The sequence below is a fragment of the Providencia sp. AGC89 genome (assembly GCF_053543535.1).
Genome location: NZ_JBIXLP010000007.1, coordinates 115,343 through 230,685, shown reverse-complemented (window position 1 = coordinate 230,685; position 115,343 = coordinate 115,343). Strand labels below are relative to the sequence as shown.

Here is a 115,343-nt window from a genome sequence, read left to right as displayed (position 1 = left end):
ACGGATGACGGTGCACGCCCTGTTAATTTTCAACCAGTTAAAGTGTGGAGAGTCGAATAAATGGGTAAGACAGTCACCAATATCGTTTCTGCTGGCTTAATGGTTGCAGGTGTTATTGCTACGGGGGGGTTAGGGACGGCATTAATTGTTGCAGGTATTGCAGTTCAAGCTGCCGGCACAATGATTTTCAAAGATAAAATGCCCTCAATGGGATATCGCGACCAGTCAGAACGCAAGCAAATGTTGCGCTCATCGACTGCACCAGAAACTATCATTGTCGGTAAAACCGTGTGTTCGGGTCTATTATTTTTTGCAGAAGAAGAAAAGGGCGACCAGACAGAAAACGAACGATTATTCATGGCATTGGCGATTGCCGCACATAAAGTTGACCACATTGGCCAGATTTGGCTGAACGATGATCTGATTGGTACGTTCGGTGATAAGGCTAGCTATGAATTCCATAATGGCCGTATAGATTGTGATCCTTACTTATTGAAAAATGCCCCGTCATGGAAATCTGACATGATAGGTGATGGGCTGGCATGGTTGCGTTTAACCCTGAAATACGACGCTGAAAAATTTCCGTACGGTGTGCCTAACATCAAAGTCGAAGTATGGGGCAAGCCCGTTTATGATCCGCGCACAAATAAAACGGCTTGGAGCAATAACGGAGCGTTAATTATTCTTGATTTTTACCGTAGCTATTTGGGTGTACCTGATTCAGATATTGATTTTGATGCGTTCAAAGTTGCGGCTGATTTATGTAGCGAACCGGTAACAACTCCCGAAGGCAACACGGAGCCTCGCTATACGATTAATGGGGCCTATGAACTTTCTGAGTCTCCATCAGCAATACTGGATCACATGCATAAATGCATTGCTGCTGAGCCGACTTATGTTGCGGGCAAGCACGGCATTTTGATGCAGGCTTATAATGGTCCAGCAGTATTACGCATTGAACCTAATCAAATAATTGATACCGTTAATATTACCCCTGAACTTTCGTTACGTGATGCGACTAATGCCATTTACGGTACGTTCGTGGATGCTGAGCAGCAATACATCAAAACCGATTTTGAGCCGGTCATTGTTGATGAGTGGATTGAAGAAGATGGGCTAGAAATTAAAGAGAATATGGATTACCGCTTTGTCACTAGCCCATACCAAGCGGCACGGCTCTCAAATTTATACCTTCGTAAAAAACGGGCGGGGCGTCGTGTTCAATTACGGATGAATATGGATGGTTACGCCTATAGACCAGGAGATGTTGTTTTATTAAATCTGCCCCATATTGGTATTCAAAACTTTGAATGTCGAGTGGCTGAGTGGAAATTTCACCCGCAGGAGGGCGTTGACATTCTCCTCGAGGAGGACGGCGCTTACATCTATGAAGACATTATAGGTAAGCCTTTTGTTCGGCCTCCATTCACTGTTTTACCGACTGGCGGGGTAGCGCCACCGCTCAACCTTGCATTTGTGGCCACGAATATTGGTGAAGTTGTTCAAGGTTATTTGAGCTGGCAATCAGCCGCTGCAGATGTTCGCTATAACACGGTAAACATTATTGAAAGCGGCAAAGTGATTCAGTCCATTCAGGTACCACAGGATAGAGTAGATTTATCGGGCCTTGTGCGCGGTTCATATCGTGCCGAAGTCCGTTCTATCAATGCGGCTGGCGCAATGTCTGCCCCTGCCATTGTTGATTTTGATATCCAAGCACCACCTAAACCGGTTAGCGTTGAAATGGTTGGCGGTATGTTCTCTTTGACCTGCATTCCGCATGGCGGCGAAACTGCTCAACACGGCTATACGTTTGAGTTTTGGTTTAGCGACAAAAAACTGGCCAGCACGAATGACACTGAAGTTACCACTAAAGCCAATCGACAAGGCCAAGGGCAATTCTGGACGAAGGAGAATTTAAAAGCTGATACCAATTATTGGTTTTATGTTCGTACGGTTAATAGCTATGGCAAGTCTCCGTTTGTTGAAGCCGTAGGAAAGGCTGACGGAACGCCAAAAGAAATGCTTGATGAAATTGGCCATAACTTTTTATCAAATGAAGTCGGTCAAATCATGCAGGAGCAAATCGACTTTAACAAGGACAACCTATCCGACTTACAAATCGACAATGACGACTTCAAGCAAAAAGTTATCAGTATTGATCGCGAGATAGAAGCTGTTAACGAAGCTGTGATGACTAATACCCAATTCACGACTGAGCTTCACTTCAAACTTAGCGAAACTACCGCGCACGGGAAAGCTGAAATCTTTCGGCTTGAGCAAGTGCAAGCGACTGATAGAGAGTCTCATGCGAAATTTCAGCAGCAAGTCAATTCAGAATTTGAGCATGTGGCAGCGGATGTTTTGAATGTCCAAGAATCATTGGCGAAATCGAATGAAGCCTTTGCGCAACAAATTGGTCAAGTTCGTGCTGATTTGGATGAGACCAATAATGAAGTCGGTACAATCAAAGGGCGAGTGACCACGGTTGAAACTGCAACAGTCGACTTAAAACAAGCGCAAGCGAAGTTTGAACAATCGACGACAGCCCAGTTCGGTGAAATGACCGGCTATATCACCAATATCAATCAAACTATTACTAACCTTGAGTTTTCTTTCTCTGAAGCACTAATGCAGACAAATGCACAAGTGAATGAAACCAATTCAGAGTTATTGAAAACAAAATCCGAAGTCACCCGACTTGCAACGGCAACAGCAACAAATGAGCAAGCGACAGCGGAATTAGCTGAGAATGTAAAAGCGCAGCATGAACAATCTGAAGCAGAATTTGTTGATGTGCGTAAATCAATAGCAGAGAAAGACAAGTCTCAATCTGAGCGTACAGAACAAGTGCGAGCAGAGCTTGGCAAAGATATTAACGATAACAAAGATGAGTTATCAAAAACTAATGCGGTAGTGGCTCAGCACACAGAGTCTATTGCAACACTGAATGAAACAACAACTCAGATTAAACAGACGCAAAAGAGCCAACACGAAGAGACTCAAGCTAGTATCGGTAAGTTGACTGAAACGACGGCAAATACTGATAAGGCATTAACGGAGGCAAAAGAACAGTCAAAAGCACGCTTTGAAGATAATGAAGCCTCAATCAATCATATCGAACAGACGATGGCCAATACTGAGGGCTCACAAGTTGAAGCTATCGGGCAGTTAACAGCCCAGCAGAACATGCAAAGTACGGAAATTTTACGCGCCAAAGCGTCAATCACTCGCATTGATAAAGTTGTTGCTGATAACAATCATGCGTTTGCACAGTCGATAGAAAAGTTAGAAACACAGTTTGATGATGTTAATGCGAGTATAACAACACTCAAGAATACAGTATCTGATAATGAGAAATCACAAGCGGAGGTTAACGAACTCATTAAATCAGAAATCGGCGATAACAAGGCGGCAATTGAATTGCGTGGACAAACTGTTTTCGACCATAAAGGGAATGGTTCTGCTATCTACACAATCAAAACGGGCATTAATTGGAACGGCCAATACTATGACGCGAAGTTCATGATGGGAGCTAGCGTTAAAAACGGAGAGGTTGAGACGCTAATTGGCTTCAGTGCAGACACATTTGCTATTTTTAATAACGCTAATGGTCAACTTGTTACTCCATTTGCAATAAAAAATAATCAAGTGTTTTTAGGTCCAACGTATATCGAAGATGGCTCTATTACTAATGCTAAAATTGGTAATGTTATTCAAGCTAATGGTTACAAGGCAGGCAAGAGTGGCTGGAAGATTGATAAAGAAGGTGATGCCGAGTTCAATAATGCGGTTTTCAGAGGTCGGATTGAGGGTGCTGATGGTTATTTTAGTGGCACCGTTGATGCAAAAGAAATCTTGGGTGATGTGTATTATTCAACATCAACGAAAATTACAGGCACAGTTTGCAATGCAACATTTGGTGTTGGAATGCTAAACACTGGGTGGATAAAAGCAGTTGAAATCAACTCTGAAATTTTTAGCAGAGTATTTGATGCAGATTTAGCGTGTAACTTGAAAATGACCAGGGTAGAAGGTGGCTGGCAATACTCCGCATATGTTCGAATTCAGGTTGGTGTTGATGATGGTAATGGAGGTGTAGCGACTGCGTACAGTGAAACGGGTAAATATACAGGAAATGGTGGATTAGATTTAACTGTCAATGCAGGCCCTATTCAGTTGCCTATCGCACCCCGAGGCGGTAAGAGTTATATCTATATTCGTGCAGTATCCACAGAAAGCGACCCAAATACGAATGCAACAGCAAGCGTTATTTTGAGTTACTCAAATCTGAAGAGGGTGGAAGTTTTCAAAGTTGGCACATCGACAGTAAAAGCACTAACCATTTAAACCTCAGAATAATTAACAGGCCGCTTAATTGCGGTTTTTTTTGTATCTAAATTTCGGAGAATCAATCATATGTACAACACAGGCACAGTTACCACTACAGCAAATAGCACTAAATTAATCGGTACCGGCACTAAATGGCTCAATAACATTAACCGTGTTTCAGCAGAGCAAGCGATTCAAATTCAAATTGGTACCACGGTTCACAACAATAGTATTCAGTCGATTCAATCGGATACTGAACTCACATTAAATTTCCCATTACCAACCGCAGCAACGGGGGCAAAATACGTCATTCTCACGACGATGGTTCATTCTGTTTCCGATGCGATGAATAAGATTGTGTCCATGAATGGGGCGAATGTGCAGTTCAGCGACATATTAACGCGCTGGATGACCGAGCAGGGCATTATCACTGTGACATTGCCAGACCAAACAACCCAGAAACTGCGTACCACAAAAGAAATGGATAAGCAGCTAGATGGGAAGTTTGATAAGGCTGGTGGGGATGTAAACGGAGTAATAAAAGCAACAGGGTCAATACAAACAAATCAAGGTGAAATAACAGCCTATAGAAATGGTGGATCTGGTGTACAAATAAGTGGCAGCGGAAATGAAGCTGCAATCAAAAGTAGAAACATGGGTGGTGCGTGGCAAACACATATTATTCCGAATTCGCCGGGCACATTAATGCAAGTTGGTGATTATGGCTGGGGCGGCTCTGCAAATACTATCAATATTAATGATGTTGGTGTTGAAACTAAATTTAAAACAGATGTCACACGAGTCTGGCGAAATGACACGGTAAACAAATATTCCTCAAGATATGGCGCTAATATTTTTACTAAAGCAGGAGATTCATTCGCTAATATTTGTATCGCGCGTGATGGTAATCAAGCAATTACAGTTACGTCTGGTATTACATCATACGACCCAAGCACATGGAAAATTTCTACAGTTTACACAACGCTAAACACAACAAAAGACTCAAACGGTAACTTAAAAGCCGCATCACCGATAGTTAAGCTTTTTGCTGATGACATTGAGTTAAACGAAGAATCTGAAGGCGTTGAAATGGAGCACCTTGGTATTGGCCATTACCTCATTAAAGGTGTTGTGGGTTTTAATGCAGATGGTGCATGGGGTATCAATAACGGCTTTGTCATTCCTCAAGACCATAACGGTAAAAACATGGTTCTCATTGATTACGAGGTGAGACCAGATGGTGATATTGAAATTTTTGTTTTCCACCAACAGAACGCAGATATGCCAGAACGTTTCCAGAACAAGCGCATTAAGCACTTTGATGAAGAAGGTGTGCCTGTTTATTTCGAAAACTACGAACCTTGTGACGTACCTGAATCGTGCTGGATAGACATGCGTGTCGAAATGCCACCTAACTCACTCTACAATCAAAAGCAAGCTGAAGCTGAGAGACTCGCTAAGCTAGAAGCAGAGCGATTAGCGCAAGAAGAAGCTAAACGTGCAGCAGAGGAAGCGGAAAGGGTAGACTAGGAAGTCGAATAAATTTAGCAAAATTATATTCGGTTGTATAACACCTGACAATGGAGTAAAAAAGATAATATCAACTTAAATTGAATATTAAAATAATATCATCATATAGTGAATAAATCCCCACTTTGACTATACTTATTAAAGAGGTATTAAGTCTATTTTGCTTGCTGTAAGAGTATTATTTAAATGGAGTCACTTTGATGATTACTAAAGATAGATATGCAGTACTAGCTGGTAAGATAATTAGAGAACTAAGGCGTAATGCTGGGTATAGCAGAGCTGAATTTACGAGATTGGTTGGTTGTAAAAGTGAGCAACAGTTATATCGTTATGAGACAGGAATAAACAAAATTGACATTGATACTTTGGTATTATCTTTGGAGGTTTTGAACATTGACTCTCATCACTTTTTTGAGCGATTAAAGATAGAAGATTTAAATAATCAAGCAGATAAAAACATTGATATAGACTGTATATAAAGTAAAGCCGCGAATATCTGCGGCTTAATTCTATTTATCAAAATATTCCACTTCGGCTTCTTGGGTTTCAGGGAGCCAATCACCATCGATAAATATTTCTTCCAGTGTTTCTTCAATATACGTTTTCTTCTCATTCTTCCCAAGACCGTCAATAGACACATTATCTTGAGTGCTCCAGTTTATATCGATATTTAGATCGGGATATTTGGCGCTTAATCTTTTTGTTATTTCATTTCTTAATGCTTCAAAAGTACCTGTAGGTAACTGACCTTTTTTATTGTGGTTAAATCGGATCTTGATAGTAACCATAAAACACTCCTTCGTAGGTTAATTAACTGGGTTTATATACAGTGAGTTTAACTGTGATTATATACAGTATTCATGGGATGTAAATCAAGAAATTTTATTAATAAGACTCAACAGGAGGTTAAAAGTAGATCCCCAAAACTATTTAAATAATCTTGATCTATCATGTGGTTAAATGAATCACTTGAAGGCGCCAATTTGGACGTGTTTTGATTGTTTATTTCTTTAATATTAATTGGTTATATTACTTTTCATGCTATGAACATTAGTCATATTAAAAACCACAAATAAATGTTGATAGAATTCCCATAGAAAATGGGATGACGCAACACAAGCAGGAAGCTCAAGAAAACGTTGCTCAGATTTTATTATCTAATGTTATGTTAGTTGATGGCAATAATTTTCAGTATAAAAGCCCGCGTTTTATTATTAAATGCAGGGTTAATGTGATTAATCATAAATTTACAGCAATAAAAAACCTGCTAATAAGCAGGTTTTTGTATCGATGAGTGTTTAAAAACTAGACATGTTTTAATTCGCCATCATCGTCTTGGTTAAATACGGTTTTATCCGTTTCTCCCATAAGTTGGCTCGTCACCGTACCGGCGGTCATTGAACCACTGACGTTTAATGCGGTACGACCCATATCAATTAATGGTTCAACAGAGATTAATAGTGCGACTAAAGTGACGGGTAGCCCCATTGCTGGCAACACAATTAATGCTGCGAATGTTGCGCCACCACCGACACCAGCAACCCCCGCTGAACTGATTGTGACAATACCAACTAACGTTGCGATCCAGAGGGGATCGAATGGGTTAATCCCCATTGTTGGTGCCACCATGACGGCTAACATAGCAGGGTAAATACCGGCACAACCATTTTGACCAATGGTTGCCCCAAAAGAGGCTGAGAAACTGGCAATAGATTCAGGAATACCGAAACGACGAGTTTGTGTTTCAATATTTAATGGAATACTTGCTGCGCTCGAACGGCTCGTAAATGCAAATGTTAATACAGGGCCTGCCTTCTTAAAGAATTTAATTGGGTTTAAGCCGGTAGAGGTAACCAATATACCGTGTACAACAAACATGATGGCTAGTGCCACATAGGATGCGACAACGAAAGTACCCAAGTTAATAATGTCGTGAAGATTCGAACTCGCAACCACTTTAATCATTAGCGCCATAACACCATAAGGGGTTAAACGCATCACTAAGCGAACTAACTTCATCGCCCATGCTTGTAATACATCAATTGCTGCTAATGCTTTTTCACCGCGCTCTTTGTCATCTTTAAACAGTTGTAAAGCGGCTACCCCTAAAAAGGCAGCAAAGATAACGACACTGATTATCGATGTTGGATTAGCACCGGTTAAATCTGCGAATGGGTTTTTAGGGATAAAGGATAAGATTAACTGAGGTACAGTTAAGTCAGAGACTTTACCAATGTAGTTACTTTCAATAGCGGATAGACGAGCTGTTTCTGACTGACCTTGGACTAGGCCTTCAGCAGTCAAACCAAATACGTTAGCAATTAAAATACCAACTAATGCGGCAATAGCCGTGGTAAACAACAATGTACCAATGGTTAAAAAACTAATTTTACCCAGTGATGACGCTTTATGTAGCCTTGCTACTGCGCTTAAAATTGAAGCAAACACTAATGGCATAATTACCATTTGTAATAGCTGAACATAACCATTACCAACAATATTAAACCATAGAATGGAGTCTTTTACCGTTTGATGACCACTGCCATAAACTAGGTGCAGTATAACGCCATAGGCGACACCAAAAACCAGACCTACTAACACTTTTTTAGATAGGCTCCAGCCTTTAGCTCCCAGTTTTGCCAACAGTATTAGCAGTGCTACAAAGCCGAGCACATTAATAATTAGAGGAATATTCATTCCGAACTCCAAATCATATTTTTATAAGGTATGTTACTTGCCCTTTAATCCTTAATGGTTATAAGGATTTAGTTGCTTCAAACAACTGGTTATATGTTATCAATAGAAAAAGCACATTTCTTATATCAAATAGTAATAAGATAGTATTATTCATACTTACAGTATATGACAAAACTTTAATTTAGATAGCAAAGTGAGTATCTAACTGATAATGAATGTATTTTATCACATTCTCAATTTGGCTATAAAAATCCAGTTGGTATCCAATAGGCAAAAAACAGGCACAAACCGTCAAAATAACAGCAATAAAACGCTCTGTTCGTTTGCTATTTTTCCCTCGAATGATGGGAAAACAAAAACGTTGAGGTAATGGCCATAAAAACGGTACACCAGATGGTGTAAGCATATCGGCGATTAGGTGGCTGAGGTAACCTAATAAAAAGGCTTGAATAAGGTCATTTGGCACTTGCCATTCTACTGGCATCCATTGATAACAAGCTGCCATTACTAGTAACCATGCAACTAAGCTATGAGTAAAACCCCGGTGACCGCAGAGTTTAGAAATTGGTAATGAAAAAATACGTAGCAACCTGCCGGGAAGAGATGAAGGGTGGTCAATATCGGGCAATAACGCGCCTAATAATGCACCCGGAACCATGTGTAGCCAATCACCTTGAGCAAGCTCAGGGGTGAGTTGAAGTTTATGGGCCATTATTAAAGAGGCGACGGAAAAAAGCAGATGCCCTTCAGCAGTCATGGTGGATAAAATACCATCTGTTTATCTATACAGTTAATTGGCAGTATAAAGTGTTTGAAAAGAATATGATAGAGGCAGAAAGGTAAAAAAACTCTTATTTATTAGCAAATAAGGAAAGGATTTTATATTTTTAAGCAAATCCCCTACCTAAGTAGGCAGGGGTGAGTGATAATTAATCAACATACTGATTCTTAACGTAAATGCTCAGCCTTTAACTCATTCAAAGAGGTGAGTTTGATATCGGCTAAGCCAAAGCGAGGGTCATTAAAATGCTGGCTATCAGGCACAACAATAGAGCGCATTCTTGCAGCCTTCGCAGAAATCATACCGTTAAAAGAGTCTTCCAATGAAACACAATTAATTGGTTTAGTTGATAATTCAGAGGCTGCTTTAAGGTAAACTTCTGGGTGTGGTTTACTCATCGGTAAATCCGCTGCGGAAACGACGGCAGAAAAGTAGTCACGAATATCCAGTAAGTTTAACACTTTTTCTAACATGTACAGGGGGGAAGCTGAAGCGAGGGCTATTTTTAGATCCATCGAGCGGCAAAGTTCCATCGCATGTTGTACGCCTGGCAAAATGGGGCGAGTTTCTTCAACTAAGCCAACAACTCGGTCAATAATTCGTTGTTTGGCTTCTTCTTGGCTACATCCTTGCCAAGGGGAAGCGTGGTACCAAAGTTCAACCACATGGTCAATACGTAAACCCAGTGTATCAGGCAGGGTATCTGCAATTGAAACGTCGACACCAAGTTGTGAAAAAACTTCAAGTTCAGCCTGTGCCCAGAAAGGTTCCGAGTCGATCAATAAACCATCCATATCAAAAATAACCGATTGGATGGGAAGGTTATGGTACATATCAAAACTCCATTCAGGTCGTATTAATTAACGAGCCAACTATAGTACCAGCAAAGGGCTAATATTCGTATTAATTGACATCAGTATTATCAGCTTTATGGCAAGATAATTAGGCATTCTGCGCGATAAATCGCCTTGAACCCAGGATGTTAGTATGTTGAACATTCTGAAAGTCGAATTATTACTATCAATAATGAATTGAAATTTGGAGGCATTTCATTATTTCAGCTATTATTAGCCATGAAAGTTTATCAAGAATAATAACTCTGAGGAAAAGCAGTAATGAATTACCACAATGCCAATTATGTCGCGATCGGCAAACGTATTTTTGGGTGGGTTGTTTTTCTGGTAGCATTAATTTCGACGTTAGCGTCTTTAATTAAACTTGCTGGCATGAAAGGGCTTGCAGGTGAAGGCATTAATGCGGTTGCCAATGACTTTATTAAATTAATGGCTGAAATGGTACGTCAAACGACACCGTTTTTAAATTTCTTTTGGAATAACTCACCAGTGCCTCAAGTCGCGAATGGCTTTTCAGGTAGCAATATTGGTTTTATCATTATTTTTATCTTTATTTTTGTTGGGCTAGCGCTTAGTGCTTCAGGTTTACGTATGTACCGGCAAATTAAATTTATCCGCGAAAGCTTAGAAGACCACGTGATTATAGAAAAAGCGAAGGGGTTAGAAATTTCCAAAGAAGAACTCGAAGCAAAAGTGACTATTCCACGGCACACTATTTTTACACAATTTTTTATTCTTTATTTTTGGCCTATTGTTTTAGGAATTGCCTTGTATTTTCTATTACGTTTCTTGAACTGGTGATTTTCAAATTTTACGTTATGAGAGTGTTAGCTGTGTTTAGCGACTCGGGGCACATACTTAGGTATGCTCCCCGAGATATCAGTATTTACCGCTAATTCATAACGCAACTTATTTGGCTGGTTGATACTTTGTGATTAGAGTTGCTAAAAAGTTATTTTTCGTTGAGTAGGTTATCTACAATAGTACGTGCTAATTGATAACTTTGTTCATTACCAAAAATATGGGCTTGATTGATTAAATAATACAACTGGTAAATGGGTTGCCTATCTAAAAAACCATTTGGAAGTGGCCAAACGCTTTGGTAGCCATCAATAATTTGTATTGGTAATTCTTTATATAGTGGGAGCATAGCAATATCACATTCTCTATCTCCCCAATAACATGCTGGGTCATAAAGTACGCCATCAATTTGATGGGTGATAGAGCAGTTAGCAGGCCATAAATCGCCGTGTAAAAGAGAGGGTTGGGGTTGGTGACCTGCTAGCTTGTGTTTAACAATATCGACAATTTGCTGAATATCGGCAAAAACCATCCCTTTTTCTGAGGCAAGTTGTAATTGTAAGCCAATCCGCTTTTCTGCAAAGAATGAATTCCAGCGCTTTTCCCAACCATTGGGCTGAACCACAGTGCTTAGCATGGTATCAAAATCAAACCCATAGCTGGGTTGCTCTTCCCATTGATGTAACCTTGCTAATTGTTGACCAAAGTGCCAAGCGTTGGTGCTATCAAAGGGTTTAAGAGGAAAATATTCGAGAAGAAGAAAGCTGTGGTGTTTGTTACTACCTACACCATAAACCTTTGGTACAGTTATGGTTTGGCTTTTAGCGAGCATTTCAAGTTGTTCGGCTTCTTGCTTGAACAAAGGTAAAAATTCACGCCGATTTTGCTTAATGAACACGGTATGGTCGCCGTAGTCAATTCGTAGCGTATGGTGAATATCACCACCAGAGAGAATGACTTTGTTACGTAGCTCTGCCTCACCTAAGTGTTCACTTAATAAACGACACATTGCTTGCCACATGACTCACCTCGCCTCTGCTTTGGTATTCATTAATACAATACTATAGTGATAATTTAGGAATTAACAGTGATAATTGTTTAAAAATAAGAGGGTATCACGAAAAAACTGAATAATTATCAGGTATAAAACCTAAATCTAGGTTATTGCAAAGGCGGTTCGGTTTACTTGTTTTTTATTAATTAACCCCGAGGTCTGCTGGAGAAAATAATTAACTATTTTAATAGTGTTGTTAGTTAATAATTTTATCAATAAAAGAGGAGGGATATCAGTATGCCAAAGTGTTTGTATGTTATCTTTATTCAGAAAGGAAAAAGCTGAACTTATCATACAGCGGTTCAGCTTTTATTTTTTCTCTCAATGCATTATGCGGTATGCATACTTTGAGGGTTAGTTTGGTTTCTTTTTCGAGCTAACACTAATTTGCTATATAACAGAGCAATTACAAAATAAACTGCTTGAGTAACTACAATTGTTGGCCCAGTGGTAGCGTTGATATGGAAGCTTAGAATAGTTCCTATCACACTTGATGTTACCGAAGCGATAATCGCGACAACGAGCATTTTCCCGAAGCTCCGACACAGAACAAACGCAATAATTCCCGGTGAGATCAGCATGGCAATAACCAGAATGATCCCAACAGCTTGCAGTGAAGCGACAATGGTTAATGCAAGTAAAGACAGTAAACCATAATGAATCAGCTTGACGGGTAGGCCAATCACACGGGCTTGGTTTGGATCAAAGCAATAAAGCATAAAGTCTTTACGCTTCAGTAAAATAATTGCGATGGTGATTCCGGCAAACAGTAAAATCTGTTTAAACTCACTATTGGTTATCCCTAAAATATCACCAAAAAGAATATGTGTGAGGTGCTGCTCAGTATCGATTTTGGCAAACATAACCAAACCAATGGCAAACATACCTGAGAAAACGATCCCCATAACCGTATCTTCTTTTATTCGGCTATTTTCTTTTAAATAACCTGTTGCAACAGCACAGAATAAACCCGAAGCAAATGCCCCAATAGCGAGTGGGATACCTAATACTGAAGCGATAATAATACCCGGCAAAACAGCATGGGAAATAGCATCCCCCATTAGTGACCAGCCCTTTAACACCAAAAAACACGAGAGAATAGCACAGACGGTCCCAGTGACTATTGCGGTAACGAGTGCTTTTTGCATAAATGGAAATGCAAACGGAGCCATCAATACGTCAATAAAATCACTCATGAGATGCTCCTTGTTGGTGTGATTGGTGGAGCTGGGCGACTTCTTTCCTTGCCTTACGGCGTGAAGCAAAAATACCGTGTTTAGGTGCAAAGAAGAATGCCAGCAGGAAAATAATGGTTTGTAATGTGACGATAAGACCACCAGTAGCACCATTAAGGAAATAGCTGATATAAGCACCAACTGCGCTCGTGACTGTGCCAATGGTAACTGAAATTATAAGTAAGCGCTTAAACTGATCAGTTAATAAATATGCGGTTGCTCCTGGGGTAACTACCATGGCAATAACTAATATAGCGCCAACAGTTTGTAATGCTGCGACCGTACAAGCACTTAATAACGTGAAGAAAATAATTTTCAGACGTAACGGGTTTAACCCAATAGAACGAGCATGGCTTTCATCGAAAAAGACGGCTAATAAATCTTTCCATAGACATAGTAAAACGATGAATGAAACACCGATAATAATTTCTACTTGTAAGACATCAGCATCAGCAATGCCTAAAATATTACCGAAAATAATACTTTGCACATTTACTGAAGTCGGGTTTAAAGAAACAATCAATAAACCTGCAGCGAAAAATGTGGAAAAAATAAAGCCTATGACAGCATCTTCACGTAACCGCGTTAAATGTTTTATTAATGTCATGGCAAGTGCCGCAAGGATACCAGTAAAGAAAGCCCCCGCAGCATAAGGTAAACCTAACGCATAAGCACCAGCCACGCCTGGAACAACGGAGTGGGAAAGTGCGTCTCCCATTAATGACCAGCCCTTTAACATCAAATATGCAGATAAAAAAGCACAGACTGCACCGACAATGGCGCTTACCCAAATGGCTTTTACCATAAAGTCATATTGAAAGGGCTGTAATAACATTTCAATCATTCGGAACCCTTAGTTTGATTTTTTCGAACTGGCGCATCATGGTCATGACCATAGAAGACAGCAGCTCTTTCATCATCGGTAATAACAGTAACAGAACGCGGGTCATCGTCGTCATGAAGTTCTTGACCTGACAAGTTGATATGGCGCAAGACCCCACCAAAGGCTTGTTGTAAATTTCGTTGTGTAAATGTGGTTTCGGTCGGACCACTCGCCAATACAGTGCGATTAATTAAAATCACATGATCACAAAATTCAGGAACACTCCCTAAATTATGGGTTGAAACTAAAATCAGGTGCCCTTCATCCCGCAAACTGCGTAATAGGTCGATAATGGCATTTTCTGTTTTAACATCAACACCGGTAAACGGTTCATCAAGTAATAGAACTTTACCTTCTTGTGCGAGAGCCCGAGCGAGAAAAACCCGTTTCTTTTGACCACCGGAGAGTTCGCCTATCTGACGATGCTCAAGCCCTGTAAGGTCAACTCTATCTAGCGCCATTTTTACGGCATCTTTATCTGCTTGTTTGGGAATACGGAAAAAACCCATTTTTCCGTAACGCCCCATCATCACAACATCTGAAACTAAAACGGGAAAATTCCAGTCAACTTCTTCTGTTTGTGGAACATAAGCAATGACGTTTTCTTTTAAGGCAGCTTTGATGGGTTGTTCGTTTAACATTACACTGCCAGAAGATGGGGTGACTAGCCCCATAATCGTTTTAAACAGCGTCGATTTACCACTCCCATTTACGCCAACGAGAGCACAAATAGAGCCACCTGAGATATTGAAGCTTGCGTCATAGATAGCTGTATGGCCATTGTTATAGGTTACAGTTGCATCATCGACGATAAGATTCGGGTGTTCGAATTGATTAGAGTGATTCATATTACTGTGAAAATCCTTTCGCTATCGTGTCTACAGTCGTATTTAACAGGTCAATATAAGTGGGTACAGGACCATCAGCAGTGGATAATGAGTCTACATATAATACACCGCCATATTTTGCCCCTGTTTCTTTACTGACCTGACGAGCTGGCTTATCAGAAATAGTACTTTCGCTAAATACGACAGGGATCTTATATTTGCGTACAGTATCAATGACTTTTTTAACTTGCTGTGGAGAACCTTGCTCTTCAGCATTAATCGGCCACAAATAAACCTCTTTAAAGCCATAATCTTTAGTTAAATAGCTAAATGCCCCTTCACTTGACACCAACCAACGTTCGTTTTCTGGGATACGGTTTAAACGTTCGCGAAGCGGAGCGTCAAGTGCTGCAATTTGCGCCGCATATTTTTTGGCATTTGCATTATATATTTCAGCATTTTCAGGATCATATTTCACTAAGGCTTCACGGATATTTTCTATATATATTTTAGCGTTAGCGGGTGACATCCATGCATGAGGGTTCGGGTTATCTTTATATTCACCCTCACGGATTGGCATGGGTTCAATCCCTTCGGTTACCACGACAGCAGGGACATTTTTGAAGTTTTCAAAGAAACGTTGGAACCAAACTTCTAAATTCATACCATTCCATAGGATTAAATCCGCATCGTAGGCTTTCATTATGTCTTTAGGGGTTGGCTGATACCCGTGAATTTCAGCACCCGGTTTGGTTATTGACTCGACAATTGCGGCATCACCAGCTACATTTTGTGCTATGTCTTGAATAATTGTAAAAGTAGTAACAACTTTAAACTTTTTCGCAAAGGCGGGTTGGCTAGCAAATATAATTGCTGTTAGCACAAATAAGGTTGTTATTAGAGGTGCAGATAAACGAGATAAATTCTTCTTCATAAAAATTGACCCTGACATTATTGGTTTAGCGTTTTCTAGCATATAGTTGTTAAGGTTTATAACAATTACATTTTATAACCCAACTGATAATGATAATCAATATCGTTTGAGTAAATAAACACAAATATTGTGGAATAACATACATACCCATTATGAAATGCTGGTTTTTATTGTTATTTTGTATGACTAAAACACGTCCTGAAGTAAAAGTTAAGTAAAAATAATTTTATTTTTCCTAGGATTAGTTATTCTTCCATCGGCTTAAGTAGCAGAGGATTATAATAGTGAAGAAAATGATTAGCGGGGCTATTCTGTTACTGCTACTTGCTGGTTGTTCTAGTGAACCAGATAGACCAGTGGCGAAGCAACGAATGTTGGATAACCCTAACACCTTGCCAGCGACGACACAAAATGGTGTATTCCCTCGCACTCCTTTTGATGAATTTATTCGGGACTCAGCAGCCCGCTACAGTATTGATGAAACTTTAATTAGGGCCATCATTGAGGTAGAGTCGAATTTCAGGCCGGAAGTTGTAAGCAAATCAAATGCGATTGGTTTGATGCAAATTAAAGCATCAACTGCGGGGAGAGACGCTTATCGTTATCAAGGAAAGTCCGGTGAACCTAGTTCTAGCGATTTAAAAGACCCTCGAAAAAATATTGATATAGGCACTGCATATATTCGAATTTTGAGGGAGCAGCAGCTTGCAGGTATTAGCCACCCGCAAACGTTATATTACGCAACAGTTGTGGCTTATGTGAATGGCGCAGGGGCACTATTAAGAACGTTTGATAATGATAAAAGTAGGGCAATAGCTATGATTAATAGTTTATCACCTGAAGAGTTTTATCAACACGTTCAAACTAAGCATCCCGCACCACAAGCTCCGCGCTATTTGTGGAAAGTTAAAAATGCATACAATGCATTAGCGATGTCTTACTGATATTCCTTCAATAAGTGTGGGAGTTGCGCGACAATCTCAACAATACCGTTGATAACAAATTGCACTCCCATACAGATTAATAAGAAACCCATTACACGGGCTATTGCATCAATACCGCTATTTCCTAACCATCGCATAATTGATGTCGCACCTCTCAAACCAATCCACACGATTAGACTCGCAATTAAAAAGGTGAGTACTGGCGCTACTTTTAATACCCAAGGAGCAAAGCTGACATTCCCTTGCAATGAGGCCGTTGAGCTGATGATCATCGCAATAGTACCTGGCCCCGCAGTACTTGGCATTGCTAATGGAACAAAGGCAATACTGGGTGACTCTTGGCGTTTTTTAGGGACATTAGGGTCATCAAGAGCTGCTGCTGTTTGGTCTTCTCCTGAATCATTACTGGGAAATAACATACCAAAACCAATAAATGCAACAATTAACCCACCTGCAATACGAAGCCCAGGTATTGATATACCAAATGTATTCATCACTAATTGGCCTGCATAAAAGGCTATAGTCATAATTGCGAATACATAAATAGAAGCGAGTAACGATTGGTGATCACGTTGCTCTTTGGTCATATTTGCGGAAATACTGAGCATGACCGCAATCGCTGTTAAAGGGTTAGCGAGTGGAAGCAATAAAACAAGGCCAATACCAACAGCTTGAAATAGCTCGAGGAAATTTGTCATAGTGATTAAATACAAGCTCCCAGTTTAGATAGATGAGTACCCTTATCTTAGATGATAACAAAATTTGTTATAGATCTGTACCTTAGCATATCTACCTAGATTAATGTTTTAATATTAAAACAAAATACGATTAAGAATTTATGTAAACTACAAATGAGTACTGGGACGAAAAAGTTGTTCACATTAACTGTGGATAACCCTTAGTTTCCTTTGTGAATAACTCAATTAACTTTATCAATAACATAGACATATGTGGATGAGCTAAAAGTATTCAATTATAATAGGCAAAAAAAAACCTTTTTATGGGGGTCATAAAAAGGTTAAGGGCATCTATTAACAGGTTGTCTTAATGTTGATGTGTTATAGATTGTAACGGTTACAATGTTATTTACTGGTAGTTTATGTAAATTCATTAAAAGAAATCGTTTAGCGTTCATATAGGATGAAAAATAGTATGTTAGTTGGAATTAACCATTTAACCATTGCAGTGACTGATGTTGAGAAAAGCATCTTCTTTTATCAATCATTACTTGGTATGAAGCTACATGCAAGTTGGAAAAATGGAGCGTATATCTCCTGTGGGGATTTATGGTTATGTTTATCGTTAGATAAAACACGCTTATCTTTTTCACATACCGAAACAGATTACACTCATTATGCTTTTACAGTTAGTGAGGCAGATTTTCCTATCTGTGTTGCCAAACTAAAACAGGCTAATGTCATTGTTTGGAAAGAAAATAAGAGTGAGGGGAAATCATTTTATTTTCTTGACCCTGATGGGCACAAATTAGAACTGCATGTGGGTGGCTTATTGCAACGTTTAAAAAGCTGCCAAGAAGCCCCTTATGAGGGTATGAAATTTTATTAAATAAGCCTGAGAATTTCTTTACAAATGATTTTTAATTTTAAAAATAGCTTTACGTAGAGTGATATATCCTATTTTTAATGAATTATTAAAGAAATAGGAATAGGTATGAAAAAACTCATAGCGACATTCGCAGGGGCGTCAATGTTGTTGGTTTTGGCTACCGCAATGATTTTGATTGTTTTCCCTCAGCAGTGGAAACAAAATATTTATCCAACTATATCTCAACTATTGCCAACATCGCTTAGTACAATTTTACCTAAAAGTTTAGTGAGCAATAATGTCTGTGATAGCTTAGAGGATAATCTGCAAAACTTTGCAAGCTACCTTAAAGTTAACCAAGACATTGTAGATATTAAGGGTATGAATAGTTTAGATGAGCAACTGACGAATATCCAAGCAAGGATTGATGCAATGCCGTCAGATGTTCGTGACCTTGTATGCCAGCAGGAGTATAGCAAATTAGAAGGGTTAAAAAGTGTATTCTCTTTAGGGCCTAATAATTAATTTTTTGGGTTAGTTATTTTGCTTGGTAATATCCCATACAAAGCCTTTCTATTGTTTTATAATATGCTGATTACCTTATTTTTGAGTTTAAGGCAGCATAATGAAAATTCTAAAATTTCCATTGTTGAATTGGCTAATTGCGAATGGCGTTGCAGTTTATTTTCTTTTTAAACAAGGTGCGTTAGATTGGTATTTTTCTGGCTGGCTGGGGGTTTTAGGGATTTTAGTTGCTCTAGAAAGTGTCAGTTGGGTGGCAACAAGTTTATTTTATTTTTATAAACATAAAACATCGCCTAATCCGAGTGTGCGGGCAACGCACCTCATCACAAATGGCCCATATCGATTATCCCGCAACCCCATGTATCTGGCTTTTACTTCCATGAGTTTGGCACTGGCTCTATTAACACATTCCCCATATTTCTTAGTTTCTGGCTTAGTATTCTGGCTAGTAACCGATTTATATACAATTCCGCAAGAAGAAAACTTTTTAGCTAAATCCTTTAAAGCAGAATGGGATAGTTATCACAACCAAACTAGGCGTTGGTTATAAAATCATATTAATGAGACTTATTCTCATCTATGATTGAGTCTATTTTTCTATAACGCACAGGCTAAGGTAATTAATGAATTATCAAGTTGCTCCATTTTGGATTAATTCAGGTAAGTTAGCGTGTTTGATTGTTATTAGTTTGTTCCTTGCATTTTTTTCTGTAAGTACTTTTATCGCATATTTACTGGTTATTGGTGTGGGATGGGCAGTATTGGTATCGTTCAAAATACATGCAATGAAAGAAAAGGGAGTAATACTAAAAAACAGTGATACATCAGATTGGATGGTTTATATCCAAGGTATTCCTGTTGAAGAGAAAAGGCAGACATTAGCTAACCCCTGTTTTGCAACATTACAGCACGCCCAGTCATTTTTCAGCAATGCATTTATGATTAGGGTTTTAATTCAAGTTATATTTTGTAGCTATATTCTTTGGCAAATATGGGGATTAGATAATATCAATGTACAAATACTTACCTTGATTGGAGTGGTATATCTTGGGTATACGTTATGGGTATCAATTCAGCGATATATTACTCTTAAACAAGGTAACTTAATCATTGAAGAATTAACGGCGCCTAGTGGATCTCTTTGGTATAGGGTGTATTTCAAAGAAAAAGAAAAACTATTTCCTGCTTTGGATGGATTATTCGCCATTTAATCGGGAAGGTATTGATTTTTCTTATGAACGGGAAGGTATTGATTTTTCTTATGAAGAAGAACAATAAACGGCTTTGCGCTATCGCCATAAATTATGTCTGTGTTATCATTGATAGTTGAGTTACTCGCGATGTATCAATTTATGTTATCTTAATTTAACTAGAATTGTGTACATATCTCGCATAGTGAAGTGAGAAATCGTTAGTAACGTATTGATTTATAATTTTGGAATAATCAAGCAAGTGATCTGGCGTGTGGGTCACCACTGCTGATAAGGATTTTTTAATGCCTGTTATTACTCTTCCTGATGGAAGTCAGCGTCAGTTTGACCATCCTGTTTCTGTGATGGACGTGGCTCGCGATATTGGCGCGGGTCTAGCAAAAGCGTGTATCGCCGGTCGCATTAATGGCGAACGTGTTGATGCGTGTGAAATGATTGAACATGATGCTAATGTGTCAATTATTACGAGTAAAGATGACGACGGACTCGAAATTATTCGTCACTCTTGTGCTCACTTGTTAGGTCATGCCATCAAGCAATTATGGCCAAACACCAAAATGGCAATCGGTCCAACTATCGACAACGGTTTTTATTATGATGTCGATTTAGACCATACGCTGACGCAGGAAGATTTGGAAAAGCTAGAGAAGCGTATGCTTGAGCTTGCCAAAACAGATTATGATGTGGTGAAAAAACGTGTTTCTTGGAGCGAAGCTCGTGAGACATTTGTTGCCCGCGGCGAAGACTATAAAGTTGAAATCTTGGATCAAAATATTAGCCAAGATGATCGCCCTGGTTTATATCACCATGAAGAATATGTTGATATGTGTCGTGGTCCACATGTACCTAATATGCGTTTTTGTCACCACTTCAAATTGCAAAAAGTGGCTGGCGCGTATTGGCGTGGTAACAGCGACAATAAAATGTTGCAGCGTATCTACGGTACCGCATGGGCTGATAAGAAACAATTGGCAGCCTATTTATTGCGTTTAGAAGAAGCCGCTAAGCGTGACCACCGTAAAATCGGTAAACAATTAGATTTATATCATATGCAAGAAGAAGCGCCAGGTATGGCGTTCTGGCATAATGATGGTTGGACAATTTTCCGTGAACTGGAAACTTTTGTACGTACGAAACTGAAAGCTTATAACTATCAAGAAGTTAAAGGTCCATTCATGATGGATCGCGTACTGTGGGAAAAAACAGGTCACTGGGATAACTATAAAGATGCAATGTTCACGACTTCATCAGAAAACCGTGAGTATTGTGTAAAACCAATGAACTGCCCTGGTCACGTACAAATCTTTAACCAAGGTTTGAAATCTTATCGTGACTTACCATTACGTATGGCAGAATTTGGTAGCTGTCACCGTAATGAGCCATCAGGTGCTTTACATGGTTTGATGCGTGTGCGTGGCTTTACTCAAGATGATGCACATATCTTCTGTACAGAAGAACAAATTTTAAGTGAAGTAACCAGTTGTATTGAAATGATTTATGATGTTTACGCAACTTTTGGTTTTGAAAAGATTGTTGTGAAACTATCAACTCGCCCTGAAAAACGTATCGGTACTGACGAGATGTGGGACAGAGCGGAAGAAGACTTAGCTAACGCTCTGAAATCAAAAGGTATTGAATTCGAATACCAACCAGGCGAAGGCGCATTCTATGGTCCTAAAATTGAATTTACACTGTATGACTGCCTTGACCGTGCATGGCAATGCGGTACCGTCCAGTTAGACTTCTTCTTGCCGGGCCGTTTAACCGCTTCCTATGTAGGCGAAAATAACGAACGTATCGTTCCTGTTATGATCCACCGTGCTGTATTGGGTTCACTTGAGCGCTTTATTGGTATTTTAACAGAAGAATACGCAGGCTTTTTCCCAACATGGTTAGCACCACAACAAGTGGTTGTAATGAACATAACGGATAGCCAAGCTGATTATGTTCAAGAATTAGTTAGCAAGCTGCAAAGTGTTGGCATTCGCGCGAAAGCAGATTTACGTAATGAGAAAATTGGCTTTAAAATCCGCGAACACACGCTGCGTCGAGTCCCTTACATGCTAGTATGTGGTGATAAAGAAGTTGAATCAGGCAAAGTTGCTGTACGTACCCGTCGTGGTAAAGATTTAGGTAGCCTTGATGTCAACGAATTCATGACTAAACTGCTTGAAGAGATCCGCAGTCGTCAACTCAATCAGATGGAGGAATAAGGTATTAAAGGCGGAAAAAAACTCCCAACAGCACGTCCTAATCGTATTAACGAAGAGATCCGTGCTACAGAAATCCGTGTCACAGGTCTAGACGGTGAGCAACTCGGTGTTATGAGTGTGCGTGAAGCACTCTTTAAGGCTGAAGAAGCAGGTGTCGACTTAGTCGAAATCAGCCCAAATGCTGAGCCACCCGTTTGTCGTATTATGGACTACGGTAAGTATCTTTATGAGAAGAGTAAGTCTCAGAAAGAACAGAAAAAGAAACAAAAAGTTGTTCAAGTGAAGGAAATTAAATTCCGTCCAGGAACAGACGAAGGCGACTACCAAGTTAAATTACGTAGTTTAATTCGCTTTTTGGAAGAAGGTGACAAGGCTAAAGTCACACTACGTTTTCGTGGTCGTGAAATGGCTCACCAACAGATTGGTCTGGAAGTGCTTAATCGCATCAAAGCTGATCTGGATGAACTGGCGTCAGTGGAATCATTTCCTTCAAGAATTGAAGGGCGCCAGATGATCATGGTATTGGCACCAAAGAAAAAATAATTAAGCCAGTATTGGTATAGCTAAGCAGTGCTCGTTATGGGCACTGCTTATCTTGTATTGTCAGTAATGTGAGCAAATGTCGTGCTTATTCAGTAATAAGCTAAATTAATAACTAATTAAAATAGACTGACTGATAGAAATAAATACGGTAAAACTAAATTTTTAAATAAGTTAACGTGATTTATTTCAAGATTTACTTGAGTAATCGGGCAATAAGCATTAAAATCCGCGGTCGAATCGCTTTGTCAGTTTTTAAATCATAAGCAGACAAGCCAAAGAATCTTGTACGCAGATGTTGTATTAAGCAATAATAGTTCTGCGTATTGCTTTAGAGAGTATGCAAATCTCTTTATCCAGTTGGAGGAATGAAGTATTAAAGGCGGAAAAAGAATCCCAACAACACGTCCAAATCGTATTAACGATGAAATCCGTGTTCCTGAAGTCCGTTTAACAGGTTTAGACGGTGAACAGTTAGGCATTATGAGCGCACGCGAAGCGCTTGAAAAAGCTGAAGAAGCAGGTGTAGATCTTGTGGAAATCAGCCCAAATGCTGAACCGCCAGTTTGTCGTATCATGGATTACGGCAAATTCCTTTATGAGAAGAGCAAATCTCAAAAAGAACAGAAAAAGAAACAAAAAGTTGTTCAGGTGAAGGAAATTAAATTCCGCCCTGGTACAGATGAAGGTGATTATCAGGTCAAACTACGCAACCTGGTTCGCTTTCTAGAAGATGGTGACAAAGCTAAAGTTACGCTGCGTTTTCGTGGTCGTGAAATGGCTCACCAACAGATTGGTCTGGAAGTGCTTAATCGCATCAAAGCTGATCTGGAAGAACTGGCGTCAGTGGAGTCATTCCCTTCAAGAATTGAAGGACGTCAGATGATTATGGTGTTGGCACCGAAGAAGAAATAATTAGGCCTTGCAAGTAATAGCGAAAGTTATTCGCCTAATTAATTCGTAGTTTATCACAATGCGAAGTTGGAAATAAAAGAAATGCCAAAGATTAAAACTGTACGTGGCGCAGCAAAGCGCTTTAAAAAAACTGCAGGCGGTGGCTTTAAGCGCAAGCATGCAAACCTTCGTCATATCCTGACTAAAAAGTCAACTAAGCGTAAACGCCATTTACGTCCGAAAGGAATGGTATCTAAGGGCGATCTGGGTCTGGTAGTAGCCTGCCTGCCTTACGCATAAGTAAACAATTTAGTTAATTAAGATAAAAGACGATAGGAGATAGCTATGGCTCGCGCAAAACGTGGTGTAATCGCCCGTGCACGTCACAAAAAAATTCTGAAGCAGGCGAAAGGTTACTATGGTGCACGTTCACGTGTTTACCGCGTAGCGTTTCAGGCGGTAATCAAAGCTGGTCAATACGCTTACCGTGACCGCCGTCAACGTAAACGTCAGTTCCGTCAACTGTGGATCGCGCGTATTAACGCAGCGGCTCGTCAGAACGGTCTGTCTTATAGCCGTTTCATCAATGGCTTGAAAAAAGCTTCGATTGAAATCGACCGTAAGATCTTAGCAGACATCGCAGTTTTCGATAAAGCAGCATTCACTGCTTTAGTTGAAAAAGCAAAAAGCGCTTTAGCTTAATTGTTTGCTTGAAGAGAGGAAGGTAACTTCCTCTTTTCATTTATAACTATTTGTGTTAATACTTTAATAGCCCATTTTTTGAGAAATCATTGCATGTGTTTTGTTATTTTTCGTTTCTTTTTTTACTTTAGCACCTGATTCTCGGGGGCTTTTGCGCGTAAAGATAGAAAGAATAAACGAAAAGTTACGCTAAAGCCTCCTTAGGGAGGCTTTTTTGTTTCTGGTTTAGGATTAAATACAGTAAAATCAGTTAACTACCCCGCCATCTTAAATGGAATGTGGGTTTAATAATTTAGTGAATAACTAGCAAAAAGACCGAGTGGTCATAAAGGGGAAACAATGCCACATCTCGCTGAGTTGGTTGCACAGGCAAAAGCAGCCATTGAACAGGCCCAAGATGTTGCTACGTTGGAGTCAGTGCGTGTTGAATTTTTAGGCAAAAGCGGCCACTTCACACTACAGATGAAAACGTTGCGTGATCTGCCTGCCGATGAACGTCCAGCAGCAGGGGCCGTAATAAATGAAGCCAAAGTACAGGTTCAAGATGCACTAAACGCCCGTAAAGATGCCATGCAAGCTGAGATCCTCAATGCGCGTCTCGCTTCAGAAAAAGTGGATGTATCATTACCTGGACGTCGTATGGAAAACGGTGGACTACATCCAGTGACCCGCACGATCCAGCGAATTGAAGAATTTTTTGGTGAATTAGGTTTCTCTGTTGAGACTGGCCCTGAAATTGAAGATGACTATCATAACTTTGATGCGCTAAACATTCCTGCTCACCACCCAGCACGTGCAGATCATGATACTTTTTGGTTTGATGCTAAGCGTTTGTTACGTACCCAAACCTCTGGGGTACAAATTCGTACTATGAATGGTCAACAACCTCCAATTCGTATCATTGCACCAGGTCGTGTATATCGTAACGACTATGACCAAACACATACTCCAATGTTCCACCAAACAGAAGGTCTGATTGTTGATAAAGACATCAGCTTTACTAATTTAAAAGGCACATTGCATGACTTCCTGAATAACTTTTTTGAAGAAGAAGTACAGGTACGTTTTCGCCCATCATATTTCCCATTCACAGAACCTTCAGCTGAAGTTGATGTCATGGGGAAAAATGGTAAATGGCTAGAAGTGTTAGGTTGTGGCATGGTACACCCGAATGTACTTCGCAATGTTGGGATTGACCCAGAGGTCTACTCAGGTTTTGCATTTGGTATGGGAATGGAACGCTTAACAATGTTGCGTTATGGCGTTTCTGACCTACGTGCATTCTTCGAAAATGATCTTCGTTTCCTCAAACAGTTTAAATAAGGCGGGTTTATCTCATGAAATTCAGTGAACTATGGTTACGCGAATGGGTGAACCCGGCGATCAATAGTGACGCACTATCAGACCAAATCACTATGGCTGGTCTTGAAGTTGATGGGGTTGAAGCTGTTGCTGGTCAATTTCACGGTGTTGTTGTTGGTGAAGTGGTTGAATGTGGTCAACATCCCAATGCAGACAAATTACGTGTTACCAAAGTGAATGTTGGTGGCGATCGCTTATTAGATATTGTCTGTGGTGCTCCAAATTGTCGTCAAGGGTTGAAAGTTGCAGTTGCAACGGTAGGCGCAGAACTGCCGGGTGATTTCAAAATCAAAGCGGCAAAATTACGCGGTGAGCCATCAGAAGGCATGCTGTGTTCTTATTCGGAACTGGGTATTTCTGATGACCATAGCGGGATTATAGAATTACCGTTAGACGCCGTTGTTGGAACCGACATCCGCGAATATTTAAAACTTAATGATAACGCAATTGAAATCAGCATTACGCCAAACCGTGCAGATTGCTTAAGTATTCTTGGTGTGGCTCGTGATGTTGCTGTTATTAATAAATTAGCGCTAACTGAGCCTGCTATCAATGTGGTCCCTGTTACGACTAAAGACACATTTCCTATCCGTGTTGAAGCTCCTAAGGCCTGTCCGCGCTTTTTAGGCCGTGTAATCAAAAATATCGATGTGTCTGCACCGACACCGATGTGGATGAAAGAAAAGCTGCGTCGTGGTGGTGTGCGTTCTATCGATGCTGTTGTTGATATTACCAACTATGTATTACTAGAACTAGGGCAACCTCAGCATGCGTATGACTTAGACCGTTTAGATGGCGCTATTGTTGTACGTATGGCAAAAGAAGAGGAAAAACTGGTTCTTCTTGATGGTAGTGAAGCTACATTGAAACCAGATACACTTGTTATTGCTGATGAATCTAAAGCATTGGGAATTGCGGGTATTTTTGGTGGTGAACATTCAGGTGTTAATGCTGAGACGAAAAATATCCTGCTAGAGTGTGCATTTTTCGACCCTCTATCAATCACAGGTCGCGCACGTAATTACGGCTTGCATACTGATGCCTCTCACCGCTTTGAGCGTGGTGTTGATCCACAACTACAATTTAAAGCTATTGAACGTGCGACAGCGTTAATCGTTGAAATTTGTGGTGGTGAAGTCGGCGAAATTATTGATGCTACGAGTGAGCAACACTTACCAAAAGCAGCCAATATTAAGCTGACGCGCAATAAATTAGACCGTTTGATTGGCCATGTTATTGAAGATGAATTAGTTACCGACATTTTAACGCGTTTAGGTTGCCAAGTCGTGGTTTCAGCAGGGTGTTGGGATGTAGTGGCACCAAGCTGGCGTTTCGATATGCAAATCGAAGAGGACTTAGTGGAAGAGGTCGCACGTGTTTATGGCTACAACAATATTCCTGATGTGCCGTTACGCGCCGATCTGGTTATGACTAATCATAAAGAAGCTAACTTACCATTAAAACGTCTTAAAGCGATGTTAGTTGACCGTGGATATCAAGAAGCGATTACGTATAGCTTTGTGGACCCGAAAGTTCAGGCATTATTGCACCCACAACAAGATGCATTAATGTTGCCGAACCCAATTTCTGCGGATATGTCGGCGATGCGTTTGTCTCTATGGACTGGTTTATTGACAACGGTTGTCTATAATCAAAATCGTCAACAAAATAGAATTCGTTTATTTGAAACAGGTCTACGCTTTATTCCTGATAATCAAGCAGAATATGGAATTCGCCAAGAACCTATGTTGGCGGGGGTCATTACAGGTAACAGATTTGAAGAACATTGGTCATTAGATAAACAAGTTGTTGACTTCTTTGACTTAAAAGGTGATCTTGAAGCTGTTTTTGAATTGACTGGGAAACTAAATCAAATTACATTTAAATCTGAGGCACATCCTGCATTGCATCCAGGTCAAAGTGCTGGGATTTATCTGGAAAATGAACACATTGGCTTTATTGGTGTGGTTCATCCAGAATTAGAACGTAAACTCGATTTAAATGGTCGTACGGTGGTGTTTGAGGTTCGTAGTGATGCGATAGCACAACGTGTCATCCCTGAAGCTAAGGCGATTTCACGCTATCCGTCGAACCGCCGTGACATCGCTGTGGTCGTGCCAGAACATGTAGCTGCTGCAGAAGTTTTAGCAGAGTGTAAAAAAGTTGGCATAAATCATATAGTTGGCATAAACTTATTTGATGTGTATTGTGGTGAGGGAATAGCAGAGGGTTATAAGAGCCTAGCTATCAGTCTTATCTTCCAAGATACTCAACGTACGATGGAAGAAGAAGAGATTACCGCGACCGTTGATCTGTGTGTTGCTGCGTTAAAACAGCGATTCCAAGCCTCCTTGAGGGACTAAACCTATGGCGCTTACTAAAGCTGAAATGTCAGAAAATTTGTTTGAAAAACTGGGTGTTAGCAAACGTGATGCTAAAGACCTTGTCGAAACTTTCTTTGAAGAGGTTCGCCTTTCCTTAGAAAATGGTGAGCAAGTAAAATTATCTGGATTCGGTAACTTTGATTTACGTGATAAAAATCAACGTCCCGGACGTAACCCAAAAACTGGGGAAGATATTCCAATTACTGCACGCCGTGTTGTTACTTTCCGTCCAGGCCAAAAATTAAAAAGCCGCGTGGAAAAAGCAACACCTAAAGAGTAATCATATCAATTGATATAGAAAAGACCGCCTAGGCGGTCTTTTGTTTTTGGAAACTGTGATAGTAGTTGAGAGTTGATTAGACATCATAGGATTGCAATTTTAAATCGTGATTAATTAGAGCTTCTATGTAAATTTGTGCGTCACTATTTAATTTAAACTGAGAATCAGGAGGTAGATCTGATCTAGTGACCAAACTAGGTGCAAAACAAGTTGCTAAGTTGTAAGCACCCATTTTATTTGTTTCCTGATTTTTTGTGATTTCAGCGAATAGAGGAATAACTAATTGTAGTGTTAACGGTGTTTTTTCAAGAGATAAAAATGCATGTTGAGCATTTAAATCTAGTTCTTTCAGTTGCTCTCTTTTGTCCTGATTGGTTGAGTTTTGAGTGGAAATTTCCTTTAATAACGCAGATTTTTGTTGTATTGCATCGGCTAATTTATGAATGGATTCTGGAGGGGTTTCTAATGAATGAATATTTTTTTCTATTAGATTAGCAGCAATCCTTTTGTAAGCTGAAGTATAAATTTTAATATCAACAATATCTTTGTTTAAAAGATATTCTTTAAGTGGTTTGCCTGCGAGCAGGTGTGAGACTAACTTATCACGTTCAAGCGCATTTGCTGATGTGCGAAAAATACCAATTGTTTCACTGTAGTTTGGGTGAGTTAAAATGGCGCTACCCAGTTTATTAAGCTGAAGATAATTCATTTTTTCATCGCTAGTGAGCTCTTTACAGTAACCGATGGCCTTTATGTTTTCTTGCTCTATCTTTTTCGCAGCTAATTTGTTTTTTTCACAAATTGGTGAGGTTGGGGGCATTTCAGTAGAGAAGGTGGGATAGTGTTTGACCGTATTTGATTGAAACTTGTGTAAGATATAGTTTTTTATACTAGACAGAACATTGATTTTTCTGATTGAATTTATAAACCCTTTCTTCTTCTCACTAGAGGGACGCATATTTTCGTGAGGATTTGTTATCAGTGATGATTTGAGTGCATTGTTTCTAACTTTCATAGGTTTCCATAGAGATTATGTTAAAATTAAAAATTAATTTAAATCTATGGTGATAATATATCTTGCATAAAAAACGGTAATTTTCTAACTCAATAATAAATAAGTAAATATATATATGACTTATTCTTTGCTTGGATTACAAAAACAACAAAATAAATCAGACATACGTTTAATCGTGTTTTTGTTTTTCTCCCTTTTTATCATTGCAATATTATCGCTTAGTGCAGGGGAGATTTGGTATTGGCCTAGCCAATGGATGAATGACACAGCACAACTTTTTGTTTGGCAAATTCGTTTTCCTCGCACACTTACGGTCATTGTGATTGGTGCAGCTCTTGCTGTCACAGGGGCAATAATGCAAGCCTTATTTGAAAACCCATTAGCAGAACCTGGCTTATTAGGTGTGAGTAATGGCGCAGGTGTTGCTGTAGTATTGACTGTATTACTATCGTCAGGCATGACACATTACTGGCTATTAAGTGTTAGCGCGATTATAGGTGCTTTACTGTTTACCTCTATATTGCTTTACTTTGCTCGTCGTAAGGACATGAATAATTCCAGTTTATTGCTTGTTGGGGTTGCACTTGGTGTGATTAGTGGGGCTTGTATGACATGGATGGTGTATATGAGCAGTAATTTGGATTTACGCCAATTACTCTATTGGATGATGGGGAGTTTTAGTGGGGTTGATTGGCGCCAAATGGGCTTAGTGGCTGCATGTTTGCCCTTTTTATTTTGGGCTCTTTTTCAAGGGAATGTGTTGAATTATATTTCATTGGGGGCTGTTCAAGCTTATCAGTTAGGTATCTCAATACATAAATGGCGAATTATTTTAATTGTTATTAGCGGAGTCTTGATTGGGCTTAGTGTTGCCATTGCAGGTGCTATTAGTTTCATTGGTTTAGTTGTTCCACATATATTGCGGTTAAGTGGTATCACGGATAATCGTTTATTATTACTGGGTTGTGCGGTTGCCGGCGGGTTGGGCTTATTGGTTGCAGACTTACTTTCTCGCTTATTAATCGCGAATGCAGAAATACCAATTGGTGTGGTCACTGCCACATTGGGTGCACCAATATTTATCGTATTATTAATTCGTCATCAACAATGGCGGTAAATACGATGAATGATCAACCAATAATTGATATTAAAAATATTAACGTTAATAAACGGTTAATTAATATTTCAGCTCAGGCTTTTCCCGGTGAGCAAATTCATTTATTAGGCGCAAATGGCTCAGGGAAAAGTTCGTTATTAGGTGCGATAAGTGGTTATTTGCCTGTAGCGGGGGATATCCACATTAATGGTATTAATCTACAACAGTATCGTGTTTCTCAATTAGCTACCCAACGTGCGTATTTTCCTCAGTTCGTCAATACCATGCCTATCTTGAAAGTTTTTCAATATCTTGAGTTATTTTCACCTAAAAACTCGCGACTAATAGGTATTTTTGAACGTTTATGTACTGATTTTCAATTAATGCCCTTACTTCGAAAACGGATTACACAACTTTCTGGAGGTGAGTGGCAACGAGTTAGACTTACCGCAGCATTTTTACAGGTTTGGGATGAACAGTCATTGGCGGGAAAATTCATATTATTTGATGAACCAATGAGCAATTTAGACATTATCCAACAGGCAACGTTAGATAAATGGATTAAATATTTTTGTGATTGCCTAGGAACCGTTATAATGAGTGGACACGACCTCAACCATTCTTATAAAAATGCGTCTGGTATTTGGCTGATGAAACAAGGAAGGCTAATGGCGATAGGAAAACCTGATGAGGTGATGACCGAAAAAAATTTATCTGACATTTTTATGTCTGAAATTAAGCTAAGTCAAAACACATCGAATAGAATGTGGCAAATTATAAAATTAGCGGATTAATCGAAAAGTTGATTTAATCACTTATTTTTATGCGGGATAATACAGCAAGATTCGCAAGTGTTGAGGTTCGGTTAAAGTATAATTAACTAGAATATTCTATTCACAATGAAAACTAGGCTATAAACAATATGAGCAATTTCTTACCATTTTCAAAACCAGCAATTGGTGATGAAGAGGTCAAGGCAGTTGAAAAAGTTCTGCGTTCAGGCTGGATTACAACAGGCCCACAGAATCACCAGTTAGAAGAGGATTTCTGTAAACGCTATGGTTGTAAGCATGCGATAGCACTTTCATCTGCTACTGCGGGTATGCATGTTGTCTTAATGGCATTAGGTATCGGCCCAGGTGATGAGGTGATTACACCATCACAAACATGGGTTTCAACCATTAATATGATTGAATTACTGGGTGCTACACCTGTAATGATTGATGTTGACCGCGATACATTGATGATCCAACCCGAAGCGGTAGAAAAAGCGCTAACAACAAAAACTAAAGCAATTATTCCGGTACATTACGCAGGAGCTCCTTGTGATTTAGACGCGTTGCGTTTAATTGCTCAAAAAGCGGGCGTTGTATTGATTGAAGATGCTGCACATGCTGTTGGTACGCGTTATAAAAATGAGTGGATTGGCGAGAAAGGCACGTCTATTTTCTCATTCCATGCTATTAAAAATGTTACTTGTGCAGAAGGGGGGTTAGTCGCAACAGATGACGACGAACTTGCTCAGCGCGTACGCACACTTAAATTTCATGGTTTAGGGGTTGATGCGTTTGATAGGCAAATGCAAGGCCGCAAGCCACAAGCTGAAGTTGTAGAACCCGGTTTTAAATACAATTTATCGGATATCCATGCCGCAATAGCGGTAGTGCAGTTATCTCGTGTTGAGCAATTAAATCAACGTCGAGCCGAACTGACAGCACAGTATCGTGAATTGCTAAAAGACTCTCCATTACAGATGCTTAGTGTTCCTAATTACCCTCATTTGCATGCTAATCATTTATTTATGGTTCGTGTTGATAAAAACGAATGTGGTATTGACCGTGACACTTTCATGGAAAAATTGAAAGAGCACGATATTGGAACGGGGCTACATTTTCGCGCAGCCCATACACAAAAATATTACCGTGAAAAATATCCTGAATTAACGTTACCTGAATCGACATGGAATAGTGCGACATTATGTTCGTTACCGCTGTTTCCAGATATGACGGATGATGATGTTAAACGGGTTGTAAAAGCAGTAGAAGCAGTTCTTTTGGAGTCTAAATAGTGTCATACGCAGATGAATTTGATGAGATAAAAAAAGTCTCAGTGGTAATCCCTGTCTATAATGAAGAACAGAGCTTGCCACAATTATTAGAACGTACTATCAAATCATGTAAACAACTGACTCAATCTTATGAGTTAATTTTGGTCGATGATGGTAGTAGTGACCGCTCAGCACAAATGTTAACGGATGCAGCAGAAAACCCTGATAACCATGTGATTGCTATTATCCTTAATCGTAACTATGGTCAGCACTCTGCTATTATGGCGGGCTTTAATCAAGCAGATGGGGATTTAGTTATTACCTTGGATGCGGATTTACAAAATCCACCTGAGGAAATCCCACGTTTAGTGCAAACAGCGTCGCAAGGTTATGATGTAGTAGGCACGCGTCGTGCTAATCGCCAAGATTCTTGGTTCCGTAAAACGGCATCTAAGATGATTAATGCGATGATCACTCAAGCAACAGGGCGTTCAATGGGGGATTACGGTTGCATGTTACGTGCTTACCGCCGCCATATCATTCAAGCTATGTTGCAATGTCATGAAAGAAGTACATTTATTCCTATTCTTGCGAATACGTTTGCGCGTAGAACGATTGAAATTGATGTTGCGCATGCGGAACGTGAGTTTGGTGATTCTAAATACAGCTTTATGAAGCTGATTAACTTAATGTATGACTTGTTGACTTGCCTAACTACTGCGCCACTGCGTTTATTAAGCGTTGTGGGTAGTGTTATTGCTGTCGGTGGTTTCCTGCTGGCGGTTTTATTGATTGCACTACGTTTAATTTTTGGCGCAGAGTGGGCAGCAGATGGCGTATTTACCCTGTTTGCAGTACTCTTTATGTTTATTGGTGCGCAGTTTGTTGCTATGGGTTTATTAGGTGAATACATCGGTAGAATTTACAATGATGTGCGCGCGAGACCTCGTTATTTTATTCAAAAAGTCGTCGGAGCAGACCTTAAATCCGACAAAAATCAGGAAGAAGACTAATGAAAGCTATTGTTTTTGCCTATCATGATATTGGCTGCGTAGGGCTAAAAGCGCTTGAAAAAGCGGGTTTTGATATTCAAGCAGTGTTTACTCACACTGATGACCCAAATGAAAACCACTTTTACTCTTCAGTTGCACGCTTAAGCGCTGACATGGAGCTTCCTGTTTTCGCACCTGAAAACGTTAATCACCCACTGTGGATTGAACGTATTCGCGAAATGAAACCTGATGTGATTTTCTCTTTTTATTACCGTGATATGCTAAGTGAAGAACTGCTGTCAATTGCACCTAAAGGGGCTTTTAACTTGCATGGTTCATTACTGCCTAAATATCGTGGTCGTGCGCCTATCAATTGGGCACTATTAAAAGGTGAAAATGAAACGGGTGTAACCTTGCACAAGATGGTGGCTAAAGCTGATGCTGGCGATATCATTGCGCAAGAAAAAGTGGTAATCACTGAAACTGATACGGGCTTAACCTTACATGCAAAAGTTCGTGAGGCGGCAGAAGTTTTATTAGATAAAACACTACCACTAATCGAAGCGGGTACCTATAAAGCGGTTGCTCAAGACGAAAGTCAAGCAACGTATTTTGGGCGTCGTACAGCGGAAGATGGTCAAATTGACTGGAACCGTAGCGCAAAAGAAATTGATTGTCTTATCCGTGCGGTGACTGAGCCATATCCAGGCGCGTTTACTTATTTAGGCGCACGCAAAATGGTTATTTGGCGTGCACGTGTTCTAGATGACAATCAAGGTAAAGCTGCGGGGACTGTACTTTCTAATGACCCTCTGCGTATTGCTTGTGGTCAAGGTGCGATTGAAGTTGTTAGTGGGCAAAGTGAAGCAGGTTTATATATGCAAGGTAACCGCCTTGCTACCGAAATGGGTATCGTGACTGATGTTCGTGTAGGTGCGAAACCAACTGCACAAGTTAAACGTCGTACTCGTGTTCTTATTTTGGGTGTAAATGGCTTTATTGGTAACCATTTAACTGAACGTTTATTAAAAGATGGAAATTACGATATCTATGGTATGGATATCGGTTCATCAGCAATTGAGCGTTTTATTGGTAACCCTCGTTTCCACTTTATTGAAGGTGATGTAAGCATCCATACTGAGTGGATTGAATATCACATTAAAAAATGTGACGTTATTCTGCCATTGGTTGCGATTGCAACACCAATCGAATACACCCGTAATCCGCTGCGTGTTTTCGAATTAGACTTTGAAGAAAACTTAAAAGTTGTTCGCTATTGCGTGAAATACAACAAGCGCATCATCTTCCCATCAACTTCTGAAGTTTATGGTATGTGTGATGATAAAGAGTTTGATGAAGACGAATCACGCTTGATCGTCGGTCCTATCAATAAGCAGCGTTGGATTTACTCTGTCTCTAAACAGTTACTTGACCGAGTAATTTGGGCATATGGTGCAAAAGAAGGTCTGAAATTTACCTTATTCCGTCCATTTAACTGGATGGGGCCTCGTTTAGATAGCCTAAACTCTGCACGTATTGGTAGTTCACGCGCGATTACTCAGCTAATTTTAAACTTAGTTGAAGGTTCGCCAATCAAACTTGTTGATGGTGGTGCGCAGAAACGTTGCTTTACTGATATAAAAGATGGTATCGAAGCGTTGTTCCGCATTATTGAAAACAAAGACGGTAAATGTGATGGCCAAATCATCAACATTGGTAACCCTACGAACGAAGCAAGTATTCGTGAACTGGCTGAAATGTTGTTAGAAAGCTTTGAAAATCACCCACAACGCGATAAGTTCCCTCCGTTTGCTGGCTTCCGTGAAATTGAAAGCAGTAGCTACTATGGTCAAGGCTATCAAGATGTCGAGCATCGTAAGCCAAGTGTTGAAAACGCACGCCGCTTATTAGATTGGGTTCCAACTATCGACATGAAAGATACTATTGAAGAAACATTAGATTTCTTCTTGCAAGGTGCGGTTGAAGAACTAGGTAATAAAGACTAATGAAAAAAGTTGGCTTGAGAATTGATGTGGATACCTACCAAGGTACATTAAAAGGGGTTCCACAATTACTCAAAGTGCTTAAACAGCACAACATTCAGGCCAGCTTTTTCTTCAGTGTAGGACCAGATAACATGGGGCGCCATTTATGGCGCCTTTTGCGTCCTAAATTTCTGTGGAAAATGCTCAGGTCGAATGCAGCGTCTCTTTATGGGTTAGATATTTTACTCGCAGGCACCGCTTGGCCGGGTAAAAAGATTGCTAAAGATTTAGGCTACTTGATGAAACAAACGTTGGATGAAGGCCATGAAGTTGGTCTACATGCATGGGATCATCAAGGTTGGCAAGCTAAAGTTGCAAAATGGAGTAAGTCACAACTTACCGAACAAGTGAAGTTTGGTGTTGATGCATTAGAATGTGCCATTGGTCAACGTGTAACATGCTCGGCTGTTGCTGGCTGGCGAGGTGATGAGCGAGTATTAGAAGTTAAACAAACGTTTAATTTTGACTACAATAGTGATTGTCGTGGCAAATATCCATTTCGACCGATTATGGCGGATGGTTCTCTTGGGACAGTTCAAATTCCTGTAACATTACCAACTTACGATGAAGTCGTAGGGACTGTCGTGAGTGATGAAGCATTTAATGATTTTATTCTTCAAGCAATTAAAGAAGATCAAGGCGTTCCAGTTTATACTATCCACACAGAAGTGGAAGGAATGTCAAAATCGGAACAATTTTTACAATTATTGGAACGAATCACACAAGAAGAAATCCAATTCTGTACATTGAGTGAATTACTGCCAGAGGATTTAAATTCATTGCCAAAAGGGCGTGTGGTCAGAGCACCATTCCCTGGGCGTGAAGGCTGGCTAGGCTGCCAAGAAGAGGTATAAGCAATCTATGTTGAATAACCGAGCGAGCAAAGTAGGAGCCTCTCTGCTGGCTCTTTTTTTTATCCTGACCTATTTATTGCCGTTGAACAGCCGTTTACTTTGGCAACCCGATGAAACACGCTATGCAGAAATCAGCCGCGAGATGCTACAGCGGGGGGACTGGATTGTCCCTTATATGTTGGATGTGCGTTATTTTGAAAAACCAGTTGCAGGTTATTGGATAAACAATATCAGCCAAATGATCTTTGGTGATACTAACTTTGCAGTTCGTTTCGGTTCTGTTTTTTGTATTCTTCTTAGTGCATTACTGGTTTATCGCATGGCAAAAATGATGTGGCGTAATAGCCACGTTGCTTATGTTGCAAGCCTGATTTACATCTCGATGTTTTTAGTTTTTTCCATCGGGACATACAGTGTACTTGACCCAATGTTATCTTTATGGATAGCGGCGAGTATGTTTTGTTGTTTATGGGCGATGAAAGCCAGAGAAGTCAAATCTAAACTTGGGGCATGGGTTTGCCTTGGGTTAGCTTGTGGTATGGCATTTATGACTAAGGGTTTTTTAGCCCTTGCTATACCCGTGATCGTCATGCTTCCAGTCACACTGTATCAAAGGCGTTTTCTTGAATTAGTAAAGTATGGGCCACTTGCGATAATTTCAGCGGTCATTATTAGCCTTCCATGGGCATTGGCGATTGCTAAACAAGAACCTGATTATTGGAATTATTTTTTCTGGATAGAGCATATTAAACGTTTTACTGCGGATGATGCTCAGCATATTGCACCTTTTTGGTATTATATCCCCATCATATTGCTCGGTGCCATCCCTTGGGCAGGTTTACTACCCGGCGCAATAATCAAAGGGTGGAAAGAACGTAAATCTAGCCCTGATATGTTCTTTTTACTGTGTTGGTTTATAGTGCCAGTTATCTTTTTTAGTATTTCTCGCGGTAAGTTACCAACCTATATGTTGCCGTTTATGGCGCCTTTAGCTCTCTTAATGGCAAAGTATGGGGTTGATTGCGTGCGTAATGGCACGATGAGAGCGCTAAAAGTTAATGGTATTATTAATATTGTATTGGGCATTGCTGCAGTGATTGCTGTGATTGTGATAAGCACAGTGATAAAGAAACCGTTATATGAACCAGATGAATGGTCAAAAATGGTTTTAGGTGTCGTTGCTTTCTCTATCTGGGCGATCATCGGTTACCTTTGCACCGTGCTTAATGCCAAATATTGGCTTTGGGCTGCGTCATGTTCATTGGCGGTTAGCTTATGTATTGGTAGTGCCTTACCAAACAACACCATTGATTCGAAATTGCCGCAAAACTTTATTCATCAAAACCATGATTTGTTGATGAATAGCCGTTATTTAATGGCGAGTAATGTTGGTGTTGCGGCTGGTCTTGCTTGGGAAACTAAAAACTCAAATATTTATTTATATAATAGTAGTGGTGAGTTGACCTACGGTTTGAAATACCCTGACAGCCAACATCGGTTAGTTAAACCAGACCAATTTGCACAATGGTTAGCAAAAGCACGTCAAGAAGGGCAGGTAACGGTGGTCTTTTTATTAGGTCGTAAAGAAGGGTTACCGGATATACCTAAACCAGATGAAGTCATTAAAAATTCGCGTATGGCGATTGTGGTTTATCATCAACAATGATAGCTCAACTATTACTATTATTACTTGTTAGCGTATTAACTTGCATGGGGCAAGTGGCTCAAAAACAAGCTGTGGTAAATTGGCAGAGTGAAAAAACCAATAAAACAGCATCAGCACTTCGGTGGCTGGTGCTGGCGGTTTTCATGCTGGGTCTTGGCATGTTGTTTTGGCTGAAGTTATTGGAAACCATGCCTCTCAGTATTGCTTACCCAATGCTAAGTATTAACTTTGTATTAATTACTTTGATTGGCCAGTTTATCTATAAAGAACAAACAGGGCTTAGTCATTGGCTAGGGGTCGCAGCGATCATGTTTGGTATTTTGCTAATGAGTATCAGTGTATGAATAAAGGATATTTATGGGTACTTGGCAGTGCATTACTAGTGACTGTGGCCCAACTGAGCTTGAAAGCCGGTGTGGTTGAGTTACCCTCATTTACACTTGGCTGGCACTGGTTACAAGCAGATTGGTTATTGGCAAATTTTGTTAGCCTAAGTATTATTTTTATAGGGTTAGTTTGCTACGCATTATCGATGCTCTGTTGGTTATTTGCATTAAAATATATCGCATTAAATAAAGCCTACCCCCTTATCAGCCTTAGTTACGTATTCGTCTATATTCTCGCTGTTTTGTTACCTTGGTTTAATGAACCTGCAACATGGTTAAAAGCAGCGGGAATTGCCTTTATTTTATTAGGCGTTTGGTTGATTAGCCGACCAACAAAACAAATGAAAAGTAATAATAAGGGGGGGTAAAATCTAAGTTGCTTATTTTTTATTCTTCACGCACTATAATCTCAGTTAAATATTGTAATAAGAACGATGAATAAGGTGCTTTATGCTTATAAAAATACAACACCTACCATTACTTTTGTGTCTAGTTTTAATCGGCTGTTCATCAACGACAGTTAAAAGAACACCGCCTCCGCCGCTAAAAACACAGTTGTCCGACCCAATAATGACAATAGCACAGTTAAAAGACCAATTAGAACAATGGTATGGGACGCCTTATCACTATGGTGGAATGAACCAAAGTGGTGTGGATTGTTCAGGTTTTGTTTATCGCACCTTTAACGATCGTTTTGCTATCCAGCTGCCCCGAACGACGGTGGACCAAACTCAGTTAGGGACGCGAATTGATAAATCGGATTTGATGCCAGGGGATTTGGTTTTCTTTAAGACTGGTTCAGGGGAAAATGGGTTACATGTGGGTATTTATGATACCGATAATACTTTTATTCATGCTTCAACCAGTAAAGGGGTGATCCGTTCCTCAATGGATAACGTTTATTGGCGAAAAGTGTTCTGGCAAGCAAGGCGTATCTAAACTCGCTATTTTTTTCAGTGATTATGCTATCTTAGAAGCAATTTTTGTTTTAAGGGTAGTTTTTAATGTCTAGGTTACGTTTACTTATCTCCGAATCTTTTGATCCTTGGTTTAACCTTGCGGTTGAAGAAACTATTTTTCGACAAATGTCAGCAGATCAACGTGTTATGTTTTTATGGCGTAATGCGGACACGGTGGTTATTGGTCGAGCTCAAAATCCTTGGAAAGAATGTAATACCAGAAGGATGGATGAGGACAATGTTCGCTTAGCACGTCGTAGTAGTGGCGGTGGCGCAGTATTCCATGATCTGGGAAATACATGTTTTACGTTTATGGCGGGGAAACCTGAATACGATAAAACAGTTTCTACACAAATTATCGTTGATGGTTTAGCTCAAGTGGGTATCGCTGCACAAATTTCTGGGCGTAATGATTTGGTTTTAGACACTGAAAATGGCCTAAGAAAAATCTCTGGCTCTGCATATCGTGAAACAAAAGACAGGGGTTTTCATCATGGAACCTTGTTAATAAATGCAGATTTAAGTCGTCTAGCAAACTATTTGAACCCAGACCCTAAAAAGTTGCAAGCAAAGGGGATCACCTCGGTACGCTCTCGGGTCGCAAATTTATCTGAATTAGTCCCTAATATTTCCCACGAAAAAGTATGCGAAGGCATTATTAAAAGCTTTTTCGAGCATTTCGGTGAGACGGTTGACCCCGAATATATTTCCCCTGAGAAGTTACCTGATCTACCCAATTTCAAGGAAACTTTTGCTAAACAAAGTAGCTGGGAATGGAATTTTGGGCAGGCGCCTGCCTTTTCACATTACTCTGATACTCGATTCCCGTGGGGGGGAATTGAATTTCATTTTGATATTGAAAAAGGTGTGATTAACCGCTGTCAATTTTTTACTGATAGCTTAGACCCTTCGCCATTAGAGTGGCTCAGTGAACAGCTAGTTGGTAAGGTCTATCAAACAGAGACTATTCGTTTATTAAGTAAACAAATGATGCAGAAATGGCCTCAATTACAGGAACAATTGGCTGATTTAGAAAACTGGTTGGTTTTAGAGTTAAGTTAAAAAAAGAGCCGACAGTTGTCGGCTCAGACATAGACATTAAAATAACGTATAGGAAAAGGGACTTATTGAATAAAAATAATTAACTATGACAGTTACAAGTCATAAAGCTTTTACATTCCGGCATTTCACCAGTTTGGCGGAATTTTGCCGGCGTTGTATCAAAATGTTTTTTAAATATACGAGTAAATGTAGCTTGTGAACTGAAGCCATATTGCAACGCAATATCAAGAATAGGTAAGTTGCCTTCACGTAATGATTTAGCGGCTTCTAACAAGCGGCGTTTACGCACATACTCGCCAAGCGTGCATCCTTTCATTTCTTTGAAAACACGCTGTAAATGCCATTTCGAATAACCACTTTTATCGGCTATTGTGTCGATTTTGATGCCTTCATTGCGTTGCAACTGGCTTTCTAGCCACTTAACAATATCATTGACTACACTTTCTGACATATTTACCTCCTACTCAAGTAGGCTATTGTTCATTAATAACTAATAATAACTCACGAAATTAGGATCTATTCTTCCTGTTTTTCCGATATATCGATAGGCTAAACGTGCGGTTTTTTAATGAGAATACCTATCACTACGATAGATGTTGATAAATTTAACATTTTAAACATACATCATTGTATGTTTAAATATATAAAAAATCAATGGGTTGTGTTTTAACTTTGATTTTTATGATAGGTTATTCTGGTGGATTTACTATATATTCAAATTAATTGTTCAAGCTGTTCGATTTTATTAACCAAGTAAATAATTGAAAAATTATCGTACTACATTTAAAGACAGTTCTATAACGATAAACAGGAAATTCCGAGTTGATTTTTTTAGAGAAAAACACTAAATGATTGGCAGTTATAGGGAGAATTATGGTGATTGGTTTTATTATCAACATAATACTCCGTTAATGAATTTTACCTCTTTTTTGTCAAAACGCTGTAGATGCTGGGTCTGTGACATAGCTTTTGGCGTATTTAACTAAACCTACTCCCACTGAGCTTTATGTTTTCATGAGGCTGTCACATCAAGGAAAATGGCGATTAGAAGCCAATGTTTCATGCTATTTACCCCTATTAAATATGGGGTAAAGCTAAAACTTGCTTACACCATTTATCTTGCTCAGGTGTGCCTTCAGTACGCTGACCATACATTTGTATAATCTGATTGCCTTGGGTATCAAAAACCTCCAAGCTTGTTACAAAGCCATCTTTAGTCGGTTTTCTTGTCACCCAACATTCAGCGATACCATTTTCAATAATGTGCAGTTTGCAATTAGGACCAATAATGTTTAACCAGTGAGTTTGGGTATTTTCTACGGTTAATGATGTTATTTCACTGATTTTACCAGTGAAAATTTGTACACAGCCACGATTACCAACGAAAAGCATAATTTCATTTTGTGCTTGGTGGGCGAGTGACAGTAAACCTGATAATGCACTGCGAGGGACTTGCCATGCTAGTTTACGGCTAACAACGCGGAAGACTTGCTGTCTGCTTAGATTATTATTTTTTAAGATGGTGAAAAATTGGTGGACATCTGTCATATTGCGCCATTCTTGTTCTAGTTTTTGTGCAAGTTCACGATCAATCGACCGTTCAGAAAACGGTTTGACTTCATGGATGGTGAGAGGGCGGTTTTCTGATGTAACATATTGTTTAATCAATGTTTGCCATGCATCGAGATTCGTCGACTTTGTGGTAAAAACTTTGTGTAAGGCATCACCATGTTTGTCAAAAAACTGAATGCTATGACGTAGGCCTTCAGTTGTTTCTTCTACTAATGAGAATGCTGAACGCCATTGAGCAAAGAACATTCTAAGGTCAAGAGCTCGAGGATTGAGAAATAAACCCGCATGTGAGCTGAGCCTTGCATTATCATATTGACCAATTTGAATATTAACGGCGTACTCATTACGGGTAACCCCTTTTGCCACCCCGATGGATGCTAAACTTTGCAAGATATCAGGCATTTTTCCAGATAACCTTTGCACGTTATCTTGACCAACGCGGCAATGAAGAAGCTGTGCTTCTGAAATATTTAGTTGTGCTGCTATTTCGCGCGCATATATACCCTTATGCTCTTTTCGTATTTTTTGGTAATCGCTATAGCTATTTGAATTCAAAATAATTTCCTTAAGGTTAAGTAGAGTAAAGTGTTATCAACTAATTTCGTATAAGGACATAGTAATTTGCGCTATGAAATTAGCTGATAACATAACTTATTGGTTGTTAACTATTATTTGTTACTAAATTACCAGTTATAATTTACGTTAAAGTAAAAATTCCTACCTTCCTGTGGGACCCCCATGGAAGAGATATACTGTTTATCAAAGGCATTTTTCATAGTAAGCGTGGAACTTAACCCTTTAATGAATTCATCAGCTTGATAATTCACATAAAAATCATGTAATTGATAACCTTTATATTGAACAACTTCTTTGTGGTAGCGATCTAAACCATCTTCTGATCTGTGGTTGTATAATTTATATTTGTCATTACCCTGAAATTGTGTTTTTGCAGTAAATTCGCCAATCCAACCAACATGAAAGCCAGTAGTTGCAATAGGAGCATTGAATCGAGTAGTTATAGTCTCGGGGCGTATTGATGAAAGGGAATAATGAGTGTCATCTTCACTTCCAGTTGTTTTGTTGTGGTTAATATTCAACTCAAACCAGTGTGTTTTATAGCTTACAAAGCTGTCTATGCCATAAATAGATGCAGAAGGGATATTAATATAATACAGCTCATCGGGGAACCACACTCCCAATCTTCGGTTATAACTACCGCTAAGGGCAATATACTGCTTAGCTTTGGTATTAAAATAAGTGGACCCAAATTGAAGATGGTCATTATCGGAAATTAAATTATCAAAGCTGAATTTCATACCCATTTCGAGTGTTTTATTGGTCTCAGGTTTTAAGTCAGGCGATGGACGAAAATTAGAGGCAATACGAACCCAAGGAATAGTGAAATGGTTTGAATTGTTATAAAGCTCCGACATTCGTGGTGTCCGATAACTTTCAGCATAAGATGAATGAAGATTTAACCAGCTAGTAGGGGTTGCACTTACAGCAAAGCGAGATGACCAGTTAGTATGTTTGTTTTCAGGGAAATTCTCTCTAGAAGCTTGGTACTGGGTGAAACGTGTCCCTGCGGAGAAAGTGATGGGTAAATGATGCAAAGTCATATCATTTACCAGCCAGCCAGACATGTTAGACAATTCTGATGGCGGATAGCTGATTGCATATTGATTTGATGTTTGTTTCTGTTGGTAATATTCAAAACCACTTTGAATATAGTGGTTTACCCAGTTATACATTGGTAAAGAAACGCTATTAGAAAATTTAGTCCCATAGGTATATTGGTTGCGTTCCTCAGGGCCATATTCACCAGGCTTTTTGATAATTTTGATGGTATCAGTTTGGTCTAAATACAAGTCGGTATAATAAACACTCCATTCAGCTTGCCAATTTAAGCTGTTTTGCGGCTTAAAATACTGATTAATTGCAATATCCTGCTGGTGGCTTTGCCTTTCATGGGGGGCGTTCGGATACTTAGTTTTTTCCGTGGGTTTTGCCGGTTGTTTTAAGCTCAGGCTATCGTTTCGATATTCTTTTAACTGTAATGTTAGGTTGTAAGATGGGTGTGGTAGCCAAGTAGTTTTGAGCATCCAGTTATGGATTTTTTCAACATTATGTGCCAGCTCAAATTCGGGAGAACCCATAATATGCTTTTTACGCTGACTGTAACTGAGCAATGTGTCAAATGACTCAGAACGACCTAATAAAGTTGCGCCTGCATAGTAACTATGGTCATTACGGTTAATGCCGCTAAACGCTCGCCCACCTAATTTTTGCCCCGGTTTTAAAATATCGGCGGCATTTAATGTTTTGAATGCGACCACCCCAGCGAGAGCACCTCCACCATGATGAACTGATGCGGAGCCTTTGTGGATATACACTTTGTTAATCAAAGTCGGGTCGATAAAAGTGGCATCATATAACCCTGAGTTAAAATCTTGAGTGATGTTATCTATTGTGACTTTTACCCCCCGAGAGTCATACCCTCGCATTTGAATGCCTTGGCCATAAGTGCTATTAGACCCAGAGACAAATACGCCGGGTTGGCCTTTTAGTAAATCCAAGGCAGAAGTTGCAGATTGTTGTTCAGGCGCTTGGGCGTCAATCACATCAACTTGCTCAGCCACGGCAATTTCTTCAAAACCGAAGGGGGAGGCTGAAACTTGGATAACATCTTGAGCTAATACGGAATGGCTCAACCCGGCTAAAGTAATAGCGATGGTGAGTGTTGAAATAGGGAATTTTTTTTCTTGGAATATAGATGCAGGCATCGGTTTAAACTGCATAGGAAGTCCTTTCCTTATATTTTAGGTTACGCTGGCTGCCTGGATAGATTATCTGGGTGGCATGCTAAAAGTATTTTATATAACGTTTTTATTTATTAGCGTTTATTATCAACCCCGCCTTTTGGTTGATAAATTTGATAGCGATATAAAACAATCCATTGTTATATTTGCTATTTATTGCCAATAAACAAAGAGCTCCATTTCAATTTAGTAAGCACCTTAGATGAATACATACCCGAATTTTTATGGGGACTTAACCTATTGTTTATCGTCTTTTATAGTCATTAATAGAAATAATGGCGTTGTTTTACAGTGAGCTAATAGATAAAACGAGCTGTAGTGAGAATTATTATCGTTAAGGTTTGAGTGGTCAAGAGTTTTTTTTGATTTAATCTGTGCTTTTAATTTAAATAAACAGTTATTAATATAAATAAATTATATTTAATTGAGTGTTATTGTTATTTTATATTAAAAAGCCCTTTAATTAGAATATAACTAAAGGGCGTGATAGAAATGTTTGATACTAAGCTAGGCTATTTGAAGCGAGAATCAACCGCTTGAGAAAGGATTTCAATGAGTTGTTCAGTATCTTCCCAGCCAAGGCATGGGTCAGTAATCGATTGACCATAAACTAAAGCTTGGTCAGCGATGACTTTCTGTGTGCCTTCAATTAAAAAGCTTTCAGCCATTACACCGCTTATCGCGGTAGAGCCATCCTTTATTTGCTCTGCAATATCCCGAGCGACTTCTAATTGACGGCGGTGAATTTTTTGACAATTACCATGACTAAAGTCGACGACTAAATGCTCTGGCAGTTCAAATTTGCGCAGCTTATCGCAGGCTGCGGCTAAGTCCCCAGCAGAATAATTCGGTTGTTTCCCCCCGCGCATAATAATATGGCCATGTGGATTACCGCTGGTTTGGTAGATGGTCATTTGGCCGTTTTTATCTGGGGACAAAAACATATGTTGTGCTTTTGCGGCTCTAATTGCATCAATAGCAATATTAATATTGCCATCTGTACCATTTTTAAAACCAACAGGGCAGGAGAGCGCAGAAGCCATTTCGCGGTGAATTTGGCTTTCTGTCGTTCGCGCACCAATAGCCCCCCAACTAATAAGGTCAGCAATATATTGGCCCGTAACCATGTCGAGAAACTCAGTTGCTGTTGCTAAACCAAGCTGGTTAACTTCTATTAGTAATTTTCGCGCGAGGCGTATTCCTGTATTGACTTGGCAGGAGTTATCTAAATTTGGGTCAGAAATTAGCCCTTTCCAGCCAACAACGGTGCGCGGTTTTTCAAAATAAGTCCGCATAACAATTTCTAAGCGGTTTTGATGACGTTCCCTTAATACATTCAGCTTTGTCGCGTATTCAATTGCCGCGTCAATATCATGAATTGAGCAAGGACCGACGATAACAAGTAAACGCGGGTCTTCCCCCGATAAGATCTGTTCTATGCGCTTACGTGACGCTGTCACGTTATTGGCAACCTTTTGGGAAATAGGAAATTCATCAGCGAGAGTTTGTGGTGTAATTAAACTGTCCACTCTTGCAGTGCGTAATTCATCAGTTTTTTGCATTTTGGTTCTCAAAACTTTAATAGGCAGATGCCGTATCAGTGATAAAGATCACAATAAACGAAAATGGCTTAATTTCAACCTACAAAGTAATTTGTATCAATTATATTTTATATTTTTTATCAAAATATACGTCTCTGTAAACCCATTGTATCAATCACTTTTGCTGAAATTTCTTCCACTGAGTAGTTAGTTGTATTTAAGTAGTTGATTTTATTCTGCCTAAATAATGCTTCGACTTCAGCAATTTCAATACGGCACTGCCTTATCGATGCATAACGGCTATTTTCACGGCGTTCTTCACGGATAGCGGCTAAACGTTCAGGGCTAATCGTTAAGCCAAATAATTTGTGGGTATAAGGGCGAAGAGCCACGGGGAGCTTTAGATTGTCCATATCATCAGCAGTAAATGGATAATTGGCGGCTTGAATGCCAAATTGCATAGCTAAATATAGGCTGGTAGGGGTTTTGCCACAGCGAGAAACACCGATAAGAATGACTTGAGCTTGGTCTAAATTACGCAGAGAAATACCATCATCATGTGCGAGTGTATATTCAATGGCTGCAATACGAGCATCGTATTGGATCATATTTTGCATTGACAAGCCGTGCGTACGATTGAGCTTAGGTTCTGGTTCAAGGCCAACTTCTTTTTGGATTGGAGCAACTAAACTTTGGACAATATCTTGGCAAAAACCAGAACTTTGCGTGATGATTTGCCTAACTTCAGGGGAAATAATCGAATAGAACACTAATGGGCGAAGTTGTGTTTCTTCAAATATGGTATCAATTTTTTGTTTTATTTCTTGTGCGCGGGCCGGCGTGGTAACGAAAGGCAGGGTATAAGAAATAAAAGCTAGTGGAAATTGTGAAAGGACAGCATGCCCCAGAGTTTCAGCAGTGATAGCTGTACCATCTGAAATAAAGAAAACAGTTCTTTGTATTGGGTTGTTCATCGAATCTAATTTATTCATTGTTATTTATCTTTTATTGTATTTATCACTAGTTTTATAGAGATATTATCTTTGTTTAAAGTTTAAAAATTAGTTTATAAGGGAAAGTATAGCCATTATTTGAGCGATTTTTAGAACAAAACATTTTTCTTATTTGATGGAACGATTCACCAGTCCATCTTCTACTAATGTCTGTGCTAGTCTATTTCACGAGGCGAATTTTCGCCAATGAGATTTTTTACGATTTGTACTCTGTCACTAAATTGCTATAAAAGGATCACTTTCAATGTCCACAAATGGCCTTACTCCGTGTAATGTACTTTGGTATAACCAATTAGGGATGAATGATGTTGACCGGGTTGGCGGTAAAAATGCCTCCTTAGGTGAAATGATCACAAACTTATCTGATCTGGGTGTATCCGTACCTAACGGTTTCGCGACAACCGCACAGGCGTTTAATGATTTTCTGGAGCAGAGCGGTGTAAATCAACGCATTTATAACCTGCTAGATGAAACGGATATTGATGATGTGAACCAACTGGCTGTTGCAGGTGCTCAGATCCGTCAATGGGTGATTGATACGCCATTGACGAAGGAGTTGGAACAAGATATTCGTGACGCGTTCGCTCAACTTTCAGAAGGGGAAGCCGAAGCATCATTTGCTGTTCGCTCATCAGCAACCGCAGAGGATATGCCTGATGCTTCATTTGCGGGGCAACAGGAGACATTCCTTAATGTTCAAGGGATTGATGCTGTATTAGTGGCGATTAAACATGTTTTTGCTTCGTTGTTTAATGACCGCGCTATTTCGTATCGTGTTCACCAAGGTTACGATCACCGTGGAGTAGCTCTGTCGGCGGGTGTGCAAAGAATGGTACGCTCTGATTTAGCATCTTCGGGCGTGATGTTTACTATTGATACCGAATCTGGTTTTGATCAGGTAGTTTTCATTACCTCAGCTTATGGCCTAGGTGAAATGGTGGTACAAGGGGCGGTAAATCCGGATGAGTTTTATGTCCATAAGCCAACCTTGAAAAATAACCGCCCTGCGATTGTACGCCGTACTCTAGGCTCTAAAAAACTACAAATGGTGTATGCCGATAGTAAAGAGCACGGTAAACAAGTTCAGATTGAAGATGTGCCAGAAACCCTACGCAATCGTTTCTCTCTGGCTGACCATGAAGTTGAAGAGCTCGCTCGTCAAGCTTTACAGATTGAAAAGCATTATGGTCGTCCAATGGATATTGAGTGGGCTAAAGATGGCCACAATGGGCGTTTATATATTGTCCAAGCAAGACCAGAAACAGTGCGTTCAAATCAACAAGTCATGGAACGCTATCAACTTAAAGAGCAAGGACAGGTTTTAGTTGAAGGGCGCGCTATTGGTCACCGCATTGGTTCCGGTGTAGTAAAAGTGATTCATAATTTAAGTGAGATGGATCGCATTCAGGCTGGTGATGTCTTAGTTACAGACATGACAGACCCTGACTGGGAGCCAATCATGAAAAAAGCTGCTGCGATTGTCACTAATCGTGGTGGGCGTACTTGCCATGCCGCTATCATCGCTCGTGAGCTAGGGATACCTGCTGTTGTTGGTTGTGGTGATGCAACTGACCGTTTACAAGAAGGTCAAGAAGTCACTGTTTCCTGCTCGGAAGGTGATACTGGCTTTGTTTACCAAGGCAAGTTGGAATTTGAAATTCACAGTTCTGAAGTGAGTGAAATGCCAAGCCTTGGTGTCAAAATCATGATGAATGTGGGTAATCCTGACCGTGCATTTGATTTTGCTTGTTTGCCAAATGAAGGTGTTGGTTTAGCGAGACTGGAGTTTATCATCAATCGCATGATTGGTGTTCACCCAAGAGCATTGTTAGAATTTGATGAACAGTCTCCTGAATTACAAACTGAAATCCGCGAAATGATGGCCGGTTATGACGACCCAATCGAGTTCTATGTGGGCAAATTAACCGAGGGTATTTCAACGTTAGCAGCAGCCTTCTGGCCAAAACGCGTTATTGTGCGTTTATCAGACTTCAAATCAAATGAATATGCCAATTTAGTCGGTGGGGATATTTATGAGCCTGAAGAAGAAAACCCTATGCTTGGTTTCCGTGGTGCAGGGCGTTATGTTTCTGATAGCTTCCGTGCATGTTTTGCGTTGGAATGCGAAGCCGTTAAGCGCGTGCGTAATACTATGGGGCTCACGAACGTTGAGGTAATGATCCCGTTTGTGCGTACTGTCGCACAAGCTGAGGCTGTCATTGCGGAGATGGCAAAACATGACCTTAAGCGCGGAGAGAACGGCTTAAAAGTGATTATGATGTGTGAAATACCATCGAATGCTTTGCTGGCTGACCAATTCCTTGAGCACTTTGATGGGTTCTCTATTGGTTCAAACGATATGACTCAATTAACATTAGGCCTTGATAGGGATTCTGGTGTTGTTTCTGAGCTATTCGATGAGCGAAACGACGCGGTTAAGGCAATGCTATCGATGGCAATACAAGCAGCTAAACGCCAAAATAAATATGTTGGTATTTGTGGGCAAGGTCCTTCAGATCACCAAGACTTCGCTCAGTGGTTAGTTGATGAAGGTATTGATAGTTTATCTTTAAACCCAGACACTGTCGTGCAAACTTGGTTAACGATCGCTGAAAATCAGTAATCATTACTGAGCTAATAATGAAAGTCGAGAGGTGAAAACCTTTCGGCTTTTTTTATTAATTTAAATTATCTATTATTACAATAGTTAATAGCTATTATTGAGTTATTTCATACTAAATAACTTGATTGAATGATTATGCAATTCTTTTTGCGTACATAAACATAATTATTCCAAATCAATTACACGTATGATGAGTAATTAAATGTGCTTTAATTATAAAGCTCATGAAAGTAATAATAGTGCGGGTTATATATAACGCTAAAGGAGTATGTTTACTTATGTTTGGTACCAGAAGTTGATTCTTATCAATACTTATAAAACAGATGATTTAATTTTGATGTGAATAATTTTCATATTGAGGAACTAGATAAAAAAAAAGCCTATCATGGGCTGACAGGCAAAGACTACACACAGCAATTTGGTTAATAAAACCGTGCTTTAAGGGGGTAGCATGGCTTTTCATGTTTGTTTGATTCAATGGCTAGATAATAAAGTATTTATATTATACAAGCATTAAGAACACTCTCAATAATAAACTTACTTGTTGTTACTTAAGAGAATTATTCCAATAGAATTATGTTAACATAAATTAGGCTAAATACTAACATTAGAATGTTAAATATTGTTTCTAAATATTAATGAGAAATGAAATCATTAATGAAACAGACATGTATATCGACAACATGCCTGTTTCAATTAATTGCAACTATTTCTTAATCATGAACACATCTTCAAGAAATTTCTCTGTTTCAGCTAAGTTCTCATTAGGCATAGCTACCTCATTCATCCATGCTTTTAATAAACTATATGAAACAGCTAATACAACGGGACCGATAAATAGGCCTATCATCCCGAATGATAAGATACCCCCGATAACCCCAACTAAGATTAGTACCATCGGCAAATCGGCACCCATTTTAATCAACCAAGGACGAAGAACACCGTCCATTGTTGCCACAACCGCAGCCCAAATGGCGAGAATAATTCCCCAAGTGGTATCACCAGTCCAAAATAACCATATAACAGATGGCACCATAATCAACAGCGGCCCTATTTGAGCAACACAGCAGATAAACAGTAAAACAGTGAGGATTGCAGCATAACCAATGCCAGAAAGTGCAAGGCCAATCCCACCGACAATAGCTTGGATTAACGCTGTCACGACGACGCCCAATGCCACCGCTCTTATTGATTGAGCTGCTAATAAAACAGCTGCATCACCACGCATGCCTGCAAGGCGCACAGCAAAGTGACGTATGCCTAACATGACAGATTCACCCTTAAGGTAAAGTAAGCCGCTAAACAGTAACATTAAGATTAAATGAAACACAAAGCGCCCTGCGCTGATCGCTTGTGTGGCGAACCACCCCGCGGCTTGACCAAAGTAAGGTTGGATTTTTGCGAGTAGGGCGTTACCGCCACTTGCTACAAGGCTATGCCATGCGTAATAAATTTTTTCGCCTACCATCGGTATGGTATTTAGCCATTCTAGCTCTGGTAATGTCAGGCTTGAAGGGGACTTGGCTAAATCAATCAATGGAGTGCTATTATCAATAATACTTCCAATCAAAACCCCTAATGGGATAACAAACAACAGTAATATAAGAAGAACCATCACTAATGCAGCTAGCCAACGCTTACGCCATAAGCGCGCTTCTAGCCGTAATAATAGTGGCCATGTTGCAATAACCATCATCCCTGCCCATACAAAGCCAAGAATAAAGGGATTAAGTACCCAAAAACAGGCGGCTATCATTAAGATGATGGACAATAGGCCGAAAATAAGTTTGGGGAGATCCAAACGTTTTTGCGATTTTTCCATTAATGATTGATCCTTAATAAATGAAAATTCTGCTTATACGGCAAATTTTTAGGTGAAAATAACGAAATTATTTTTCACGATTAAAAAAAACAATATTGTGATATGGTTCATTATGACAATGTCATCAGCGGCTGTACCGTTTTTACTAGCTGTGAAGGTAATAAGTCATAAACCTGAGACGCTATTGTGCAACTTAAAGTAAAGATAGTACATAACGAGTAATGCGAACACTAAACAACAAGAGTCATCGTTAATAATGATCCCGCGTATATCAGAAGCTCCTCATCTTAGTCAATTAGTCATTGAGTTCTTGCATGAGCTACAAGAACAAGGTTTTACTGGTGATAACGGTACCAGCTACGCTGAACGGTTATCCATGGCGACAGACAACAGTATTTATCAACTATTGCCTCAAGCGGTTGTTTTCCCGCGTACTAGTGCAGATGTACAAATTATTACACGCGTAGCCGGGCAATCCAAATATCGTGAACTTAGCTTTACGCCAAGAGGTGGTGGTACAGGGACTAACGGGCAATCCTTAACAGAAGGGATTGTCGTGGATATGTCCCGCTATATGAATCGTATTTTAGAAATAAACCCCGAGCAAGGTTGGGTCAAAGTTGAAGCTGGCGTAATCAAAGATCAGTTAAACCAATTTTTAAAACCTTATGGTTATTTCTTCTCTCCTGAGCTATCGACCAGTAACCGTGCAACCTTGGGGGGAATGATCAACACCGATGCATCAGGGCAAGGTTCATTAGTCTACGGTAAAACATCCGACCACGTTTTAGGTGTTAAAGCCATGGTATTAGGGGGGGAGTGCATTGATACTCGTGCTATGCCTATCGAACTCGCCCAATCGATTGCGTCCGAGGATTCTATTGTCGGGCGTATTTATAAAACGGTACTAGAACGCTGCTTAGAACAGCGGCCATTAATTGAAGAAAAATTCCCAAAGTTAAATCGTTTTCTGACAGGCTACGACTTACGTCATGTTTTTAATGATGAATTAACTGAATTTGACCTTACCCGCATTTTGACGGGTTCAGAGGGGTCTTTAGCGTTTATTACTGAAGCCACCCTTGATATCACGCCATTGCCAAAAGTACGCAGGCTGGTTAACGTAAAATATGACTCTTTTGAGTCAGCACTGCGTAATGCCCCTTTTATGGTTGATGCTAAAGCATTATCTGTTGAAACCGTCGATTCTAAAGTGCTGAATCTAGCCCGTGAAGATATCGTTTGGCACTCTGTAAAAGCATTAATTACTGATATTCCTAATAAAGAAATGTTAGGTCTTAATATCGTTGAATTTAGTGGCGATGATGAAAGTGAAATTAACCAGCTGACAGACAGTTTGTGCCAACGACTTGATGAGTTAATAGCAAATAATCAAGCGGGTGTGATTGGCTATCAAACTTGTCATGACCTTGATGATATAACTCGCATTTATAATATGCGTAAAAAGGCAGTTGGCTTGTTAGGTAATAGTAAAGGTGCGGCAAAACCAATTCCATTTGTAGAAGATACTTGTGTACCACCAGAGCATCTAGCTGATTATATTGTTGAGTTCCGAGCGCTACTCGATGGCCATAATCTGAATTATGGCATGTTTGGGCATGTCGATGCGGGGGTATTACATGTTCGGCCAGCTCTAGATATGTGTGATCCACAACAAGAAATATTGATGAAACAAATTTCTGATGAAATTGTTGCATTAACAGCTAAATATGGTGGGTTGCTGTGGGGAGAGCATGGTAAAGGTTTTCGCGCACAATATAGCCCTGAGTTTTTTGGGGACGTACTGTATAGCGAATTACGTAACATCAAAGCGGCATTTGACCCAGACAACCGTTTGAACCCTGGGAAGATTTGCCCTCCAGCAGGGCTTGATGCTCCAATGAAACAGGTCGATGATATCAAACGAGGCACTTATGATAGGCAAATCCCTGTTCAGGTTCGCGAGCAATTTCGGGGAGCTATGGAGTGTAATGGGAATGGGCTATGTTTTAATTTTGATGTTAAAAGCCCTATGTGCCCGTCGATGAAAGTGAGTGGTCAGCGCATTCATTCACCTAAAGGTCGTGCAACACTTGTTCGAGAATGGTTAAGGCTATTAGCAGATCAAGGAGTGACTCCGGACTACCTCGAAAAGGGCATTAAGCAAGACTCACCTTCCTTACGTGGTTTAATTGAGAAAACGCGTAATACTTGGCGGGCAAAGCAAGGAGATTACGATTTTTCTCACGAAGTAAAAGCATCAATGGCCGGGTGCCTTGCTTGCAAAGCCTGCTCAACACAGTGCCCAATCAAAATTGATGTACCTTCATTTAGAGCGAAATTTTTAGCCTTATATCACGGTCGCTACTTACGCCCTGTGCGTGATCATATTGTTGCTAACGTAGAGAGCAGTGCACCATTATTCTCTAAGGTACCAGGTGTATTTAATTTCTTTTTACGTCAGCCAATAGTGCAAAAGCTTAGCCAACACACGATAGGTATGGTTGATTTACCCTTATTTTCTCAGCCTACATTGAAACAAGAGCTTTTGGGGCATACTGCGGTGTCAGTAACACTCGAGCAACTAGAAGGTATGGGGGCTGCTCAGCGCGAAAAATACGTGTTGGTAGTACAAGACCCTTTCACCAGCTATTACGATGCGAAAGTGGTCGCAGATTTTGTGCGATTAATTGAAAAATTGGGCTATAAACCTGTTTTATTACCATTTTCACCGAATGGTAAGGCGCAGCATATTAAGGGTTTTTTGGCAAAATTTGCGAAAACAGCACGTAGAACCGCAGACTTTTTAAATCGCGTAGCAAAATTAAAGTTACCCATGGTTGGCGTCGACCCTGCATTAGTTTTATGTTATCGCGATGAATACCATGAAATTTTAGGAAAAGAACAGTGCCAGTTTACTGTAATGTTGGCTCATGAATGGTTAGTGAGTTTACCTGCACCACAAAATGCCAAAGTAAATGTAGCTGAGCCTTGGTACTTTTTTGGGCATTGTACGGAATCAACGGCTTTACCAAATAGTGCGAGCCAATGGGCAAGCTTATTTGCACGTTTTGGCCACAAACTGAATAATGTCAGTGTGGGTTGCTGTGGAATGGCGGGAACTTACGGTCATGAAGTGGCAAACCTTGAAAATTCCAAAGGAATTTATAACTTATCTTGGAAAGGAGCGATGGCCTCTTTACCAAAAGAGCGTTGCTTAAGCCCCGGTTATTCTTGCCGTAGCCAAGTGAAGCGTATGGAAAATACAGTTATAAAACACCCGATTCAAGCACTGTTGGAGATAGTTTAATGATTTGGAAACGTCAATTTAATTTGCAACAATTAGCTGAAATGTCAAAAACGTGCATGTTAGGGCATATTGGTATTGAGATCACAGCATTTGGTGATGATTATTTAGAGGGAACAATGCCTGTTGATGAGCGAACTAAACAACCGTTTGGTTTACTTCATGGTGGCGCTTCCGTGGTGCTTGCTGAGTCTTTAGGGTCAATAGCGGGTTATTTATGTACGGAAGGTGAGCAAAGAGTGGTTGGCCTAGAAATTAATGCAAACCATGTCCGTGCAGCGCGTTCGGGGGTTGTTAAAGGCATTTGCAAACCTATTCACTTAGGGCGTCGCCAGCAAGTTTGGAATATTGAAATATTCAATGAACAAGGAAAACTGTGTTGTACTTCCCGTCTAACGACTGCGGTATTATTTGAATAATCACAGCTATGCTTAGGTGGCTTGTAGGCTTTGAGTAGCTAAAAGCCACCAATAACCTTCCTATTAGTAGTGTTTTTATCTGCTGTTTTATCCGTAAATTCGTTTTTTATCGCATTAATAAAGTTGTATAATAAATGCATCTTTATTAATTTGTGTCATTTAATTGTATTATTCAGTACAAAATCAAATAAAAAAATAGTTCTATTTTATTTTTATTATTTCAATAAGTTAAGTGAGAAGAAAGACATTATTGGTGATTTGATAAGCTCATAATGAACAAAAAAAGAACTAAAATAGCTATAACCTCTTAAAACAAATGGTTGAAGTAGAATAGCTAATCATTACCATAGGGTAGACAGAGTTAATCTCCTGATAACAGGCTGAAAAGCCATAAGAAATGTGGGGTCAATATGACTGACGGTGTAGAGACATTTTCATTTGATGAAAACAGTTGGCAGGGAGTTAGCCTGACACAAAGCGCTGCAAAACAAATCAAAAAATTGATGGTGCAAAACCCAAATACGAAAGGGCTTTCACTGGGCGTAAAACAGTCTGGCTGCGCAGGTTTCGGTTATGTATTTGAAATGATCGAAAACCCAACAGACCAACACCTGTTATTTGAACTCGATGGCGCACGTCTTTATGTGCCAAAAGAAGCAATGCCATTTATTGATGGTACAGTCGTTGATTTTGTCCAAGAAGGGCTGAATCAAATTTTCAAATTCAATAACCCGAAAGCACAACATGCCTGTGGGTGTGGTGAAAGCTTCGGCGTTTAACATGTGAAGTCAGATTATGTCACAGAGCAATGTAGAAGTTGGCGATGATGTTCAAAGCTGGCTTGATGACCAGCGTTATAAAGAAGGCTTCTTTACTGAAGTCGCAACGGATGAAATGGAAAAAGGGATCAACGAAGATGTGATCCGCGCCATTTCAGCAAAACGTAATGAACCAGAGTGGATGCTACAATTCCGCCTCGATGCTTTTAATCATTGGAAAGGCATGGAGGAGCCACATTGGCTTAAGGCGAATTATCCAAGCTTAGATTATCAAGATTATAGCTATTACTCTGCACCATCATGTGGTGCGTGTGATGATACGTGCGGTTCTCAATCAGGTGCAACTCAAGGTACTGGTGTTGCTGAAACCAATAGTTATTTAACGGCAGAAGTTGAAGAAGCGTTTAATCAACTAGGTGTTCCGGTTCGTGAAGGGAAAGCCGTCGCGGTTGATGCTATTTTTGACTCGGTTTCCGTTTCGACGACATATCGTGATGACCTTGCCAAACATGGCGTTATTTTTTGTTCGTTTAGTGAAGCGATCCAAGAATATCCAGAACTGGTACAAAAATACCTAGGTACTGTTGTATCAAGTCATGACAACTTTTTTGCGGCACTCAATGCTGCGGTTGCATCAGATGGTACGTTTGTTTATGTCCCGAAAGGGGTGCATTGTCCTATGGAGCTTTCAACCTATTTTAGGATTAATGCGGCGAAAACAGGCCAATTTGAACGTACTATCCTCATCGCTGATGAAGGGAGCTACGTGAGTTATATCGAAGGGTGTTCAGCGCCTGTCCGTGATAGCTACCAGCTCCATGCTGCTGTGGTTGAAGTGATTATTCACAAAGATGCAGAAGTGAAGTATTCAACGGTGCAAAATTGGTTTTCTGGTGGTGATAGCGAAACGGGTGGGATTTTAAACTTCGTGACTAAACGTGCATTATGCGAAGGTGAAAATTCTAAAATGTCATGGACACAGTCTGAGACCGGTTCTGCTATTACATGGAAATACCCAAGTGTTATTCTCAAAGGTGATAACTCAGTAGGTGAATTTTTCTCCGTTGCATTAACCAATGGTAATCAACAAGCTGATACTGGAACGAAAATGATCCATATTGGGAAAAATACGCGTTCTACAATTATTTCCAAGGGGATTTCAGCAGGTAAAAGTCAGAACAGTTATCGCGGATTAGTGAAAATTTTACCGAGTGCTCATAACGCGCGTAACTTTACCCAGTGTGACTCTATGTTAATAGGGACACAATGCGGAGCACATACTTTTCCCTATGTGGAAGTAAAAAATAATACGGCACAATTAGAACATGAAGCAACAACCTCACGTATAGGGGAAGACCAGCTGTTTTACTGTTTACAACGTGGCATTAGCGAAGATGATGCCATTTCAATGATTGTAAATGGTTTCTGTAAGGATGTGTTCTCGGAGCTTCCGTTGGAATTTGCCGTAGAAGCACAAAAATTGCTGGCGATCAGCTTAGAACACAGCGTTGGCTGATCCTAATATGAGTTTATTTGCGCTTAAGCGCTAAAGGCATGTGAATATGTTAAGTGTTAAAAACTTACACGTGAGTGTAGAAGGGAATGAGATTTTAAAAGGGTTATCTCTGGAAGTAAAACCAGGGGAAGTCCACGCCATCATGGGGCCGAATGGTTCTGGTAAAAGTACATTGTCAGCCACTCTCGCAGGCCGTGAAGAATATGAAGTTGATAGTGGTGAAGTGACATTTAAAGGTAAAGACCTGTTTGAGCTAGACCCTGAAGAGCGTGCAGGTGAGGGCGTCTTTTTAGCCTTTCAATATCCCGTTGAAATTCCTGGTGTAAGTAATCAGTTTTTCCTACAAACTGCGGTGAATGCGGTAAGAGAATATCGTCAGCAAGAAGCTTTAGATCGCTTTGATTTCCAAGACTTTATCGAAGATAAAATCAAACTATTGGAAATGCCCGAAGACTTACTGGCGCGTTCAGTGAATGTAGGCTTCTCTGGTGGTGAGAAAAAACGTAATGATATCTTGCAAATGGCAGCACTTGAGCCGCAACTGTGTATCTTAGATGAAACGGATTCAGGCTTGGATATCGATGCGTTGAAAATTGTGGCAAATGGGGTTAACTCTCTGCGTTCGCCTGATCGCTCATTCATAATTGTGACTCACTATCAGCGTATTTTGGATTATGTGAAGCCAGATTTTGTCCATGTGCTTTATCAAGGGAAAATCATCAAATCGGGTGATTTCAGTTTAGCGAAAAAACTTGAGGAGCAAGGTTATGGCTGGCTTATTGACCAACAGTGAGAAAGCAGAGAAACGTGCTCAAGTTGCTGCGCTCAATGAGCGCGCAATGTCACGTTTTGCGACATTATATGAACAGCGTCATGGGGCGAACTCACAACATGCTAAAACCCATTGGGAAATGGCAAAGCATGTCGGTTTACCTACATTTCGTCATGAAGACTGGCATTACACGCCATTAAATAGAGTATTAGAAACGGAGTATCGTTTTAGTGAAGCAGATGTTGCTGCAGCGGAATGCGAAGCCTTAGCTCTACACATTGATGCATACCGCATTGTGTTAGTTGATGGTCGTTATAGTTCTGCGTTAAGTTCTATCGATATGGGGCCATTCCAAGTCGCTTTACTCGATAACCAAGATTTGCTGCCATCTCCAGTTAATAGTGAAATTTTTTTACATTTAACGGAAAGTTTAGCGGTGCAACCGTTGGTAATTTCTTTATCGGCGAATAAAATTGCTGAAAAACCACTTTATTTATTGAATATCTCTAGTGGTAATCAGGGTACACAAGCAACAAATCTTAGCCAATATCGTTACCACTTAAGTTTAGAAGCCAATAGTAAAGCACAGGTAATTGAACATTTTGTAAGCTTAAATGGTCAAGCTCACATGACGGGAAGTCGTTTAACCGTTGAAGTGGGTGATAATGCTGATTTTAGCCATTTCAAATTGAATGTAGAAAATGAACAAGCCCAGCATTTTGCGCACAATGATATTATTGTTGGGCGCGATAGCAGAGTAAAAAGCAGTAGTTTTTTACTCGGTGCCTCATTAACCCGTAACCATACTAGCGCACGTCTTGATGGGGAAAATAGCGATTTCGAACTTAATAGTTTGCTATTGCCGAAGGGCAGTGAAATTGCAGATACTCGAACCTATCTTGAGCATAACAAAGGCTACTGTAACAGCCAGCAGTGGCATAAAGTCATTGCTATGGACAATAGCAAGGCCGTGTTTAATGGTATGATTAAAGTTGCGCCAAATGCGTTGAAAACAGACGGTCAAATGACTAACAATACATTATTGTTAGGGGAAAAAGCAGAAATTGATACTAAGCCACAACTTGAAATTTATGCTGATGATGTAAAATGCGGTCACGGTGCAACAGTTGGTCGAATCGATGATGAGCAATTATTTTATCTGCGTTCAAGGGGAATCGATGGCAAAGCAGCAAAACATATGATTATTATCGCATTTGCTGCTGAATTAACAGAATCTATTGAATCGGAAGAATTAAAACACGCTGTGATGGCAAACATCCGCCAGCGCTTAGCGGAGGTTTAATACCTATGCTGTTCAATGTAGCTTCAGTAAGGCAGGACTTTCCTGCCTTATCTCAACTAATCAATAATCATCCTTTGGTGTATTTAGATACTGCTGCTAGTGCACAGAAACCGCTGCAAGTTATTGAGAAAGAAAGTGAGTTCACGTTGCATCACTATGCTGCGGTACATCGTGGAATTCATACTCTCAGTGCTAATGCAACCACGATGATGGAAGAAGTGCGCCAAAAAGCGGCTAATTTTATCCATGCTGCATCAAATGAAGAAATTGTCTTTGTAAAAGGCACCACGGAAGGCATTAATCTTGTTGCAAATAGCTTTGGCCGCAAGTATTTCCATGAAGGGGATAATATAGTTATCACGGAAATGGAACATCATGCGAATATTGTTCCTTGGTATATGTTGGCTGAAGAAATCGGTTTCGAGATCCGTGTTATTCCGATTTCTGATGATGGAAGGTTGCAGCTAGATTCACTCAATGAATTTATTGATGCTCGCACTCGTTTATTGAGTTTTGCGCATATTTCCAATGTATTAGGAACGGTTAACCCTGTACAAGATATCATCAAGCAAGCAAGGGCTATTGCGGCTTCGAAAGGGAGTGAGATTGCCATTCTTGTTGATGGTGCGCAGGGTGCTATGCATCAGCAAGTTGATGTACAAGCCTTAGACTGTGATTTTTACGTTTTTTCCGGCCATAAATTATATGGGCCGACAGGGATTGGGGTACTTTACGGTAAAAAAGCGGTCCTTGATAATATGCCACCATGGGAAGGCGGTGGGGCGATGATCCGCCAAGTCAGCTTGACCAAAGGTATCACATTTGCTGATGCCCCATGGCGTTTTGAAGCAGGTACCCCGAATGTTAGTGCCATTATAGGTTTAGGGGCGGCATTTGATTATTTGAATGCACTAAATTTGGCGGATGTATTTGCTCATGAAGCTCAAGTGATGGCATACGCATCGGAAAAACTGCAAGAAATACCGTCAGTCACATTATATGGTAATGATAAACGGGAAGGGGTACTGGCATTTAATTTAGGGCAACACCATGCTTATGATGTCGGGTCTTTTCTTGATAGATATGGAATAGCGATACGTACAGGGCACCATTGTGCTTTACCATTAATGGAACACTATCATGTTCCTGCTATGTGCCGAGCTTCTGTGGGGATTTACACGACCAAAGAAGAAATCGATTCTTTATTCAGTGCGTTACAGCGAATTAAAAAATTGTTAGGCTAGCACATAAAACAGATTGTTTTGGTAAAGGAAATCAGTATGCCCGCATTACCCGATGAACATAAGTTATTACGTAACTTTTCCCGTTGTCAGGATTGGGAAGAACGCTATTTATATATGATTGAACTTGGTGGACGTTTACCTGACTTAACTGAAGCACAAAGAAGTGATAATAATTTGATTGCAGGTTGCCAAAGTCAGGTTTGGATTGACATGCAAAAGCAATCGGACGGGGCTATTATGTTTGCTGGTGACAGCGATGCAGCAATAGTTAAAGGGCTAGTGGCAATTGTCATTATTCTTTTTCAAGGCAAAACCGCGCAACAAATATTAGGGCTCGATGTTAAGTCTTTTTTTGAGCAATTAGCATTGGAGCAGCATTTAACCCCTTCACGTACACAAGGCTTAAATGCCATGATCCGCTCAATTTTAGCTCGTGCAGGTCAATTAGCATAATAATATCAGGGGAGTACAGTTTGCTCCCTTTCTCCTCGCCAATCTTTTTTCTTTTCTATGCTACTCTAAACTCATGTATTTAATTAAGTTATTATTATTAGACTAATTATTATGGATAAGCTCAGTGCTAATTATTAACTAAAATATTTATTTAGTATTAAAGATATGCAAGATAGTTGCTATTATGAGCAATAATCATTGCATTATTGTAAGAACACCATTTTCCTTGGAGTAGGTATGAAAAGAGTTTTGACGGCGGTAAGTTTGTTTGTCATGAGTGCTTTGTTGGCTCCGGCTCAGGCAAAAGAGTATCCATTACCTGACAGTAATACACGCCTAATCGGGGAAAACCTGACGTATGTTGTACCAAATGATGGGCGCCCGTTAGAAGCTATCGCCAGTGATTACCAAATAGGCTTATTGGGTATGTTAGAAGCAAACCCTGGGACAGACCCTTACCTTCCTGAAGCGGGCAAGGAACTGATCATCCCCGCACAAATGCTATTACCCGCTACACCAAGAACGGGGATTGTCATTAACCTCGCTGAGCTTCGTTTATATTATTACCCTGCGAATAGTGAAAATGTTATTGTTTACCCAATAGGTATTGGTCAATTGGGGCGTGACACGCCTGAAATGGTGACATCTGTCAGCCAATCAATTAAAGACCCTACATGGACACCAACAGCAAACATTCGTAAAAATTATGCCAAAGAGGGGATAACTTTGCCTGCGGTAGTTCCTGCGGGACCAGAAAATCCGATGGGGCTATATGCGTTACGGTTATCTTATGGTCGAGGTGAATATTTAATTCATGGTACTAATGCAGACTTTGGTATTGGCATGAGAGTTAGTTCGGGATGCATTCGCTTACGGCCTGATGATATTGAAGCATTATTCAAAACGGTACCAAAAGGAACACGGGTCCAAGTTATTGACCAACCGGTGAAATATTCTAAAGAAGCGGATGGAAGCTATTATATTGAAGTACATCAACCGTTATCTCGGACAAGCAGTGATGACCCACAAACGATGCCAATCAAATTGTCTGACGATTTCAAGCGTTTTTTAGAAAATGAAGGGGTTGACAAGGGCTTAGTAGAAAAAGAACTGGCAAGGCGTTCTGGTATGCCTGTGAGGGTCAATAATGATCAAGGTAATAGTATTCCTGATACTGAAAGCCAAATACAGCAAGGTTTAGTTCCTATTGAACCCTTTAGTATCTCACAACCTGAACCTATCTATGATGGTAAAGTTGGTGCATTGCTACCGGCTAAGTACCGCTCTTCTGCAATAACGCAATAATTTCAATAAAATAAGGGCCTATTTTCATAGGCCCTCATAAATGCTACTAGCTTCAAAGAAGCGTCTTTTCGACTAAATAACGACCAAATCGAACTTATTTTTTGTAAGTGCGAACTTGGTTGTCCAAGCGCTGGTTAGCGCGAGCTGCTTCTTCTTGAGCTGTCTGTACGTCAGAACGCAGAGACTGAACGTCGTTGCTCAGTTGATCAACTTTACCATTCAGAGTTTGTACGTCTGAAGAGAGTTTTTGCACTTCAGTGCTGTTAGAACAACCCGCTAGTAATGCTGAAGCTAATACGATAGAGCCCAGTACAATTTTAGTACGAATCATTATTTTACCCTCTAGATTGATTTATCTTGAAAATATAAAAAAGCAAGTCACCAAACAATAGAGCCAAGACTGTTATCTTAAAGCTTGCTATATCCCTTTAAAACAACCTAATGAAAATTAGGGTATGGCACTTACTTAGTCTTATGCTAGTACTAAATATAAAGTTTTGCTAGAAATACTTTAATATTAGTACTAGGAAAAAGAAGAAAAATTTAAATCAAGAACAATGATGGCGGTTATTTGACCAATTTAAGGGCTTTTTTTGATTTTACACTAATAATGATAAGAGAATATTTACTTGGGGGTACAAAATAAGTAAATAGTTACTTCAGGACAGCACAAAATGTTAACTTTAAATAAGAAGGCCGATGGTTAAATTAATTACCATCGGCCTTTTTGCATACAACTTATGAGAGTTTATTTAGAGCACATGAACAGATGAAGTATTGGTCGTACCGCTTTGTACTAATGCGCCGGATACCATAACAACAGCATCACCTGAAACCGCTAAACCACTTTCTAACGCTGCACGTTTACCTTCACGATAGAAGTCGTCAGTAGAAGTAAACCCACCAACAATCATCGGGATCACGCCTTTGACTAATAATAACTGACGAGCAGTTTCTTCGTTAGTTGTTAATGCAAGAATAGGTGCGGTTGGGAAATATTTACGAACCGATTTTGCTGATTTACCGCCGTATGTTGCAACAACAATTAGAGGTACATCTAATTTTTCAGACATTTCTACTGCGCCACGGCATACCGCTTCAGTAACACGTAAACGCTGGCTTGGTTTTTGGTTATCGATGCGAGTTTGCATCACACTATCAGTGCGCTCACAAATCGTTGCCATAATAGTGACAGCTTCTACAGGATATTTACCTTTTGCACTTTCACCTGATAGCATCACTGCATCGGTACCATCTAAAATCGCGTTTGCAACATCCCCTGCTTCTGCACGAGTCGGGCGCGGGTTTTTGATCATTGAGTCTAACATTTGGGTCGCAGTAATAACCACTTTACGTGCTGCAACACATTTCTCAATCATCATTTTTTGCGCGAAAATAACTTCTTCAACAGGGATCTCTACCCCTAAATCACCACGTGCAACCATGATGCCATCAGATGCTTCTAAAATTTCATCAAAATTATTTAGACCTTCTTGATTTTCAATTTTAGAGATAATTTGAATGTTTTCGCCGCCGTGTTTTTTCAGGTGAGCACGAATTTCTTCTACATCAGAACGTTTACGGATAAAAGAGGCAGCTACAAAATCCACACCTTGTTGGCAACCAAAAACTAAGTCTTCTTTATCTTTTTCGGCTAATGCGGGTAAGCCAATTGAAACGCCGGGTAGATTAACCCCTTTTTTCTCACCGAGGTCACCGTTATTTAAGACTTCGCAAATAACTTCAGTAGCAGTGATGCTAGTGACTTTCATGCCAATTAAGCCATCATCGACTAATACAGTATTGCCTACTTCTAAATCAGAAGTTAACCCTGCATAAGTGACAGCAACTTTATCTTTATTGCCGATAACGGAAGTATCTGTCGTAAAAGTAAAGGTTTGACCGGCAACAAGAGAGACGTCGTTACCACCTTCTAATTTCATGGTACGAATTTCAGGACCTTTTGTGTCTAGCAGGATAGCTGCTTGTTTACCAGTTTTTGCGCACACAGAGCGAAGATTGTTGATACGTTGACCATGTTCTTCATAGTCACCGTGAGAGAAGTTGAGGCGCATAACGTTCATGCCAGCATCAAGGAGTTGGGTCAGTTTTTCTTCTGATTCGGTTTTTGGACCGATAGTACAAACAATTTTGGTTTTTTTCATGGCAGTCTATCTAAGGTTATAAAGGAAATCGGTATTGTCGCCGATGCTTAGTGCGCATGATAAAATGTGTTGCGCAACTCATTTATAAGAATAGGCGACAGTCTGGTGGTTAATTCATTTTACGCTAAAATTTATCTCATTTTGATTCTTATTATAGTGTAGATGACAAATTCAATTAAAGCTAACACACTGATTTATTGCTGTTGAAACCTTTCAGCCAGCATGAGTATTATAGACAACAAAAAACTGTGAGACAAATCAAATTTTCTTAAATTGAAAGAAGTCGCCACTCAGATCAAATACTCAGTAAATAGTTTGCGATTTATTTTGTTGCGCAACAAAGTAAGGGAAGATCGACAGACAATCAAGGAAAATATTAGAATCAATAGGAGGAGGTTAGCAAAATGGTGCGTCCGAGTAGACTCGAACTACCGACCCCCACCATGTCAAGGTGGTGCTCTAACCAACTGAGCTACGGACGCACTGAAAGAGTATGCTTTGAGTTAACTTGAAATGGTGCGTCCGAGTAGACTCGAACTACCGACCCCCACCATGTCAAGGTGGTGCTCTAACCAACTGAGCTACGGACGCATTGAAAATTAACAAGCTTTGATCACTAGAAATGGTGCGTCCGAGTAGACTCGAACTACCGACCCCCACCATGTCAAGGTGGTGCTCTAACCAACTGAGCTACGGACGCATTAAAAAATTATCTAGCTGACAACGGGAACGAATATTAACGTTATGATGCGCATCTGGCAAGGGGAAAATGTATTTTTGCGATAGTTTGCTCGTATTTAAAACTATCTGATGCGAAATACATCTTCCCGTACAGTTAAAAGCTTAAAAAACCGTCAATTAGCGAGTCGAACGAACTAAAATAAACTCTTCAGATTGTTTATGAAGCCACATAATCCGTGTTGCCATACCAATGGCTGCTGCGCTTAAGCCAATTATAAAACCAATCCAAAACCCTTTAGGCCCCATGGCTGGAGCAACAATATCGGTTAAGGCTAAGATATAGCCTGCAGGTAATCCTAGTAGCCAGTAAGCAGTAAAAGTAATAAAGAAAATAGAACGTGTATCTTTATAACCCCGTAGGATACCAGCACCAATAACTTGTACGGAATCTGATAATTGATAAATTGCGGCATATAGCATCAAACTAGACGCTAAAGCCACAACTTCCGGGTTTTTGTTATACATCATCGCAATTGGCTCACGGAATACGATAGTTAAAATAGCAGTAATACAAGCCACCATTAAGCCAACCGCTAAGCTAGTGTAAGATGAAACTTTAGCGGCCTCGGTAGATTTTTGCCCTAAATTATAACCAACCCGGATTGTTGCAGCGATCCCTAATGATAATGGGAACATAAACATCACTGAGCTAAAATTAAGAGTAACTTGGTGACCGGCAACGGCTATGACACCTAACGGTGCAACTAATAGTGCAACAACAGCAAATAATGTGACTTCAAAGAACAGAGCTAAACCAATAGGAGTACCCAATACAATGATGCGCTTTAAAATTAATGGATTTGGCGATGTAAAAACTAGAGTAGGGCGAATATCACGCTGAGAATGCGCTCGTTTCACATACCATCTCATCATTATGCACATAGCCCAATACACTGTAGCTGTCGCAACACCACAACCGACACCACCTAGTGCAGGTGCTCCAAAGTGCCCATAAATAAAGATATAATTGATAGGAATATTCACCATCAAACCAAGAAAACCAATAACCATCCCCGGTTTCGTTTTCGATAAACCTTCACATTGGCTACGATAGACTTGATAAAATAGGTATCCTGGCGCTCCCCACATGATTGCATGTAAGAATCGCACTGATTTATCGGCTAATTCAGCATCAATGTGCGGCATGTTATGAATGATTAACTGGCTATTATAGAGCAAACACATAATGCCCAACGCTAAGAACAATGCAAGCCATAGACCTTGCTGAACCTGATCGCCAATTAAATTTCGGCGACCTGACCCATTCATTTGAGCGACAATAGGCGTCAATGCCATCAATAGCCCTTGCCCAAAAAGAATAGCGGGCAGCCAGATTGAAACCCCAACTGCAACTGCGGACATCTCTATTTCACTAACGCTTCCAGCCATAATAGTATCCACAAACCCCATTGCAGTTTGTGAAAATTGAGCTAAAACAATAGGAATACCGAGTGCCAGCAAGCTACGCGCTTCTGTAAAATATTTCTGCACGCATACACCTTCATAATAAAACGAGTAATAGGAAAAAAACTAGAAAAATAAATGATTTACTTAAAGTATAAGCTTTAATAAAAACCGCTCATTCTATCCCTTTTCTAGAGAGAATCCAATAATGATATAATTGAATGTAATAAAAAAGCATTTTTAAACCTAGGTGCTGGTTATATCGCTAGTTTGCCAGTGAATTGGTCTGTCGCTTATCACTCAAATAAGATAGATCTCTAAGAATTCTTATGTAAACTGAAGTCATTAATTCACTACACTGAGATTTATTATGTTTACAGGCATTGTCCAAGCTACAGCTCCTATTATAGAAATCACTGAAAGAGCTAATTTTCGTACTCATGTAATGAAATTTACCCCTGAATTATTAGTCGGCTTAGAAACAGGGGCATCTGTTGCACATAACGGCTGTTGCCTTACAGTGACAAAAATTGATGGTGAAAAGGTTAGCTTTGATCTCATTAAAGAAACATTACGTTTAACCAACCTTGGCGCACTAAAAGAAGGGGATGTGGTTAATATTGAACGTGCTGCTAAATACGGTGATGAAATTGGGGGGCATGTTGTTTCTGGTCATATTATGACAACTGCAGAAATCAGTAAAATTTTCACCTCAGAAGATAACCATCAAATTTGGTTGGCGATTCACGATAAATCATTGATGAAATATATTTTACATAAAGGGTTTGTTGCCATAGATGGTATCAGCTTAACTGTAGGTGATGTCATCAATAATCGTTTTTGTGTGCATTTGATCCCAGAGACTTTGGAGCGAACTACATTAGGTCAAAAACGTTTAGGGGACAAAGTGAATATTGAAATCGATCCTCAGACTCAGGCAATCGTTGATACGGTTGAACGTGTTTTGAACCAAAAAGAACAAGAAAAGTTTTTACAACAAACTAATGAAACAATAGAAGCTAATGAGCCTTAGTAAATATTACCTTTAAGGGGTCTTAAGCTGTTAGTTAGGTTTGATTACTTTATCTAATTAGGCTATAGCAGCGGTTTATGGTGCTATAGCCAAGGTCAATTACGAAGGGGGAATTAATTTATCGGGCGTGTTTAATAATCTAATTCTACAATTCTGCTAATTACAATAAGTTAAAATTAATAAAAGAGGGTGAAATTTTTATTAATGGCTAACCTTAAACGTCAACTAGTTATTTTTCACTGAAGTTGACTGAAAAACTAGCGTTATCACGCTCAATTGCATCGACTAGACGTTTGAAATGTGGACTATTTTTATGCATCTCTAGCGCTTGAGTATTTTCCCACTCTTCGAAAACAATGTAACCATTTTCTTTAGCCATAAGATCATATTGAATGCATCCTTTCTCTCGGCGACTTAATTTTGCTAAGTCACGAACGATTTCTCGCGTCAAATACCCATCTGATTTTTCCGTCGTAATTTGGGCATACACAACAATACTCATTCCTTTCTCCTTATGTATTAAGAACTATCTTAATGGGTACTTAGTTTTTGTATTGTAAAAAAGCGAATACTCTGATTTTAAAAATGCCGACGGGGTCATAGTAAAGTATCTTTTAAAATCGCGATAAAAGTGGGACTGATCATAATAGCCTGTTTCAAACCATCGGTATGTATCTTGTTCTACTACCATACTCTTCAAAACATGCTCTAAGCGGCAATTGATCTGATAACGTTTTGGGGTAATGCCATACTCTTTTAAAAACTCTTTTTGAATAACCCGTACATGTAATCCTGTTTCTTCAGCAAGTTCTGTTATTTTTTTTGTAGGGTTGCGATACAGCAATTCTAAAATGTCATCGATAAAATGAGGCTTTTTATTGGCTTTAGTTCGATTGAAGCAATCTAAAAGTTCTTTAAATGATGAGTTGGCTAAGGACTCAAACCAGCGATCTTGCCATATTTCACTCAGAGCCATAGGCCTATCAGTGTAATTAAACGTACTAAGGGGAAGTAAAAAGCGCAGTGCATCATGGCGTATACGCAACACCATTACTTTTGAATGGTTAGGATTAGCCGTGAATGTATTGACTCTAGGAATAATTAATTGGAAAGAGTCTGTTGTTGAATGTTTTTCTGTTGACATGCAAAAAGAATCTGATGAAACCCAAATTTCAGCCCCAGTTCCTGGAAAAATTTTAATTGTTCCTGAAAATTCTTTAATGATCAAAATTGAACTAACAAAGGACTTTAATTCATCTGGTGGATAATACTGTTTCAACATCATTCTTGAGCACTCATTATTTGATATGGCAATGATAACGCTTTCTAACAAGAAAATTAACTATAGAAAATCTATATCTTAGTAGATAAAAAAATAAAATCCCTCTATTTTAGTGAAATACGCTTTAAATAGTAGAAATATATGAAGTAGATACAGTTTTTAGTCTTTGAGTGTCTAAATAACAGATAAGATTATTTGTCATGAATAACTGAATATTCACGGTGAGAAGTTGGGAGTATTTTTATTGGTTAATAAACGAAAACCATGCCGCTAAGCTTGCGGCATGGTTTAAAGTGAATCATATGTTGTTATCAATCGGCTTGGCAATCGGCATGTTTTAGCGCTTTTTCACTGTTGCTGGAACAACGTTGCATAAAATAACCAATCGTCATTGGAATGATGGTTGCAGCCATTACCCCCGTTGTTGCCAGAAGTGGGTCGAAAGTAAGAGCAGAAACGAGCAAGCTGGCTAAAAAACATAACCCTAATTGCAAGGCATTTTGTAATGCCGCCGCTTTACCACTTGCACTCGGGAATGCATTTAATGCTTTCGAAACAGCGATTGGATAGGAAGCCCCATTCATCGCCGCCATAAAGCAAAATGGGATCAAAATCATAGTTAGTGACGGAGTACTGTAGATAGCTATAATGAATAAGATTGCCATGCTTACTGCATAACCCGTCAATAATAGAGGGAATAAAGTTTCAGCGCGAACTTTTGCTAATACAATACGACAGCCATAGCCACCAACAATGAAAGCTAAGGTTTGAGGGATATAACTTAAGCCTATATCTGCTGGGTTAAACCCCATATTCCGCAAAATAAATGGCGAGCCCGTTAACCAAGCGAAAAAGCCAGCACTACAAGAGGCATAAACAAGTACATTACCACTAAAAATAGGTGAACTTAACAAGTTAGCAAAAGAGACTTTAGTTTTGGGTTGTTTTTCATCCGTGATGTTTTTGACAGAAACATTCTTCAAAAATAACGTTGGTAATAAAAGTAATATACCTACGGCCATGAGGATCAGAAAAATGGCTTCCCAAGTTTGGTGTTCTAAAACCCAAGCACCTAATAAAGGCGCCAAAGCAGGGGATAAAGCGACTAATGGCATAATAGAGGCAAAAACTTTTTGCGTGCTTGCTTCATCATAGCGGTCAATAACGAGAGCTTGCCATAAAACGGCCGCAGAACAGACACCGACAGCTTGTAGAAAACGCAAAGTTAAGAGTTGTGTCGCAGTTTCAACCCAAAAAATAGCTAGGCTGCTTAAAATGAAAATAGCCAACCCAACGATAAGCACAGGTTTACGACCAAGTTTGTCTGATAATGGTCCCCATAGAAGCTGAGCAAAAGCAAAACCAGCTAAAAATATACTGAGAGAAGCGCTGATAGCCCCTTCTGTGGTATGCAGTGAGTTTTGCATTGCCCCAAAAGCAGGTAGATACATATCAATCGCTAAAAACCCCAGCATGCTTAACCCTGCAAGGTAAATCATAAACCCAGGGGAATTTTTTTTCACAGTATTCGTCATAATTATTACTTATTTGATATTTAAAAAAATGTTAACAGTAGTTCTATTGTATAGGCTATTTTTTTATGTTGTGAAACGGTAATATTTGGATCTTGCTATCAAAATTTTTGAAAGGAGATGTTATGTGGTCAGCTCATGCGCTCGAAGTCATTGATGCAGTGGCTCGTACGGGAAGTTTTAGTGGTGCTGCCGATGAGTTGCACCGTGTTCCATCTGCGATTAGCTATACGGTAAAACAAATTGAGGAATGGCTTGCTGTCCCTTTATTTGAACGTCGCCATCGTGATGTAGTTCTTACCGAGGCGGGGGCAATATTTATTAAACAAAGTCGTTCTGTTATCAAAAAAATGACAGATACCAGACATCAATGCCAACAAGTCGCAAATGGTTGGCGTGGTCAATTTAGTATCGCAGTTGACTGCATTGTCAAACCGCAGCGCACAGAACAACTCATTCTAGATTTCTATCGTCATTTTCCTGATATTGAACTGTATATTCACCCTGAAGTGTTTAATGGTGTTTGGGATGCTTTAGCTGATGGTCGTGTTGATGTGGCGATTGGCGCAACACGTGCTTCCCCCATTGGTGAAAGATACAGTTTTCGTGATATGGGTTTCATGTCTTGGATGTGTGTTGCGAGCCCTGAGCACCCATTAGCCAAAATAGAAGGTAAGTTGGTGGATGAACAAATGCGTGAATACCCCAGTTTATGCTTAGAAGATACCTCCCGTAATTTACCCAAAAGAGACACATGGGCCCTTGATAACCAGCGGCGTCTTGTTGTGCCTTATTGGGAAAATGGTTTGGCATGTTTAGTCAATGGGCTATGTGTGGGCATGGTGCCCGAACACCGCGCAACCCCTTTATGCGAGGAAGGGAAGTTAGTGGAATTGGCATTAGTACAACCATTTCCACCAAGCCCTTGCTGCCTAACTTGGGTTGAAAAAAACACATCTCCAGCGTTAAGTTGGTTATTAGATTACCTCGGTGATACTGAAACACTTAACGCGGAATGGCTTTCAACTTAGGTTGCTAAGTTATCGGCGGTAATCAATAAATGGCCCATCAGCAACAGAGCGGCGTTCAACCAGCCGTGGATGTACCTCGATAGTTTGCGCATCTTCGCGCTTATTCACAATTCTATCGAGTAACATTGTAAAGGCCATTTGCCCTAAACGCTCTTTTGGCTGGTGGATAGTCGTTAGAGCAGGGGTAAAATAGCGCGCATTACGCACATTATCATAGCCAATCACTGAAATATCTTGCGGTACACGCAGGCCCATCTCATCTGCGGCGCAAATCGCTCCCATTGCCATAATATCACCACCACAGAAGACCGCGGTAGGGCGCTGTTTATGGCTAAGGATTTGCATCATTGCTTTGTAGCCTGATTCAGGCTCAAAATCCCCTTGGACGATCCACTCATCTTTTAACGTAATTTTGGCCTCTTCCATCGCTTTTTGGAAACCAGTTAAACGACCAATGCCTGTATTTCTTTCGAGTGAACCAGGAATGACACCGATATCACGGTGGCCACGGTCAATCAAATAACGCCCTGCAAGGTAGCCGCCATGGAATGAGTTGTCGATAATACTGTCAGTAAAATCACCTCGTGACGTACCCCAATCCATAACGACCATTGGAATATTACGATAATCTTCTAACATACTGATTAAAGTATCTGGGTATTCAGAGCACATAACGAGTAAACCATCTACGCGTTTTTGCGCAAGCATTTGTAGATAGGCTTTTTGTTTACCCAAATTATTATGGGAATTACAGAGGATTAGTGTATAGCCTTTTTCATAGCAGCTATTTTCAACTGATTCTATTACCTCAGCAAAATAGGGTGCTTCACTGGAGGTTGCCAGCAAACCAATCGACTTAGTGTGATTAACTTTTAGACTACGGGCAACCGCACTTGGTGAATAATTGAGCTCTTTAATTGCAGCCCAGACCGCAGCCTTAGTATCATCAGCCACAAAGCGCGTTTTATTAATAACATGGGATACGGTTGTGGTAGATACGCCAGCGCGTTTCGCCACATCTTTAATCGTTGCCATGGGGGAAAAAAACTCCTGACCAACAATAGGTCTCTATAAGCATTCTTGTTAAAAAATTACCAGCATATTGATGCATTGATCCTTTGCTGGCAATAATTTAGCGATTTGTTGTCGATTTTGTCTGATCTAGCGCAAAAACGAAAGAAATAATTGATGTTATAACATGTGATATAGGCACGAGTTTTGTTTTTTTGGATATATATACTTAATAACCTTTGTGTTAATATGGTTATTCGCTAATTCAATTACGTTTAGATGAGAGGAACTCATGGATACAGATGTTAAATATGGATTACTGGCTGCGTTGGGTTCATTAGCAATGATTATTTTTATTGCTGCACATATTTTTTGATTTTATTTTTACTCATAGCAATGTGCGTAAAAAATAAGGGCGAGATATCTCGCCCTTAGCTATTTAGAAATCAACAGATATCACTACGCTAAATTTTCTTCAACAAACTTCCAATTGACTAGCGCCCAGAAGTTTTCTAAGTATTTAGGACGCGCGTTACGATAATCGATATAGTAAGCATGCTCCCAAATATCAACTGTTAATACAGGCTTATCTTCACCAGAAATTGGCGTTGCAGCATTAGATGTATTAACGATAGCTAAGCTACCATCGGTTTTTTTCACTAGCCATGTCCAACCTGCGCCAAAGTTTTTGGTCGCAGCGTCAGTAAATTGCGCTTTAAACTCAGCGAAAGAACCGAATGCTTTATTAATCGCATCAGCAACTTTGCCTGTTGGTTCTCCACCTGCATTTGGCGCTAAACAATGCCAATAGAATGTGTGGTTCCAAACTTGAGCAGCATTGTTAAAAACCCCAGCGTCAGAAGTTTTGATGATCTCTTCTAGAGATTTACCTTCGAAGTCAGTGCCTTTGATGAGGTTGTTTAAGTTAACAACATAAGTGTTGTGGTGCTTGCCATAGTGATATTCTAAGGTTTCAGCAGAGATATATGGTTCTAAAGCATCTTTAGCATACGGTAGAGCGGGTAGTTCAAAAGACATTGCGTACTCCTTGATTGCTTTTGTATAAAATACTTCGGGTGTTTGCTCTTAAAATGAGCTAATTAAAAGATGGCAATTTGTTATCAACATTTCGCTCATTGGCGAGATGGTATTTAATATATTAATGATAACACGATAAACCTTACAAAGGGTAATGGTAATCATGTTACTTATATGTTAGCAAAAAACAAAATCATTAACTATTTATATTGTATGGGTATTTGTGAGGAAGAACGCCAGTTTTTTGAATTTAAACAATAGCGAGTTATTTGTTTGACTTAGGTGAGCAGAAGATAGAAAAGGTGCCTTTTTGGTTTTTTGGATGTTATAGTAATGCCCCTGTAAAACTGGCATATTGTATGAAACAATTAAGTTTCACATTATAATGGTCAATGCATTCTATTAAGTCGCAGTAAATCATGCTTGTCGGCTGACTGCAAAACCAGCATCTTTGTTCTAAGGAAGTAAAAATGACGACAATTGAAAGAATCGAGCGCCAAATCAAAGAAAACCCAATTTTATTATACATGAAAGGCTCTCCAAAACTTCCGAGCTGTGGTTTTTCTGCTCAAGCAGTCCAAGCTCTGTCTTCTTGTGGTGAACGCTTTGCTTATGTTGATATCCTACAAAATCCAGATATTCGTGCAGAACTGCCAAAATATGCAAATTGGCCAACTTTTCCTCAACTGTGGGTTGATGGGGAGCTGGTTGGGGGCTGTGATATTATCATGGAAATGTTCCAGCGCGGTGAACTTCAATCATTGATTAAAGAAACTGCGGATAAATATCGCCCAACAGACGAAACTAGCGCAGAATAATATTGCGATAGATAACAAAAAACCGTATTTAGCTAACGTAGTGGTATTTTAGCAAATACGGTTTTTTTATATGTAATTCAATTACTCTTCGTTCTCAACGATAGGCCAGCCACCAAGCTTTTTCCATTTGTTGACAATCTCACAAAACAATAGGGCAGTACGGTTAGTATCATACAGAGCACCGTGGGCTTGTTTCCCATCAAATGGAATACCCGCAGCGACACATGCTTTTGCTAAAATAGTTTGGCCGTACACTAAACCACTTAATGCTGCAGTATCGAAGGTTGCAAATGGGTGGAATGGGTTACGTTTTAAACTCGCGCGTTCTGCGGCATTCATAACAAAGCTGTGATCAAAATTTGCATTATGAGCAACAATAATTGCGCGGTTACAATCCGTGTTCTTCATTCCTTTGCGGATCACTTTAAATATTGCGTGTAATGCTTCGTATTCACTTACGGCCCCACGTAATGGATTAGTAGGGTCAATGCCAGTAAAGGCGAGCGCAGATGGCTCAAGGTTTGCACCCTCAAATGGCTCTATATGAAAATGCAATGTTTCATCCATAGACAGCCAGCCGTCTTTATCCATTTTTAAGGTAATCGCGGCGATTTCTAACAGCCCGTCAGTTTTGGCATTAAACCCACCGGTTTCAACATCAATAACAACAGGGTAATAACCCCTGAAACGGTTAACCAGGGCATTAGGATTATTTTTTTCAGACATTAGGACTTTCGATTATAAGTTTCTGATTGGCTCGTATTATGCCAAAACCAGTAAAAATTTGTAGGTAAACATAGAAGAAAATTAAGGCAGCCAATTGGCAGCCTTAATTTTGTAATTGAAAGGTCAATTAGTGACCTAAGCCTTTACTTGCACTTTTGTTTTCAATTAATTCAATTTTATAGCCATCAGGGTCTTCAACAAATGCGATAACAGTTGTTCCCCCTTTTACAGGGCCGGCTTCACGAGTAACATTACCACCTGCATTGCGGATATCATCACAAGTTTTTGCAACGTCATCGACACCTAGTGCAATATGACCATAAGCATTCCCCATATCGTATTGATCAACACCCCAATTATAGGTTAGCTCAATGACTGCGCCTTCGCTTTCATCACTATAACCAACAAAAGCAAGAGAATATTTATACTCAGTATTTTCACTGGTTCTTAACAGGCGCATGCCCAGTACTTTGGTGTAAAAATCGATTGAACGCTGCATATCTGTAACACGCAACATAGTATGAAGTAAGCGCATATTATAAACCTCTTAAAATTTCCAGAAAAAACCTGAATCGTTGTATTTATTAATATAACGTGTCTATATTGATAAATACAATGGTTGTAGTATATTTTTTAATCGAACGGCAGTGATGCTTATTTTTATAGTATATCATACATTTATTGTGTTTTTTCTTTTAAGGGGATACCTATATGGCTGAGCAACTCGAGTTCTTTGATATTCCAAGCCCTTGCCGTGGTATTTGCCAAGTAAATGAACAAGGTTACTGCCGAGGTTGTTATCGTACACGAGATGAGCGTTTTAACTGGTTAAAATTTTCTGATCCTGAAAAACGAAATATTATTCGATTATGCCGTCAACGGTACTTAAGGTCACTGAGTAAACAGGCGACTGCAAAAGATTTACCCGATCCCCAACAACAGCTTTTTTAAAGTGTAATACAAATGAATCTATTTTTATAATTCAATCAATTGTTTTGTTAATTAAAGTAACTAGTTCTTTTTTAATTATTTTATTTTAATTAATTTCGTTGTTTATCTTTCAATAAAATTTTATTTATTCAAAATAGCTATAGATTCTATAAAAACAACCATAAATAACATATTTTTAAGATTAACTATATACTTTTGTTTTTAAACCATTTATTTGGTATTGCTTTTTTTATTGTTAGTTGTAATTACTATAAGGGTTAAAATAGATAGATCCGAAAGGAGAGTAAGGCTATTCTTATTAATAAGATAATTGATAGGTTGCTTTATTAAGCCTACTAATTTGAAAAGGCATGAGTCGCAAGGTATTAGTTAGAGGTACATCGTCTCATGAAGAGTTTGTCATCACTATAAATAGGTATTTGTTATCCTATGCATCAATAAAAAGTTGTAAATATAAAAGGAAATTAATATATAATTTAAAAAATAATATGAGTCTGGTATATTTTTTAGACATTATAATTATATAAAGGAGGGTAAATTGGAATCACAAATTGGAACAGAATTATCACGTGTAGTCCGTATGTGGAGAGCATTAATCGATCATCGTTTAAAACCCCTTAAACTTACGCAAACACATTGGGTTACATTACATAATATTAGCCAGTTACCACCGGAACAATCGCAAATACAACTGGCAAAGGCAATAGGAATAGAACAACCATCACTAGTGAGAACCCTTGACCAATTAGAGGAAAAAAAACTCATTTCTAGGCATATATGTGCAAATGATAGGAGAGCTAAAAGAATAAAATTGACAGAAGAGTCTGAACCATTTATTAAGACAGTAGACCAAGTAATTAATAATACACGGCTAGAAATATTGAATAATATTAGTGAAGAAGAGCTTGAGCAACTGTCTCAGTTACTTCTTAAACTTGAAAGAAACATTATACAGTTACAGAATGACTCTTGAATTTGGTATAATTTAGCATGTGAATAAATATAACACCAACTATTATTATGGTGATTATTATAAAGACAATGATTATTCAAATTGATTTTAAATAAAATGATCTTTATAGATGGTAAATTATTTCTGTGAAATATATATTGTATTGCAGTTATTTTTGTAGTGTATGGTTTGAGTTAAAATAATTTCTTTAACATTATTCTGCAATCATTAGTTAGTGATGATACACGGCTTGTAGAATACTCAGCAATAAAACCTTCACTAAAAAATGATAACTTAAATAACTATTTCACATTGAATAATGAAATATCTATATGTATAACTAGAGGGATGACTAACTAGAATACTACACATGATATTAAAGATAAAAATATAGGAAAATAATTAATTAATAGAGGTTATTAATAACTAAATATTAGTTAATTAACACTAAGTATGTTCACCGACCATGAGCCGGTGAACATATTTTAATTTAGAATAGTAAAGTTAGCGAGGAGATACAGTGACTGTATTGCCGCTATTTGCAATCATAACGCGTTGACCGTTACGGAAAGTGCTTGGGTCTTGTTTTTGAACAACCACGATATTTTTGCCGCTATCTAAGCGAATTTCTAACTGAACCCCTTGGCTTTTATTCAATGCGCCTTGTGCTTGCTGACCTGCTAAGCCACCTGCTATTGCGCCTGCTGCAGTTGCTAGTGTATTACCAGTACCACCACCAATAGTGTTACCTAATAAACCACCGAGCACAGCACCACCAATTGCGCCAATAACGTTACCATCTTCACCAGCTTGAATTGTCACAGGGCGGGCATTCAAAACGGTACCATAGGTTACAGTCTGTACCTGTTTCGCATCCTTGGCTGAAATAGTATCACCAGAAAGCGTACTGGTATTGACACAGCCTGATAACGCTGCAACTGCAACAACACCTACAAAAACTTTCTTAAGCATAATAACTCCTATGAGATTTGCTGTCTGTGGCACTAACATAGCATCGTATATTTGTTTTCACCATAAACACAACAATTATCAAAATAATGGTATTAAAAAGCGAAGGTTAGATTACTTATTTTGGTTTAAATAGAGTGTAAACACTAGGTAAAATATCTCAAATTCAGGATTATTTCACTGACAAAGGCACTGTTTGTTAAAGGGATGTCAAGTTATGAGTATGATTTCGCATCTATAGCTAAATAGGACGCCTTATCATCTTAGTCAAGACCCTGTAACTAGTGCTTGGTTTATAATTTTATTATGAACCATTGTAAACAAAAAGAGAAATCGTGATATTAAAAAGTGCCTTTTTTATTTAGTTTGTCTAGTTATTTTTAACTTAAAGGTGATTATTTATTATTCCTGCGAAGCTGCCCGAGAAATTGCATCGAATTGTTGACAAAAATCTTCATCAAAGCACAATCTTTTATAGTGATATTTAGTCAAGTTAATGTGCACACTGAAGGAACAAGCATAATGATTAAGTCCGGTCGTTACATAGGTGTCATGTCGGGAACGAGTTTAGACGGTGTTGATGTGGTGCTTGCAGCAATCAGTGATAAGTTTGTTGCTGAACAATCTAGTTTGAGTGTCACATTCCCAATTGAATTAAAGAAAAAAATTTTAAATATTTGCCAAGGGCAAACAACAACATTGTCAGAGGTTGGCAAAATTGATCGGCAGTTAGGGTCATTGTATGCAGATGCTATTAATCAGCTGTTGGTACAAACCAGTTTAACGTCTGAAGATATCATCGCTATTGGCTGCCATGGTCAAACTGTTTGGCATGAACCTGATGGCGAACAGCCTTTTACCATGCAATTAGGTGATAACAACAGAGTTGCCGCTTTAACGGGGATTACCACTGTTGGGGATTTTCGTCGTAGGGACATGGCATATGGCGGGCAAGGTGCACCATTGGTGCCTGCATTTCACCTTGCTGTATTAGGGCATCCTACTGAGAAACGCATTGTATTAAATATTGGTGGAATTGCGAATGTGACAGCTTTATTACCTGGTGCTTATGTTAAAGGCTACGATACAGGTCCTGGGAATATGTTAATGGATACATGGACTTGGCGTAATAAACAGAAAGCATATGATAAAGACGGTCAATGGGCGAGTAGTGGCAAGGTCGATAACACATTATTAAAATCCATGCTAAGCGACCCATATTTTAGACGCTCATCCCCTAAAAGCACAGGGCGTGAATATTTTAATATGCAATGGTTAGAGAAACACTTAGATAAGTTTCCATTAATTTCTGCTGAGGATGTTCAAGCAACGCTTTGTGAGCTGACGGCAACATCGATTACTGACCAAGTTTTATTATGTGGCGGCTGTGAGCGCTTAATTGTTTGTGGTGGTGGCGCAAAGAATCACTTTCTAATGCAGCGTTTAGCGGCTTTGTTACCGGGGATTGAGGTCGCTCCCAGTGATAAATTTGGGTTAAGTGGTGACGATATGGAAGCGTTAGCTTTTGCGTGGTTAGCGGCTCGAACTGTAGCCGGTTTATCAGGAAATCTTGCTTCTGTAACAGGGGCAAGTGAAGAAACTGTTCTCGGTGCGATATACCCTAAAAATATCGCTAAAAAATAACCGTATTAAGGATATAAAAATGAACGAGCTAGATGAAATAGACCTCGCATCGGTACGTCGTGAATACACAAAAGGTGGTTTAAGACGTAATGATTTAACACCAAACCCATTAACACTGTTTGAATTGTGGATGAAGCAAGCGTGCGAGGCTCGTTTAAGTGACCCAACAGCAATGTCGGTTGCTACAGTTGATGAAACAGGGCAGCCCTATCAACGTATTGTATTGTTAAAGCATTTTGATGATAACGGTTTAATTTTTTATACCAATTTAGGTAGCAGAAAGGCGCAACATTTAGAAAAAAATAACAAAATAAGTTTGCACTTTCCATGGTACCCGCTAGAGCGCCAAGTCAATTTTACGGGTGTCGCTGAGCGATTAAATCCAATTGAAGTTGTTAAGTATTTTCATAGTAGGCCTAAAGACAGCCAAATTGCAGCGTGGGCCTCTGCGCAATCATCTAAAATCTCTGCTCGAGGGATTTTAGAAGGCAAGTTTTTAGAGCTAAAACAAAAATTCAAAAATGGCGAGGTTCCATTACCCAGTTTTTGGGGTGGGTTCCGAGTGGTTTTTAATAGCGTTGAGTTTTGGCAAGGGGGCGCTCACCGCCTTCATGACCGCTTTTTATATCAACGCGAAGGGGATGGCTGGAAAATTGACAGATTAGCCCCTTAATTATAGTTTTTTAACTGGCACTTAATTGATATGCGCTTTATGCTATAGACTCATTTAATAAAATTGACAAATTAAACTGACGAGCTTTTGATATGAGTCTCAAAATCGTTGGTTTTTTAACCCTAAATAGATAGACAAAATTCAACCGATGGAGTCATTGATGTCTAGCAATAACCTGATTAAACAATTGCAAGAGCGGGGCCTCGTTGCCCAGGTAACGGATGAGGATGCGTTAGCAGAGAGACTGGCGCAAGGGCCTATCTCCCTCTATTGCGGCTTCGACCCTACCGCTGACAGCTTGCACTTGGGACATCTGGTTCCTTTGCTGTGTTTAAAACGATTCCAACTAGCCGGGCACAAGCCTGTGGCGTTGGTGGGTGGCGCAACGGGCCTAATTGGCGATCCGAGCTTTAAAGCTACTGAACGTAAATTAAACACCACAGAAACCGTTCAAGAGTGGGTAGAAAAAATACGCAACCAAGTATCACCATTTTTAAGTTTTGATTGTGGTGATAACAGCGCACGCCTTGCTAACAATTATGATTGGTTTGGTAAAATGGATGTGCTGACATTCTTACGTGATATTGGTAAACATTTCTCTGTTAACCAAATGATCAACCGTGAATCTGTTAAGCAACGTTTAAACCGTGATGATGTAGGGATCTCGTTCACCGAGTTTGCTTATAACCTGCTACAGGGTTATGACTTTGCCAATATGAATAAAGAGATGGGTGTTGAACTGCAAATTGGGGGGTCAGACCAATGGGGTAACATTACCTCTGGTATCGACTTAACTCGTCGCTTACATCAAAATCAAGTGTTTGGTATGACAGTTCCTCTAATTACAAAAGCGGACGGTACTAAGTTTGGTAAAACCGAGGGTGGTGCAGTATGGTTAGATTCTAAGAAAACTAGCCAATATAAATTCTATCAATTCTGGATTAACACCGCTGATGCTGACGTTTATCGTTTCTTAAAATTCTTCACTTTTATGGAATTAGAAGAAATTCAAGCATTGGAAGAAGAAGATAAAAATAGCGGTAAAGCACCTCGTGCTCAATATGTTTTAGCTGAGTTAGTGACTAAACTGGTGCATGGTGAAAGCGGGTTAGCCGCAGCAAAACGTATTACTGATAGTTTGTTCTCAGGTGCGGTATCTGATTTAACAGAAGCTGATTTTGAGCAATTAGCACAAGACGGCATGCCTTGTATTACACTAGATGCGGGAGCTGACTTACAACAAGCTCTAGTTGATTCAGAATTAACACCATCTCGTGGACAAGCAAGAACTGCAATCAGTTCTAATGCAGTATCCATTAACGGTCAAAAACAAACAGACCCTATGTATGTATTTAGTGATGCAGACCGTTTATTTGGTCGTTATACTTTAATCCGTCGTGGTAAGAAAAACGACTGTTTAATTAATTGGAAATAGCTCTGACTAACCTTTGTAATATTAGCCTGGGGTTCCCCAGGCTATACTCGTCATATTTCAATTTGCATAGGTGTTGATTGTGTCCAGTTAGCCGAGTATAGAGTCAAGTATACTCATAGGGCTTTCTTCTCTTGTCGCCTCCATGCAACTCGAATTATTTGGAGTATATTCATATTAGCAATGGCGAATCACTGATTTCTCTTCATTCGACATAACAATTCTTTGGGTTCTTAATGAAAAGCGTATTATCAATTCAATCCCATGTTGTTTTCGGCCATGCAGGAAACAGTGCCGCTGCATTTCCTATGTGCCGAATGGGCGTAGATGTGTGGCCACTTAATACCGTACAGTTTTCGAATCACACGCAATATCCACAGTGGACAGGGAATGTTTTTTCAGCTCAGCACTTAACCGATATCGTTGAAGGCTTAGCAAAAATCCATAAATTAGAAGTTTGTGATGCGGTTTTAAGTGGTTATATCGGTTCCGCAGAGCAAGGGGATGATATCCTTGCGATTGTACAAAAAGTTAAAGCGGCAAATCCACAAGCACTTTATTTTTGTGACCCTGTCATGGGGCATCCTGAAAAAGGCTGTATCGTTGCACCAGGTGTTGCGGAGTTTCTTTGTCACCGTGCATTAGCAGTAAGCGATGTCATCGCCCCAAATCTACTTGAGTTAGAAACTTTAGTTGGTAGAAGTATTAAAACAGTAGATGAAGCAGCACAAGCCGCTCGTGAATTATGTCACAAAGGGCCGAAAATTGTGCTGGTGAAGCATTTAAGCCGAGCAGGCTATCGGGCTGATCGTTTTGAAATGATCTTAGTGACGGCAGAGCATAGCTGGCATGTGAGTCGTCCACTTGTAGATTTTGGTGAAAAACAACCAGTAGGCGTCGGTGACTTAACGAGTGGTTTAATGTTAGTCAATTTATTGAAAGGGGAGCCTCTTGATAAAGGGCTTGAGCATGTTGCAGCCGCAGTATACGAAGTGATGATTAAAACCAAAGAAATGGGTGAATACGAATTACAACTGGTTGCAGCCCAAGACAAAATGGTCAATCCTGAACATAAATTCTGTGCGACGCAGTTAGATTAAATTTAATGAGTTAATAAAATAGATAGCGCCCGTTGGTTGAGCGCTATCTTACGGATTAAATCAGTCCTTCAGCTTTTAATGCATCTTGGACATTAGGGCGTTTGGCAATTTTAGCCATGTAATCTTGTAGGTGAGTTAGGCTAGCTAAATCCAGCCCGACATGTTTTGCCCAACCACTAACGGTAAATAAATAAGCATCGGCAACACTAAAGCTATCACCAGCAAAGAAAGCCTGTTTTGATAGTACGTTGTCGACATATTTAAACTTATTAAATAATATGCCACGAGCGGTGTCTTTATATTCTTCTGGTGTACCGGGGGTAAATAACGGCGAGAAATTTTTATGTAATTCTGTCGAAATAAAATTAAGGGCTTCGAGTTGGTGATAACGTTTCATCGACCCTGGTAGTGCGATTAGGTTACGATCAGGTTTTTGATCAGCAATATATTGAACAATAACAGCACCTTCTGTTAACTGCTCACCATTATCTAGCACTAAAGTTGGAACTTGTCCTTTAGGGTTTATTGCTAAATAATCCTCGCCTTTCTCTGTTTTTTTCTCTTTGATATTAACTCGTTCAATACTGAAGTCTAATCCAGTCTCACGCAGAATAATATGAGGGGACAGCGAGCAAGCACCGGGAGCGTAATACAATTTCATGATAAAACTCCTAAGTTATTAAGTGGGCATTCATATAGCAAATAAACACATATCACTTAAGTATATCATTACTTTCTGTTAACGAATTGCCATCAGGTGCGAGATACATACAAAAATTAAAATTTAAACAAAAATAGGGCCCAAGAGTAAAAATGAGAATGTTAAGGTAAAAGAAAAAAAGCCATAAAATTAAGATAGTTGCCTTAGGTGTATTCGCTATGCTTTGCTAAAATCTACAGCTTACTTTGTATATAAAAATACAGTCGCACAATTGAAATTAGCGAGTAAATAAATGACCAACGGGTGTCAAAAATTAAATATCTTAGGGAAGCTAGATAAAATTTTGATGGCGCACACGCCAAATAATAGCCAAGGGATTAAGCGTTTTATTTTAGAGTTCTGGTTCTTTGGTATCATCAATGCACGTTCTTGTTTATTTGCTGGTTTTTTCTTTTTGGCCTTATTTTTAGTGCCAGCGAAAGGGGTAATGGGGCTTCCTCGCTATGATGCCCTATTAATTTTTGCCGTCACATTTCAAGCTTTATTGGTATGGTCAAAACTAGAAACATGGGATGAATTAAAAGCAATCTGTGTTTTTCATTTAGTCGGTTTTATGATGGAGTTATTTAAAACCTCTGCAACTATTGGTTCATGGCAATACCCCGATGAGGCTTATTCCAAGCTTTGGGGCGTTCCTTTGTTTACTGGTTTTATGTATGCGGCGGTAGGGAGCTATATCATTCAGTCTTGGCGGTTTTTTAACGTTAGAATTGAACATTACCCACCTTATTGGATGGCGACACTTGTTGCTCTTGCCATTTATGTGAATTTTTTTAGCCACCATTATATTGATGATTACCGTTGGTATTTGACAGCTTTTATTTTTGGCTTGTATGCACGTAGTGTCGTTTTTTATACCCCATTAGATAAAGAACGCAGAATGCCTTTATTACTAGCTTTTATGTTGATTGGTTTTTTTATTTGGTTAGCTGAAAACTTTGGGACATTTTTTGGTGTTTGGCAATACCCAAACCAAATTGGTGCTTGGTCAATGGTGCATGCGGGCAAATGGGGAGCATGGTCACTGTTAGTGATTGTCACCTTCACAATTGTTGTACATCTCAAACATATTAAGGCAAATGTGACAATCTCACGCTAATAGCATAAATAGCGGCATTAATTATGATAAATCTTGCCGCCATGCATCGATAGATAAAGGCTCACCAAAATGGCTTTCAATTAGGCGGCGAGTGACATCATGCAGAGGGGCGGCTAAAACTTCAGCAGTATTGCCTCGCTCGACAACTTCTCCTTTATCCATCACTAGCATTTTATCGCTAATATGTTTCATCATGCCTAAATGTTGGGTGACATAAATAAAAGCAATATCTTGCTTTGCTTGTAAATCCAACATTAGATTAATGATTTGCGAACGCATCGACATATCTAAAGAAGCCAATGCTTCATCCGCAACAATAATTTCCGGCTGTAGGATAAGTGCTCTAGCCAATGCGATGCGTTGTTTCTGCCCTGATGCTAACATATGAGGGTAATATTCTGCATGGTCAGCAAGTAAACCCACTTGGCGAAGTGTTTGAATTATACGCCTTTCACGCTCAATTCCTGTTAAATCAGTGTTTAGCTTTAAAGGAAGCTCAAGGGTCTGGCCAATACGCTGCCTTGGGTTTAATGAGGTGCTGGGGTCTTGGAATATCATGCGAACCCGTTGACAACGGTAACTGTAATCACCAAATTTGAGGTGCTGCCCACGGATAAAAATATCGCCACTAGTGGGCTCGACAACACCTGATAACATACGTGCAAGTGTCGACTTCCCTGAACCGTTGGCGCCAATAATGGCTAAGGTTTGGCCCGCTTGTAAGTTAAAACTGACAGGTTTTACGGCTTGTAACTCATGGCGATGAAATAGCCCTTCACGGAAACGGAAAGTCTTAGTGAGGTTACGTACTTCAAGTAAGGTTTCCATTATGGCTGTTCCTCGGTGTTTAACGGATAGTGACAAGCAACGAGATGGCCTTTAATACTGCGTAATTGAGGCGCAATGATACAAGTACGCTGCGCATAAGGGCAACGTGGACCAAGGCGGCAACCAATAGGCAAATGTTCCAGTGAAGGAATTGCACCGGGTAAGGTATTCAACCGCCCTTTGTGAGGAATTGGGCTTTCAAAATCAGGAATTGAACGAATTAGGGCTTGTGTATATGGGTGCCGTGGGCGCTGTAACATATCTTCAGGAGTCGCACTTTCAACGGTTTGACCACAATAAAGTACATTAATACGGTCAACTAATTTTGACATCATTTCCAAATCATGGCTAATCAGTAGAATACCCATGTTATTGTTTTGATTTAACTTATCAAGTAAACGAAATATTTGAGCTTGCGTGGTGGACTCCATTGCGTTGGTCGGCTCATCCGCAATCAATAAACGGGGTTGGTTAGCAATGGCGATAGCTATCATCACTTTTTGGCATTCACCGTCAGTGAGTTCATAGGGATAGCTACGCATAATATCTTTATGGTCTTTAATACCAACCCGGTGTAATAACTCTATCGCTCGGCGTTTTCGCCAATTAAAGCGTTGCCACCAACGGCCCTTATAGGTCCAACTGGGAATAGATTGAATTAGCTGTTTACCAATATCTGCCGCAGGGTCGAGACAAGACTGGGGCTCTTGAAATATCATTGAAATATTATGGCCAATTAACCGGCGGCGTTTACGAGGACTGAGTTTTAATAAGTCGATATCTTGAAAACGAAAGCGGTCGGCTGTTACCCTAATATTATCTTTAGTTACCCCACAAATTGCTTTGGCGATTAGGCTCTTACCTGAACCTGATTCGCCGACTAAACCGCGTATTTCACCTTCAGATAGAGTCATGGATACACGGTCAACCGCTTTAACAGGGCCATTCGCCGTCATAAATTCGATGGTTAAATTGCGGATGTCTAATAGTGGCATTATTCAACTCCCGCATTAATCGCTCGGTGTAACCCATCGCCTAAAAGGTTAACAAAGAGCACGCTTATCATGATAGCAATACCAGGAAGGATCACGGTCCAAGGTGCGACATAGATAAGTTCTAAAGTATCACCAAGCATTGCCCCCCATTCAGAGGAAGGGAGTTGTGCACCTAAATCAAGAAAGCCTAAAGCGGCAATGTCTAATATGGCAATTGATAGCGCGCGAGTCAGCTCAGTAACCAAAATTGGTGTGATGTTAGGAAGTACGGTATACCATAAAATAAAAATATTTGACGCCCCATCAAGGCGTGCGGCGACAATATATTCTTTATCTAATTCATCATGCACTGCAACATAAATAGTTCTTACCATTCGAGGAATCAATGCAAGACAAATAGCTAGCATAGCATTTTGCAAACTAGCCCCCATAAATGCCACAACAATAATGGCTAATAATAATGAGGGAATAGACAATAGGGTATCAAGTATATGGTTAAACACTGCAGATTTTAACCCACGAGTCATTCCGGCTAAACAACCTAAAACCAACCCGATAATTGTCGCAATGAAGGTCACTAAAATAGCAGAGCCAAAAGTTGATTTAGTACCGATTAATAGCCGGCTAAGAATATCGCGACCAAGATCGTCAGTCCCGAAGAAGAATGCGACCTCACCGTAGTGCGACCAAGAGGGTGGTGTTAATTGATAACCTAAAAACTGTTGATCTAATGCGTAAGGAGCAAGATAAGAACCTGTAAAGCATAGAGCCAACAAAATTAGGACGCCAATAAACCCCACCATTGAAATAACATCTGATGAAAATAAATTCCATACCACACGTGTTGGGGATGGCATTTTTTGTTCACGATAAAAATTATCTGAGGACATACCAATCCTTATGCTTTAATGGGTCCATCATAGCGCCTAAAATATCAGAAAGTACATTTACTGTAATGACTAATGCACCGATTAGCATTACCCCGGCTGAAATCGCCGAATAGTCTTCTTGACGGATCGCAGTGACTAACCAACGGCCAAGCCCCGGCCAGTTAAAGACTAGCTCGGTTACCATTGTGAGAGTTAGCATTGTTGAGAACTGTAACCCAAGTTTAGGGATGATAGGTGGAATAGCATTGTGAAAAATATGGCGCTGAATAATTTTAATTCTTGAGAGACCGCGGATAGCTGCGGCTTTTATATAGTTTTCACTAGCAATTTCTTCGGTACTGTTCCTCACCAAACGTATAACTTCTGTCGTGGGAGCGAGTGCTAGGGTTAGCACTGGCAGCATCATATGCTCAAGTACGTTAATTATCATATCCTTACGATAGGGCGAATCTGAAAGCCATGCATCAATTAAAGCAAACCCTGTCACCGGTTTAAGATTATATAAAAGGTCAATACGACCAGAGACGGGGAGCCACCCAAGATGTAATGAGAAGAATAAAGTTAAAACAAGCGCTAGTACAAAGACAGGCACAGAAAAGCCCAATAAAGCAAAAATACTGATAACAATATCGGCAGGTTTGTTACGCCAAAAAGCCGCTATAATTCCAAGCGGGATCCCTGTGGTTAATGCAAAGATAAAGGCTAAAATACACAGCTCCATTGTTGCAGGGAAGGTATCTTTTAGCTGTTCGGTTATGGGCTCACCATTGATACTAGAAACACCAAAATCAAAATGAAGTAAACCATCGAAATAGAAAATATAAGCATCAATGAGTGACGCACCACTTAACGGCGCGTTAGGTGTAAAATAACTTAAGCTAAAGCTCACTAATGATAAAAAGAATACGGTAACTAGTAGCAATAAAAAACGACGCAGAGAATAAATTATCATGGTTGCGAACTCGGCTTTTTAGGTGCAACTTTAATTTTTTGCTCCATTTCACGATACACCCCAGCAAAGGATGTGTTACCAAAGGCACTGATCATTAAGCCCTTAATATCATAACGATATGCTTGTAAACGTAAAGAATAGGCTAGGGGTAAAACGGGAAGTTCTTCCCCTAAAATTTGCTGCGCTTGATGGTAATAATCGATACGAGCAGCGAGTTGTTGTGTCAGCAATGCTTTATGCAAAATCTCATCAAATGAAGGGTTGCACCAGTGGCTCAAGTTGGTCTGTGAACCTATTGCTGCACAGCTAAGCAAAGGACGAAAGAAACTGTCAGGGTCATTACTGTCTGTTGTCCATCCTGCGAGTGTCATATCATGAGACCTATCCATTAATTGGTTTTCTTGAAAGCGGCCTTCAACAGAACGGATATTCATAATAACTCCGACTTGTGCTAAATCAGCTTGGATAAGCTCAGCCATTTTCAATGGGCTGGGGTTGTATGATTGTGAAGCAATTGGCACCCATAAGTCTAACTTGAGGTTTTCTAACCCCATTTCTTGTAGCATTTGCTTTGAGAGTTCTGGATTGTAATCAGTTATTTTGGCTTGGTTATCATATGCCCACGAAGCCCTAGGTAGGATTGATGCCGCTGTTTCAGCGGTACCATAATAAATAGACTGCATTAGCCTTTCATTATTGATCGCATAAGCAATAGCTTGGCGTACTTTTAGCTTATCTAATGGCGGTTTACTGGTATTAAATGATAAATAAGCGATATTCATACCCGAGCGCATGGAAATCCGTAAGCGTGGGTCATCACGTAACACTTTTAGTTGGCTTGCCGCGGGGTAAGCTAAAACGTCGCATTCCCCTGTGAGTAATTTTGAAATACGCCCAGTTCCACCGGCACCCATATCGACGACGACTTCTTCCATACGAGGTTGACCTTTCCAATATTGGTCATTTCTAAGTAAACGAACAAATTGCCCAGCTTGGTAGTCATCTAAATTAAATGGCCCTGTGCCAACAGGACGCCAGTCAATCAACTCTTGGCGGTTAATACTCGAAAGGTAGTCTGCATATTCAGCCGACAGGATAGGGGCATAGTGAGTCGCTAAGTGCCATAAGAAGGAGGCATCCGGTGAGTTCAAACGGAACTCAACCGTATAGTTATTAATTTTTTGTATACTTTGTACGCTACTCGCAAATTGCAAACTATCAAAATAAGGGTAACGGCCACCATTAATATAATGGTAAGGATGATTTACCTCAAACATACGGGCGAAGCTAAACACAACGTCATTTGCATTCATGTTGCGGGTCGGTGAAAACCAAGGCGTATTTTGGAATTTTACGTCTTTACGTAGGTGTAAACGGTAAGTTGCGCCGTTATCAAGAACCTCCCAACGTGATGCAAGTTCGGGAATTAAACGATAGGTAAAAGGGTCGACATCTAATAGGCGGTCATAAATTTGTGCGCCAAGAGGGTCGACAATGAGCCCACTGCTGACCAACTGAGGGTTAAATGTTGTGACGATGCCATTTACACAATAAATAAAACCTTTTTGGCGTATATCAGCTGGGACCTCGTTTGCCACGATGTCTGGGTAATGCCCTTGGTTAGCAAGTGCACGGGCAGATAAAGAAATGATAAGTAAAAACCAAAAAGTTAGTTGGCGCATAACACTGATATCGTTAACCTGAATGAGCCTATTGTAGCGTAAAAATAGGGGCTCTGGGTATAAGCAAAATTTTAATCAAAAAAATAGGAATGAATAGGCGTAATTAATGGAGTAAACCTAATAATCTAACTTTAAATTATTAGGTTTATCATTGAACTATGTCTTAATGAGAAAAAATCTCATTAAAAAGCTTTACAAACGGCATTGATAACGATTATCATTCGTTTTGTCGATTAAGCAAACGCTTATGTAGACAAGGCATGACATTGCTCACATTGCTTCCAGTGTTTTATTTGATAGCCAGCATGGGTGCTGGCTTTTTTTTATCCAAACATAAGCAGTCAATTGGCACAGACGGCAGTAATAAAAAGCGAATTTATTCTAAACCAACATATTTTAAATCATCTTTTGTCACTTTGCCTTGAAGGGTACACAAAAAGCGAACGACACCTCTTTGCTCATCCTTTTCAATAATCAGCATTTTTTCAGCGGCATTCTTGTCAAGGTTGTAACGTTGAGCTGCATTTTCGTTAAATACCCAGTGATCTTGTAAATTATGCCTAATCATGGGGGAATATATATAACTATTACCAATCTTGATAATGCTAATCCTTGATGTAGTATGGCGGATCACTTCTTCAAGGCTTTGTGTTGTTTCGAACCCCCAAAAATAATACTGTCCACGCATTCCCATATAAGAAAAGTCATCATATTTGTCAAAATCACTATGACTAGCAATAAAACGGTTAAAAGTGACTTTATTTGTCGGGGAAAAATTGATATTGACAGAAAATTGCTTACCATCACTAAGCTGTGATTTATTTAAAATGTCAGAGACATCTTGTAAGACAGGGCTTTCTTTAATTTTCTCAAAAAAGGATGAGTCACAATAAGAAAAAGTTCTCATTAATGACTCAGCATTGGTGATAGGAGATAAAGCTAGAATAAAAAATGTTACAGCTAAAATGTTTATATTTTTCATAATAGTCTCCTTTTAGTAAATAAAGTTATGGTCTAGAGATATCACATAAATACATTTCGCACAGTAGATAAATATGACAATTTGTAAAATAAAGAAATAATTTAATTTATTAAAGAGTGTTCTGAGAATAGTAAAAAATTATAATGATAAGAATGCAGGGTATAACATTGCCATAATCATTATGTTAATAATTAACTTATTGTGCGAGAAGATTTACCCAATAAAATTGTATAAAATACTTAGTTAAGATAACCTTAATTTTTTATCTCATTGAAAATAATTGCAGATTAATTAATTTAAGGCAAGTTGATAAAAATTGAACCTTATCTAATTGATATGCGTGAATTTAAACTCGGGGTTTGGTTTTTTGCTTTTATTTAGAAAAAATAATATATATGTATTTAAAATTTAAATATTATTAGGTGTTATCGCGTATTAGGTAATAAAGGTTGAGGCCAATTTTTTGAAATATTTGGCAATAAAAATACAGTTAATAAGGAAGATAATAATGTCTAAATTTAAAGCCGTGTTCAAATAACCATAATGTCACTTGAACACTATTTATTATTAGGGCTCTAATTTAATCTGATGTTTTTTAATCAAACCACGTAGTTGGTCATAACTTAATGAAAGTAATTTTGCAGCTTTACGTTGGTTAAAATGGCTTGTTTCAAGTGCTTGCTCTAACAACCTTTTCTCAGATTTTTGTTGCCATTGGCGCAAGTCACAAGGTAACGAGGGCAATGTTGAGGAAGAAGGAGACACAGATTGTTGAGCAGGTAATGACTCATGTAATTCTGTGAGTCGCTCTCCAAAGGGGTTAAAAATAATATTGTTGACAGGCTCTGCACGGTCACCATGGCGGTATACGGAGCGCTCTATGACATTTTTCAATTCACGTACATTACCAGGCCAAGGGTATTGTTGTAGTGTTTGTTGGGCATCATGAGTAAAACCAGTAAAATGTGAACGCTTTAGTTCTCCACACATTAAAATGGCGAAATGCTCTGCTAGTAGTAAAATATCTGGTTGGCGTTCACGCAAAGGTGGTATGCGGATTACATCAAAAGCAAGTCTGTCTAAGAGGTCTGCTCGAAATCGACCTTGTTTCGCCAGTTCTGGCAAATTCGCATTAGTAGCACAAATTAAACGAACATCAACATGTAATGATTGGCTTCCTCCCACTCGTTCTAATTCACCATATTCAATTACTCGTAATAATTTTTCTTGTACTGACATTGGGGCTGTGGCTAATTCGTCCAGAAAAAGTGACCCTTTATCAGCGCGTTCAAAGCGGCCTTGATGGCGTTTTTGTGCGCCTGTAAAAGACCCTGCCTCATGTCCGAATAATTCAGAATCCAGTAAATTCTCATTGAGTCCACTGCAATTGAGAGAGATAAAAGCTTCTTGCCATCGAGGGGATAAGTAATGAAGCCTATCGGCGATAAGCTCTTTACCTGTACCTCGTTCACCAATAACCAGTATAGGTTTACTCAGTTGAGCGAGCTCGGAGGTTTGTTCTAGTACGTCTAAAAAATTACTTGAAATACCAAGGATCGGGTCATTAGTCTCTTTCATGGTTATTTTTACCAATAGTTGGTTTAAAATGCCTATTTTTTACTATAGGCTAAAATGAAATAAAAGGGAAAGCATATAATTATTTACTTAAAAATCATTTGGATATAAATAAATTTTAAAGTTGGCACGCTAGTTGCAATATTTTCTTCGCAAATAGTTTGGTATAACGAATTAATTGTATGACTTACGGAGCGTCAGGTATTGGTTGGAAGCCAAATCAGGTCGAGGCGCTACAGAATGATAAAATCCATCAAGAGGAAATAAATAATGGGTATTTTTTCACGTTTTGCCGATATCATTAATGCAAACATCGCTTCTTTGTTAGACAAAGCTGAAGATCCGCAAAAAATGATCCGCCTGATGATTCAGGAAATGGAAGATATGTTGGTTGAAATTCGCTCAACATCTGCACGTACTCTAGCAGAAAAAAAAGGGCTAGAACGCCGTATTGAAATGGGTGAAAAGCAAGTTGCTGATTGGCAAGAAAAAGCAGAATTAGCACTCGTTAAAGATAAAGAAGATTTAGCGCGTGCTGCATTGATTGAAAAACAAAAAGTTAGTGGCATGGTAGATACATTAAAACATGAGCTAATTATTGTTGGTGAAACATTAGCCCGTTTGAAAGGCGAAATTACTGAATTGGAAAATAAACTGCAGGAAACGCGTGCTAAGCAGCAGTCCATGGTAGTTCGTATGGAAGCTGCGCAATCAAGCCGTAATGTTCGCCGTCAGTTGGATAGCGGCAAGCTTGATGAAGCTATGGCGCGTTTCGAACAGTTTGAACGTCGTATCGACCATATGGAAGGCGAAGCCCAAAGTTATGGTATTGGCAAACAAAAATCACTGGACCAACAGTTTGCTGAATTGAAAGCAGACGATGAAATTAGTGCGCAATTAGCTGCACTTAAAGCTAAAATAAACAAAGAGCAATAACAGTATTTTTGATGCACTGATGCGTTGGTAACATCGTATCAGTGCTGTAGACAAGCAAACCATATGTATAAGGAAATGTGATGGGCTACGTTTTTCTGTCTCTCGGATTAATAATTTTTCTCATTTTTATTTTGCCTATTTGGCTGTGGTTACACTACAGCAAAAAGAATAATGGGCAAGGGAGTCAGCTAACCGAAAATGAAATACAGCGTTTAATGCAATTGGCTGAACAGGCATCACATATGCAGCAACGTATTAAAACGCTTGAAGACATTTTGGATGCAGAGCACCCAAATTGGAGGCAAAAATAATGACTCAATTTCGCGGCCGTAAGCTTTACCGTTTAACGGATAGACGAGTGTTCGGTGGTGTATGTTCGGGTATTGCAGAATACTTGGAACTTCCGGTTGCTTTGGTTAGGGCATTGGCTGTACTGGCTTTATTTGTCAGTTTCGGAATTACATTAATTTTGTATATTGTTATGTGCTTTGTTGTTGAAACCGCGCCAAGTGGTTATCGCTCAGAGCAAGATATTGGGCCTGAAGTGAGTAGCCTAATAAACCAAATAGATACACAGTTAAAATCAGGTGAAATGAAGCTACGCCAGATTGAAAGATATGTAACTTCAGATACTTATACTGTTAATAGTAAATTTCGTGATCTATAACATTTCGCATTGTCATCACACGATAAGGGGTTAGGTATTGATGCCGAATCCCTTTTGTTTTCAACGTGTCAGTGAGCGCAGTATGTCAAATCAAACCAATCCTCGATTAAAAAAATTCGCTAAACAACTAATATTGAAGAGAGGAGTTAAATTTATTTTATTGTTATTGATGACTTATGGCCCTGCGGGTGTCATCGGGAAAATAATTAAGCTGTTGAGCAGTAAGTGGCTAATAAATGCGTTAATTAAGCGGTTAACCTAATTCAATTTGTTGTTTTATGCTAAATTAATAAGGGTATTATCTATCTAACCACCAGTGTTGTTGGTGAAATTGATTTATATTTAAAGGATAAGTCTTCGGAGGAGCATGAAACGGCTGCAAAATGAATTAACTGATTTGATGAACCGGAGTGTTGACCGTCATGTCAGGCTAGCAGTAACCGGGCTTAGCCGTAGTGGTAAGACGGCATTTATCACCTCGTTAGTTAATCAATTATTGAATGTTAATACTGGTGCCCGGTTACCATTATTTTCCGCTGCAAGGGACAAACGATTATTGGGTGTTAAACGCGTTCCTCACCGTGATTTATCGGTACCACGTTTTGCGTACGATGAAGGGATCGCTTCACTCTATGGTCAACCTCCACAATGGCCAACGCCGACTCGAGGCGTGAGTGAAATCCGCTTAAAATTACATTATCGTTCAGAAGATTCTTTCCTTCGCCATTTTGTTGATAATTCTTCGCTATATTTGGAAATAGTTGATTACCCAGGTGAATGGCTATTGGATCTTCCTATGCTGGATTTGCATTATTTGGCTTGGTCAGAGCAAATGCATACTTTAGTCAAAGGGGAACGAGCTCATTTAGCGCAATCATGGCTGACTTTGTGTGAGAAATGTGACCCATTAGCGCCTGTCGATGAGAATTTATTGGCCGAAATTTCAGAAGCGTATACACAATATTTATTAGAATGTAAGGCCCAAGGGCAACATTTTATTCAGCCTGGTCGTTTTGTATTACCTGCGGAATTGGCTGGGGCTCCAGCGTTGCAATTTTTCCCTTGGCCAAATGTTGCAAAATATGGGGAGAAAAAGCTCGCCCAAGCAGGTAAGAATACGAATATTGGCGCGTTACAACAGCGTTATCAATATTATTGTGAGCACGTAGTAAAAGGGTTTTATCGGGAGCATTTTCAACGCTTTGATCGGCAAATTGTTTTAGTTGATTGCTTGCAACCGTTAAACAGTGGGGCAGATGCATTTAATGATATGAGAATGGCGCTGACCCAATTGATGCGCAGCTTTCAATATGGGAAACGGACATTATTAAGACGCTTATTTTCTCCTTGTATTGATAAATTACTGTTTGCTGCCAGTAAGTCCGATCATGTTACCCCTGATCAACATGCAAATTTAGTGGCGCTTTTACAACAATTAGTTCAAGAAGCTTGGCAACACGCCGCATTTGAAGGGATAAGCATGGATTGTGTTGGGTTAGCGTCGATACAGGCCACAGAAAGCGGTCTTGTGGATTATAAAGGCGAGAAACTACCCGCTTTAAAAGGCGAGCGCTTAAGTGATGGTTTGCCGTTGACTTTTTATCCAGGGGAAGTGCCAAAACGGCTGCCAAATGAGCAATTCTGGCAAAGGCAAGGTTTCCAGTTTGAAAACTTTAGGCCACGATTTACACCTATTGACCAACCATTGCCCCATATCCGTATGGATAGCGCGCTAGAATTTCTGTTGGGAGATAAACTAAAATGAATGAACCTCTAAAACAACGTCTTGATTTTGCTGATAGCCTTGAAAAAGAAAATGAAGAAAAGCTGAAAAAGGCACATTTTTTTGATGAGCAAGAGCTTGAAAAATTTACGCCTATCTCTTTGGAATTAGAACAAGATAACCAAGAAGGTGAGGTAGAAAGCCTAATTAACGAAGCATTAAAACCTAAAAGAAGTTTTTGGCGTAAGTTAGTCGGAACCGCAGTGGGGGTTTTTACTGTCAGTGTGGTCGCTCAATTAGGTATTTGGATACACCAGTCATGGGTTACTCAGGATTGGACGGCCCTAGGTACTGCGGCAGCAGGGGGCTTGATTATTATTGCCGGTGTAGGGTCAATTGCGGGAGAATGGCGGCGCTTGTACCGCTTAAGAGAGCGGGCGCAAGAACGGGATTTTGCGCGAGAACTTTTACACAGCCATGGCATGGGGCAAGGGAAGCCTTTTTGTGAAAAACTAGCCAAACAATCGGCATTATCGGCACAACACCCCGCACTGCAACGCTGGCAGGCAACTATCCATGATTCTCATAATGACCGAGAAATCGTAGAATTATACAGCAGAATGGTTCAACCTATTTTGGATGAACAAGCACGCAAAGAAATTAGTCGTTGCTCGGCAGAGTCGGCAATCATGATCGCGGTTAGCCCATTAGCGATTGTCGATATGGCTTTCATTGCATGGCGTAACATTCGTTTAATCAACCGAATCGCTGCAATTTATGGCATAGAATTGGGCTATTATAGCCGTATTAGGTTGTTTCGTATGGTGTTAATCAATATTGCATTCGCTGGAGCATCTGAATTGATCCGTGAGGTCGGTATGGATTGGCTGTCACAGGATATCACCGCGCGTTTATCGACACGTGCCGCACAAGGTATCGGTGCAGGCTTGCTAACCGCTCGCCTTGGTATCAAAGCGATGGAGCTATGCCGGCCATTGCCTTGGATTGAAGACAAACCAAGGTTAGCTGATTTTCGTCATCAACTTATTGGTCAATTAAAGAATGTTATTCCCAGTAAGAAAAATAAATCATAAATAGAGAATAATTGGCAGGGGGAGTTGACAGTTTTGACTCACCCTGCAGCATTATTTGTCAATTAATAGTTTTATTGCTATTCCAACACACAAAAAAAAGCCTAAAATAGTGATATTGTCTGAGTATTCACGTTAACATTACAGACTGTCAACAATATGTGACACAAACACTGTATTCCCCTAGTATTTAACGCTAAAATACCTTTATTCAATCGACTTTTCTGATAAAGGTTTCTATCCATGCGCCTCGAAGTGACCTGCCAAGACCGAATCGGTTTAACACGTGAATTACTTGATCTTTTAGTCCTGCAAAATATTGACTTGAAAGGGATTGAGATTTCACCACAACGTAAAATTTACCTTAACTTCACACCTGTAGATTTTCAGGTATTTAGTACATTGATGGCAGAGATTCGCCGTATTAATGGTGTCATTGATGTACGTCGAATTTACTTTATGCCTTCAGAACGAGAGCATAAAGCTGTTTGGGCGTTATTAAATTCATTTCCAGAGCCCGTTTTGTCTATTGATAATAAATTAAATATCGAATTGGTTAACCCAATGACATTACAGTTATTTGGCTACGATGAAACCAAAATTCGTGAGAAAACATTTTCTCAACTCGTTGGTAGCCAAGGTTTATTGCGTTGGTTTGAACGTGAATCACCAGAGCCTTATACAGAAAAAGTCGTTATTAAAGGCCGAGACTATTTAATGCAAGTCACGCCAATTATCTTGGCTGATGAAAATGGTAAATCCCATTGTACAGGTGCAGTGTTATTGCTGAAATCGGCTGAAATTTTAGACCAACAGCGTAAACAAGTGGTTGAAATTGATAAAAGCGGCTTTGAACAAATTATTGCTGTTAGCCCTGTAATGGTAAATGTGGTTGAACGGGCAAAACGTATAGCGATGCTTGATGAACCCTTGTTACTTGTGGGTGAAACAGGAACAGGGAAAGATATTTTAGCGAAAGCTTGCCATTTACATAGCGCGAGGGGGAAAGAACCTTTCTTGGGGTTAAATTGTGCTTCGATGCCTGATGATGTGGTGGAAAGTGAATTATTTGGTTATGCCGCAGGGGCGTATCCAAATGCAGTTGAAGGTAAAAAAGGTTTTTTTGAACAAGCAAATGGTGGCACTGTTTTACTTGATGAAATTGCGGAAATGTCGCCTCAAATGCAAATTAAATTATTACGTTTTCTAAATGATGGGACATTCAGGCGTGTTGGCGAAGAGAGGGAAGTGAAAGTGAATGTTCGCGTGATTTGCGCTACGCAGAAAAATTTACCTCAGCTAGTCGCAGAGAAGAAATTTAGGGAAGACCTTTACTACCGTTTAAATGTGTTAACACTAGCTATACCGCCATTACGTGAACGCAAAGAAGATATTTTACCGTTGACTAAAGCATTTGTTGCGAGTTTCTCGAAAGAATTACATATGGCTGAACCTAAATTAACGCCTTCATTAATTGAGTATTTGGGAAGTTATGACTGGCCGGGCAATGTAAGGCAGTTAAGAAATGCACTTTATCAAAGTTTAACGCAATTAGATGGCCATACTTTAGATGCAGATAACGTCCAACTGCCAACTGTTGCGAACACACCTGCTCTGGCGTTGGATTCACTTAATGGTTCTCTAGATGAAATAACGAAGCGTTATGAAGCTTCGGTGTTGTCACGTTTATACCGTGATTATCCAAGTACGCGCAAATTAGCAAAACGTTTAGATATTTCTCATACAGCAATTGCCAATAAGCTGAGAGAATATGGCCTCAATACCAAAAAAGAGCAAGATTAAATACAATGAGTAAAAGATTAACATTCATATTAGCTGCAATATTGGTTGGAGTGAGTACACCAATGATGGCGGAAATATCGATACCAAATAATGAGCTAAACCAATATTGCCAAGATACTGTGCAAACTATGGATGAAATCTATGAAAATGGTGCGTTGACTAAATGCTATTTTACGGGTGATTCAATCCTAGAAGCCTATCAACACTACCGAGCAGGGTTGGTTGATGGGCAACAATTCTTAACTAAAAAGCTAATGATAAAAACAGATATGGATATGCCATGTCCATCTGAAGGGTGTGTTGCTATTCGCTACCGTTGGAATGGTGGTCAGAACTTAAAAATTGAACAGGAATTCGAAGGTGGGGAAACTCACTTACAATTTAGGCAAAATAGTGATGGGACATCGCTAGAAATTACTAAACACCTTGATTAATTCATTTCTTTATTAACCATTCGGCGGGGAGGCGATAAAACGCGCTTGTCTTGCTGAATGCTTATTTTTCTGTTTAACCACTCATATTTAGATTTCAAACGGGCAAAACCCGACTAATACTATTGCTAATTGGTGATTTTTCCTGCTATATAATAAATATAGCAGCTGTTTATGGGTACCTAATCTCATTCAATAGGTTAAAGCCTACAAGGAGTCGCCATGGATCAATTCACCATTAATTTTGTTGTAAACCTTAAGTTGCGTGAATACATGAGTCAGTCTCATTATAAAAATGACATGTTTGAGTCTGCGGCATCGGCTGCTGAATTGTATTTAATGAATAAAGCGGCTGTGAAATATTTAACCAAAAAAAACCGTTTTACATGGGAAGCCTTAGTAAAAAATGGTTATAAACCCCGCGATTTAATTATCGATATTTTGACATCGTGTTGCCCTGTGACACAGGAGCAAGCATTAAAAGTATTAAGCACGTTATCGCACACATTGATTTCACTCATGAGCGGTAATAAATTGTTTGCGAATGTCGTTAATGCGAAGAACCATCACCCACTCTATTGGGCACATGTTGATTGACTTGATATTTTATTGCAGCAAGGTGAAAGCGGGAAATAAACCTTCCCGCTTGGTGGTGACCTAAATAATATTAAATCACTTATTTTAAACTGTTTAAAGCATCGTCATAGTCAGGTTCTTCAGTGATTTCTGGTACTAGTTGACTATAAATAACATTGTCATTTTCATCTAAAACGACAACAGAGCGAGCGGTGAGGCCTTTTAAAGGGCCACTTGCGAGAGCAACACCATAATCATCAGCGAAAGAATCACTACGAAAAGCAGATAGCATAACAACATTGTCTATACCTTCTGCACCACAAAAACGAGCTTGTGCAAATGGTAAATCGGCTGAAATGCATAGAACCACTGTGTTATCTAAAGCACTAGCCAGTTGATTGAACTTGCGAACTGATGCCGCACAAACACCGGTATCAACACTTGGAAAAATATTTAAGATTTTACGTTTGCCTGCATACGTTTCTAAAGTTGCTTCACTGAGATCTTTCGTAACAAGGGTAAAAGGCTTTGCTTTTGTTCCTGCTTGTAAAAATACGCCATTAACTGCAACATCATTGCCTTTTAGTTTAACTGTTTGCGACATGAATATTCTCCCGTTTATAAATTGAGTCACTGGTTACTTAATCTGTTTTTTAAAGAAAAGTCTTCGCGATTAAAGGCTTTCATAGATAAAGTGACACAGTGTTGAGTTTTATACTCTATTAATGACCAAAATTTATACTGCTGCCTACATTGACTTACTGTATACCTTAAGTTGTGTGTGGGGCAAGTGACTCATTAACACGGCGACATAACGATAAATTAAGTTTCTTATTAAGGTATCACGTCGGATGATTATATAACTGTTAAGCCTTGTTAATGCCCACATTTTTTATCATACCTTTTTCAAAGTACTCTGTTGAGTGTAACAAAAGCTCGTTAGCCTGTATCCATTTCTTTAGCAACCTATAATTTATAGGATAAAATATCATGATCTTTAATGTTATTTTATTGGACGCAGCGACTCATAAAATTTTGGGATAGCGACGCGCTCCAAGGCTCAGATCTATTTAAGCTTACAATACGCTAAAGAAAACCTAGGATATGGATTTTTTAAAGCTCAAAGCATATGCTGCATAAAGGAAAAATTGTGAATAAAGAGGGGGCTAAACAGATTAATATTGTTCATACTCTGTCTCTATTCAAATCACTTAGCTAAATCTGATTTTTAGTTAAATTTACATATTAACCAGATAGAAAATAAAATGCATAAACGTCCATTCACACCTTTAACTATTTTATTTGCTTCAGTTTTTTTTACTACACCTGCTATTAGTGCAGTTATTCCTGCGGGGACTGTTTTAGCTGAAAATCAGGAAGTGACTCGCCACCTTAAAGATGAACCAGCTTCTTTGGACCCAGTGAAATCCGTAGGGTTAACAGAAGCACAAGTCATGCGAGATCTTTTTGAAGGTCTAGTTAACCAAGATAAGCATGGCAAACCTATTCCTGGAACTGCGCTTAATTGGAGTACATCGGATAACCGAGTTTGGATATTTAATCTTCGTCCTGATGCACGCTGGTCTAATGGTGAACCGGTGACAGCACAAGATTTTGTTTATAGCTGGCAACGGCTTGTTTCGCCTAATACGACGTCCCCTTTTGCTTGGTTTGCTGCATTAGCTGGTATCAACAATGCACAAGATATTATTGATGGGAAATTGCCTGTCGAGCAACTTGGTGTGGAGGCAGTTGATCAACACACGTTAAAAATTGTGTTAAATAAACCAGTCCCGTATTTTCCATCTCTTACTGCTAATTTTAGTTTATTTCCAGTACATCGCGAAACCGTTGAGAAATTTGGTGCTAATTGGATAAAAGTAGGAAATCTCGTTGGTAATGGTGCATTTGTATTATCTGACCGTGTTGTAAATGAAAAAATTGTTTTAACGCCAAATACAAATTATTGGGATCATAAAAATACGGTGGTTACTAAGGTGACTTTTGTACCTATTAATCAAGAATCTCATGCAACAAACCGTTATCTAGCTGGGGATTTAGACATTACAGAATCATTCCCCAAGCAACGCTATCAAAAATTGTTAAGGGATATTCCTAATGAGGTTTTTACACCAGATCAATTAGGGACTTATTATTACGCTTTTAATACACAACGTGCGCCAACGAGTGATGTTAGGGTCAGAAAAGCGTTGTCTATGGCGATTGACCGCCAATTAATTGCGAGCAAGGTATTAGGGACAGGAGAAAAGCCGGCTTATTATTTTACTCCAGATGTTACTGACGGGTTTAAACCAGAGAAAGGCTTATATAACAGCTACTCGCAAAAAGAATTAGACCAGCAAGCGAAAGTTTTGTTGCAAGAAGCTGGGTTTGGTACAAATCACCCGTTGAAATTAACATTATTGTATAATAGTTCGGAAAACCATCAAAAAATAGCCATTGCTATTGCTTCTATGTGGAAGAAAAAATTAGGTGCTGAAGTTAAGTTAGTTAATCAGGAGTGGAAAACATATATTGATAGCCGTAATACTGGGAACTTTGATGTTATCAGGGCATCATGGATTGGGGATTTTAATGAGCCGTCGACATTTTTATCTTTATTAACATCACAACATAGTGGCAATATTCCAAAATTTAATAGCCAGCAATATGATGACGTTATGGGGTCCGCCAGTATTGAGACCAATGAGCGATTACGTAACCAATATTATAATAACGCGGAAAAAATTATTGCTAAAGAGGCACCTATTGCTCCTATCTATCAATATACTAATGCACGTTTAATTAAGCCTTGGTTAAAGGGGTATCCGATTGAAAACCCAGAGGATGTGGCCTATAGCCATAGTTTTTATATCATAAAACACTAACGTAACATATTAAATATTTACTTAGCCTGTACTAGGTATAGGCTAATTTTTTAAGTTAGTATCTAAAAAAACTCCTTCCTCTGGAGAAAGGGAAGGAGGACCAAAAAGGAATAAACACTACCTTTTTATAATAAAAAATTTATAAGTTATTTTATTGCTCGTTTGTGTCAACGATGTGTCTTTTTTTAGCAAAAATGGCGATATTTTACTATTTATCATGGTCTATTTGTCTTCTATGGGTTTTTATTGTTCTGCGCTTTTGATTTCAAACATCGCCTTGAAATAATTGCAATACTTCATTTATTCGATTAAAAATAACATATTGTTAATAAAAGGGAGAAATTGCATGGGGCTGATTTATGGTTCATTATTTCAAAACTCAAATCCTGTACATGCGTTTCAGTTAAATGGGGACGGTGGGCTGCTGCCACTTGATGTTAATGCGAGTGCCAGTCAGCAATCGCCATTTTGGCTTCATTACGATTATAAAGACCCACAAAGTTTTAATTGGATCCAACAATCGGGTTTATTTAATGACCAAGTAAAATCAGCGCTATCAGGTCATTCTGGTCGTTGGCGGTTGATCCGGGTTGGTGATGGTATTTTATTAACACTGCAAACCTTAAATACTAATGTCGGTCAGCGCCCTGAGCAGTTAATTGCTTTTCGTGTATTCATTAACAACCGGATGATAATTTCAAGCCGCCACCGAAAAGTTAATTCACTTGATCCTGTTATCGATGATTTAAAACAAAGCGTGGGCGCACAAAGTACGGGGGATTGGTTAGTTGAGGTTGCTGATTCGATTACGGATGAAATAAGTGATTTTACTGACTCTCTGCATGAACGCCTAATTGATATGGAAGATTTTATATTAAATGGCCAAATTCCGGAAAGAGGGGAGCTTGCTTTACTTCGCAAGCAGATTATTGTAGTTCGCCGTTACATGGCTCCTCAGCGGGATATGTTTTCACGTTTAACGACTGAAAAATTACTGTGGTTAGATGATACCGACCGTCGTCGAATTCAAGAAATATCAGATAGATTAGGGCGCTGTATTGAAGATCTCGATGGTTTTATCGCTCGTACCGCGATTATTTCTGATGAGATAACTAATATGATGACAGAGATGATGAATCGTCGTATCTATACAATGTCATTAATGGCGATGATATTTTTACCCACTACTTTTTTGACAGGGTTGTTTGGTGTTAATTTAGGCGGGATACCAGGAAATGAGTTCCGTTTTGCTTTTAGCGCCTTTTGTGTTTTATTGGCGATCTTAATTGGAACGGTCTTATGGTGGTTGAGAAAAAGCCGTTGGCTCTAAAATTGATGACTTATTATTTATAACCCAACCTAGTTTGAGATAAATCAATAAAACCAATGGGGTTTTAGGGCAGTATAAGTCCTGCAGGTGAATGCAACGTTGAGCGATGAACGTTGTGCTCCATAATTGTAGTTTTTCTCATATTGAGTTCTTATACAGAATAATTGACCACTGTAATGCCGATGTTGATTACATCGGCTTTTTTTTGCTTAAAATCCGACAAAAAATAACCTCCGTTATGGAGGCTATAGGTTAATTATTTCACTTCTACGATATCAAGACGTTGTGTAATAAAATCTGGGGTATCATCTTCATCAGTAAAAGCTTGTAGTGGGATTTCTTCTCGATCAAATGCTAAATCTCCACCATCGATGATGTCATCGCCGTGAGAAATATTTTTGAAATCAAAAAGCTCGGTATCACATAAATGAGATGGAACAACATTTTGGGTGGCACGGAACATGGTTTCAATTCTACCAGGGTAGCGTTTATCCCAATCACGTAACATTTCTTTGATCACTTGCCGTTGCAGGTTTGGCTGTGAACCGCAAAGGTTACAAGGAATGATGGGGAATTGTTTAGCTTGTGCGAAACGCTCAATGTCTTTTTCACGGCAATAAGCCAGAGGGCGAATAACGATATGTTTTCCGTCATCGCTCATTAGTTTAGGTGGCATACCCTTTAATTTACCACCGTAAAACATATTTAAGAACATGGTTTGCAAAATATCATCACGATGATGACCAAGCGCTATTTTTGTCGCGCCTAATTCTGTGGCTGTGCGGTATAAGATCCCACGACGTAAACGGGAGCATAGGGAGCAGGTTGTTTTGCCTTCCGGAATTTTTTCTTTAACAATGCCATAGGTATTTTCTTCAACAATTTTGTATTCAACGCCAAGGTTGTCAAGATAGGCGGGTAAAATATGTTCAGGAAAACCCGGTTGCTTTTGGTCTAAGTTTACAGCCACCAATGAAAATTGGATTGGTGCACTTTTTTGCAAGCTTTGTAGAATGGAAAGTAAGGTATAACTGTCCTTGCCACCGGATAAACAAACCATTATCCGGTCACCATCTTCAATCATATTGAAATCAGCGATCGCTTGGCCGACATCACGGCGGATCCTTTTTTGCAGCTTGTTTAAGTTGTATTGTTCTTTATTGTTTGTCATTCTAAATTGTTCTTCATTGTTGCTGGTTGTTACGCAATTAGCTGTAAATTAATTGTTTTTTAGCTTTGTGATGTTCATGGTTGGGTGTCACTTTTCGGTTATTTTTGCCTGAAAAAATCAAAAAAACCAAGTCCCAAGATTAGAAATAAATAGCTAACAGACACAAAACTAAAAAACATTCCTAGCATAGAAATTTCTTAGCCTGTAATGATAGCAGATGGTTGGGGGCTTTCGATACTAATTAGTAAAAAAGCTTTATTATGTGTCTTGCTTCTTGACTAGTGTGATAGTTTGGCAAGCAACTTGAGGAGGTACATTAACTTGAAAAATAATGGGTAAGCTCTAATTGATGAGTCGAAGTCCAATCTAAAATGGTAGAGCTAAAAATGTAGGGTTAATACTATCGTACAGCTAGTTAACTTTGTTTAATTTTTTGAGTTCATTATATTAAACGAGCGATTTTTTCTAAAAATATTTGAGTTATGTAAAAATAGTCCAAATTAGCTTATATTAGATTTGAGTTATTAAATATACCGCTATTAATATTTCTATTTTTATAGAGGGGTGACAAAAAATGCCCTATAGTTTTAATTAACAACGCGTGATTAATATTATGATTTTAATTTAGTTATTAATTTTGTTTTTTATAAAGTTACCGTTATATTTGTAAATATAATGAGTAATAGTGTAAGTTGATGATTGTTGTTGGGTTTATTTTTTTTGTTAACTATCAATTAGTTATGGTGTTTTTTTTGGTAAATAAAAAGTTGATAAACCTAATTTTAATATTGATACTTTAATCTATTTACTTGAAAGTTTCGACTTATATATTATATTTAATATATGTAGGCGTTGTTATTAACTGAATTAGGAGATAGATATGAAAATTAAAAAGTTATTTGCCATTTTTATATTCGCCTCTATATCAGTGATGGGTATCGCAGGGTGTTCATCAAATCAAAAAATAGAGACTGTTGACGGCCGGGCTATTATTTCAGATGGAAAACCTGAAGTGGATAGCGAAACAGGACTGGTTTCCTATAAAAATGCTGAAACGGGTGAGATTGAGCAGATAAACAGAGACCAAATAAAAAATATGAATGAGTTACAAAATTAATTAAGTTCATATATTGTTTTGGTGTTAATTTAATCGCATTCATCGATGTACTTTAGCTAGGTCATTGATGTGATAAAAAACCTCTTTATGTAGAGGTTTTTTATTTGTTCGGATAGGTAATTGAAACCTCCAAAGTACAATAATGTCGCTAGAAGGGATATGATGGTACAACTAAGATAGAAGTTGGTGTGGTTAAGTAAAAATGGAATAGAAAAATTTATAGTTTTTATCTGATTGAATACTAATAAACAAGTGATTAACCTAGATAAAAATGGAGGAAACATGCCTACAATAAACCCGATGGAGTTGATTTCATATACTATAGCAAATACCATAAAAATGGTGGTCACCCCAGTAGAATATATCGTTCAAAGTGGGGCTATAGGTGATGTGGTATTTATCAGTTGGCTATTTATAGGGTAAAAATTCTGCACCATATTAATAGTTATCGCCTGTGTTTATCTGGAAAGAAGGAAGGTTTAACTTCCTTCTGACTGGTTAAATAGAACTAAATAGTGAATTCATCACACAGTTTTTGTAATCTCATGAGAAACCTACCAACATGAAAACCATCACAGACAGCATGATGTACTTGTACTGCTAGTGGAAGTAATAATGTATCGTTCTCACTGTAAAATTTCCCTATAGTAAAAATTGGGGCGAAATTTTTTGTTATATCAGAGATATTCAAATTAAAGCTATCAAATTCTACCCATGGTAAAGATGATATATAAAAGAGATTGTCAGCTTGTATTGGCTGAGGAGATAATTTGGGGTTATCTTTGTACAATATCAACTGTTGATGATAATTCTCCATAAATTGGCAAATATCATCAGAATACTCGCACCATAAAGCAGAAAATGTTTCAGTTTCTTGGTGGAAAATTGTAAAGCTTGGGTTAATTTTATCCCATAAAATAAGCTCACCATTTTTTTTGGCTAATTTAAACTCATCATAGGTATTTGCCACTTGTGATAGCAAATAAATAATAATTGGGTAAAAACTATAATTTGTTGAATCTATTTGCTTTTTTAAATTGGTGATATTTATCTTCGTTGTTAAACTAAAACCACAGTTTATAAGTTGGTCGTATACATGGAAGTGCTCTTTACGTTGCCATGTATCAACGTTAAATTTTATGTAATTCACTTTTAAACCCTTCTAATAATAAATGGAAATTTTTTATTAGAAGGGGAGTTTTTCTGCTTTTGGTAACATTATGATAGCCCCCTGTATAATGGTTATAATAGATTAATATTTTACTGAATAGTTACATCTTGTCGAGTTAAATGTGACATAATCTAAATAAGAGCGTCCTTAGTGTACAGTCATAAAGGTAATACTATAATTTAGAAGATGGTTCTGCATCAATATAAATATCAAACAGCACCTTAAGATCAACCTTGAATATCTTAGAAAGTAATACAAGGTGGTCTATAAATATAGATAGGGAACCATCCTCATATTTTATATAGACGCGTTCAGAAACAGAAATCAGTTCTGCTACTTGCTTTGTCGTTAATTGACTTTCTAGACGTTTTTCCTTAATAAAATTACCTAATACGATGTTACCAACTTTGTTTTTCTTCATAATAGCCATTTTTTCAGTGAGTTTTTTAGTGATTATCGTAGATGAAAATTAATATTCAATGGGTAATAATCTGTAAAATGAAAGATTAAAGTTATTAATAAGCAATGTTAATTTAAACTAATTTAATTTGAATAGTTTGGCTATCAAAATTTAATGACATTTTATATGTGCTATATGTTTGAAATTAGTAGGATGTATCATGATGAATGATAAATTATGCTTATTACACTAATAAGTATGCTGAATAGATTAGATTTAATTAGTAGATACTACCTTCTAATGGTATTAAAGGCAGTATCTATTGTTACCCTGATAATCAAATAGATAATGCGATTTCCACCGCTTTTTGAGCATGGATAGCTGTCGTATCAAATACTTTGGCTGTGGTATCTTTTTCATTAACTAATAATGTAATTTCAGTACATCCGAAAATAATCCCTTCGGCTCCTTGTTGTACTAATGATGACATAACCCGTTGGTATTCTTTTTTTGATGCTTGGTTTATTTTCCCTAAACAAAGCTCATTATAAATAATCTCATGAATAATTTTTCTATCATTAAGATTAGGTGTTAATACGTCTAAATTAAATTTATTTGTTAGCCTATCTTTATAGAAAGGTTGCTCCATAGTAAACGAAGTTCCCAGTAACCCTATTTTTTTTAAACCATATTGTACTATCCGCTCACCTGTTGCATCAGCAATATGTAGTAGAGGGAGGTTAGTTTCCATTTCAATTGCCGTGGCAACTTTATGCATTGTATTCGTACATAGAACAAGGAAATCAGCGCCTGCAAGCTTTAAACGATTCCCTGCCTCAGCTAAGCATTGAGCTGCCAAATCCCATTGACCATTGGCTTGGTAGTGTTCTATCTCGGCGAAATCTACACTATATAAAATAATTTTTGCAGAATGTAAGCCACCTAAATGTTGTTTAATGCCTTCATTAAGTTGTTGATAATAAAGCAGAGTAGATTCCCAGCTCATACCACCAATAAGTCCAATTGTTTTCATTGTGGGGCTCCGTATAACTGACAGTTTTAGTTTTGACTATACTAATATTTTATCAATAATCACAATGCGATAGCATTATAAAGATGACTGTTTTTTACTTATATAAAAATATGCATGGTCTTAAACCTAAGTTTAATCTGTTTTTATATTTGGCTTATGTATGGTATTAATTTCATTTAAACATTACTTATTGCATGGTCTTTGGCTGTTGATGTAATAAAAATCAAATAAAATGAGCTAAGTTAACAATATTTACGTTTTAAAGATGGATTTTAAATGATATACAGTTATTATCATAAATGAAATCACATGCATAATATTGGTAAGGTAATGGCGACCATCAAATGAATTTTTTTAAAATAATCATTGCGATACTTATTTTTGGTGCTGCTTTTCTATTAGGGGCACTATATATGAAGCCAACCCAATTAAGTTTAGTTGAGCAAGTCAAAAAGAATGTTAATGATGTTTTGGCATACCCGCAAGCCGCTGAGTTTAGAAATATAGAATATCACTTCGCTCGTTATACTGCCGATAAAGGTAAGGTTGGTTATGTATGTGGGGAAGTTTATCGGTATAAAAATGATAAGCCTGACGGATTTAAACGTTTTATCGTTAAAGCGTATACGAATGATGAAGGTCGAATGGATATTTCCATTCCATTTGTTGATGGCGGTCATGAAATACTGTTGCCAGAACAGGTCAACCAAATTTGGCATGACAAATGTTCTAGCCCAGCATCTCCGTTAGAGTCGTTATCGTAGCTATTTGTATTTATTGCTGTCAGTAGCTTGTTATAAGGCAATGCTAGGCGGTGTTTGGGTCGATACATTTTAATGCTGCTGGGCGGTTTATCATTCTATGATAATAATCGATTAAAAATGGAGTGTTCGGCCGATTTAAAGGTGTTAGTAGCCAACGCTGAATAGACAGTGTTACAACAATATCTGCCAGGGTAAAATACTCCCCGCATAGGTAGTCGTAGTGGTTTTTTGTGGTCTTATTTTGTGCTAAAACAGAATCCAGTATTAGCATCTTTTCGTTCCATAAAACAATACTGGATTCTACTAGCTCATAGTGTTGTAAATAGAAGGGGTCTCTTCTAATTAGGGCCATGAAAGCGGCTCGCCAAGCAGGGTTTAGTTCAGCGCTTTGCCAATCCATCCATTTTTCAACTTCGGCTCTAGCAAGAGGGTCTGTTGGTAATATATTTTCATGTTGGGTTGTTGCTGCTAAATAGCGACATATTGTATTGCTTTCCCATAATGCTCCTTGGTCATGAATTAATACTGGAATGAGTGCATTAGGGTTTAGTTTTAAGTAGTTTAGTTGTTTTAGAGATTCTGTATTTCCCCATTGGTCTTCATGAATAAATTCAAGGTTCAGTTCGTGTGCTGTCCATAACACTTTACGAACATTAATTGAGGATGTTCGACCTAATATCTTTAACATTTTATCTAGCCCCTTAAAAATAATAATATTCAAATAACATAGATAGTTATGTTATGCAATTGTATTTTTATAGTTATTGCGATAACCCCACCTACGGTGATTGAAATAAAACTCAGTTGTAGTTACGGGTGTAAACTAATAAGAATAACTGGATTATATATATTTATATTAATGGTATACTAATTGAGTTGTAGTTGGTTTTGTTATTGATACAAAACAAAAAAAACCTTTGTGGTCAACGATGACTATATTTGTTGATATTCATTTTTTTAATGAATTTTAATTTAGTAGTTTAAGGAGTCGATAATGGTTAGTAATAATAGCGCACGTCGTTTATTAGGTATGCCTTACAAATTGAGCCGTTCTAAGAAGAATATTCGAGTGTCTATTGGTTCTAAAGATAATATTGCTGTAGCAGTCCAAAAAAACAAAGCAACAGAAAAGAAAACATATCATTCAATTACCGTTTTTTACCCTGAATATGTAGTCGGTTAATTATTATTTTTAACCCTCTAGTACCCTCTAGGGGGTTAAAATAACACTCTTCACTTAGTTTTTAATAAAAAACTCATTTCTTATCCTATTTTTAATACGAAATAAATTAATCATATTTAGCTGAATATAATTTTTTATAACAATAATTGTAGTCAGAAATATAATTAAACGTTAAGATTCCATCCATTGTATAAAATGAAAAATAATGATTACGATTAGGCGCTTTTGGATGAAATCTTACTGTTGGTTGTTGTTTTTGTGTTATATGTTTTTAACAGGGTGTTCTACTCAATTTAAATCAGATGAAAAAACAAATCGTTTAAAATTCAGTATCCAACATGCCAATACTATTCCTATTAAAGATTCCGTTGAACCACTTGCTGTTTCCGACATGTTGCCTGGCGATATTCTTTTGTCTTCAGCGACAGGGTTAAACTCGTGGGGAATTAGGCTATTTAGTATTAGTGGTGTAAGTCATGCATCTATTTATTTGGGACTTGGTGAGGTTGCTGAATCTGTTGGCAGTGGTGTGAGAGTTATTTCATTGAACCAAGCCGTAAGGGATTCGAATAATATGGTGGTATTGCGACAGTCGGGTCTTACATCACTACACGCAGATAAATTACGTGAATTTTCGATGCGTAATGATGGGCGTAAATATAATTATAAAGGTATTGTGATGATAGCCCCTTGGATGGTGACAAAAAGAATATGTGAACTACCATTAATTGGTGAAACAATACGCAATTTTTGTCTACAGACGTTAGCTAAAGTCCAGTTAGGTGATGACGTAGACCAAGCAAATGGTTTCTTTTGTTCTCAGTTCGTTATTGATGCATACAAATATGCAGGTATTCCTTTATTTGAAGGAAATTCATCATGGATAACCCCAGCAGATATATTACATATGCGTACAGGGGATGTGCCAACGTTTATGCCAACTCAGCGCTTAGTTTATGTTGGCCATTTGAAATCGTGGAGCTTCAGTAACGCTATCTTTAAAAAATAGCGCATTGTTTTACAAGCAAAAAAAGGCCAACGTATTAAGTTGGCCTGCTAAACTGGAAGCAATGTGAGCAATGTCGTTTGTGATAAACTTGAGTAATTTACTCAAGTATTCACGAGGTAAAAGATAACCATTCTCATTTAATAAATCAACCCCTTTTTTTGTATTGCTACTCATTCTTTATTTCTACTGATTTATTTTATTTATGCATGAAAAACAACTAGTTAATGCTAATTAAACTGTTTTTTTGTGTTTTTACTAATAATTTTATTTAAAAAAAATCGTTTAATGCGATTATTTCAGCCTAGATAATCGACTAAAGAGTGTATTCAGTATGAGAAAACTAAAAATTGGTGTCGTAGGTTTAGGCTCAATTGCGCAAAAGGCGTACTTACCCATCTTAACCAAGGAAGATAATTGGGAATTAATAGGCGCATTTTCGCCGAATCAATCGAAAGCCAGATTAGTTTGTGACAGATATCGAATAGAGCTATTTAGTCGTCTTGATTCTCTCGCTCAGCAGTGTGATGCGGTTTTTGTACATAGTGCTACTGCAAGCCACTATGAGGTCATAAAAAGGTTATTAGATTTAAATGTGCATGTTTATGTCGATAAACCATTAACTGAGCAGATTGAACAGTCTGAGCAATTAATTGAATTAGCAGACCTTCGACAGAAAGGGTTAATGGTTGGTTTTAATCGCCGATTTTCACCTTTCTACATGGCTTTAAAATATGACTTACAAAATATTTCTTCACTTCGTATGGAAAAACATCGTACGAACAGTGTTGGACCAAAAGATGTTAGGTTCACATTATTAGATGATTACTTGCATGTGGTCGACACCGTAATTTGGATGGCGGGGGCTGACTCAGAGGCGAAATTAATCAGTGGAAATATTCAAGCAACATCACAAGGTGAACTTTTTTACGCGGAACACCATATACAAGCAGGGCTATGTTGGCTAACGACATCTATGCATCGAAAAGCTGGGAGCCAACAAGAGAAACTGATTGCTGTGGCAGAAGATAGCATACACCAAATAACCAATATGAATCATTGGCGAAGTGAAGACGGCACTGGTATTCATGAGGCAAATCCCGGAAGTTGGGATTCAACCTTACTACAACGTGGTTTCGATGGGGCAATTCGTCACTTTATTGACTCGGTTTCAAACCAGTCTCAACCATTGATCAGTGGTGAGCAGGCGATTATGGCTCAAAGGCTGGTTGAAAAAATGATTTTAGAATCAAAGCAAATGGCGAATACTTAATTAAATAGTTAGAGTTAAATATAAAGTCGATTATCATTTTTTTATTTCAGCAGCCATGATAGTGAGATCCCCATATGCTAAACTTAACAAATAGTTCAGAGGTGTTATTTATTGCGGGTTTTGGCCCCATTGTTGTTGATCACCCAATGAGTCAGCATTTTTATTTGGATGTACTAAAACTGCCCTTAAAACCAATAGAAGAGGGGAGTCAGTATTTGACTTGTGAGCAAGATGCTCTCAATGGAACTAAACATTTTGCACTTTGGCCGATTGAGCAAGCAGCATTGTCTTGTTTTAAAGAACGACAATGGCCAGTTGAAATTCCTATCCCCCAAAGTTGGATGGAATTTGAAGTTTCAGATATTGATAAAATCACTCAAACTTGCCTCGAACATGGCTATAAATTATTAGTCTCTAATCAAATTGAGCCTTGGGGACAAACGGTAACTCGTTTGTTAAGTCCTGAAGGTATTCTTATTGGATTAACAGTTACACCTTGGTTAAGAGAATAGTTTTAAATTATCGCTAGAGATCTCATTTATCTTTGTGAATGAGAGACATTCTTAGCTAATTGTTTATAATTTTATGGTAAATCTTAATTTTAACTATTTTGTGGAGGGGTTATGTATAAAACGATTCTGGTCCCTATTGATTTAACTGAAGATGAATTAACCAGTAAAGCGGTTCGTCATGCTGTCAATCTTGCAAAACAATCGGGTGCTAACATTCATCTTATTCACGTTTTGCCTATATCATCTGCAATTATTAATGCCTATGCTTTGGGTTACATGGAAATAAAAGACCGTGCAACAGTTAAAGCAGAAGAGGATATGAAAATGCTAATGGATTCTATAGATCTACCTCATGATCATGTTAGCTACACCATTACATTTGGTTCCCCTCGTGATGAAGTGATTAATACTGCAAAGGATATCAATGCTGATATTATTGTCATTGGTTCACGCCGCCCGAATATCACGACTCATCTTTTAGGCTCTACAGCTGCGGGTATTGTTCGTTACGCAGAAACTTCAGTGCTTGTTGTTCGTTAATTTACAGATAAGAACCTACCTATAAATGTAGGTTCTTTCTAAATAGGATTTCTTTAGTTATAAATTTAGTGGGTAAAGTTTAGAATCTATTTTATTTATAGTAAGGAATTTTTGAATCCCTATGGAAAAATTTTCAAAAGAATTATTACGTATTGAGTATTTCTTGCTTCGAGTTTTGCGTTTTTATTTGTTATCGCTTTTGGTGTTTTTCCTCGGGTTATTGCCCGGTATTATCGGTTTCTATTGTATAGAAGGTCACTCACTGATTGAGTCAATGCTAAATGCATTATCAATGCTAAGTGGGCAACCAATAGAGCCTGCACCGATTACGCGTGCTGGTCGCTTTTTTATTGCTATTTATGGT

At 39.0% G+C, this 115,343-nt stretch carries 111 protein-coding genes, 3 tRNA genes and 1 other annotated feature (2 of these 115 running past the window's edge); of the genes, 68 read left to right on the top strand and 46 right to left on the bottom strand.

Annotation, left to right across the window (positions count from 1 at the left end; translation table 11 throughout):
* From ACIPUA_RS03665 to ACIPUA_RS03650, 4 genes are all read left to right on the top strand, one after another.
* Window positions 1-60, top strand: partial view of a DUF6950 family protein gene (locus tag ACIPUA_RS03665; RefSeq protein ID WP_187710559.1) — the 3' portion only. The gene continues 339 nt to the left of window position 1, outside the view; 60 of the gene's 399 nt are visible here — the last part of the coding sequence; the start codon falls outside the window, past its left edge; it ends in the stop codon at window positions 58-60.
* Window positions 61-4,350 (top strand): phage tail tip fiber protein, encoded by a 4,290-nt coding sequence (locus ACIPUA_RS03660; protein WP_449059275.1) that lies wholly within the window; start codon window positions 61-63, stop codon window positions 4,348-4,350. It begins immediately after the preceding gene.
* Between the two features lie 69 nt (window positions 4,351-4,419).
* Window positions 4,420-5,862, top strand: coding sequence for a phage tail fiber protein (locus ACIPUA_RS03655; RefSeq protein ID WP_449059274.1), 1,443 nt, complete (start codon window positions 4,420-4,422; stop codon window positions 5,860-5,862).
* A 200-nt stretch (window positions 5,863-6,062) separates the two neighbouring features.
* Complete coding sequence (locus ACIPUA_RS03650) at window positions 6,063-6,341, top strand: helix-turn-helix domain-containing protein (protein ID WP_166685243.1); 279 nt, start codon at window positions 6,063-6,065, stop codon at window positions 6,339-6,341.
* A gap of 30 nt (window positions 6,342-6,371) precedes the next feature.
* On the opposite strand, the gene ACIPUA_RS03645 is transcribed toward ACIPUA_RS03650, so the two are convergent.
* The 4 genes from ACIPUA_RS03645 to hxpB form a co-directional block, all read right to left on the bottom strand.
* On the bottom strand, window positions 6,372-6,650 hold the full coding sequence (locus ACIPUA_RS03645) for a DinI-like family protein (protein WP_272525198.1): 279 nt from the start codon (window positions 6,648-6,650) through the stop codon (window positions 6,372-6,374).
* A gap of 517 nt (window positions 6,651-7,167) precedes the next feature.
* Entirely contained in the window at window positions 7,168-8,559 is a 1,392-nt protein-coding gene (locus tag ACIPUA_RS03640; protein ID WP_042844090.1) for an L-cystine transporter, read from the bottom strand.
* Window positions 8,560-8,740: 181 nt separating this feature from the next.
* On the bottom strand, window positions 8,741-9,316 hold the full coding sequence (locus ACIPUA_RS03635; RefSeq protein ID WP_042844089.1) for a metal-dependent hydrolase: 576 nt from the start codon (window positions 9,314-9,316) through the stop codon (window positions 8,741-8,743).
* Window positions 9,317-9,507: 191 nt separating this feature from the next.
* On the bottom strand, window positions 9,508-10,173 hold the full coding sequence (gene hxpB, locus ACIPUA_RS03630; RefSeq protein ID WP_042844088.1) for a hexitol phosphatase HxpB: 666 nt from the start codon (window positions 10,171-10,173) through the stop codon (window positions 9,508-9,510).
* A 282-nt stretch (window positions 10,174-10,455) separates the two neighbouring features.
* On the opposite strand from hxpB, the gene ACIPUA_RS03625 reads away from it, so the two are divergent.
* Entirely contained in the window at window positions 10,456-10,995 is a 540-nt protein-coding gene (locus ACIPUA_RS03625; protein ID WP_042844087.1) for a YniB family protein, read from the top strand.
* A gap of 151 nt (window positions 10,996-11,146) precedes the next feature.
* On the opposite strand, the gene ACIPUA_RS03620 is transcribed toward ACIPUA_RS03625, so the two are convergent.
* The 5 genes from ACIPUA_RS03620 to ACIPUA_RS03600 all read right to left on the bottom strand — a co-directional run bounded on the left by ACIPUA_RS03620 (window position 11,147) and on the right by ACIPUA_RS03600 (window position 15,928).
* A complete protein-coding gene (locus tag ACIPUA_RS03620) occupies window positions 11,147-12,016 on the bottom strand; it encodes a fructosamine kinase family protein (RefSeq protein WP_042844086.1) in 870 nt (289 codons plus the stop codon).
* Between the two features lie 362 nt (window positions 12,017-12,378).
* Window positions 12,379-13,245, bottom strand: a complete 867-nt coding sequence (locus tag ACIPUA_RS03615) for a metal ABC transporter permease (protein ID WP_042844084.1) — start codon at window positions 13,243-13,245, stop codon at window positions 12,379-12,381.
* On the bottom strand, window positions 13,238-14,128 hold the full coding sequence (locus ACIPUA_RS03610; protein WP_042844083.1) for a metal ABC transporter permease: 891 nt from the start codon (window positions 14,126-14,128) through the stop codon (window positions 13,238-13,240). The genes ACIPUA_RS03615 and ACIPUA_RS03610 overlap by 8 nt, the downstream gene beginning before the upstream one ends.
* On the bottom strand, window positions 14,125-15,015 hold the full coding sequence (locus ACIPUA_RS03605; protein WP_042844082.1) for a manganese/iron ABC transporter ATP-binding protein: 891 nt from the start codon (window positions 15,013-15,015) through the stop codon (window positions 14,125-14,127). The genes ACIPUA_RS03610 and ACIPUA_RS03605 overlap by 4 nt, the downstream gene beginning before the upstream one ends.
* Before the next feature lies 1 nt (window position 15,016).
* Entirely contained in the window at window positions 15,017-15,928 is a 912-nt protein-coding gene (locus ACIPUA_RS03600) for a metal ABC transporter substrate-binding protein (protein ID WP_042844081.1), read from the bottom strand.
* Window positions 15,929-16,212: 284 nt separating this feature from the next.
* Between ACIPUA_RS03600 and ACIPUA_RS03595 the strand changes: the two genes are divergently transcribed.
* Entirely contained in the window at window positions 16,213-16,872 is a 660-nt protein-coding gene (locus tag ACIPUA_RS03595; protein ID WP_042844080.1) for a transglycosylase SLT domain-containing protein, read from the top strand.
* Here ACIPUA_RS03595 and ACIPUA_RS03590 read toward each other — a convergent pair.
* Entirely contained in the window at window positions 16,866-17,570 is a 705-nt protein-coding gene (locus tag ACIPUA_RS03590; RefSeq protein WP_042844079.1) for a MarC family NAAT transporter, read from the bottom strand. The two genes, ACIPUA_RS03595 and ACIPUA_RS03590, sit on opposite strands and share 7 nt — an antisense overlap.
* A 454-nt stretch (window positions 17,571-18,024) precedes the next feature.
* On the opposite strand from ACIPUA_RS03590, the gene fosA11 reads away from it, so the two are divergent.
* The 12 genes from fosA11 (at window position 18,025) to ihfA (ending at window position 28,528) form a co-directional block, all read left to right on the top strand.
* Complete coding sequence (fosA11, locus tag ACIPUA_RS03585; RefSeq protein WP_042844077.1) at window positions 18,025-18,438, top strand: FosA11 family fosfomycin resistance glutathione transferase; 414 nt, start codon at window positions 18,025-18,027, stop codon at window positions 18,436-18,438.
* A 105-nt stretch (window positions 18,439-18,543) separates the two neighbouring features.
* Entirely contained in the window at window positions 18,544-18,942 is a 399-nt protein-coding gene (locus tag ACIPUA_RS03580; protein ID WP_042844076.1) for a hypothetical protein, read from the top strand.
* Between the two features lie 100 nt (window positions 18,943-19,042).
* A complete protein-coding gene (locus tag ACIPUA_RS03575) occupies window positions 19,043-19,492 on the top strand; it encodes a methyltransferase family protein (RefSeq protein WP_449059273.1) in 450 nt (149 codons plus the stop codon).
* 73 nt (window positions 19,493-19,565) lie between these two features.
* Entirely contained in the window at window positions 19,566-20,153 is a 588-nt protein-coding gene (locus ACIPUA_RS03570; RefSeq protein ID WP_048606987.1) for a hypothetical protein, read from the top strand.
* 284 nt (window positions 20,154-20,437) lie between these two features.
* Window positions 20,438-22,366 carry a threonine--tRNA ligase gene (gene thrS, locus ACIPUA_RS03565; protein WP_042844073.1) on the top strand — a complete coding sequence of 643 codons (1,929 nt, stop codon included), beginning with the start codon at window positions 20,438-20,440 and terminating at the stop codon, window positions 22,364-22,366.
* Window positions 22,367-22,369: 3 nt separating this feature from the next.
* The gene (gene infC, locus ACIPUA_RS03560; RefSeq protein ID WP_071548018.1) at window positions 22,370-22,909 is read left to right on the top strand and encodes a translation initiation factor IF-3; all 540 of its coding nucleotides are present in this window, start codon (window positions 22,370-22,372) and stop codon (window positions 22,907-22,909) included.
* Between the two features lie 372 nt (window positions 22,910-23,281).
* Window positions 23,282-23,821, top strand: coding sequence for a translation initiation factor IF-3 (infC, locus tag ACIPUA_RS03555; RefSeq protein ID WP_071548019.1), 540 nt, complete (start codon window positions 23,282-23,284; stop codon window positions 23,819-23,821).
* Between the two features lie 81 nt (window positions 23,822-23,902).
* A complete protein-coding gene (gene rpmI, locus ACIPUA_RS03550; RefSeq protein ID WP_004263702.1) occupies window positions 23,903-24,100 on the top strand; it encodes a 50S ribosomal protein L35 in 198 nt (65 codons plus the stop codon).
* A gap of 45 nt (window positions 24,101-24,145) precedes the next feature.
* Window positions 24,146-24,502 carry a 50S ribosomal protein L20 gene (gene rplT / locus ACIPUA_RS03545; RefSeq protein WP_042844069.1) on the top strand — a complete coding sequence of 119 codons (357 nt, stop codon included), beginning with the start codon at window positions 24,146-24,148 and terminating at the stop codon, window positions 24,500-24,502.
* 87 nt (window positions 24,503-24,589) lie between these two features.
* Window positions 24,590-24,721 (top strand) — a sequence feature (Phe leader region).
* Between the two features lie 120 nt (window positions 24,722-24,841).
* The gene (gene pheS / locus ACIPUA_RS03540) at window positions 24,842-25,825 is read left to right on the top strand and encodes a phenylalanine--tRNA ligase subunit alpha (protein WP_048606990.1); all 984 of its coding nucleotides are present in this window, start codon (window positions 24,842-24,844) and stop codon (window positions 25,823-25,825) included.
* Window positions 25,826-25,839: 14 nt separating this feature from the next.
* Window positions 25,840-28,227, top strand: coding sequence for a phenylalanine--tRNA ligase subunit beta (gene pheT, locus ACIPUA_RS03535; RefSeq protein ID WP_449059272.1), 2,388 nt, complete (start codon window positions 25,840-25,842; stop codon window positions 28,225-28,227).
* Window positions 28,228-28,231: 4 nt separating this feature from the next.
* Window positions 28,232-28,528, top strand: a complete 297-nt coding sequence (gene ihfA / locus ACIPUA_RS03530; protein WP_004263721.1) for an integration host factor subunit alpha — start codon at window positions 28,232-28,234, stop codon at window positions 28,526-28,528.
* 76 nt (window positions 28,529-28,604) lie between these two features.
* Here the strand turns inward: ihfA and ACIPUA_RS03525 are convergent, their stop codons facing one another.
* Window positions 28,605-29,543, bottom strand: coding sequence for a RhoGAP domain-containing protein (locus ACIPUA_RS03525; protein ID WP_449059271.1), 939 nt, complete (start codon window positions 29,541-29,543; stop codon window positions 28,605-28,607).
* 115 nt (window positions 29,544-29,658) lie between these two features.
* Between ACIPUA_RS03525 and btuC the strand changes: the two genes are divergently transcribed.
* The 11 genes from btuC (at window position 29,659) to ACIPUA_RS03470 (ending at window position 40,650) form a co-directional block, all read left to right on the top strand.
* On the top strand, window positions 29,659-30,660 hold the full coding sequence (gene btuC, locus ACIPUA_RS03520) for a vitamin B12 ABC transporter permease BtuC (protein WP_048606996.1): 1,002 nt from the start codon (window positions 29,659-29,661) through the stop codon (window positions 30,658-30,660).
* A 5-nt stretch (window positions 30,661-30,665) separates the two neighbouring features.
* Complete coding sequence (locus ACIPUA_RS03515) at window positions 30,666-31,433, top strand: vitamin B12 ABC transporter ATP-binding protein BtuD (protein ID WP_042844062.1); 768 nt, start codon at window positions 30,666-30,668, stop codon at window positions 31,431-31,433.
* A 128-nt stretch (window positions 31,434-31,561) separates the two neighbouring features.
* Entirely contained in the window at window positions 31,562-32,707 is a 1,146-nt protein-coding gene (gene arnB / locus ACIPUA_RS03510) for a UDP-4-amino-4-deoxy-L-arabinose aminotransferase (RefSeq protein ID WP_042844061.1), read from the top strand.
* Window positions 32,707-33,699 carry an undecaprenyl-phosphate 4-deoxy-4-formamido-L-arabinose transferase gene (arnC, locus tag ACIPUA_RS03505; protein WP_042844059.1) on the top strand — a complete coding sequence of 331 codons (993 nt, stop codon included), beginning with the start codon at window positions 32,707-32,709 and terminating at the stop codon, window positions 33,697-33,699. The genes arnB and arnC overlap by 1 nt, the downstream gene beginning before the upstream one ends.
* On the top strand, window positions 33,699-35,684 hold the full coding sequence (arnA, locus tag ACIPUA_RS03500; protein WP_042844058.1) for a bifunctional UDP-4-amino-4-deoxy-L-arabinose formyltransferase/UDP-glucuronic acid oxidase ArnA: 1,986 nt from the start codon (window positions 33,699-33,701) through the stop codon (window positions 35,682-35,684). The genes arnC and arnA overlap by 1 nt, the downstream gene beginning before the upstream one ends.
* Window positions 35,684-36,577 (top strand): 4-deoxy-4-formamido-L-arabinose-phosphoundecaprenol deformylase, encoded by an 894-nt coding sequence (arnD, locus tag ACIPUA_RS03495; RefSeq protein WP_449059270.1) that lies wholly within the window; start codon window positions 35,684-35,686, stop codon window positions 36,575-36,577. The genes arnA and arnD overlap by 1 nt, the downstream gene beginning before the upstream one ends.
* A gap of 7 nt (window positions 36,578-36,584) precedes the next feature.
* The gene (gene arnT, locus ACIPUA_RS03490; protein ID WP_042844056.1) at window positions 36,585-38,243 is read left to right on the top strand and encodes a lipid IV(A) 4-amino-4-deoxy-L-arabinosyltransferase; all 1,659 of its coding nucleotides are present in this window, start codon (window positions 36,585-36,587) and stop codon (window positions 38,241-38,243) included.
* Window positions 38,240-38,587 carry a 4-amino-4-deoxy-L-arabinose-phosphoundecaprenol flippase subunit ArnE gene (gene arnE, locus ACIPUA_RS03485; protein WP_042844055.1) on the top strand — a complete coding sequence of 116 codons (348 nt, stop codon included), beginning with the start codon at window positions 38,240-38,242 and terminating at the stop codon, window positions 38,585-38,587. Before arnT ends, arnE begins: the two co-directional genes overlap by 4 nt.
* Window positions 38,584-38,997, top strand: a complete 414-nt coding sequence (gene arnF, locus ACIPUA_RS03480; RefSeq protein ID WP_042844054.1) for a 4-amino-4-deoxy-L-arabinose-phosphoundecaprenol flippase subunit ArnF — start codon at window positions 38,584-38,586, stop codon at window positions 38,995-38,997. The genes arnE and arnF overlap by 4 nt, the downstream gene beginning before the upstream one ends.
* Window positions 38,998-39,079: 82 nt before the next feature.
* On the top strand, window positions 39,080-39,568 hold the full coding sequence (locus ACIPUA_RS03475) for a C40 family peptidase (protein ID WP_042844053.1): 489 nt from the start codon (window positions 39,080-39,082) through the stop codon (window positions 39,566-39,568).
* A gap of 65 nt (window positions 39,569-39,633) precedes the next feature.
* Complete coding sequence (locus ACIPUA_RS03470; protein WP_042844052.1) at window positions 39,634-40,650, top strand: lipoate--protein ligase; 1,017 nt, start codon at window positions 39,634-39,636, stop codon at window positions 40,648-40,650.
* A gap of 79 nt (window positions 40,651-40,729) precedes the next feature.
* On the opposite strand, the gene ACIPUA_RS03465 is transcribed toward ACIPUA_RS03470, so the two are convergent.
* From ACIPUA_RS03465 to ppsR, 5 genes are all read right to left on the bottom strand, one after another.
* Window positions 40,730-41,101 (bottom strand): helix-turn-helix domain-containing protein, encoded by a 372-nt coding sequence (locus ACIPUA_RS03465; RefSeq protein ID WP_042844051.1) that lies wholly within the window; start codon window positions 41,099-41,101, stop codon window positions 40,730-40,732.
* Window positions 41,102-41,727: 626 nt separating this feature from the next.
* Window positions 41,728-42,777, bottom strand: coding sequence for a hemin-degrading factor (locus tag ACIPUA_RS03460; protein WP_071548021.1), 1,050 nt, complete (start codon window positions 42,775-42,777; stop codon window positions 41,728-41,730).
* Between the two features lie 128 nt (window positions 42,778-42,905).
* Window positions 42,906-45,020, bottom strand: a complete 2,115-nt coding sequence (locus ACIPUA_RS03455) for a TonB-dependent receptor domain-containing protein (RefSeq protein WP_449059269.1) — start codon at window positions 45,018-45,020, stop codon at window positions 42,906-42,908.
* 533 nt (window positions 45,021-45,553) lie between these two features.
* Complete coding sequence (locus ACIPUA_RS03450) at window positions 45,554-46,603, bottom strand: 3-deoxy-7-phosphoheptulonate synthase (RefSeq protein WP_042844048.1); 1,050 nt, start codon at window positions 46,601-46,603, stop codon at window positions 45,554-45,556.
* 119 nt (window positions 46,604-46,722) lie between these two features.
* Window positions 46,723-47,544, bottom strand: coding sequence for a posphoenolpyruvate synthetase regulatory kinase/phosphorylase PpsR (ppsR, locus tag ACIPUA_RS03445; RefSeq protein WP_269466240.1), 822 nt, complete (start codon window positions 47,542-47,544; stop codon window positions 46,723-46,725).
* 295 nt (window positions 47,545-47,839) lie between these two features.
* Here ppsR and ppsA point away from each other — a divergent pair, with 295 nt between their 5' ends.
* The gene (ppsA, locus tag ACIPUA_RS03440) at window positions 47,840-50,218 is read left to right on the top strand and encodes a phosphoenolpyruvate synthase (RefSeq protein WP_042844046.1); all 2,379 of its coding nucleotides are present in this window, start codon (window positions 47,840-47,842) and stop codon (window positions 50,216-50,218) included.
* Between the two features lie 706 nt (window positions 50,219-50,924).
* Here the strand turns inward: ppsA and ydiK are convergent.
* Complete coding sequence (gene ydiK / locus ACIPUA_RS03435; RefSeq protein ID WP_042844045.1) at window positions 50,925-52,040, bottom strand: AI-2E family transporter YdiK; 1,116 nt, start codon at window positions 52,038-52,040, stop codon at window positions 50,925-50,927.
* A 256-nt stretch (window positions 52,041-52,296) separates the two neighbouring features.
* On the opposite strand from ydiK, the gene ydiJ reads away from it, so the two are divergent.
* The 9 genes from ydiJ (at window position 52,297) to ACIPUA_RS03390 (ending at window position 63,138) form a co-directional block, all read left to right on the top strand.
* Entirely contained in the window at window positions 52,297-55,350 is a 3,054-nt protein-coding gene (ydiJ, locus tag ACIPUA_RS03430; protein ID WP_449059268.1) for a D-2-hydroxyglutarate dehydrogenase YdiJ, read from the top strand.
* Window positions 55,350-55,766, top strand: a complete 417-nt coding sequence (gene menI, locus ACIPUA_RS03425; RefSeq protein WP_042844043.1) for a 1,4-dihydroxy-2-naphthoyl-CoA hydrolase — start codon at window positions 55,350-55,352, stop codon at window positions 55,764-55,766. Before ydiJ ends, menI begins: the two co-directional genes overlap by 1 nt.
* A 410-nt stretch (window positions 55,767-56,176) precedes the next feature.
* Entirely contained in the window at window positions 56,177-56,545 is a 369-nt protein-coding gene (sufA, locus tag ACIPUA_RS03420) for a Fe-S cluster assembly scaffold SufA (protein WP_042844042.1), read from the top strand.
* Between the two features lie 16 nt (window positions 56,546-56,561).
* The gene (gene sufB / locus ACIPUA_RS03415; RefSeq protein ID WP_042844041.1) at window positions 56,562-58,061 is read left to right on the top strand and encodes a Fe-S cluster assembly protein SufB; all 1,500 of its coding nucleotides are present in this window, start codon (window positions 56,562-56,564) and stop codon (window positions 58,059-58,061) included.
* Window positions 58,062-58,107: 46 nt separating this feature from the next.
* On the top strand, window positions 58,108-58,854 hold the full coding sequence (gene sufC, locus ACIPUA_RS03410) for a Fe-S cluster assembly ATPase SufC (RefSeq protein ID WP_042844040.1): 747 nt from the start codon (window positions 58,108-58,110) through the stop codon (window positions 58,852-58,854).
* Entirely contained in the window at window positions 58,829-60,136 is a 1,308-nt protein-coding gene (sufD, locus tag ACIPUA_RS03405) for a Fe-S cluster assembly protein SufD (RefSeq protein ID WP_449059267.1), read from the top strand. The genes sufC and sufD overlap by 26 nt, the downstream gene beginning before the upstream one ends.
* 5 nt (window positions 60,137-60,141) lie before the next feature.
* Window positions 60,142-61,380 carry a cysteine desulfurase SufS gene (gene sufS, locus ACIPUA_RS03400; protein WP_042844038.1) on the top strand — a complete coding sequence of 413 codons (1,239 nt, stop codon included), beginning with the start codon at window positions 60,142-60,144 and terminating at the stop codon, window positions 61,378-61,380.
* Window positions 61,381-61,416: 36 nt separating this feature from the next.
* On the top strand, window positions 61,417-61,833 hold the full coding sequence (gene sufE / locus ACIPUA_RS03395; protein ID WP_042844037.1) for a cysteine desulfuration protein SufE: 417 nt from the start codon (window positions 61,417-61,419) through the stop codon (window positions 61,831-61,833).
* Window positions 61,834-62,070: 237 nt separating this feature from the next.
* Window positions 62,071-63,138 carry a L,D-transpeptidase family protein gene (locus ACIPUA_RS03390; protein ID WP_042844036.1) on the top strand — a complete coding sequence of 356 codons (1,068 nt, stop codon included), beginning with the start codon at window positions 62,071-62,073 and terminating at the stop codon, window positions 63,136-63,138.
* 94 nt (window positions 63,139-63,232) lie between these two features.
* Here ACIPUA_RS03390 and ACIPUA_RS03385 read toward each other — a convergent pair whose 3' ends face one another.
* The 6 genes from ACIPUA_RS03385 to ACIPUA_RS03360 form a co-directional block, all read right to left on the bottom strand.
* Window positions 63,233-63,469, bottom strand: coding sequence for a major outer membrane lipoprotein (locus ACIPUA_RS03385; RefSeq protein ID WP_004263789.1), 237 nt, complete (start codon window positions 63,467-63,469; stop codon window positions 63,233-63,235).
* Between the two features lie 421 nt (window positions 63,470-63,890).
* Window positions 63,891-65,303, bottom strand: a complete 1,413-nt coding sequence (gene pykF / locus ACIPUA_RS03380) for a pyruvate kinase PykF (RefSeq protein ID WP_042844034.1) — start codon at window positions 65,301-65,303, stop codon at window positions 63,891-63,893.
* A gap of 405 nt (window positions 65,304-65,708) precedes the next feature.
* Window positions 65,709-65,785, bottom strand: a tRNA-Val gene (locus tag ACIPUA_RS03375).
* A gap of 32 nt (window positions 65,786-65,817) precedes the next feature.
* Window positions 65,818-65,894, bottom strand: a tRNA-Val gene (locus tag ACIPUA_RS03370).
* A 32-nt stretch (window positions 65,895-65,926) separates the two neighbouring features.
* Window positions 65,927-66,003: transfer RNA gene (locus ACIPUA_RS03365), tRNA-Val, on the bottom strand.
* Between the two features lie 158 nt (window positions 66,004-66,161).
* On the bottom strand, window positions 66,162-67,535 hold the full coding sequence (locus ACIPUA_RS03360) for an MATE family efflux transporter (protein WP_449059266.1): 1,374 nt from the start codon (window positions 67,533-67,535) through the stop codon (window positions 66,162-66,164).
* Window positions 67,536-67,818: 283 nt separating this feature from the next.
* On the opposite strand from ACIPUA_RS03360, the gene ACIPUA_RS03355 reads away from it, so the two are divergent.
* The gene (locus ACIPUA_RS03355; protein ID WP_042844031.1) at window positions 67,819-68,481 is read left to right on the top strand and encodes a riboflavin synthase; all 663 of its coding nucleotides are present in this window, start codon (window positions 67,819-67,821) and stop codon (window positions 68,479-68,481) included.
* A 229-nt stretch (window positions 68,482-68,710) separates the two neighbouring features.
* Here the strand turns inward: ACIPUA_RS03355 and ACIPUA_RS03350 are convergent, their stop codons facing one another.
* The 3 genes from ACIPUA_RS03350 to punC all read right to left on the bottom strand — a co-directional run bounded on the left by ACIPUA_RS03350 (window position 68,711) and on the right by punC (window position 71,298).
* On the bottom strand, window positions 68,711-68,983 hold the full coding sequence (locus ACIPUA_RS03350) for a putative quinol monooxygenase (protein WP_048607016.1): 273 nt from the start codon (window positions 68,981-68,983) through the stop codon (window positions 68,711-68,713).
* Between the two features lie 24 nt (window positions 68,984-69,007).
* The gene (locus ACIPUA_RS03345; protein ID WP_225832903.1) at window positions 69,008-69,766 is read right to left on the bottom strand and encodes a helix-turn-helix transcriptional regulator; all 759 of its coding nucleotides are present in this window, start codon (window positions 69,764-69,766) and stop codon (window positions 69,008-69,010) included.
* A 308-nt stretch (window positions 69,767-70,074) separates the two neighbouring features.
* Complete coding sequence (gene punC, locus ACIPUA_RS03340; protein WP_048607018.1) at window positions 70,075-71,298, bottom strand: purine nucleoside transporter PunC; 1,224 nt, start codon at window positions 71,296-71,298, stop codon at window positions 70,075-70,077.
* A 122-nt stretch (window positions 71,299-71,420) separates the two neighbouring features.
* Between punC and punR the strand changes: the two genes are divergently transcribed.
* Window positions 71,421-72,326, top strand: coding sequence for a DNA-binding transcriptional activator PunR (gene punR / locus ACIPUA_RS03335; RefSeq protein WP_042844028.1), 906 nt, complete (start codon window positions 71,421-71,423; stop codon window positions 72,324-72,326).
* Window positions 72,327-72,335: 9 nt separating this feature from the next.
* Here punR and purR read toward each other — a convergent pair whose 3' ends face one another.
* Both purR and sodB read right to left on the bottom strand, forming a co-directional pair.
* Window positions 72,336-73,361 (bottom strand): HTH-type transcriptional repressor PurR, encoded by a 1,026-nt coding sequence (gene purR, locus ACIPUA_RS03330; RefSeq protein ID WP_042844027.1) that lies wholly within the window; start codon window positions 73,359-73,361, stop codon window positions 72,336-72,338.
* Window positions 73,362-73,796: 435 nt separating this feature from the next.
* Entirely contained in the window at window positions 73,797-74,375 is a 579-nt protein-coding gene (gene sodB, locus ACIPUA_RS03325) for a superoxide dismutase [Fe] (RefSeq protein WP_272677901.1), read from the bottom strand.
* 470 nt (window positions 74,376-74,845) lie between these two features.
* Between sodB and ACIPUA_RS03320 the strand changes: the two genes are divergently transcribed.
* Entirely contained in the window at window positions 74,846-75,193 is a 348-nt protein-coding gene (locus ACIPUA_RS03320) for a Grx4 family monothiol glutaredoxin (protein WP_042844025.1), read from the top strand.
* Window positions 75,194-75,274: 81 nt separating this feature from the next.
* Here the strand turns inward: ACIPUA_RS03320 and rnt are convergent, their stop codons facing one another.
* Together rnt and gloA are read right to left on the bottom strand one after the other, a co-directional pair.
* Entirely contained in the window at window positions 75,275-75,919 is a 645-nt protein-coding gene (gene rnt / locus ACIPUA_RS03315; RefSeq protein ID WP_042844024.1) for a ribonuclease T, read from the bottom strand.
* Between the two features lie 127 nt (window positions 75,920-76,046).
* A complete protein-coding gene (gene gloA / locus ACIPUA_RS03310) occupies window positions 76,047-76,454 on the bottom strand; it encodes a lactoylglutathione lyase (protein WP_004910442.1) in 408 nt (135 codons plus the stop codon).
* Between the two features lie 176 nt (window positions 76,455-76,630).
* On the opposite strand from gloA, the gene ACIPUA_RS03305 reads away from it, so the two are divergent.
* Window positions 76,631-76,870 carry a DUF1289 domain-containing protein gene (locus ACIPUA_RS03305; RefSeq protein ID WP_042844023.1) on the top strand — a complete coding sequence of 80 codons (240 nt, stop codon included), beginning with the start codon at window positions 76,631-76,633 and terminating at the stop codon, window positions 76,868-76,870.
* A 538-nt stretch (window positions 76,871-77,408) separates the two neighbouring features.
* Window positions 77,409-77,843 (top strand): transcriptional regulator SlyA, encoded by a 435-nt coding sequence (gene slyA / locus ACIPUA_RS03300; protein WP_042844021.1) that lies wholly within the window; start codon window positions 77,409-77,411, stop codon window positions 77,841-77,843.
* A 483-nt stretch (window positions 77,844-78,326) separates the two neighbouring features.
* Here the strand turns inward: slyA and ACIPUA_RS03295 are convergent, their stop codons facing one another.
* A complete protein-coding gene (locus ACIPUA_RS03295; RefSeq protein ID WP_042844020.1) occupies window positions 78,327-78,794 on the bottom strand; it encodes an outer membrane lipoprotein in 468 nt (155 codons plus the stop codon).
* 519 nt (window positions 78,795-79,313) lie between these two features.
* Here ACIPUA_RS03295 and anmK point away from each other — a divergent pair.
* The 4 genes from anmK to pdxY all read left to right on the top strand — a co-directional run bounded on the left by anmK (window position 79,314) and on the right by pdxY (window position 83,640).
* The gene (anmK, locus tag ACIPUA_RS03290) at window positions 79,314-80,435 is read left to right on the top strand and encodes an anhydro-N-acetylmuramic acid kinase (protein WP_042844019.1); all 1,122 of its coding nucleotides are present in this window, start codon (window positions 79,314-79,316) and stop codon (window positions 80,433-80,435) included.
* A gap of 19 nt (window positions 80,436-80,454) precedes the next feature.
* Window positions 80,455-81,108: a pyridoxamine 5'-phosphate oxidase gene (gene pdxH / locus ACIPUA_RS03285; RefSeq protein WP_042844017.1), complete on the top strand. Its 654-nt coding sequence runs from the start codon at window positions 80,455-80,457 to the stop codon at window positions 81,106-81,108.
* Between the two features lie 160 nt (window positions 81,109-81,268).
* Entirely contained in the window at window positions 81,269-82,543 is a 1,275-nt protein-coding gene (gene tyrS / locus ACIPUA_RS03280) for a tyrosine--tRNA ligase (RefSeq protein WP_042844016.1), read from the top strand.
* Between the two features lie 233 nt (window positions 82,544-82,776).
* Window positions 82,777-83,640 carry a pyridoxal kinase PdxY gene (pdxY, locus tag ACIPUA_RS03275; protein ID WP_129465839.1) on the top strand — a complete coding sequence of 288 codons (864 nt, stop codon included), beginning with the start codon at window positions 82,777-82,779 and terminating at the stop codon, window positions 83,638-83,640.
* 55 nt (window positions 83,641-83,695) lie between these two features.
* On the opposite strand, the gene gstA is transcribed toward pdxY, so the two are convergent.
* Window positions 83,696-84,301 carry a glutathione transferase GstA gene (gene gstA, locus ACIPUA_RS03270; RefSeq protein ID WP_042844014.1) on the bottom strand — a complete coding sequence of 202 codons (606 nt, stop codon included), beginning with the start codon at window positions 84,299-84,301 and terminating at the stop codon, window positions 83,696-83,698.
* 292 nt (window positions 84,302-84,593) lie between these two features.
* On the opposite strand from gstA, the gene ACIPUA_RS03265 reads away from it, so the two are divergent.
* A complete protein-coding gene (locus ACIPUA_RS03265) occupies window positions 84,594-85,460 on the top strand; it encodes a DUF817 domain-containing protein (protein ID WP_048607024.1) in 867 nt (288 codons plus the stop codon).
* A gap of 21 nt (window positions 85,461-85,481) precedes the next feature.
* On the opposite strand, the gene sapF is transcribed toward ACIPUA_RS03265, so the two are convergent.
* The 7 genes from sapF to pspF form a co-directional block, all read right to left on the bottom strand.
* On the bottom strand, window positions 85,482-86,288 hold the full coding sequence (gene sapF / locus ACIPUA_RS03260) for a putrescine export ABC transporter ATP-binding protein SapF (protein WP_042844012.1): 807 nt from the start codon (window positions 86,286-86,288) through the stop codon (window positions 85,482-85,484).
* The gene (gene sapD / locus ACIPUA_RS03255; protein WP_042844011.1) at window positions 86,288-87,283 is read right to left on the bottom strand and encodes a putrescine export ABC transporter ATP-binding protein SapD; all 996 of its coding nucleotides are present in this window, start codon (window positions 87,281-87,283) and stop codon (window positions 86,288-86,290) included. Before sapD ends, sapF begins: the two co-directional genes overlap by 1 nt.
* On the bottom strand, window positions 87,283-88,173 hold the full coding sequence (gene sapC / locus ACIPUA_RS03250; protein ID WP_042844010.1) for a putrescine export ABC transporter permease SapC: 891 nt from the start codon (window positions 88,171-88,173) through the stop codon (window positions 87,283-87,285). Before sapC ends, sapD begins: the two co-directional genes overlap by 1 nt.
* Entirely contained in the window at window positions 88,160-89,125 is a 966-nt protein-coding gene (sapB, locus tag ACIPUA_RS03245) for a putrescine export ABC transporter permease SapB (protein WP_042844008.1), read from the bottom strand. Before sapB ends, sapC begins: the two co-directional genes overlap by 14 nt.
* Window positions 89,122-90,807 carry an ABC transporter substrate-binding protein SapA gene (gene sapA, locus ACIPUA_RS03240; RefSeq protein ID WP_048607026.1) on the bottom strand — a complete coding sequence of 562 codons (1,686 nt, stop codon included), beginning with the start codon at window positions 90,805-90,807 and terminating at the stop codon, window positions 89,122-89,124. Before sapA ends, sapB begins: the two co-directional genes overlap by 4 nt.
* Before the next feature lie 376 nt (window positions 90,808-91,183).
* Window positions 91,184-91,789, bottom strand: a complete 606-nt coding sequence (locus ACIPUA_RS03235) for a hypothetical protein (RefSeq protein WP_449059265.1) — start codon at window positions 91,787-91,789, stop codon at window positions 91,184-91,186.
* A gap of 567 nt (window positions 91,790-92,356) precedes the next feature.
* A complete protein-coding gene (gene pspF, locus ACIPUA_RS03230; RefSeq protein WP_449059264.1) occupies window positions 92,357-93,367 on the bottom strand; it encodes a phage shock protein operon transcriptional activator in 1,011 nt (336 codons plus the stop codon).
* 267 nt (window positions 93,368-93,634) lie between these two features.
* On the opposite strand from pspF, the gene pspA reads away from it, so the two are divergent.
* The 8 genes from pspA to ACIPUA_RS03190 all read left to right on the top strand — a co-directional run bounded on the left by pspA (window position 93,635) and on the right by ACIPUA_RS03190 (window position 100,612).
* Window positions 93,635-94,300, top strand: coding sequence for a phage shock protein PspA (gene pspA, locus ACIPUA_RS03225; protein WP_449059263.1), 666 nt, complete (start codon window positions 93,635-93,637; stop codon window positions 94,298-94,300).
* Between the two features lie 80 nt (window positions 94,301-94,380).
* Window positions 94,381-94,611 (top strand): envelope stress response membrane protein PspB, encoded by a 231-nt coding sequence (gene pspB, locus ACIPUA_RS03220; RefSeq protein WP_042844003.1) that lies wholly within the window; start codon window positions 94,381-94,383, stop codon window positions 94,609-94,611.
* Window positions 94,611-94,967 (top strand): envelope stress response membrane protein PspC, encoded by a 357-nt coding sequence (pspC, locus tag ACIPUA_RS03215; RefSeq protein ID WP_042844002.1) that lies wholly within the window; start codon window positions 94,611-94,613, stop codon window positions 94,965-94,967. The genes pspB and pspC overlap by 1 nt, the downstream gene beginning before the upstream one ends.
* A 367-nt stretch (window positions 94,968-95,334) precedes the next feature.
* Complete coding sequence (locus ACIPUA_RS03210; protein WP_131679963.1) at window positions 95,335-96,732, top strand: YcjX family GTP-binding protein; 1,398 nt, start codon at window positions 95,335-95,337, stop codon at window positions 96,730-96,732.
* The gene (locus ACIPUA_RS03205) at window positions 96,729-97,784 is read left to right on the top strand and encodes a YcjF family protein (RefSeq protein WP_449059262.1); all 1,056 of its coding nucleotides are present in this window, start codon (window positions 96,729-96,731) and stop codon (window positions 97,782-97,784) included. Before ACIPUA_RS03210 ends, ACIPUA_RS03205 begins: the two co-directional genes overlap by 4 nt.
* A gap of 240 nt (window positions 97,785-98,024) precedes the next feature.
* Entirely contained in the window at window positions 98,025-99,584 is a 1,560-nt protein-coding gene (tyrR, locus tag ACIPUA_RS03200; protein WP_048607033.1) for a transcriptional regulator TyrR, read from the top strand.
* A 5-nt stretch (window positions 99,585-99,589) separates the two neighbouring features.
* Entirely contained in the window at window positions 99,590-100,018 is a 429-nt protein-coding gene (locus tag ACIPUA_RS03195) for a hypothetical protein (protein WP_449059261.1), read from the top strand.
* 219 nt (window positions 100,019-100,237) lie between these two features.
* Window positions 100,238-100,612 (top strand): hypothetical protein, encoded by a 375-nt coding sequence (locus tag ACIPUA_RS03190; RefSeq protein WP_042843996.1) that lies wholly within the window; start codon window positions 100,238-100,240, stop codon window positions 100,610-100,612.
* A gap of 79 nt (window positions 100,613-100,691) precedes the next feature.
* Here ACIPUA_RS03190 and tpx read toward each other — a convergent pair whose 3' ends face one another.
* Window positions 100,692-101,195 (bottom strand): thiol peroxidase, encoded by a 504-nt coding sequence (tpx, locus tag ACIPUA_RS03185; RefSeq protein WP_042843995.1) that lies wholly within the window; start codon window positions 101,193-101,195, stop codon window positions 100,692-100,694.
* 661 nt (window positions 101,196-101,856) lie between these two features.
* Between tpx and ACIPUA_RS03180 the strand changes: the two genes are divergently transcribed.
* Window positions 101,857-103,479, top strand: a complete 1,623-nt coding sequence (locus ACIPUA_RS03180; RefSeq protein WP_369104883.1) for a peptide ABC transporter substrate-binding protein — start codon at window positions 101,857-101,859, stop codon at window positions 103,477-103,479.
* 346 nt (window positions 103,480-103,825) lie between these two features.
* Window positions 103,826-104,809 carry a zinc transporter ZntB gene (gene zntB, locus ACIPUA_RS03175; RefSeq protein WP_042843993.1) on the top strand — a complete coding sequence of 328 codons (984 nt, stop codon included), beginning with the start codon at window positions 103,826-103,828 and terminating at the stop codon, window positions 104,807-104,809.
* A 256-nt stretch (window positions 104,810-105,065) separates the two neighbouring features.
* Here zntB and ttcA read toward each other — a convergent pair whose 3' ends face one another.
* Window positions 105,066-105,980, bottom strand: coding sequence for a tRNA 2-thiocytidine(32) synthetase TtcA (gene ttcA / locus ACIPUA_RS03170; RefSeq protein WP_042843992.1), 915 nt, complete (start codon window positions 105,978-105,980; stop codon window positions 105,066-105,068).
* 880 nt (window positions 105,981-106,860) lie between these two features.
* Between ttcA and ACIPUA_RS03165 the strand changes: the two genes are divergently transcribed.
* Together ACIPUA_RS03165 and ACIPUA_RS03160 are read left to right on the top strand one after the other, a co-directional pair.
* Complete coding sequence (locus tag ACIPUA_RS03165) at window positions 106,861-107,097, top strand: YgdI/YgdR family lipoprotein (RefSeq protein ID WP_042843991.1); 237 nt, start codon at window positions 106,861-106,863, stop codon at window positions 107,095-107,097.
* Between the two features lie 282 nt (window positions 107,098-107,379).
* Entirely contained in the window at window positions 107,380-107,520 is a 141-nt protein-coding gene (locus ACIPUA_RS03160) for a hypothetical protein (RefSeq protein ID WP_164975491.1), read from the top strand.
* A gap of 85 nt (window positions 107,521-107,605) precedes the next feature.
* Here ACIPUA_RS03160 and catA read toward each other — a convergent pair whose 3' ends face one another.
* From catA to ACIPUA_RS03145, 3 genes are all read right to left on the bottom strand, one after another.
* Entirely contained in the window at window positions 107,606-108,247 is a 642-nt protein-coding gene (gene catA, locus ACIPUA_RS03155; protein ID WP_042843990.1) for a type A chloramphenicol O-acetyltransferase, read from the bottom strand.
* A gap of 193 nt (window positions 108,248-108,440) precedes the next feature.
* Window positions 108,441-108,689 carry a helix-turn-helix transcriptional regulator gene (locus ACIPUA_RS03150; protein ID WP_042843989.1) on the bottom strand — a complete coding sequence of 83 codons (249 nt, stop codon included), beginning with the start codon at window positions 108,687-108,689 and terminating at the stop codon, window positions 108,441-108,443.
* 316 nt (window positions 108,690-109,005) lie between these two features.
* Window positions 109,006-109,701, bottom strand: coding sequence for an aspartate/glutamate racemase family protein (locus ACIPUA_RS03145; protein ID WP_042843987.1), 696 nt, complete (start codon window positions 109,699-109,701; stop codon window positions 109,006-109,008).
* A gap of 413 nt (window positions 109,702-110,114) precedes the next feature.
* Here ACIPUA_RS03145 and ACIPUA_RS03140 point away from each other — a divergent pair, with 413 nt between their 5' ends.
* Window positions 110,115-110,465 carry a hypothetical protein gene (locus ACIPUA_RS03140; protein WP_181469237.1) on the top strand — a complete coding sequence of 117 codons (351 nt, stop codon included), beginning with the start codon at window positions 110,115-110,117 and terminating at the stop codon, window positions 110,463-110,465.
* Between the two features lie 43 nt (window positions 110,466-110,508).
* Here ACIPUA_RS03140 and ACIPUA_RS03135 read toward each other — a convergent pair whose 3' ends face one another.
* Window positions 110,509-111,153 carry a glutathione S-transferase family protein gene (locus tag ACIPUA_RS03135; RefSeq protein WP_042843986.1) on the bottom strand — a complete coding sequence of 215 codons (645 nt, stop codon included), beginning with the start codon at window positions 111,151-111,153 and terminating at the stop codon, window positions 110,509-110,511.
* A 306-nt stretch (window positions 111,154-111,459) separates the two neighbouring features.
* Between ACIPUA_RS03135 and sra the strand changes: the two genes are divergently transcribed.
* A complete protein-coding gene (gene sra / locus ACIPUA_RS03130) occupies window positions 111,460-111,648 on the top strand; it encodes a stationary-phase-induced ribosome-associated protein (protein WP_048607043.1) in 189 nt (62 codons plus the stop codon).
* 229 nt (window positions 111,649-111,877) lie between these two features.
* Window positions 111,878-112,657: a YaeF family permuted papain-like enzyme gene (locus ACIPUA_RS03125; RefSeq protein WP_042843984.1), complete on the top strand. Its 780-nt coding sequence runs from the start codon at window positions 111,878-111,880 to the stop codon at window positions 112,655-112,657.
* 9 nt (window positions 112,658-112,666) lie between these two features.
* Here ACIPUA_RS03125 and ACIPUA_RS03120 read toward each other — a convergent pair whose 3' ends face one another.
* Window positions 112,667-112,831, bottom strand: a complete 165-nt coding sequence (locus tag ACIPUA_RS03120; RefSeq protein WP_369101981.1) for a hypothetical protein — start codon at window positions 112,829-112,831, stop codon at window positions 112,667-112,669.
* A gap of 157 nt (window positions 112,832-112,988) precedes the next feature.
* On the opposite strand from ACIPUA_RS03120, the gene ACIPUA_RS03115 reads away from it, so the two are divergent.
* From ACIPUA_RS03115 to ACIPUA_RS03100, 4 genes are all read left to right on the top strand, one after another.
* Window positions 112,989-113,927 (top strand): Gfo/Idh/MocA family protein, encoded by a 939-nt coding sequence (locus ACIPUA_RS03115; protein WP_042843981.1) that lies wholly within the window; start codon window positions 112,989-112,991, stop codon window positions 113,925-113,927.
* Between the two features lie 74 nt (window positions 113,928-114,001).
* Entirely contained in the window at window positions 114,002-114,439 is a 438-nt protein-coding gene (locus ACIPUA_RS03110) for a glyoxalase/bleomycin resistance/dioxygenase family protein (RefSeq protein ID WP_042843980.1), read from the top strand.
* A 111-nt stretch (window positions 114,440-114,550) separates the two neighbouring features.
* Window positions 114,551-114,979, top strand: coding sequence for a universal stress protein (locus ACIPUA_RS03105; protein WP_042843978.1), 429 nt, complete (start codon window positions 114,551-114,553; stop codon window positions 114,977-114,979).
* Window positions 114,980-115,100: 121 nt separating this feature from the next.
* Window positions 115,101-115,343: the 5' portion of a hypothetical protein gene (locus ACIPUA_RS03100; protein WP_042843976.1), read on the top strand. It continues 93 nt past the right edge of the window; the window shows 243 of its 336 coding nt (coding positions 1-243); its start codon is at window positions 115,101-115,103; its stop codon lies beyond the right edge, outside the window.

Bases quoted from the DNA above. Each gene is read 5' to 3' on its own strand.
- ACIPUA_RS03660 (WP_449059275.1), top strand. From the start codon at position 61: ATGGGTAAGACAGTCACCAATATCGTTTCTGCTGGCTTAATGGTTGCA.
- ACIPUA_RS03655 (WP_449059274.1), top strand. From the start codon at position 4,420: ATGTACAACACAGGCACAGTTACCACTACAGCAAATAGCACTAAATTA.
- ACIPUA_RS03650 (WP_166685243.1), top strand. From the start codon at position 6,063: ATGATTACTAAAGATAGATATGCAGTACTAGCTGGTAAGATAATTAGA.
- ACIPUA_RS03645 (WP_272525198.1), bottom strand. From the start codon at position 6,650: ATGGTTACTATCAAGATCCGATTTAACCACAATAAAAAAGGTCAGTTA.
- ACIPUA_RS03640 (WP_042844090.1), bottom strand. From the start codon at position 8,559: ATGAATATTCCTCTAATTATTAATGTGCTCGGCTTTGTAGCACTGCTA.
- ACIPUA_RS03635 (WP_042844089.1), bottom strand. From the start codon at position 9,316: ATGACTGCTGAAGGGCATCTGCTTTTTTCCGTCGCCTCTTTAATAATG.
- hxpB (WP_042844088.1), bottom strand. From the start codon at position 10,173: ATGTACCATAACCTTCCCATCCAATCGGTTATTTTTGATATGGATGGT.
- ACIPUA_RS03625 (WP_042844087.1), top strand. From the start codon at position 10,456: ATGAATTACCACAATGCCAATTATGTCGCGATCGGCAAACGTATTTTT.
- ACIPUA_RS03620 (WP_042844086.1), bottom strand. From the start codon at position 12,016: ATGTGGCAAGCAATGTGTCGTTTATTAAGTGAACACTTAGGTGAGGCA.
- ACIPUA_RS03615 (WP_042844084.1), bottom strand. From the start codon at position 13,245: ATGAGTGATTTTATTGACGTATTGATGGCTCCGTTTGCATTTCCATTT.
- ACIPUA_RS03610 (WP_042844083.1), bottom strand. From the start codon at position 14,128: ATGATTGAAATGTTATTACAGCCCTTTCAATATGACTTTATGGTAAAA.
- ACIPUA_RS03605 (WP_042844082.1), bottom strand. From the start codon at position 15,015: ATGAATCACTCTAATCAATTCGAACACCCGAATCTTATCGTCGATGAT.
- ACIPUA_RS03600 (WP_042844081.1), bottom strand. From the start codon at position 15,928: ATGAAGAAGAATTTATCTCGTTTATCTGCACCTCTAATAACAACCTTA.
- ACIPUA_RS03590 (WP_042844079.1), bottom strand. From the start codon at position 17,570: ATGACAAATTTCCTCGAGCTATTTCAAGCTGTTGGTATTGGCCTTGTT.
- fosA11 (WP_042844077.1), top strand. From the start codon at position 18,025: ATGTTAGTTGGAATTAACCATTTAACCATTGCAGTGACTGATGTTGAG.
- ACIPUA_RS03580 (WP_042844076.1), top strand. From the start codon at position 18,544: ATGAAAAAACTCATAGCGACATTCGCAGGGGCGTCAATGTTGTTGGTT.
- ACIPUA_RS03575 (WP_449059273.1), top strand. From the start codon at position 19,043: ATGAAAATTCTAAAATTTCCATTGTTGAATTGGCTAATTGCGAATGGC.
- ACIPUA_RS03570 (WP_048606987.1), top strand. From the start codon at position 19,566: ATGAATTATCAAGTTGCTCCATTTTGGATTAATTCAGGTAAGTTAGCG.
- thrS (WP_042844073.1), top strand. From the start codon at position 20,438: ATGCCTGTTATTACTCTTCCTGATGGAAGTCAGCGTCAGTTTGACCAT.
- rpmI (WP_004263702.1), top strand. From the start codon at position 23,903: ATGCCAAAGATTAAAACTGTACGTGGCGCAGCAAAGCGCTTTAAAAAA.
- rplT (WP_042844069.1), top strand. From the start codon at position 24,146: ATGGCTCGCGCAAAACGTGGTGTAATCGCCCGTGCACGTCACAAAAAA.
- pheS (WP_048606990.1), top strand. From the start codon at position 24,842: ATGCCACATCTCGCTGAGTTGGTTGCACAGGCAAAAGCAGCCATTGAA.
- pheT (WP_449059272.1), top strand. From the start codon at position 25,840: ATGAAATTCAGTGAACTATGGTTACGCGAATGGGTGAACCCGGCGATC.
- ihfA (WP_004263721.1), top strand. From the start codon at position 28,232: ATGGCGCTTACTAAAGCTGAAATGTCAGAAAATTTGTTTGAAAAACTG.
- ACIPUA_RS03525 (WP_449059271.1), bottom strand. From the start codon at position 29,543: ATGAAAGTTAGAAACAATGCACTCAAATCATCACTGATAACAAATCCT.
- btuC (WP_048606996.1), top strand. From the start codon at position 29,659: ATGACTTATTCTTTGCTTGGATTACAAAAACAACAAAATAAATCAGAC.
- ACIPUA_RS03515 (WP_042844062.1), top strand. From the start codon at position 30,666: ATGAATGATCAACCAATAATTGATATTAAAAATATTAACGTTAATAAA.
- arnB (WP_042844061.1), top strand. From the start codon at position 31,562: ATGAGCAATTTCTTACCATTTTCAAAACCAGCAATTGGTGATGAAGAG.
- arnA (WP_042844058.1), top strand. From the start codon at position 33,699: ATGAAAGCTATTGTTTTTGCCTATCATGATATTGGCTGCGTAGGGCTA.
- arnD (WP_449059270.1), top strand. From the start codon at position 35,684: ATGAAAAAAGTTGGCTTGAGAATTGATGTGGATACCTACCAAGGTACA.
- arnT (WP_042844056.1), top strand. From the start codon at position 36,585: ATGTTGAATAACCGAGCGAGCAAAGTAGGAGCCTCTCTGCTGGCTCTT.
- arnE (WP_042844055.1), top strand. From the start codon at position 38,240: ATGATAGCTCAACTATTACTATTATTACTTGTTAGCGTATTAACTTGC.
- arnF (WP_042844054.1), top strand. From the start codon at position 38,584: ATGAATAAAGGATATTTATGGGTACTTGGCAGTGCATTACTAGTGACT.
- ACIPUA_RS03475 (WP_042844053.1), top strand. From the start codon at position 39,080: ATGCTTATAAAAATACAACACCTACCATTACTTTTGTGTCTAGTTTTA.
- ACIPUA_RS03470 (WP_042844052.1), top strand. From the start codon at position 39,634: ATGTCTAGGTTACGTTTACTTATCTCCGAATCTTTTGATCCTTGGTTT.
- ACIPUA_RS03465 (WP_042844051.1), bottom strand. From the start codon at position 41,101: ATGTCAGAAAGTGTAGTCAATGATATTGTTAAGTGGCTAGAAAGCCAG.
- ACIPUA_RS03455 (WP_449059269.1), bottom strand. From the start codon at position 45,020: ATGCAGTTTAAACCGATGCCTGCATCTATATTCCAAGAAAAAAAATTC.
- ACIPUA_RS03450 (WP_042844048.1), bottom strand. From the start codon at position 46,603: ATGCAAAAAACTGATGAATTACGCACTGCAAGAGTGGACAGTTTAATT.
- ppsA (WP_042844046.1), top strand. From the start codon at position 47,840: ATGTCCACAAATGGCCTTACTCCGTGTAATGTACTTTGGTATAACCAA.
- ydiK (WP_042844045.1), bottom strand. From the start codon at position 52,040: ATGGAAAAATCGCAAAAACGTTTGGATCTCCCCAAACTTATTTTCGGC.
- ydiJ (WP_449059268.1), top strand. From the start codon at position 52,297: ATGATCCCGCGTATATCAGAAGCTCCTCATCTTAGTCAATTAGTCATT.
- menI (WP_042844043.1), top strand. From the start codon at position 55,350: ATGATTTGGAAACGTCAATTTAATTTGCAACAATTAGCTGAAATGTCA.
- sufA (WP_042844042.1), top strand. From the start codon at position 56,177: ATGACTGACGGTGTAGAGACATTTTCATTTGATGAAAACAGTTGGCAG.
- sufB (WP_042844041.1), top strand. From the start codon at position 56,562: ATGTCACAGAGCAATGTAGAAGTTGGCGATGATGTTCAAAGCTGGCTT.
- sufC (WP_042844040.1), top strand. From the start codon at position 58,108: ATGTTAAGTGTTAAAAACTTACACGTGAGTGTAGAAGGGAATGAGATT.
- sufD (WP_449059267.1), top strand. From the start codon at position 58,829: ATGGCTGGCTTATTGACCAACAGTGAGAAAGCAGAGAAACGTGCTCAA.
- sufS (WP_042844038.1), top strand. From the start codon at position 60,142: ATGCTGTTCAATGTAGCTTCAGTAAGGCAGGACTTTCCTGCCTTATCT.
- sufE (WP_042844037.1), top strand. From the start codon at position 61,417: ATGCCCGCATTACCCGATGAACATAAGTTATTACGTAACTTTTCCCGT.
- ACIPUA_RS03390 (WP_042844036.1), top strand. From the start codon at position 62,071: ATGAAAAGAGTTTTGACGGCGGTAAGTTTGTTTGTCATGAGTGCTTTG.
- ACIPUA_RS03385 (WP_004263789.1), bottom strand. From the start codon at position 63,469: ATGATTCGTACTAAAATTGTACTGGGCTCTATCGTATTAGCTTCAGCA.
- pykF (WP_042844034.1), bottom strand. From the start codon at position 65,303: ATGAAAAAAACCAAAATTGTTTGTACTATCGGTCCAAAAACCGAATCA.
- ACIPUA_RS03355 (WP_042844031.1), top strand. From the start codon at position 67,819: ATGTTTACAGGCATTGTCCAAGCTACAGCTCCTATTATAGAAATCACT.
- ACIPUA_RS03350 (WP_048607016.1), bottom strand. From the start codon at position 68,983: ATGAGTATTGTTGTGTATGCCCAAATTACGACGGAAAAATCAGATGGG.
- ACIPUA_RS03345 (WP_225832903.1), bottom strand. From the start codon at position 69,766: ATGATGTTGAAACAGTATTATCCACCAGATGAATTAAAGTCCTTTGTT.
- punC (WP_048607018.1), bottom strand. From the start codon at position 71,298: ATGACGAATACTGTGAAAAAAAATTCCCCTGGGTTTATGATTTACCTT.
- punR (WP_042844028.1), top strand. From the start codon at position 71,421: ATGTGGTCAGCTCATGCGCTCGAAGTCATTGATGCAGTGGCTCGTACG.
- purR (WP_042844027.1), bottom strand. From the start codon at position 73,361: ATGGCAACGATTAAAGATGTGGCGAAACGCGCTGGCGTATCTACCACA.
- sodB (WP_272677901.1), bottom strand. From the start codon at position 74,375: ATGTCTTTTGAACTACCCGCTCTACCGTATGCTAAAGATGCTTTAGAA.
- ACIPUA_RS03320 (WP_042844025.1), top strand. From the start codon at position 74,846: ATGACGACAATTGAAAGAATCGAGCGCCAAATCAAAGAAAACCCAATT.
- rnt (WP_042844024.1), bottom strand. From the start codon at position 75,919: ATGTCTGAAAAAAATAATCCTAATGCCCTGGTTAACCGTTTCAGGGGT.
- gloA (WP_004910442.1), bottom strand. From the start codon at position 76,454: ATGCGCTTACTTCATACTATGTTGCGTGTTACAGATATGCAGCGTTCA.
- ACIPUA_RS03305 (WP_042844023.1), top strand. From the start codon at position 76,631: ATGGCTGAGCAACTCGAGTTCTTTGATATTCCAAGCCCTTGCCGTGGT.
- ACIPUA_RS03295 (WP_042844020.1), bottom strand. From the start codon at position 78,794: ATGCTTAAGAAAGTTTTTGTAGGTGTTGTTGCAGTTGCAGCGTTATCA.
- anmK (WP_042844019.1), top strand. From the start codon at position 79,314: ATGATTAAGTCCGGTCGTTACATAGGTGTCATGTCGGGAACGAGTTTA.
- pdxH (WP_042844017.1), top strand. From the start codon at position 80,455: ATGAACGAGCTAGATGAAATAGACCTCGCATCGGTACGTCGTGAATAC.
- tyrS (WP_042844016.1), top strand. From the start codon at position 81,269: ATGTCTAGCAATAACCTGATTAAACAATTGCAAGAGCGGGGCCTCGTT.
- pdxY (WP_129465839.1), top strand. From the start codon at position 82,777: ATGAAAAGCGTATTATCAATTCAATCCCATGTTGTTTTCGGCCATGCA.
- gstA (WP_042844014.1), bottom strand. From the start codon at position 84,301: ATGAAATTGTATTACGCTCCCGGTGCTTGCTCGCTGTCCCCTCATATT.
- ACIPUA_RS03265 (WP_048607024.1), top strand. From the start codon at position 84,594: ATGACCAACGGGTGTCAAAAATTAAATATCTTAGGGAAGCTAGATAAA.
- sapF (WP_042844012.1), bottom strand. From the start codon at position 86,288: ATGGAAACCTTACTTGAAGTACGTAACCTCACTAAGACTTTCCGTTTC.
- sapD (WP_042844011.1), bottom strand. From the start codon at position 87,283: ATGCCACTATTAGACATCCGCAATTTAACCATCGAATTTATGACGGCG.
- sapC (WP_042844010.1), bottom strand. From the start codon at position 88,173: ATGTCCTCAGATAATTTTTATCGTGAACAAAAAATGCCATCCCCAACA.
- sapB (WP_042844008.1), bottom strand. From the start codon at position 89,125: ATGATAATTTATTCTCTGCGTCGTTTTTTATTGCTACTAGTTACCGTA.
- sapA (WP_048607026.1), bottom strand. From the start codon at position 90,807: ATGCGCCAACTAACTTTTTGGTTTTTACTTATCATTTCTTTATCTGCC.
- ACIPUA_RS03235 (WP_449059265.1), bottom strand. From the start codon at position 91,789: ATGAAAAATATAAACATTTTAGCTGTAACATTTTTTATTCTAGCTTTA.
- pspF (WP_449059264.1), bottom strand. From the start codon at position 93,367: ATGAAAGAGACTAATGACCCGATCCTTGGTATTTCAAGTAATTTTTTA.
- pspA (WP_449059263.1), top strand. From the start codon at position 93,635: ATGGGTATTTTTTCACGTTTTGCCGATATCATTAATGCAAACATCGCT.
- pspB (WP_042844003.1), top strand. From the start codon at position 94,381: ATGGGCTACGTTTTTCTGTCTCTCGGATTAATAATTTTTCTCATTTTT.
- pspC (WP_042844002.1), top strand. From the start codon at position 94,611: ATGACTCAATTTCGCGGCCGTAAGCTTTACCGTTTAACGGATAGACGA.
- ACIPUA_RS03210 (WP_131679963.1), top strand. From the start codon at position 95,335: ATGAAACGGCTGCAAAATGAATTAACTGATTTGATGAACCGGAGTGTT.
- ACIPUA_RS03205 (WP_449059262.1), top strand. From the start codon at position 96,729: ATGAATGAACCTCTAAAACAACGTCTTGATTTTGCTGATAGCCTTGAA.
- tyrR (WP_048607033.1), top strand. From the start codon at position 98,025: ATGCGCCTCGAAGTGACCTGCCAAGACCGAATCGGTTTAACACGTGAA.
- ACIPUA_RS03195 (WP_449059261.1), top strand. From the start codon at position 99,590: ATGAGTAAAAGATTAACATTCATATTAGCTGCAATATTGGTTGGAGTG.
- ACIPUA_RS03190 (WP_042843996.1), top strand. From the start codon at position 100,238: ATGGATCAATTCACCATTAATTTTGTTGTAAACCTTAAGTTGCGTGAA.
- tpx (WP_042843995.1), bottom strand. From the start codon at position 101,195: ATGTCGCAAACAGTTAAACTAAAAGGCAATGATGTTGCAGTTAATGGC.
- ACIPUA_RS03180 (WP_369104883.1), top strand. From the start codon at position 101,857: ATGCATAAACGTCCATTCACACCTTTAACTATTTTATTTGCTTCAGTT.
- zntB (WP_042843993.1), top strand. From the start codon at position 103,826: ATGGGGCTGATTTATGGTTCATTATTTCAAAACTCAAATCCTGTACAT.
- ttcA (WP_042843992.1), bottom strand. From the start codon at position 105,980: ATGACAAACAATAAAGAACAATACAACTTAAACAAGCTGCAAAAAAGG.
- ACIPUA_RS03165 (WP_042843991.1), top strand. From the start codon at position 106,861: ATGAAAATTAAAAAGTTATTTGCCATTTTTATATTCGCCTCTATATCA.
- ACIPUA_RS03160 (WP_164975491.1), top strand. From the start codon at position 107,380: ATGCCTACAATAAACCCGATGGAGTTGATTTCATATACTATAGCAAAT.
- ACIPUA_RS03150 (WP_042843989.1), bottom strand. From the start codon at position 108,689: ATGAAGAAAAACAAAGTTGGTAACATCGTATTAGGTAATTTTATTAAG.
- ACIPUA_RS03145 (WP_042843987.1), bottom strand. From the start codon at position 109,701: ATGAAAACAATTGGACTTATTGGTGGTATGAGCTGGGAATCTACTCTG.
- ACIPUA_RS03140 (WP_181469237.1), top strand. From the start codon at position 110,115: ATGAAGCCAACCCAATTAAGTTTAGTTGAGCAAGTCAAAAAGAATGTT.
- ACIPUA_RS03135 (WP_042843986.1), bottom strand. From the start codon at position 111,153: ATGTTAAAGATATTAGGTCGAACATCCTCAATTAATGTTCGTAAAGTG.
- sra (WP_048607043.1), top strand. From the start codon at position 111,460: ATGGTTAGTAATAATAGCGCACGTCGTTTATTAGGTATGCCTTACAAA.
- ACIPUA_RS03125 (WP_042843984.1), top strand. From the start codon at position 111,878: ATGAAATCTTACTGTTGGTTGTTGTTTTTGTGTTATATGTTTTTAACA.
- ACIPUA_RS03120 (WP_369101981.1), bottom strand. From the start codon at position 112,831: ATGAGTAGCAATACAAAAAAAGGGGTTGATTTATTAAATGAGAATGGT.
- ACIPUA_RS03115 (WP_042843981.1), top strand. From the start codon at position 112,989: ATGAGAAAACTAAAAATTGGTGTCGTAGGTTTAGGCTCAATTGCGCAA.
- ACIPUA_RS03110 (WP_042843980.1), top strand. From the start codon at position 114,002: ATGCTAAACTTAACAAATAGTTCAGAGGTGTTATTTATTGCGGGTTTT.
- ACIPUA_RS03105 (WP_042843978.1), top strand. From the start codon at position 114,551: ATGTATAAAACGATTCTGGTCCCTATTGATTTAACTGAAGATGAATTA.